The organism is Paenibacillus sp. FSL H8-0168 (assembly GCF_038592955.1).
GTDB lineage: Bacteria > Bacillota > Bacilli > Paenibacillales > Paenibacillaceae > Paenibacillus > Paenibacillus polymyxa_B.
Window position 1 is genome coordinate 461,029 of record NZ_CP151948.1, and the last position, 115,343, is coordinate 576,371.

A 115,343-nucleotide genomic window follows, 5' to 3' on the forward strand; every position below is an offset into this window, starting at 1 on the left:
AGCGCGCGCAGGCGGCTCTTTAAGTCTGGTGTTTAATCCCGAGGCTCAACTTCGGGTCGCACTGGAAACTGGGGAGCTTGAGTGCAGAAGAGGAGAGTGGAATTCCACGTGTAGCGGTGAAATGCGTAGAGATGTGGAGGAACACCAGTGGCGAAGGCGACTCTCTGGGCTGTAACTGACGCTGAGGCGCGAAAGCGTGGGGAGCAAACAGGATTAGATACCCTGGTAGTCCACGCCGTAAACGATGAATGCTAGGTGTTAGGGGTTTCGATACCCTTGGTGCCGAAGTTAACACATTAAGCATTCCGCCTGGGGAGTACGGTCGCAAGACTGAAACTCAAAGGAATTGACGGGGACCCGCACAAGCAGTGGAGTATGTGGTTTAATTCGAAGCAACGCGAAGAACCTTACCAGGTCTTGACATCCCTCTGACCGGTCTAGAGATAGACCTTTCCTTCGGGACAGAGGAGACAGGTGGTGCATGGTTGTCGTCAGCTCGTGTCGTGAGATGTTGGGTTAAGTCCCGCAACGAGCGCAACCCTTATGCTTAGTTGCCAGCAGGTCAAGCTGGGCACTCTAAGCAGACTGCCGGTGACAAACCGGAGGAAGGTGGGGATGACGTCAAATCATCATGCCCCTTATGACCTGGGCTACACACGTACTACAATGGCCGGTACAACGGGAAGCGAAATCGCGAGGTGGAGCCAATCCTAGAAAAGCCGGTCTCAGTTCGGATTGTAGGCTGCAACTCGCCTACATGAAGTCGGAATTGCTAGTAATCGCGGATCAGCATGCCGCGGTGAATACGTTCCCGGGTCTTGTACACACCGCCCGTCACACCACGAGAGTTTACAACACCCGAAGTCGGTGGGGTAACCCGCAAGGGAGCCAGCCGCCGAAGGTGGGGTAGATGATTGGGGTGAAGTCGTAACAAGGTAGCCGTATCGGAAGGTGCGGCTGGATCACCTCCTTTCTATGGAGAATCGTTTCCTGCAACGGAAACATTCAAATATGAAGCGTATGCTTCAAAAACTACTCACTCGTTGCTCAGTTTTGAGAGCTCAAACTCTCAAAAAGGCTGGTTTTTTACAGCTTTGCACCTTGAAAACTGGATACCGAAACGAAATTGCGTTTTAGAATATTCCTTTAAGCTGATCTTGTGTAAACAAGTGAAATAAAGGTAGCTGCCTTGAATTTCATTCACACATTCGTGTTGAACCGAAATTCAAAGCAAATCGTATTTACGATGTAAATACTAGGTTAAGCTACAAAGAGCACACGGAGGATGCCTAGGCGCCAGGAGCCGACGAAGGACGTGGCGAACAACGATAAGGCCTCGGGGAGCTGTAAGCAAGCTTTGATCCGGGGATGTCCGAATGGGGAAACCCGGCTGTCTTCATCGACAGTCACTTTCTGCTGAATACATAGGCAGAATAGAGGCAGACCAGGGGAACTGAAACATCTAAGTACCCTGAGGAAGAGAAAACAATAGTGATTCCGTCAGTAGCGGCGAGCGAACGCGGATTAGCCCAAACCAAGGAGCTTGCTCCTTGGGGTTGTGGGACGTCTCACATGGAGTTACAAAGGAACCGGTTAGATGAAGAGGTCTGGAAAGGCCCGCCAGAGAAGGTAAAAGCCCTGTAGTTCAAAACTTGTTCTCTCCGAGACGGATCCCGAGTAGTGCGGGGCACGTGAAACCCCGTATGAATCCGGCAGGACCATCTGCCAAGGCTAAATACTCCCTGGCGACCGATAGTGAAGCAGTACCGTGAGGGAAAGGTGAAAAGCACCCCGGAAGGGGAGTGAAATAGATCCTGAAACCGTGTGCTTACAAGAAGTCAGAGCCCGATCTATGGGTGATGGCGTGCCTTTTGTAGAATGAACCGGCGAGTTACGTTCCCGTGCAAGGTTAAGGTGAAGAGCTGAAGCCGCAGCGAAAGCGAGTCTGAATAGGGCGAATGAGTACGTGGACGTAGACCCGAAACCGGGTGATCTACCCCTGTCCAGGGTGAAGGTGCGGTAACACGCACTGGAGGCCCGAACCCACGCATGTTGAAAAATGCGGGGATGAGGTGGGGGTAGCGGAGAAATTCCAATCGAACCCGGAGATAGCTGGTTCTCCCCGAAATAGCTTTAGGGCTAGCCTCGGAAAGAAGAATCGTGGAGGTAGAGCACTGATTGGGTGCGGGGCCCGCAAGGGTTACCAAGCTCAGTCAAACTCCGAATGCCATAGATTTAGTTCCGGGAGTCAGACAGTGAGTGCTAAGATCCATTGTCGAAAGGGAAACAGCCCAGACCATCAGCTAAGGTCCCCAAGTGTGTGTTAAGTGGGAAAGGATGTGGAGTTGCACAGACAACCAGGATGTTGGCTTAGAAGCAGCCACCATTGAAAGAGTGCGTAATAGCTCACTGGTCGAGTGACTCTGCGCCGAAAATGTAACGGGGCTAAACACACCACCGAAGCTATGGCTTGATGCAATGCATCAGGGGTAGGGGAGCGTTGAATGCGGGTTGAAGGTGTACCGTAAGGAGCGCTGGACTGCATTCAAGTGAGAATGCCGGTATGAGTAACGAAAAGATCTGTGAGAATCAGATCCGCCGAAAGCCTAAGGGTTCCTGAGGAAGGTTCGTCCGCTCAGGGTAAGTCGGGACCTAAGGCGAGGCCGATAGGCGTAGTCGAAGGACAACAGGTCGAAATTCCTGTACCACCGTAATCCGTTATGAGCGATGGGGTGACGCAGTAGGGTAGTGACGCGGACTGATGGATGTCCGTCTAAGCAGTGAGGCTGATGTGTAGGCAAATCCGCACATCGTTAAGGCTGGGCTGTGATGGGGAGCGAAAATTGTAGTAGCGAAGGTCATGATCTCAGACTGCCAAGAAAAGCCTCTAGCCAGGAGAAGGTGCCCGTACCGCAAACCGACACAGGTAGGCGAGAAGAGAATTCTAAGGCGCGCGGAAGAACTCTCGTTAAGGAACTCGGCAAAATGACCCCGTAACTTCGGGAGAAGGGGTGCCTCGGTAGGGTGAATAGCCCGAGGGGGCCGCAGTGAAAAGGCCCAAGCGACTGTTTAGCAAAAACACAGGTCTGTGCGAAGCCGCAAGGCGAAGTATACGGGCTGACGCCTGCCCGGTGCTGGAAGGTTAAGGGGAGTGGTAAGCCCTTCGGGGCGAAGCTATGAACCGAAGCCCCAGTAAACGGCGGCCGTAACTATAACGGTCCTAAGGTAGCGAAATTCCTTGTCAGGTAAATTCTGACCCGCACGAATGGCGTAACGACTTGGGCGCTGTCTCAACGAGAGATCCGGTGAAATTTTAATACCTGTGAAGATGCAGGTTACCCGCGACAAGACGGAAAGACCCCATGGAGCTTTACTGCAGCTTGATATTGAATTTGGGTACGATCTGTACAGGATAGGTGGGAGCCGTAGAATCTTGAGCGCCAGCTTGAGAGGAGGCATCCTTGGGATACCACCCTGATCGTATCTAGGTTCTAACTTGGTACCGTGATCCGGTGCGAGGACAGTGTCAGGTGGGCAGTTTGACTGGGGCGGTCGCCTCCTAAAGAGTAACGGAGGCGCCCCAAGGTTCCCTCAGAATGGTTGGAAATCATTCGAAGAGTGCAAAGGCAGAAGGGAGCTTGACTGCGAGACCTACAAGTCGAGCAGGGACGAAAGTCGGGCTTAGTGATCCGGTGGTACCGCATGGAAGGGCCATCGCTCAACGGATAAAAGCTACCCTGGGGATAACAGGCTTATCTCCCCCAAGAGTCCACATCGACGGGGAGGTTTGGCACCTCGATGTCGGCTCATCGCATCCTGGGGCTGAAGTAGGTCCCAAGGGTTGGGCTGTTCGCCCATTAAAGCGGTACGCGAGCTGGGTTCAGAACGTCGTGAGACAGTTCGGTCCCTATCTGTCGTGGGCGTAGGAAATTTGAGAGGAGCTGTCCTTAGTACGAGAGGACCGGGATGGACGTACCGCTGGTGTACCAGTTGTTCCGCCAGGAGCACCGCTGGGTAGCTATGTACGGAAGGGATAAGCGCTGAAAGCATCTAAGCGTGAAGCCCCCCTCAAGATGAGATTTCCCAATTAGTAAGACCCCTTGAAGACGACGAGGTAGATAGGTTGGGGGTGGAAGTGCAGTAATGCATGGAGCTGACCAATACTAATCGGTCGAGGGCTTATCCTAAAATAAAACGCAATGAGTTTCGGATCCAGTTTTCAGGGTGTAAGTTTTGTGTTGTATAGGCTCAAGTAGCTTATATGAAACAAGCGAACACACAGCATTTGGCGATGCTGATTCCTGAAAAAGAATTTGCGCAGCAAATTCATGTTTGGTGGCGATAGCGGAGGGGTTCCACACGTACCCATCCCGAACACGACCGTTAAGCCCTCCAGCGCCGATGGTACTTGGACCGCAGGGTCCTGGGAGAGTAGGACGTCGCCAAGCAAGATAAAAGAGCACAGCCTTAACGGGCTGTGCTCTTTTTCCTATAACCGATTCATTTATCATTCACATGAAAGATCTTTCTCATGGATTCGGTCAAAAGTTGTACGGTATCCTGGTTGTCCTTTGTATAGTGGTGCTTAGTCAGCATTTTTAACTGAGGACAGTATTAACTGGGGAAGTTAATCTATTTCAACCTGTTCTGTCTGAAGGACACTCAAGGCTTGAAGTTTACGGGTAATTTCTTTTTGCCACTTGGTATCTCCGACTTGTACGGCAAGATTGAGAAGGTCCAAATAATCATCAATATGCAGGGAGGTTTTACTGAAAGTTTCTTTCACTGCGGTCCTGCCTCCTTTAAAGTCTATGTGTATTTATCATTTAATAATGATAATCATTATCAAAATATGATCTTATTCATATTATGCCTGTGTTCTAGATAAATTGCAAGTTATGATATGAATGAATTTTGAAGCACGCAAATGAGGGCTTGAAAAAACAAACCCTTCTCCTTAAGTTCACGTATTGTTCACGTCTTTTCTATGGAACATAATGAAAAGAACAAGCGGGCATTGAGTGTCCACCAATAAGGAGGGCAAATTGCGCAATGCTTCAACAAGAGGAGGAAAAGGACCATGAGCAGAACAAAAATGAAAGCGTTTGCCGTTGTGATGGTGAGCGCCTTGGCATTGACGCTGGCAGCTTGTAATAACGGACAAAGCGCAAGTCCGGGAAATTCAGGAGAACCGAGCAGAAGCACCGAAACGAAAGATGTTACGATTACCTTTCAGAACATTAATCCTGATCCGAGCACCCCTTCGTACAAAATGATTAAGCAAATTGTAGGTCAATACGAGCAGGATCATCCTCATGTCAAAATTGAATTGGATTCGCTAAATACAGATCAACAAAAGCTTAAGCTGAAGACACAGGCAGCGGCGAAGGAAGTACCTGATATCACGATTGTAAACCCAGCTGCACAGATGAAGCCATTCGTAGATGCCGGGCTGCTGGCTCCATTAAACGATGTGGCTGATAAAGAGGGGTTAAAAGATACATTTCAGAATGGACTTCTTAATTACTATAGTTTCGACGATAAGCTCTACGCTTTTCCGGATGGCAACAATATAGAAGTGGTGTTTTACAATAAGGAACTGTTCAAGCAGGCGGGAATCCAGAAGTTGCCGACCACCTTTGACGAGCTGATTACGACGGTCAAAACGCTGAAGGCGAAGGGTATTACTCCGATTGCCATTGGGGAAAAGGATTCATGGACGGGGTCTCTCCTTTTTATGAACATTTTGTTGCGTACGAATGAAGGACCGAATTTTCTCAATGATGTACTGGACGGCAAAAAGACGTTTAACGACCCGGCTTTTGTGGAAGCGGTGGATGCATTTCAGGAATTGGTGCAGGCAGGAGCTTTCCCGGATGGAGCTACATCTATTGACTACAATGCAGGCGGTAATATTTTTAAAACAGGAAAAGCCGCGATGTATATCATGGGTACATGGGAAACGGGGTCAATTGATGCTTCTTCGGTAGCGGGTAAGGTAGGAGCGTTTCAATTCCCTACGGTGAATGGCAAGGGTGATGTGAATGAGTATGTAATTGCGCCGGGCAGCGCATTTGCAGTATCTGCGAACAGTGAACATTTACAGGAAACGAAGGATTTTCTGCACTATTTTATTAAGGAGATGCCCAAAATTCAGTTTGATCTAAAAAATGCGATTGGCAGCGGTCAGAAAATGAAAGGTGATCTGAAGGAAGCGGGCTACTCCGAGTTAGCGATTAGTCTTAATGAGCTGTTCAAGAATGTAAAAGGGGGCGATCTCGCTTTTGATAATACGATGAATCCGGCTATTGCGCAGGCGCATCTGAGTAGCATTCAAAACCTGTTCGTGCAAAAGGAAGACTCTGCACAAGTTGCCAAGGAACATCAGAACACTTTTGAAGCGAATAAATAAGTGAGGAGTTTGCAAAAATCCAATAAGCGACTCCCAATGAACAATATATAGATCGAAATGGCCTAGTTCGTCTAGATATTGCACTTTGGAGCAACTGGAATCGAATTTTACAAAATCCTGAAGTAGCAGGCACTAGGGAGGGGGCGAAATGCTCCTTCCCTGATTGGAAATCATGTAGGTTGTGCATCCTCAGAAGATGTTCAGAATCAACACAAAGGAGATTAGAGCATGAATGTACTGAAGGTGCCAGCACGTACCATTGCCGTTTTCGTGCTACCCTGCCTGTTGTTGTATACCTGTATGGTATTTGTTCCGATTCTGGTGTCGGTGTATTGTGGATTGCTGGATTGGAACGGTATTGCCGAGGCAAAGTTCGTGGGGCTGGCTAATTTTGAGCGGATTTTTACAGCAGATTCAGTATTCTGGCCATCCGTGAAACGGACTATGATGTTTGCTGTGTTTTCCATGCTGGAGATTCCGTTCTGTCTGCTGCTGGCGATCTTGCTTAATCGTTATGTGCGTAAGGCCAATACGCTGGTTACGATGTATTTTCTGCCGGTTATTCTGTCGGTGGTCATTATCGGGCAGCTGTGGAAGACGATCTATAATCCGGCCTCGATGGGTGGAATGCTGAACGGTATTTTGATGGCGATTGGGCTGGAAAGCTGGACACGCTCATGGCTGACGGAACCGCAGATAGCGATGTACGCCCTCTATTTTGTATCGTTGTGGCAGTATTTTGGCTATCATTTGCTTATCCAGTTTACCGGGATACAAAATATACCGAATGAGTTGTACGAAGCAGCCAAAATTGATGGAGCTGAAGGATTCAAAGCAGACCGCTATATTACGCTGCCGCTCATTGTACCTATTTTCAAGATATCAATTGTATTAGCATTTATCGGCTCCCTGCAATCGTTTGATTTGATCTGGGTGATGACGGGTGGAGGACCAGCTCATGCAACGGATACAGTATCTACGTATATGTACAATATGTCCTTTTTATCGATGAAATACGGATATGGCAGCGCATTGGCTTCAATTCTCGTAGTGATTTGCTTGTCATTTACAATTGTGATAAATTTTGTTTTCAAACGAATCGAAAATAAGGTAAGCTAAAGGAGATGGAACTGTTGAATGCCTTGAAAAAAACGGGAGTCTTTACCTTATTGGCAATCTTAATTGTTACGCAGCTGTATCCACTCTTTTGGCTGCTGACCTATTCGTTGAAGACGAATGAAGAGATATTGAGCTCAAGTTTCTTTGCACTCCCTCAAGTGCCCCAGTGGCACAACTATCAGGAAGCCTATGAATCAGGGAGCTACTTGCGTTATTTAGGAAACAGTGTACTGGTGACCGGGGTTACGATGATCTTCGTCATTTTATTAAGCTCAATGACTGCTTATGCGATTACACGTTTTCGTTGGCGCTTTGGGGTTGTTGTGCTGACTTTGTTTCTGATCGGGATGATGATCCCGATGCAAGCTACACTGCTGCCGCTGATGGTGATGTTTAAAAACGTCCATATTCTGAATACGTATTTCTCACTGATTTTACCCTACATTGCTTTTCAGACACCGATTGCGGTCTTCATCCTATCCGGCTTTATGCGGTCCATTCCCCACGAAATTGAAGAATCCGCTTACATTGACGGAGCAAGCATTTATCGTATTTTCCGCAGTGTAATCTTACCCATCTCGATTCCGCCTATCATGACGGTATGTATTTTAACTTTCATTAACATCTGGAATGAATACATTATGGCTGCCACCTTTATCTCGTCCGAGAAGCTCAAAACTCTCCCTTTCGGCGTATATACGTTCGTCAGCCAGTATTCTGTGAACTACGGTAATATTGGTGCTTTTCTAGTCATGGGTGCCTTACCGGTCATTATTATTTATTTTGTTCTGTCCGAAAATATCACCAAGGGCATGGTTGCGGGAGCGGTTAAAGGATAGGCGGCCGAAGCGAAAGGAGCGCACGGAGGTATGATGCGCCGTTTTCAATCCATTCAATACCGCTTGTTTGTTCTGTTCCTATTGAGCATGTCCGGCATTGTGCTGGCGGTCAGTCTATTATTTTACAACCGTACTACGGTGCAGTTCCATGATAAGGTCAGCGAGCTGGCGCGTAAAAATGTATCCCAGACGGCAGGCCTGTTCGAATTGCTACTCGGCAGCTATAACAGTCTCTCCAAATCGATCAGCAACAATATGGATTTGGTTCGTCTGTTGACGACGGATAGTAGTGATTTACCTGCTGTCAATTACATCAACGAACGTACGATTACGAATATTCTGGGCGCTATCTATTATTCGCGTGAGGATCTGATTGGCATCCATGTCATCACAGACACAGGCAAGGTATATAACTATGGAAATTATATGAATGTCATTGATACTCATTACGAACATACGGAATGGTATAAGGAAATTCGAAAGTCGGCGGGCAAAATTGCATGGCTGGGCGTGTATCCTCACTCTGTCATTGATCAGGTGGAAACCAGACCCGTGTTTGCGTTTGGGCGGCAGCTCTATGATCTGGATGAACACAAGCCGATTGGTATTGTCCTGTTTGAGGCTGAGCCGCGTTCTGTTTTGTCCGCTCTCCACAATTTGCGGTTAGGCACCAATAGTCAGGTATATTTGTTGGGTCATGAAAACCGAATTGTGTCGGCCACTTCCTCTGATCCGCCACCGGATTTGCAAAATCTAGAGCAGCAGGTACCGGAGGAGGATGTTATTGTAAATCGAAGTAATGAAAGAGTTGTAATCGCTTCCAAGTTGCCGTTTGCCGACTGGTCTGTGATTAGTGTGACACCTAGTGAGGATCTGAACGTGGAGCTGGTGCAAAATCAAAGGTACTTATTTATCGTGGCACCTATACTTATTATTGTGTCGGCGTTAATTGCATCTATCGTCTCCAGGGGCATCTCCCTTCCACTCAAGCGAGTCATTCGGGAAATGAAGCGGGTAGAGACAGGAAATTTCCGTCATACGGTAAACACCAAATCCTATGAAGAAATCAATCAACTAGCTACCTCTTTTAACCATATGGTAAGACGGATTGCAGAGCTAATCGAGCTGGTGCGTATATCATCGGTCAGTGAAAAAAATGCGGAGCTGCACGCGCTACAGACGCAGGTCAATCCACATTTTCTGTATAATACGCTGGATATGATCTATTGGATGCTGGATGAAAAGGGACAAGATCAGCTCGGAGAGGTGGTTCTCTCCTTATCCCATATGTTCCGTTACAGCAGCCATTGGGAAGAGGGGACCGATGTAAGCCTTCGTGAAGAAGTGGAGCAGGTTGGCCACTATCTTACCATTATCCAAGCCCGGCTGGAGGGCAGGGTATCCGTAGACATCAATATTGAAGAACGATGGATGGATATCCGCTTGCCGAAAATGACCTTACAGCCATTGATTGAAAATGCGGTGAAGCACGGACTGGAGCCTCTTCATGCGGATACAGGTGGCAAGTTGCTCGTCAGAGCGGAGGAATATGGCGGTGTATTGAGCCTGCACATCATCGACAACGGTGCAGGGATGGAGTACGAACGATGGGAGGTGGTCCAGGTCGCTTTGGCAGAACCCGGCAAACAGGCGGGCAGCGGGCAGGCGGGAGGCATCGGCCTGCAAAACCTAAATTTACGGCTACGGCACATGTTCGGAGAAGAGTACGGCCTACGGATCTCTAGCGCACCTGGGGCCGGAACAACAGTCACTGTAAGTGTGCCTCTGCCACAGAAGGAGGAGAAACATGAATATTCTGATAGCTGACGATGAAAATATGATTCGCCAGGGGATTCGGCGTACCATTGGCCAAGCTCTACCAACCTGCGGCATTCATCTCGCTGCTTCCACCGAGGAGGCAGCAGGCATTCTGGCGGAGCATCCTGTAGATATTGTATTAACTGATATCCTGATGCCCGGTATGGATGGTCTGGAATTCATGCGTATTTCTAAGCGAAAGCATCCTCATCTGCAGTGGGTTGTCATTTCGGCCCATTCCGACTTCCATTATGCACAAAGAGCAGTAAAGCTGGGTGCCAAAGACTACCTGTTAAAGCCGATTGGTAAAAGAAAGCTGCTGGAATGCATTGAAATACTGGCAGCCGAAGCGCTTGTGGCCTCGCAGCAGGCGAACGAGGGTAGGCTTCTCAAATCCAATATGGTTTATTTGCGTGAAGCCGTTTTCCAACGCTATGCCCTTGGACTGGACACGGGCAAGCTGGATATACAGCCTTTTGTCGAAAATTATCCAGAATTCCATCTCTTCATGGTTCGCATGGAACCTGATCACAAGCAGACGCATCTGGAGCATTTTATGATTGAAAATGTACTGTCCGAGCTCATTGAGGCAGGAGGCAGCGGCTTTGTCGTCAGTCTAGACCGCCATAGTCTCCTGGGCATTGCAAGGCTAAGGGATGAAGCAGAGGCCGCACGGCTAGAGACGTTGCTCGAATCCCATCTGAAGCGTTATGTGAAGGTGCCCCTACAAATTACACGTTCGGGTGTTCATCACAATTTTGCCTCCATACCTGAAGAGGTGGCGCGACTAAGACGTACACCAGAGGAGATTGCAGCCGCAGCAGCGGATACAGGAGAATGTTTACGCAAAGGCATGCATACGGTAGATGTGGCATTGCAATACATTCGGGCTCACTTCACAGAGGATCTGTCGCTGGAGAAGGTGGCTTCAATCGTATTTTTGAATCCGGTGTATTTCAGCCAGTTATTCAAGCAAAAGACGGGACAAGGCTACAAGGATTACGTCATTTGCCTGCGTATGGAGGAGGCGAAGCGTCTGCTCAGTGATCCTCATCTGCGGCTGGCTGATATTTCAGAGCGGATCGGCTATCAGGATATGCGGCATTTTACACAGGTATTCCGGCGCAAATGTGGAATGACTCCAACCGAGTATCGGCATCAAGGAGTCAAGTAAGGCGGTATCAATGACCGAATGAAGGAAGTTCATCTAGCACCAGACTGTTTCAGGAGTAGAGCGGTAGAGCATCTACTCGGGAACAGTCTTTTTCGTGTCTCCAGCTTGTAACAGTTCAACAAATTTGCGAGCTGCATTGGATAAATAACGATCTTTGCGCCATACGACGGCAGGCTGTGTGAAGGGGAATGGCTCTTTAATGGAGAGTGTGCGAAATCTGTCCCCGTATTCTTGTCCCAAGCCAGCGTCTGGAATAATGGTAATTCCCATGCCTGTGGAAACGAGCGAGAGAATGGTCGATATTTCTGGACAGTCTAGTACGACGCGCGGAATAAGATGGTGTTCCTGAAATTTGCGGATGACGGTTTCGTATAGTCCGTGTCCTTCTGTTCGGCGTCCCAACAAGAGGTCATAGCTGGCAGCTTCCTGTAATGTAATTTCCCCACTGGGATGGCGATCTGCCCATTCACACGGAAGAACCGCAACAAAAGAAACGCCCTCCAGTTCAATCGTATGGTACGATTTGTCATCTACCGGAAGCAGCAGCAGGGCCAGATCAACTTTATTTTGGTGTAACAGCTCTTCCAGATGATGTGTGTCTCCGTGTCCTATTTTAACGTATACCTCTGGATAAACCTGATGAAAGCGACTGAGTTGTTCAGTAATCAGAGACATACAGGCGGATGACGTGCCTATAGCAAGTGTGCCGGTTACTTTGTTTTCAAACTCCCCAATTTCTCTACAGGTGTCCTCCATTTCAGCCAATAATCGTTTGGCGCGTGTATACAGTGTATACCCGGCCTCGGTAACTTCCCACTTCTTTCCTTCACGGTAAATCAGCTTTACGCCAAGCTCGTCCTCCATATTTTTGAGTTGTTGACTCAGTGGAGGCTGGGCCATGTTGAGCGTTCTGGCGGCCTTGGTGATTTGCCCTTCCTCCACGATGACGCAAAAGTAATGCAGATGCTTCAAGTCCATTGGGGATTCCTCCTCATTTCTAAACAACGCTTCGATTTGAATACTTTTAAAGTATGCATTACATATATTATATATATTTTTCGTGTGCAAGGAACGGGCGTATAATTTTTGACAGTAATGCATGGGTGAACATAAAACGATGGGATGGAAGGAGGGGACATATGAAGAAAATCATTGTAGGAATATCGGGAGCGACAGGGTCGATTTTTGGTATCCGTATATTACAACAATTACGAGAGGCTGGAGTCCAAAGCCATCTGGTGCTATCCCCGTGGGCTATTGCGAACATCCCCTATGAGACAGGCTACACGGTGAAGGAAGTGGAGGCAATGGCGGATGCGGTCTACTCGTATAAGGATCAGGCTGCGCGTATTTCCAGCGGCTCCTTTCGAGTAGACGGCATGGTCGTCGCTCCTTGCAGCATGAAGACCCTTGCCTCCATTCGTATTGGTATGGCTGACAACCTGCTTACCCGATCAGCGGATGTGATACTGAAGGAGCGAAAGAAGCTGCTGCTCATGACCAGAGAAACACCATTAAGCAGTATCCATCTGGAAAATATGCTGGAGCTGTCACGTATGGGCGTGATGATCCTGCCGCCGATGCCTGCCTTTTATAATCATCCTGCAAGTATCGAGGAATTGGTGGATCATATTGTTTTTCGTGCATTGGATCAGTTCGGTATTGTCACAACCGCAGCCAAACGCTGGGATGGAATGAAGCAGAATGACTCCAGACTGCACCAGAATTGAGAAATCGAAAGATGAAGGAGAATGAATGATGGCCTATAAAGACTTTCGCGATTTTCTACACACCTTGGAAAAGGAGGGACAATTACTCACGATCAGCGATGAGGTAAAGCCGGAGCCGGACCTCGCAGCAGCTAACAGAGCATTAAACAATCTTGGAGATAAGACACCTGCTCTCTTTTTCAACAACATCTATGGATATACGGATGCTCGTATTGCAATGAATGTGATGGGCTCCTGGCCCAATCATGCCCTCATGATGGGAATGCCCAAAAACACGCCGCTCAAGGAGCAGTTTTTTGAATTTGCCAGACGCTATGAACAATTTCCGGTGCCCGTGAAGCGGGAAGAAACCGCACCCTTTCATGAAGTCGAGATTACAGAGGATATTAATTTGTTTGATATTTTGCCGTTGTTTCGTTTGAATCAGGGGGACGGAGGGTTTTATCTGGATAAAGCAATTCTAGTTTCACGCGATCTGGATGACCCGGACACCTACGGTAAGCAAAATGTCGGCTTGTACCGGATGCAGGTGAAAGGCAAGAACCGTTTGGGCATTCAGCCTGTACCACAGCATGATATTGCGATCCATATCCGTCAGGCTGAGGAGCGCGGCGAAAATCTGAAGGTGGCTATTGCCCTCGGATGTGAGCCTGTGATTACAACGGCTGCTTCTACGCCGTTGCTGTACGATCAATCCGAATATGAGATGGCGGGCGCCATTCAGGGTGAGCCTTATCGTGTGGTCAAAGCGAAGGAGGCAGATCTGGATCTGCCTTGGGGAGCCGAGGTCATTTTGGAAGGCGAAGTGTTAGCAGGTGAACGTGAGTATGAAGGTCCATTCGGTGAATTCACAGGTCACTATTCCGGCGGCCGCGCGATGCCAGTCATTCAGATTAATCGTGTATATCACCGCAAACAGCCTATCTTTGAGCATCTGTACATCGGGATGCCTTGGACGGAAACGGATTATATGATCGGTGTGAATACAAGTGTACCGTTGTTTCAGCAGCTTAAGGATGCTTTTCCTAATGAAATCGTGGCTGTTAATGCCATGTATACGCATGGGCTGGTCGCTATTATTTCCACGAAAACCCGGTATGGCGGCTTTGCAAAGGCTGTGGGGATGCGTGCGTTAACGACTCCGCATGGATTGGGGTATTGCAAGCTCGTGATTGTGGTGGATGAGGAGGTCGATCCGTTCAATCTGCCGCAGGTCATGTGGGCTTTATCCACCAAGCTTCATCCAAAGCATGATGCTGTCATTGTTCCTGGCTTGTCTATTTTACCGCTTGACCCCGGCTCTGATCCGGCAGGTATGACGCACAAAATGATATTGGATGCGACGACACCTGTAGCACCGGATATTAGAGGACATTACTCGCAGTCGCTCGATTCCCCGCTGGGTGTAGCGGAATGGGAGAAAAAGTTGAGCCAAATGCTTCGCTAAATATGTTTAAAAATAAAGAAAGATTAAAGGAGTGCTGACAGATGCATATTTGTCCCCGTTGTGAATCTAATCGTTCAGAAGTTGTTACCCGCTCGCCAGTTAAAGGCGCCTGGGAGGTTTTGTTGTGCCCTGTATGCCTGTTCACATGGCGGACCTCAGAACCGGATAGCATTACTGATCCAGCAAAGTATAAATCGGCATTCAAGGTAAACCCCCAAGATATTCCGAATGCTGCTCATGTTCCTCTTATTCCAGAGCGGATATAGGGTCGTTCGTAAGTAGCCGTAAATTATGGTACTTTGAAGTTATAGGCCAAAAGTAAAGGGGAATATACTTCATGCAGACACCAAGGATCGGTAAGGAACTGTTTACGCTGTTGGACGGTAAGGAGCTGAAGGACAAGCAGCATGAAGCAATGATGCTGCTGACGGTCACGGAAGATCAGTGGCCGCACATAGCGATGATTAGTGTGGGCGAGGTTGTAGCGCTGGACGAGGGGAATTTGCGTCTGGCACTATGGCCGGGTACGACCACGACAGGCAACATGATCCGTACTGGGAAGGCGACGCTTGCGGTGTTCACCGGAGGGAAGGCGCATTATGTGCGGTTGTCGCTGGAACATCTGCCTGCTTTGCCCGGAGCCAAGCATGTACGTGAGCGATTTGCGGCTCATGTTTTTGCAGCCAGAGAAGATTCGGCCCAATATGCGGATATCTTGACAGGTGTCACGGTCCGTCTCAAGGAACCGGAATCGGTGATCCATCGTTGGAAGGAAACGGTGGCTGAGCTGTTAATGTAATGCCATCTGATTATGACAAATAATCTATGTATTTACCAAGTTTACCGTTAAAATAAATGCGGGGAATAAGCGCTTACAAGGGATCGCGCTGAGCTTGTTGGAACAGGAAATTAGAGCGCGAGGGGAAGCCTGTTTCTTTTGAAGGAAAAATAGGAGGGATGAATATGTCTCGTTTTGACAAGGTAGATCAGCTATTGAAACATTTCGTAGCAAATGGACCGGCAGGTTGCGGTTGTGCCATTGCCCAGAATGGTCAAGTGTTGTATGAAGGGTATCATGGATATGCTGATCTGGAAGCCCGAAAACCAATCACTGAGGATACAGTGTATCGCTTGTTTTCCATGACAAAGGTTGTTGTCTGTGCGGCTGCACTTATGCTGTACGAACGTGGGCAATTTTTGTTGAATGAGCCTTTGTATGAATATTTCCCCGAATATCGTAATGCGCATGTATTCAAAACCGCTCCTAACGGATACACCTACGTCGATAAGGCGGAGAATCCCATTTTAATTAAGCATATATTCAATATGAGTGTGGGTCTTCCCTATGCTTCCGAGTCTTCAGAGACAGGACGGGCTATGCAAAAGGTCCTTAGAACGTTAAAGGAAAAGCAGGGGAAATATGATCTGCGCACAGAAATTAAAGCGCTTTCTGATATTCCACTTTCATTTGAGCCGGGAACACGCTGGTTATATGGATATGGACATGACCTGGTTGCAGGTCTTATTGAAGTGATTTCAGGTAAATCATTAGGGCAATTCCTAAAGGATGAAATCTTTGATCCACTTGGAATGAACAATACAGGTTACCGTTATCGTGGAGATATTGAATCGCGGATGGCCTCCATGTATCAACGGACAGACGCCGGAAAACTTGAGAAAATAGAGGGTTTCTTGGATGAATATCATCAGCCAGATGCTATATATGAAGGCGGAGGCGCAGGTTTATATTCGACAGTCAAAGATTACCTCACATTTTCACAAATGATGTCAAATGGCGGCACGGTAAACGGTGTGAACTTATTGGGTAGAAAAACCATTGATTTAATGCGTACAAATCATCTGAATACAGCTCAACTATCGGATTTCACCAATTCATACCATACAGGTTATGGCTATGGACTTGGTGTGCGCACGTTAATGGATAAAGCGGCTGGGCATGCAAACAGCTCGATTGGAGAATTTGGCTGGACGGGAATGGCAAGCACCTGGGTTTCTATAGATCCGAGCGAACAGTTCTCCGTCGTTTATATGCATCAGCTCGATCCCAATATGGAAGAGTACCATCATTTGAGAGTTCGCGCAGCAGCTTATAGCTGTTTGTAAATGCGAGCTTGTGGATCTGTTGGGGGGAACTCTTCACTATGGCTCTGAAGCTACACAAATTGTAATGTCTAATCTTTCTCAGAAAATGATCTAGTTAATAAGGACCAAATTTCCTTCGAAGCCTAAACTATTCTTTTCCATATGACGACATAAAACGTAGGTGTAAGGATTTTGCGAAATCCTTAATTTAAGTTTTGAAATGGGAGGGAATTAGATTTTGAAGAATAGATGGTCCGGTTTTCTGGCGTTGGTCATCCTGATTTCAAGTTTTACATCATATGCAGGATTTGCATCTGCTGCGGATGCGGTGCTTTCCAAGATTGTCCTTTCCTCTAACGAGGTAACTTTGCAGCAGGGAGATACGGCTGCGTTGACGGCTACTGCTGTTTTTAGTGATGGGACAACCTCGAATGTAACCGTAAGCACGGATTGGAAAAGTGATAATACAGCTATTGCTACTGTGTATAATGGTACAGTTTCGGCCAAGGGTGAAGGGGAAGCCACCGTGGTTGCGACCTATAAAGAGAAGGTGCAATCGGTTCAGGTACATGTAACGAAAAAGGTTAAGGCGCTGACATCCAGTGTACAAAGCCTGAACTTGCGTTCAAGCGGTACAGGACAGGTTGATCTGACAGCGACATACAGTGATAATACAACAGCTCAGGTTTCGGGTGATGCTACCTGGACCTCCGATAATCAAAAGGTAGCCACAGTAGTTAACGGATTGGTTACTGCTCAGGGAGCAGGTACAGCCAATATTAAGGCCGTATATGGTCAACAGACCGTAACCATTGCTGTGCAGGTGGAGCAGGTTAAACGTCTCGATGTCAGTTCATCAGAGGTTTCTCTTTTGTTGAAGGATACTGAGAAGGTTAAGCTTTCAGCGACGTTCCCGGATGGATCGGTACAGGACGTGACAGAGTCCGCTGAGTGGAACTCCAGTAATGCAGCCGTGGCGGATGTACTGAAAGGCACTATTACCGGCTATAGTGCGGGAAAGGCGACAATTACAGGTAAATATGGCACGATGTCCGCTACGATTTCGGTAGATGTTGATCAAACGAATAAGCTGAAAGCCAGCGAATCCAATATTTTTCTGCGTCTGGATGAATCTAAGAAAGTACAAGTTTCTGCCGTTTATCCGGATGGGACGGTAACGGATATCACAGATAAAGCTACTTGGACATCAAGCGATGATAAAATTGCGACTGTGAATAAGGGAACGATTATGGCGATTGGAGCGGGTTCGGCTACGGTGACCGCTAAGTATGGAGATAAGACCGTTTCGATCAAGACAGATGTCGAAACCTCCAGATATCTGGATTTGAGTGAGGACAAGCTGAGCCTGAATGCCAAGGAATCCAAAAAGCTCAAGCTGACCGCAACGTATGTAACAGGTACGGAAGAAGATATCACAAGTAAGGCAGAGTGGAAGTCCAGCAATGAAGACATCGCTTTTGTCAGTGCGGGAGAAGTCACGGGTTATAAAACAGGTGAGGCTACGATCACCGCTTCTTATGGTGGCAAAACAGTTACAGCTACGGTATCCGTAAATGTACCCGGTGATCTGTCTCTGTCCTCCAAAACGGCAACGATTGATATTGATGAGGACTATACTGCAACTTTGACGGCTACTTATGCGGATGGACGTAAAGAAGATGTAACACAGGATGCAGAATGGACTTCAAGCGCAGAAGATATTGCCTCTGTGTCCAAAGGAACGATTACGGGTAAATCCGCTGGTAAAGCGGTTATTACAGCGACCTATAATGGCAAAAAACTGACGATTAACGTGCAAGTAGGCCTTGTAGACCGTCTGGAAACAGACTCGCGTGTAATTGCGCTTGGTGCTCAGGAAACGAAGCAACTGAAAGTAACAGGAGTTAAGAGTGGCGGTACAAAAACAGATGTAACTAAGGACGCCACCTGGACAACTAGCAATGTAAAAGTGGTTGAGGTTAGCGAAGGTTTGATCAAAGCGAATGGTAGCGGTAAGGCAACTGTGACTGCTTCATATGGCAAGCAAAACATTACGTTTACGGTAGAAGTGGACGTAGCGCAAAAGATTGAAGCGGATGCAATCGCGCTATCGCTCAAATCTGGAGATCAAAAAACCATCGCGATTGTGGTTAAATCGAGTGATGGTAAAGAAAAGGACGTTACGGCCCAAGCTGAATGGAAAACGTCTAATTATAAGGTAGCCACTGTTAAAAAGGGTCAGGTTACTGCGGTTAGCTACGGTAAAGCTAATATTCAGGCGAAGTTTGGCGGGAAGGTAATTAGTGTACCCGTGGATGTTGATACGCTTAAATACCTGCAAACAGACGAAGTCGCATTGAATTTGAAGGCAGGACAGCTGGCTAAGGTTACGGCTACAGCCACGTATAAGGATGAGTCGGAGAAGGATGTTTCCAAACCGGCTGTCTGGTCCTCGTCCAGAATTATTGTTGCGACCGTCAAAGACGGTAACATTAAGGCACAGGGCAAGGGTAAAGCTGTAATTACTGTGAAATATGCAGGTAAAATGACGAAGGTACAGGTAACCGTTCAGTAAAAAAGAGAGCAAGCATACGTCCAAGGACGATAGGCTTGCTCTTTTATTTTAAGGAGGCACCGCATATAAATTATGACTTATCTTTCTTGGTCGGTGTGTTGCGTGTAAGTGATTCGGTCAAACGCTTGCCAGTCGGCGTCTGGGCCAACCCGCCTTTGGCGGTCTCGCGGTGCTTCGACGGCATCGCACTGCCGACTTCAAGCATGACGTCAATGACTTCGTCAGACGGAATAGCGCTGCGCACACCCGCCAAAGCCATGTCCGCTGCGGCAAGCGCAGTCACGGCTCCCAGCCCGTTGCGCACGATGCACGGAATCTCCACGAGTCCGGCGACGGGGTCGCAAATCAGGCCGAGCGTGTTCTTAAGAGCGAGGCCCACGGCGTGAACAGCCTGTTCAGGCGTACCACCGCGCAGCTCGACCATAGCGCCAGCGGCCATCCCGATAGCTGAGCCAATCTCAGCCTGACAGCCTCCTTCCGCGCCAGAAATGAAGGAGTTGTTGGCGATCACGTAGCCAATGGCCCCAGCGGCGAACAGGCCGTTCACCATATGCTCATCATCCCATCCGAACCGCTCCTGCGCACTGATGAAAACACCTGGGATAACCCCACATGACCCTGCAGTGGGCGTGGCGACAATGCGACCCATGGATGCATTAACCTCCGACACGGAGAGGGCATAAGCCATGGCGAGCGCGGAGGCATCGCCGGAGCAGGTTTCCCCTGCCCGCAGATACTCGGCTAGGCGCTTGCCGTCACCGCCCGTCAATCCACTGCGGGATACGGTGTCTTGTGTCTGTCCGCGATGAACGGCTTCCTTCATGACTTCATAATAATCAGACATTTGACGAAAGATTTCTTCCTCCGTTGTATTCGTTTCTTGCACCTGCTCTTGAATCATCAAGCGGCCAATCGTGGTGGATTCTTCAGCGCATAAAGCGCTGATCTCATGCAGATGGCTAAACCGCATCGGATTCAGCTCCTTTTTTCAAATTAATCATCTTAATTTCATACATATGAGGTAAAGAACGCAGTTCCGCAATTAGTTCAGCTGGAGCAGAACTGTCCGTTTCAATGGCGGTGAGTGCTTCACCATCCCGGCCCTTGCGATCTACGTGCATATAGGCAATGTTAATGTGAGCCGCGCCCAGCGCTGAAGTTATCGCGCCCAATGTACCGGGCTTATCCGAGTGGAGAAGCACCAGCGTAGGCAGCTCCCCGGTCAGATTGACCCGGAATTCGTTCAGTTGCTGGACATGGATGCTGCCGCCGCCGATGGAGGAGCCCAACAGTGTACGCTGATCCTCGCCCTTCCACAGCTCGAAACGGACAGTGTTCGGATGAGGGGCGGGGAGTCCGCTGACGGCGAATTCCACGGCCATCCCGGCTTGTTCGGCCCATTGCTCGGCATCGGGAATCCGGTGATCGTCCGTATCGTAATTAAGCAGTCCTGCGATGAGCGCCAGATCTGTACCGTGTCCTTTATACGTATCGGCAAAGGAACCGTATAATGTCATGCGGGCACGGTCAGGCTGCTCTCCGAGCCAGTGCCGGGCAACGCGTGCGAGTCGCACTGCGCCTGCGGTGTGTGAACTGGAAGGTCCGGTCATGGCCGGGCCGATAATAGAAAATACATCTTTGAAACGCATGGTGTGACCCCCTGTATGTTCTAATACCATACTATATGGTATTTCCGCGTCTTTGCGCGGTTATGACGGTTCCTAATGCTGACGCACAATGTGAGCACAAAAAAGGACAGGATAAGGAAGTTTCCCTTATCTCTGTCCTCGTTACCTGAGAGTTTCGTGCGGTGTTCTTACCGCCTTACCCCTTGGGTGGCTTGCGCTCTCTCCAGAGTTGCGTCAGATGACGATACATGGACCTGAGAGATTATCCGCCAGCCGGGTGCTGGCGTCTTGCTCCTTCGGTGCCGCCAGAGTATAGGCTCCCTGGACAGACTCTCCCGTCATCTTCATTCGCGTATACCGTTCTACATGTCTTCCTTAGGGTAATGTATGCCGTGCTCGGTGTCAATCACAGGGTTCAATTTTTACATAAACAGGTGCGTTTCCAATAAAAAAGATTAAAATTTACATAATTATGGATGAAATCAGGAAGGAATTAGAAGATTGGCGGCTAATCTGATAAAGGACAAGTACATTTATGGAAAACATAGGAGGGATATTGACGTATGGTAAAAGGCTTGCGGTTCACAGGTTCACGCTTAAAAGGGATGCTGCATCTAGCAGCAATCGTATCACTGCTGATCGGGATCTTCGTTCCATTCGGTCAGGTCAAGGCAGAGGGAGCATTGACAGTAGCCGAAGCACTTCAGGGCCAAAGCAGTGGAGGTACGGTGACGGTGGAAGGCTACATCGTCGGACATGCTACCGGATCGAAAACGGCTAACTTTTCTTCTCCGTTCGCGAATGATTTTAACGTACTGATTGCCGATCAGGCAAATGAACGTAATACGTCTAATCTATTGGATGTACAGCTGACTTCAGCGTACAGAGGGCAATTTGGGCTGTCAGGCCATCCTGAGCTGATCGGCAGCAAAATTCGTGTGACGGGTACACTCGGCGCCTACAATAATTTTGGTGGAGTGAAAAGTCCAAGCGCTGTTGAACTGGTGAGCGGAAGCGAGCCAGGGGAACCAGGTGAACCTGGCAACCCGGGTCAACCCGGTACTACATTGCCGGATGGAAAAGGCAAAAAGGTGCTGTTCGATAATACGCACGCACAGACCGCTGGAGCAGCAGATTGGGTCATTGAAGGCGCCTTCTCCGACTTTGCCAATGGACTGCGTAATGTAGGCTTTACGGTAGACCAATTGAATCGTCCCATTCCTTTTACTTATGGAGAGCAGGCCATAACATATGATAAGCTGCGCCAATATGATGTGTTCATTATTGGTGAAGCGAATGTTGCCTTTAAGGCATACGAGCAGGCTGCTCTGCTGCAATACGTGAATAACGGGGGGAGCGTCTTCTTCATCTCCGATCATTATAATGCGGACCGTAACAAAAACCGTTGGGATTCCTCCGAAGTTATGAATGGCTACCGTCGTGGAGCCTATACTAATCCGGCCAAAGGCATGACTGCAGAAGAAGCAGCATCACCGGCGATGCAAGGATTAACAAGCTCCGATTGGCTGGCGACCAACTTTGGTGTTCGTTTCCGTTATAATGCGCTTGGTGACGTGAATGCTACTGACATTGTAGCCGCAGATCAATCTTTCGGTATTACCAAGGGTGTGCGCTCGATTGCAATGCATGCAGGATCTACGCTGGCTATTATTGATCCTACCAAGGCTAAAGGCATTGCTTATATCCCTTCAGGCACGAAAAAATGGGGGAATGCTGTAGACCAGGGAGTTTATAATGGCGGGGGCCGTGCAGAAGGGCCTTATGCCGCTATCTCCAAGGTAGGTCAAGGCAAGGCAGCGTTCATCGGTGATTCTTCCCCTGTAGAAGATGCTACACCGAAATATGTGCGTGAGGAAAACGGACAGTCGAAGAAGACATATGATGGTTTCGAGGAAGTGGATGATTCCACCTTTCTGGTGCAAACGGTCCAATGGCTTGCATGGAAGCAGGACTACACGAAATTGTCTGATGTGGCAGGTTTGACTCTGGATCAACCAACGAAGCTTCTGCCATTCGAGGAGCCTGCGGCTTCCACGGAACCGCAGGCTGAGCCTTGGTCTGCTCCAGCAGCAGGCTACAAATGGTATGATCCTAGAACGTTCAAGTCTGGCTCCTATGGAGCGGCTTCGTAATTATCGTGAGGAGCTCAATGTGAGCTGGTGCTAGTTAGTCGTTTGATCCCTGTAGAGGGATCAGGCGACTTTTTTTGTGATGAAAATTAACCTGTGGTTGGTTATTTCATTACATTTTGTGCCAGAAAGGCCGCGCTACTGCTGGATCATTGATTTTTTAAATGATGTTGATAGCATAATCTTAATTGATATATCCATATACTGGTGATAGGATGTATTCAAATTATTCCGACAAAAACGGTATGTAATGTTCATGAGAGGTTTTAAACATCAAACATGGTGAGAATAAGCGGGACAAGACCATGGAGAATGGAGGAAGCGCGCATTGAATACCGAACCCGTGTTGGAAATTAAAGGATTATCCGTCTCTTTTCGCATCAAGGATCAATATCACCCCGCAGTCGACCATCTGGATCTGACGGTCAACCCCAATGAAGTGCTGGCTGTAGTCGGAGAATCTGGCTGTGGCAAAAGCGCACTGGCGCTTTCTATCCCGCAACTGCATGACATGGAACGCACACGTGTAGAGGGAGAGGTCCTTTTTAAAGGCACGGACCTGAACCGTCTTTCTTCAGGGCAAATGAATAAAATCCGCGGAGCGGGCATTGGCATGATTTTTCAGGATCCGCTGACAGCACTCAACCCGTTGATGAGCATTGGCAAGCAGATTGAGGAAAATCTTGATTATCATACGTCACTATCTATGAAGCAAAAAAGGGAACGTGTGCTGGAGCTGCTGGAAAGTGTAGATATACCGAATCCTGTGCGTGTGTATGATCAGTATCCGCATGAACTGTCAGGAGGGATGCGGCAGCGTGTGATGATCGCGATTGCCATAGCTTGCCGACCTTCTCTTATTATTGCAGATGAGCCGACGACTGCGCTCGATGTAACGATCCAATCGCAAATTCTCGACTTGCTCAAACAGCTTCAACAGGAGACTGAGAGCGGAATTATCCTGATTACGCACGATCTTGGTGTTGTGGCAGAAGTAGCCGACCGCGTGGTGGTCATGTATGCCGGAGAAATCGTGGAGAGCGCTGATGTTTTTGAATTATTCAGGCATCCACAGCATCCGTATACGCGTTCTTTGCTTGCTTCTATGCCGGGATCGCATACCAAGGGGGAATCACTGCATGTCATCGGCGGTATTGTTCCCTCATTACAAGATATCCCCCGCAATAGCTGCCGCTTTGCTCCGCGTATTCCCTGGATTCAGCAGAGAGTGCATGAAGACCATCCCCAACTAAATGAAATTTCCCCTGGACATTGGGTCCGTTGTACATGTTATCAGCATTTTCATTTTGAAGACGAGGCAAAGGGGGAGGCTGCTCATGGCACTACTGGAGTTAAATGATCTGAGGGTCCACTATCCGGTGCGCGGTGGTTTCTTCCAGCGTGTTATCGATCAGGTGAAAGCAGTGGATGGCGTGTCGATCAGCATTGAGGCAGGCCAGACATACGGGCTGGTGGGAGAATCCGGTTGTGGAAAAACGACGACAGGCAGGACGATCATCGGTCTAAATAAGCTGACGAGCGGACAGATTCTGTTTAAAGGAAAGGACCTTGCAGCTCTGAGCCGTAACAATCGCCATCCACTGCGTAGAGATATTCAGATGATTTTTCAGGACCCATACTCTTCGCTCAACCCGCGTAAGCGCGTATTAGATGTCATTGCTGAACCGCTGCGAAATTTTGAAAGGCTGAGCAGTGAGGAAGAACGAAGGAAAGTACAGACGTTGCTGGAAAAGGTCGGCTTGAATGCCGATGCAGCCTACAAATATCCGCATGAATTTTCCGGGGGGCAGCGGCAACGGATCGGGATCGCGCGTGCGCTTACATTAAACCCCAAGCTGATCATTGCAGATGAGCCGGTGTCGGCGCTGGACGTTTCCGTGCAGGCACAGGTGCTTAATTTTATGAAGGATGTGCAGCGGGAGTTTAATTTAACGTATTTGTTCATTAGTCATGACCTAGGTATTATCCGCCATATGTGTGACCAAATCGGTATTATGTACCGGGGACGTCTAGTGGAGCAGGGGAGCGAGCAAGACATTTATGAGCGTCCACAGCATCTGTATACCCAGCGCCTCATTGCAACCATACCCAATATCGATCCTACAAAACGACTGGAAAATGCCCAAAAAAGGCGAATGCTTTTATCCTCCTACAAAACAGAGCTGCCCAAACATCTAGACGTGAGTGGAAAGCCGTTTGCACTAAAATCAGTAAGTCCATCCCATCAAGTCGCGCTACCATAAGGGGGTACGGAATATGTGGAAATTTACACTGCGTCGGCTGCTGGTTATGATCCCTCAACTTTTTGCACTGAGCGTGCTTATATTTTTCCTAGCTAAGGCTATGCCGGGGGATGCCCTGACAGGACTTATTACCTCGACACCCAATCTGAATCCGGCCGCACTGGAAGAACAGCGACAAAGACTGGGACTGAATGACCCGGTGTGGGTGCAGTATGGGAACTGGCTCGTCCAGCTTGCTCACGGGGATCTGGGCAAATCTTATGTACATAAAATTAGCGTTACCGATCTGATTGGCAGCCGTCTGGGGAACACGTTCTTTCTGGGCGTAGTAATTCTGGTTCTGACGTATCTGATCGCTATTCCGCTCGGCGTACTCAGCGGTCGTTATCAGCATAGTCTGCTGGACAAAACCGTAGTGGGCTATACCTATCTCAGCTTTGCGACACCTCTATTTATACTCGCGTTGTTGCTGCTGTACGTATTCGGATTCAGGCTCGGCTGGTTTCCAACCAGCGGCAGTGTGGATGTAGGCGTGGAGCCGGGGACATGGGCATATTACGTGAACAAGTCGTATCATCTCATTTTACCGGCGGTTACAGGCGCATTGCTCAGTACAACGGCTACGATTCAGTATTTGCGCAATGAGGTCATTGACACAAGACTGAAGGATTTTGTGAAAACAGCGCGTTCCAAAGGGGTACCCGAAGGTAAAATTTATTCCCGCCATATTTTCAAAAACTCTCTATTGCCGATTGCTGCCTTTTTGGGCTATGACCTGACGGGAGTAATTGCAGGCAATATTTTTCTTGAATCTATTTTCGGTTATCCGGGGTTGGGCCAATTATTTCTCCAGTCCATCACTCAACGGGATTTTTCAGTCGTGAACGCGCTGGTCATGATCTCTGGCTTCTTGGCGCTATTAGGAACTCTTTTATCTGATGTCATCCTAAGCAAAGTCGATCCCCGCATTCGAATTGAATAGCGAACAAGTCTAGAGAAAGGGAGGGATTATGGTGTCTATACAGGTGGAGGAGGTCTTCACGCCGGAAATCATTCATAAATCACCATCCAGTTGGTCTGTACTGCGTCGTGAGCTGGTGCGTGACAAAATGTCCTTGGTTTCCATTGGTTTTGTAATTCTGTTCTTGATCTTTATATATGCCTCTGTCCTGTTTGTAAATCAGGATGTAGTCACGACGGTCGATTTGGGCGCGATCCGTGAAGCTCCAGGCTCAGTGCATTGGCTGGGGACAGATCGAGCGGGCAGGGATATTTTCGGTCAGCTGGTCATTGGAGCCCGCAATTCCTTCACCATCGGCTTTACGATTACATTGTTATCCGCGGCTATTGGCTTAACGTTAGGTTTGCTGGCTGGTTTTTATGGGGGACTGGTCGATAACATCATCATGCGAATCATTGATTTTATTCTGGTGCTTCCGTTTTTGATGCTGGTCATCGTATTTGTCAGCATTGTACCCAAAAGCGGCATAGGGTCCTTTATTTTCATTATGACTGCCTTTTTATGGATTGGGAAAGCACGTCTGATTCGAGCCAAGGTGTTGTCGGAGCGCGAACTGGATTATGTGCAGGCTTCCAAAACCCTTGGCACACCCAATTGGAAAATCATCTGGTTTGGCGTGCTGCCCAATCTTAGCTCGGTCGTGATCGTCAACCTGACCCTCAGCCTCGCGGGAAATATCGGGATTGAGACCGGGCTTTCTTATCTCGGCTTTGGCTTACCGGAATCTACTCCAAGCTTGGGTACACTGGTGAGTTATGCCAATGACCCGGATGTTTTGCAGAATAGCTGGTGGATGTGGTTGCCTGCATCACTGCTTATTTTGGTGTTAATGCTGGCGATTAACTTTATTGGTCAGGCGCTCAAACGCGCCACGGATGCCAGACAACGATTGGGTTAACCGAAGTTCAAGGATAAGGACAATAACAAGGAGGGATTTACAATGGTTAAACGCTGGAAAAAAGGGATTCTGCCTGTTCTATCTGCAATTTTGGTGCTTTCACTGGCCGCATGCAGCGGTTCGCCTTCCGCTTCAAATGGAGGGAAATCGTCTGACGGTACAGGCGGCTCAGGGTCCGACAGCAAGCAGGTGAATGCGACAGCGCTGGCGAAGGCGATCAAGAACGATAAGGCGCCGATTAAGGGTGGCATCATCAATTATGCACTCGTGTCTGATACCCCTTTTGAAGGTATTCTGAATCCTGTATTTTATGATGGCAATCCTGATTTTGAAGTCTTCCAGTTTTTCTACCCTTCTATGTTTTCGATTGACTCCAATCTAAATATTGACGATAAAGGGGCGGCGACGATTTCCTTTTCCCCAGACAATAAGGCTGTGACTGTCAAAATTGATCCCAAGCTGAACTGGACGGATGGTAATCCCGTAACGGCAGAGGACTATGCTTTTTCCTATGAAGTGATTGGTCATAAAGACTACGAAGGTCCGCGTTATGATAGCTTTATGACCAACATTGTGGGCATGGAGGATTATCACGCGGGTAAGGCCAAAACCATTTCTGGCATCAAGGTGCTGAATGAGAAAGAGGTTACCATTCATTTCAAGGAACCTAATCCTTCGGTGAAATCGGGACTGTGGTCTACACCACTGGAGAAAAAGGTATTTCAGAATATTCCCGTGAAAGATATGGCCGGATCTGATCCTGTTCGTAAAAATCCGATTGGCTATGGGCCATTCAAAATTAAATCTATGGTCACAGGTGAATCTGTGGAATTCGTCAAAAATGAAGATTATTTCCGCGGTGCGCCCAAGTTAGATGGCCTTCATCTGAAGGTGGTGAACCCGAATGTCATTACCGAGGCGCTGAAAAGTGGAGAAGTCGACTGGGCCAGCTATCCAACCACCCGTTACAATGAGGCCAGCAATCCGAAAAATGTACAGTTTCTCGGTCAGGAGGAATTATCTTATAGCTATGTAGGCTTTAAGATGGGCAAATTCGATCAGGCCAAGAGTCTAAATATCATGGACCCGAACGCCAAGCTGGCGAACAAGTCATTGCGTCAGGCCCTTGGCTATGCGCTGAATAATGAGCAGGTCGGCAAGCAGCTCTATCATGGGCTTCGGACTCCTGCGACATCCCTGATCCCGCCTGCCTTTAAGGGATATCATGATGTGAATGCGAAGGGCATTGCGTATGATCCAGACAAGGCGAAAAAGCTGCTGGACGAGGCAGGATATGTGGATACCAATGGAGATGGATACCGTGAGGACCCTAAGGGCAAGGAACTGGTACTCCATTATGCAGCAATGAGCGGGGATGCGACAGCCGAATCGCTGGCGAAGTTTTATTTGCAAAATTGGAAGGATGTCGGACTTCATGTCGAGCTGGTGGACGGTCGTCTGCTTGAGTTCAATTCTTTCTATGACCGTGTGCAAAAGGATGACCCCGGCATTGATATTTTTGGCGGCGCATGGAGTACAGGTACAGATGTAAACCCTAGTGGGCTGTATGGACGCGGAGCCAGCTTTAACTACTCGCGCTTTACCAGTGAAGAGAATGATAAGCTGTTGCAGGAAGGGGTGTCTGTGAAAGCCTTTGACGACAATTATCGTAAAGATATATACAATCAGTGGCAGGCGTATATGAGCGAGGAGGCACCCATCGTACCTACGTTATTCCGTTACTCGTTAGAGGCAGTGAATAATCGGGTAGCCAATTACGATATTACTCGTGGCAAGGAGTATGATGCAGACACGTTTGCGAATATTACGTTGACTGCGGAAAAAGCCGAAGTAGCCCAATAATCTAAAAAGCGCAATAACCTGAAGAAGAAGCGCGAACCGGATGGATCCGATTTTGCGCTTCTTTTGACCTTTTCATGCAATCATTCTGGGGATTCTCGAAGGGAGAGAAGGAAGACGGAAATACGTCAGCTTCAATACTTCATTGCCGTATGCGAGGAACTACATTTTACGAAAGCTTCGGAAAAGATCGGAATCTCCCAACCCACGCTTAGCTTGCAAATTAAGGCGTTGGAAGAGGAATTGGGCATGACGCTTTTTGACCGTGCAGGCAAGAAAATTAAAATGACAGATGCCGGGAAATTGTTGCTGCAACACAGTGAACATGCGCTCAAGGATTTACAGCAAGCAAAGGCTTCCATTGAGGAGTTGCGTACCGAGCAACGCGGGAGTTTGCGGATTGGTATTGCATTATCGGAGCTGGAGGAACCATTGCAAGAAATGCTTATCCATTTTCATCAGTCATTTCCTAGAGTCAGCCTGCACATCCATCCATCATTTGATGTAACAGAACAGCTGCTGGATAACCGAATGGATGTTGGCATTACGCTGCATTCGGGTACGGATGAAAGGCTTGTCCAGCTTCCTCTTCGTACGGAGAACTACTGTCTTGTTGTTCCGGTAGAGCATGTGTTTTCCAACCGTTCTTCCATTACGCTGGACGAATTGAGGCATGTATCGTGGGCGATGCAGCCAGAGTGTCATCCCGGCAGGAAGCTGATTGAGAAGTGCTTCCGGGATCGCGGGTATCCCTTTGCAACCGTCTTGGAGACAAATTCCATACCTTCAATCCTGCGCTGGGTGCAGGAGGGACTTGCCGTAACCCTACAGACGGAGTCCCTTGCGGCAGAATTGGATCGCTCACAATTTTGCACTGTACCTATTTTGTGCGGCGTGCTCCAGGGTCAGCTAGAGTTGATTTATCGGTCTGGCCGTTATCAGGGAGAAGCATTGAAGCGATTAATTGAAAAGATACAAGCTGTACTAACAGTGCGTTCCAACTAGTGGCAACGCTGATGAGTATCACGAACTTTAATGTGTACGAACTTCCAGCCTGCGTGCAATCAGTGACATACTGTAATTGACAGCAAAGTACAGGAAAGCTGCGAACAGCAGGGCTGGAATGACAAAGGATTGATTTTGCCCACCGACAATCTGAATGTTATGCGTCAGCTCCGGCAAACTGATAATGACAGCCAGTGAGGTATCCTTGAATAGGGAAATGAACTGGCTGACAATCGGGGGCACCATGCGACGAAGCGCTTGGGGCAGAATGATATGCCATAAGGTTTGAGAGTAGCTTAGACCGGAGGAACGTGCGGCTTCCACCTGTCCTTTATGGACCGAATTCAGACCGCTGCGCACAATCTCGGCGATCATGGCTCCCTCGAAGATCGACAGGCCTGTAATGGCTGCCCACTTGAGGGAAATCGACAATCCGATGGATGGTAAAACCATACCGATGAAGAAAATAATGAGCAATAATGGAAGATTGCGAATGAGATCAATGATAAAGGCTGCAACCTGTGAAATGACAGGTAAGCGAGTATAGCGCAGGATGCCGAATAAGATACCGAGAACGAAGCTGAACACGATAGAATAAATAGCAACCTCCAGCGTGAGCAGGAAGCCCTCCAGTATAAAACGCACATTAGGCCATACAAACAATCCACCGAAATCCATACGGGCTTCCCTCCTTAGGATGTTTTGGACAGACGCCGTTCCATATATAGTACAAGAAAGCTAAGCGGAACCGTCAAGATAAGATACAACAGCGCCGTGATGGCGTAGACTGTGATGGGCAGGAAGGTATCCGAGTTAATGAGGTCCGAGTAATACATTAGGTCCAGTCCGGCCACAATAGCCAGCACGGAAGAGTTTTTGACCAGATTAATGAATTGGTTGCCGATCGCAGGCAGTACAATTTTGATGGCTTGCGGTAAAATAATGCTGATCATCGTCTGGTTGTAACTCAACCCGGAGGACCTTGCCGCTTCAAATTGCCCCTTGGGCACAGATTGAATGCCGGCACGTATGGCTTCAGCAATAAAGGAGGCTGTGTATACGGTCAATCCAAGCGTTCCAGATACGAATCCGTCCAAAGGGATGCCCAAAGTGGGAAGCCCGAGATAAAAAAACAGTACGACGATCAGCAATGGGATATTGCGGATGACCTCTACATAGACGGTACCGATCCAGTTCAGCCATTTAAAAGGCGCAATTCGGAGGATGGCAATAATAGCCCCCAGAATAAAGCTTCCAACCAAGGCAATGACACTAGCTTGAACGGTATGAAGCAAGCCTTCTCTGAAACGGTCGCTATGATCAAAAAGTACGTTGATATCAAAAGTAAGCATCTGCGAATTTACCTCCTTATCCAGACCTAAGAAAGGAAGGAGCTCGCAATCGCGGCTCCTTCACAAGAATACTATTCGGGTTTAACCCCAAGCCATTGCTCGTGGAGCTTATCGTATTCACCGTTGCTTTTCAGTTCCTTGAGCGTATCATTAATGGCTTGCAGCAGTTCGGGTTGTCCCTTCTTCACTGCAATGCCGTAAGGTTCCTCTGTGAAGTTCCCGCCTACAAGAGTATAATTCGGGTCTTGCTGCTGCATGCCGAGCAGAATAGAGTTATCCGTAGTCAAGGCTTCTCCTTTACCTGCTTTGAGGGCGTTGAAAGCATCCTGATAGTTTTCGAATTCCAATATCGTTGCTTCAGGTGCTTTTTCACGGATATTTTTGGCGGAGGTAGAGCCTTTCACGGCGAGCACCTTGGTTTTTGGGGTCAGAGACTCCAGCCCGGTGATGGGGCTCCCCTTTTTCACGAGCAGAGATTGCCCGGCGTTAAAATAAACGTCGCTGAAATCAACCTGCTTTTTACGTTCATCCGAAATGGTCATCGTCGCGATAATGGCGTCAATGTCCCCATTTTGCAATAAGGTGATTCGTGTTTTGGACGTGACCTCTTTTAGTTCAAGTTTGGTTTCATCGCCAAAAATATGTTTGGCTACAGCCTTAGCGATGTCGATATCAAAGCCTTCTACTTTTCCGCTAGCCGGGTCTTTCAGTCCGAACAGCTTGGTATCGTATTTCACACCAACGACCAGTTTGCCACGCTGTTTGATCGCTTCCAGCCCGTTGGCTGCTGCCGGCTCATTCCCCGACGTTGCCGCTCCTTCTTTGCCTCCACAGCCTGCCAAGACGAGCAGACAAGATAAAGCTACCAGCACCAAAGTACTCCATTGAAATCTTTTTCTCATCAGAACATTCCCCTTTCGATTTACGCTACATTGGTAGTCTGTTTAATGATGAATCAGACGGCTCAGGAACAGGCGAGCCCGTTCTTCACCCGGATTCTGAAAAAATTCGGCAGGTTGGCTGTCTTCCAAAATCTGTCCTTTGTCCATAAAAATCACGCGGTCTGCTACTTCACGTGCAAAGCCCATTTCATGAGTGACAATGACCATTGTGATGCCCTGATGGGCGAGCGAGCGCATAACATCCAGTACCTCTCCGATCGTTTCGGGATCAAGTGCTGAAGTAGGCTCGTCGAACAACATAATTTTTGGATTCATCGCGAGCCCACGGGCGATCGCGACCCGCTGCTGCTGTCCACCGGACAATTGGGCGGGGTAGCTTTGTGCCTTTTCTTCGATTCCGACGCGCTTTAGATAGGTGATGGCTGTTTGAGTAGCTTCTTCTTTCGAGATGCCCAGTACCTTCATAGGTGCCAGTACAATGTTTTCAATCACCTTTTTGTGTGGATACAGATTGAAATGTTGGAACACCATCCCGATGTTGCGGCGGAAGGCATTAATATCAATCTTTTTGTCATGTACAGGGACCTCGTTAACGATCAGCTCCCCATCCGATATCGTTTCCAGACGATTGATGCAGCGAAGCAGGGTGCTTTTACCCGAGCCGGAGGGACCGATGATTACGACGACCTCGCCCTCCTTAATTTGAAGATTGATGTCTTTGAGTACATGGAAGTGACCGTAATGCTTGTTGACATTGCGAAACTGGATCAGAGAGCTCACCCCTTTTAGGCTTGGATACATAGCTTAGTAGACGGATTGACATGATCAAGCTCTATTAGAATTTCAAAATTTCTCTCATGATACTATAAGCTTACAATAAAAAACAAGATTTTATGTCATAAAACTTTACGTGTATTATATTTTGGTATGTCCTTTTGCTTGTTAACTGCTATTTATATGATAAAATTAAATGAATATTCACAATTTAATGTTATTTAATTTTACATGGAATAATAGCGTTCGACATGCCAAGGGAGAAACGTGACAAAAGCAACGCTATGTTTTACAGTAGGGAAGAAGGAATTTAGGGTAAAGGAAGGTTAGACAATGACGAAAGCTATTTCACCGCTAGTAACGGCATTGGGCATGGAGCCCCATCCAGAAGGCGGCTGGTACAAAGAGATGTGGAAGGCCCATTTCCAAATTCCGAAGCCTGTACTGCCGGATGTGTATTCCGGTCCGCGCTTTGCAGCTTCGTCTACGTATTTCTTGCTACATCCGGGCGAGTTCTCCGAGTGGCATGTGGTCCATTCTGATGAGCTGTGGTTATATCATAGCGGAAGCCCTGTAGAGTTGAAATTGGGTGGAAGCGGAGAAGAGCCTGGTGAAGAAACTGTGATTATCGTCGGTGCGGATGTGGAGGCAGGACAGCATCCACAAGCACTCGTCCCAGGAGCAGTATGGCAAACGGCACGTCCGCTTGGGGATGAGCCCGTGCTGGTAACCTGTGTGGTTGCACCAGGATTCCACTTTGATGATTTCAAGCTGATTGCCAAGAATCCAACTGAATCATGATGTGAGCATTGGCGGGTGTATTTCTGTAATGAACAGGAATGGCCCGCCTGATTTATTTTTACTCATAGAAATAGGTACTTTAAAATGGCTTTAGGTGCTTAGTTTGGCCTGAACAATGAGACGATGGGTGGGGTTGACGAGAGGGTCACATGTAATCAGCGTGAGCAGCTTTTGTTTTTTGAAGCTTTTTAGAACAGACACGTCCGTAGGATCAACCACCTTCAGGCTATAAACGCTATATACATATTGGTTACCCCGAGTGTTGACAACAATCTTATCCCCAATCTTCAATTCATTTAGACGATTAAATAAACGTCCAGAGGTACGGGCTCGATGAGCAGCAATGGCGGCATTCCCCACTTGTCCCAGCGTCCCCGTTTCCGGCATATGTACAGCCGCGTGTCTCATATTTATCCTCGTTGCGCCTTCCAATACAGGGAGCTTTAAAGCAATACGACTTATACTAATAGTGGCTATGGGAGTTTGTTCATTAGCGCTTGCCATGGGAGCAGGAGGTGGGGAAGTATTTTGTCGTGCTTCACTAACCGGAACTTTCGTAAGACGAGTGGACAAGCTAGCATAGCTGTCTGTAAGACTGGCGGTTCTAAGCGCATCGCTTTTTCCTGATGGTAGCTCGGCTGCTTTTAATAGCTTGCTTTGTTCCTGATCCTCATTCCATTCCGTCGCTTTAGGAAACAAAATAAAAAGTAAGCCTAACACAATAAATACGTAGGAAAGTTTACGCAGACGCAGCAATCTCGCCTCCCCTAAGCAAAGTACGGATTATACATACTTTTTTAAAAAATGCCCCATTCCCGGCTCATTCCAATCGGGAATGAGCCGGGAATGGGGCAGGTGATTAATTTTATTTTTTGTTTGTCCGTCTAAATTTCAAAAATACGCCCCATATAACCATCGCTATGCCTGTCAAATAGAACGGAACGGGGCTGCTTTCACCTGTTTGGGGTAATTGATGTACCGCAGGTGTATCCTCCGGCTCTTCAGGTTCTTTCCCCGGAACCTTGAGACGGATCTTAGGTTCGGGATCGTCTTTCGAATCCACCGGAGGAGGATCTTGATGAGGCATGACGGCTGGCAGTTCCGGCTTCAGCGGTATAGGCGCAGGTTCCTCCTGCGGAGAGACTATGTCCTCCGGAGACTTTGGCAATGACGGAGGGACGATTATAGACGGAATATTGGGTATTTCCGGATCTTTGTCATGTTTTTTACCTGAGCCTCCAGACGGGGGGGAGGGGTTTGGATGAGTAGGCGTTCCTGGTCCTGAGGGATTCGTGGGGTCTGTTGGAGTTCCCGGGTCTACAGGTGGTTCAGGGTCGTTTTTCTTTTCTTTACGATTGGTGATCACAACCCTCTTTACGCCAGAGCTTTGTCGCAGTGTTGCGTCTATTTTGATCTCGAGCTTGCCCTCGGTAATTTTATAGCCCTCCGGTGCTGCCAATTCTTCCAAGATGTAGTCGTCATGAAGCAAGGAAGAAAAGATGATTTTGCCTTCCTGATTGGTGGTCTGAATGAGAGGGGCTCTTTTTTGACCTTTATCATAGAGCGCAAACTGTGCGCCAGGCAGTACCTTGTCAGGCATATCCTGATCTACCTTGGTCAGCTCAAGACTTTCGGTCACACCCCCGCCAGAACCGGAGCCGGAAGACGTTCGTACGATGATTTCCTGGCTGGTTTCCCGCAGTTCTGTCGTCAAGCGATCCCCCTCAAAGGCAACCTTATTACTCACCTTGGCTTTGTCTTCAGCATGAATGAACGATTGGTATTCAAGTATAAAAGCAGTGGAAATATCCTTAGCAAAAGTAAGTTCAAAAGTTTGCTGGCCTTGAGCATCTGTCTTGATATACAGCTTGTAATCTTGATTTCTAATCAACTCGGTGCCCTTGGTGGTATTTCCGTTGGCAGCGATGATTGTAGAGTACAAATGAAAGGAATCCTCAATTAAGATTTGATTGCTGCTAGGCTGATCTATAATTTTAGCGTTGGATACATGGGACTGTCCTTCATTGATGCGGATGCTCCAGTCAATCTTATTTCCATTTTGTGTACCGACTTTAGATACATATTCTCCGCCATGAGGTACCGTGACTTGCGCTGTCCATTCGGAGACAGTTTTTTGTCCATCTAGTAGAAGGGCTTGATTATGGATTTCCTTTTCAATCAGTTCTCCTTCCAATGAAGTTTGAAAGGTAATCCAGTAGGGAGTCTGTATCTTATTTTTGAACTGGATACGCAATTCATTACCATTTTGCTCGGAGGGAGGAATAATGGTGTATTGATCTGCTGGGATTTCAGCCCCTTTTTGTACGCCATCCCACCATCCCAGCAAGGTCATATCGTATACTTTTACGGAGGCGGGCAGTAACTTCTGACCTTGCAACAAGGGGTCTCTCACTTCCGCGTGATTCAGGATCTTGCGATTGTAGTTAGCTTTAATGTCCCAGGTAATGAGCTTGGAGGTCGCATTATAGCTTCCTTGCTTGGCACCGTTTCGTTGTGTCATAAAGTCCGGCCAGATCGGGCACTCCACTTCTTGCGATGATCTTTCTCCGTCTTCAAACTGGTATTCTATATGGGATTTATTACGAAACTCGGGCTTCGTTGTATCCGTTTTCCAATCATTATTATAGGTAGTTGAATACTTGATTGTATAAGCCTTCTGAATGGCTTTATGAAAAATGAGCGTAAATCCTTGTTTATAGTCCTGTGATAGCGGAATCAGCTCATAATCCGTGGGTGCACGTAGCTCCGTTGTTCCGTCAACACTTTGAATTTTCAGGGTGTCCGGTAACAAGGCCAAGCCCCCGTTTGGAAACACATCCTGAATGACAATATTTTTCATGATGTACAAGTCTGTATTGATGGTAATCACCCAAGGTATGATTTTGGTGTTGTAATTGGGTGTGTCATACATTTTAGTCATAACTCCGCTTATGATTTCCGTCGATACGATCTTCTGGGTTCCATCTGAGGTTATGATGTTTGTAACTTTTTCATTTTCATAGACACGGCCTCTGGCTTGAGTCTGGTATCGGATGGTATAGGCTGAATCTACGTCGAAGTTGAATTGAAGTTTGAAGCCGTTGCGGTCCGGATAATCAACTGGGATGACAGTATACGCCCACGATGGGAGTTCCTCCAGTGTGTTTCTCTTAAATACTTTCAAAGAACCGGGCAGCAATTCTTGAGTTTTATTGAAATGATCAATTAAAAGAGCTTTGGCTTCGGGAATTTTTGTCTCGCTGAAGTTATATCTTATGGCCCACGAGAGTGTTTGTGTGGCATGATCATATTTTTCAACCTTTTTGGACAAAAATTCACCACGTTCCACCTGAACAGTAGCGGTAGCAACAACGTTCTCTATCGTATCTCCTGAAAGCGTTGCTGTGTTGGAGAAACGAGTTTCATCGCCAATAATACGCGTGGAATATTGAATCTGATAGGCCGTGTTAATGCTATCGTCTTGAAAACGAATCACAAACCCTGTCCCGGCTTGATCTGCTTCAATGGCATATTCACTTGCATTCACTAGGTCTCGAACAACGGTCGAGCCGTCGATATTGACTTGTAGATGATAGAGCCGAATAGAGTCTCTTCTGAGTTCCAGCCCTGAAGGAATTGGATCGGTGATGAGGGCATGCTTTACGGTGTTTAGCTGTTTGTTCACATCAATGATCCAGTCGATCTGATTGGTGCCAGCTATTTTCCCTTGTTTGCTTAGGGTTGGCCCTGACTGGGGTTTTACATTCACGATGACCGTTTGTACCCCGCCTTTGATCGGAATCGCAATGATGATCTCTGTACTGCCTTTCACCGTTTCTTTCGTAAACTCGGTTTTGATTTGCAGTTTGCCGCTGACATTGGAATGATTCTCTACATATTGGTTAAAGGTCATGATCACCTTGCCCTGACGATCTACTGTGAAGTATCCCACGGTTCCGTCGGTAGTGACTAACGGAGATGAGATATCAGTGTAGATGACAAACTGTTCTGGTAAATGAAAGGTGAAGCTTTCCCCTGACTTATAGGTATTGTCAGGAAGCTCCCATTCATAGCCTAGTTGGATGGCTGATCCGATGTCGAATTGGCTGTCTGGACTATATACCGCATCAATGACACGCCCTGCTTCGTCGGTCAGGCTCAACTTCGTTAATATGCTCTGCGGAGCTGCATCATGTTGAGACTTTGAACTGGTTGCTCCTTGAACGAAGGGAACCGTGTTTGAAGGAATCTCCCTAGGAGGTTCAAGGTTTGGGACAACATATACAGCATCCGTAACGGTATGGTTAGGATCGGATACAGCACTCTGCGGCAGTTCTGGGACTGGAGCATCTGCGTAAGCCAGCGTTGCGCTGAAAAAGCTTTGGACAATGAGCAATAAGGCAATGATCATTACATTTATTTTTGTTCTCATGCTCCAAGTGATTCTCCTATTCATCGTAATATGGCAATGCTTCGGCGGTTATGTTTTTTCCTTCCCTCCTCCTAGTTCGAAATTAGTATATTCAGCATGCTAGGCTGACATGACTATCCCAATAGAAAAAAAGCCCTGATCATAGCGATCAGGGCTTTCTTCGAGAGAGGTAAAGCAATTTGTGATGGATCTATGTAAAAAAGACATAATAAAAAGCTCGTTCATCTGGTAGCTGGCTGCCATCTGGAAAGGAAGGCCCTATAGTTTTGCGTCACTGCCTTTCGACAGTTTTGCCATTAACTTGAATAGCTTGTGCGTCTATCATCTATCAAACTGATTTCATGTAACCTCTCATTTACAACTTTGAACGGTTCCCCCATTTTTTGCGGAAGGAATGAGGTGTTTCTCCTACATGCTCCTTGAATAGGTTAATAAAATGGCTCGTATTGGGAATCCCTACGTACCTTGCGATATCCACAATGGACATGTCACTGGTTTTAAGCCAGCTTTGAGCGGCTGTGATACGGACATTAATGAGATAATCAATCGGAGAGAAACCGATCTGCTTTTTGAAATTTTTAGCCAGATTAAACTTGTTTAATTCAAACATATCTGCCAGCGAGTCCAGTGTTATTCGCTCACAGTAGGACTGATCCAAATATTGCTGTACCCGACGTACCTCACTCAGGGTTTCAGCATTCACACACGGATGATCATAGGGATGTTGCAAAATGCACGTTAGTATTTCACCAATGAGCCTGGACGTTAGTAGCTCAGCGGAAAGACTTCTGTCAGACTGCCCACAAATCAGAGCATGGAGCTTATCCAATATAATATGCGGATTATGCATGGAAATGACCGGTTTATTATGCTTGGCAAATTGTTCGTAAAAATTTTCAATCAGATTGCCATACAGGTACAGGCTGATAAACTCCCAGGATTCATGACCGGAGGTGCTGTATTGAACATATTCCTCGCAATTAATAAAGAACAAATCTTGAGGTTTTAAGATATATTTCTTGCCCCGGTACAGTAATTCTCCCTTACCAGACAACGTAAAGACAAGCAAAAAAGAGGCAAGTTCTTTCCTTTCCATCGTAAAAGCAGAAGTTTTTTGGAAGTAGCCTAATTCCTGGATATATAAAAGGGATTGCTTGGCAAAAGCGGAGGGAGTGCGTACAATTACGACCGGATCGCCATTCCAGAGGCCCACGTTGTTTTTTTGGTCTGTTGTCATATTCAATTCCTTTACAAAAAAGCAATTTTATCTAGCATATCTTGGTTTGAATTACCAATATATAATGGCTGATTAAACATGATTCCCTATTTATAAAAGTTTATTTTATCACATCAAATATGTCTATATAGCAAAATATGTGTTTGAATTTTATGGGAGTAACACTTTTTATGGATATTTAACCTGGTAATCCATATGAAAAAGTCGAATGCTGTTGAAAGAATCTGGGGTTATCATGGATTCAAATCCTTTCTGAGGTCCAATACCAAAATGGTACTGAAAAAAGGTATCTTATGCCCATTCAACTTTCTTGTTCACTTCTCCTTTCGGTTTAAAAAAATTGGGACTTGGTTCTGATAAAATGGTTCGTAAGGCTTATTATTGAAAATAAGAGTTTGGGCCCAGTGCTGTGATTTTGTTCACAAACATGAATGTAAAAAAGAGAGATATATGCATAAAAAATTACGCAAAAAGTGCCCTTGCGCGTTTCATCAAAAGTGCTTTCAACTTTGGAAATGACACGGGCAATGATATGATGGGTAATACAGGTATAGTGCTTTACTTACTCGACAGTCAGTTTGGAGGATTACAGGATGGGAAAACCAAAAAACACGAAAACCGCAGCGGCTTGGTCGCTTGTTATTCTAGGGGCAGGCTTTGCAGCCACATTGCCCTTCCAGCAATATGGTTGGGCTCGTTTGTTAGCCGGAGCTTTTGAGGCAGGACTTGTAGGGGGACTGGCAGACTGGTTCGCTGTCACTGCTTTGTTCCGTCATCCGCTAGGCATTCCGATACCACATACCGCCCTGCTTCCTAAAAATAGGGACAAGCTCACAAATGCATTGGTAAGTACGGTGGAAAATAACCTGCTAAACAAAGACAGCATTGCGTCTAAAATTGCAGATATCCGTTTGGCCGATTTGGTGCTGGGCGGTGTGGAAAAAGGATTGCGCACGCCGGAGGCGGCGGCATCCATAGATGTTCTTGCCAAGCGGCTCGTCCAGTCGCTCCCGCTCGCGGAATTGGCTCCGGTCATCGTGGCAGAGCTCAAGCGGCAGGTGGCTGACTTTGACGCCGGACCGCTGCTGGAGTCGCTTGCTCGTCAGACCAGCGCGAAGAGCTATGATCGCCGCGCACTGGATTACACGCTGAAGCAAGCCGAGTCCTGGCTTTTGCGACCCGAAACGGGTTATACGCTGGGCACCTTAGGGATGCAGGCTGTCAGTGGTTTGCAGGTGAGCGGGCTGATGCAGTTTGCTTTGAACGCATTCCTCGGCTATCTGAACGAAGAACGTATGGGTGAAATGATTCGTCATTTCCTGCTGGATCAGGTAGCAGAATTGCAAAGGGAAGAGCACCCGCGCCGTCAGGCTGTGCTGGATGGTCTGAGGACACAGGTGACCCGATTGGCGACGAAAGATACGGTTCAGGAAGGGTTGAACGGCTGGAAGGATAGCCTTGTTGAAGCCTGGGAAGGCGATGCGTCAGTGCTGGGCAAAATGGAAGAACTGCGTATACGCTTATTGGACTACATGGAAGACGGAAGCTATGTGCAGACCTATATTTTACCGCTATTGAATCGGATGCTGACTGATTTAAGAGGGAATACCGAGCTGCTGGACAAGATCAATGTGCGAATTGTGGAAGGTATTACTGGACTGGTGGAAGCCAACCATAGTCGAATTGGTAACTTGGTACGCGAAAATGTAGACAAAATGGATAACAAATCCCTGATTGCACTGATGGAGGACAAACTGGGACAGGATTTGCAGTGGATACGTATTAACGGCGCAGTTACAGGCTTCCTGATCGGCATTGTGCTGACAGGTATCCGTATGCTAATCCAATAGACCAGAAAAAGCTACAGATAGGGTTGTGGAAGCATGAGGCTTTGGCATGAACATTTAATCGACAAGTTACCCCGTCCGCAACTGCTGGGGCAACATCGTGAGTGCTGTGCCCTGCGCGGGAACGGGTGGGGCAAGCCACACGCCACCGTGAATTATGTGTTCGATTATCACCCAATGCTGCTGGTGCGCTATCATAGGCTCATTATGGACGAAATGAAAAGCAGAGGGTACAATGTTGATCCCCTGTGGGAACAGCCGTTGTATCGCGGTAAGCAGTGTGAGCCTTGGGAGGCGGAGCTGGGTGAGGAACTGGCAGGTGCGGGTGCATATGTGGAGCATGACGATGAGTATATGAAGGAGTGCCTGGGCAACCTGGCTTCCAAGGGTATTTTAATAGAGATTGATGTGACCTAAAAAAGACGGGCTGCGGTATGTTCATCATTCAGATGAAGTGCCGCAGCCCGTCTTTTTTGATGCTTCAGTGTTCAGTGTTTGGGGGAGAGACTCGAGATATTAGATTACAGAATCCAGCGGGTGACCTTTTCCAGTGGTTGTCTGGATTTTTCCCGCTTGGGTTCATGAGCGCGATAACCAAAGGCAGCAATGACTGAAATATCGAGCAGCCCGTTCTCCAGAAGTCCTTCTTCCTCCAAAATGGCATGCACCTGATCGTAGTTAAAGCCCTCAATTGGACAGGAATCAATACCGATCTGAGCCGCTGCTGTCATCATATTGCCTAAGGCAATGTAGGTTTGCTTGGAAGCCCAGTCAAATAACGTACGTTCGTTTTCCAGCAGACGTTGACTTTCACCCTGGAAAATCTTATAGCGGCCTGGCAGTGAGGCAAAGTCCTCCTCAGACATACCTTTAACCTCTTTATACATATACTCCACGTAAGGAGAATCATAACGAACATCCTTGCGCGCCAAAATCAGGACGACGTGGCTAGCCGCAGGAATCTGCTTTTGACCGCCGCTGGAAACTGCAGCCAGCTTTTCTCTCAATGCCTGATTTTGTACAACTACAAACTGCCATGGTTCAAAACCGACGGAGCTTGGAGAAAGTCGTCCGGTTTCGAGAATGAACTGAAAATCCTCTTCCGGTATGATGCGATTGGGATCGAATTCTTTCGTGGCGTGCCTGAACAGAAAGGCGTCCAGAATTTCCTGCTTTTTAGCTGATGTATTAGACATAAAATGTACTCCTTTGGGTATGGGTTTAGTTGGTACTCTATGGGTTTTCTGCTACTATAATGAGAGCTGATATCGAATATATAGTTATCATATAGAAAGTTTTTGCAGGGAACAAGTACGCACATATTTGTTCCTTGTCATACGTCTGGGGCTATTGGTTTACACATTCTACAGAAAGAAGGGGTATACATGGCACAGGAGATGGAACATGCAGTTAGCGTTAATTTTGGATGTCCGGTAGCGAAAACCGTCGGGGTTATAGGTGGCAAATGGAAGGGAGTCATCTTGTATCATTTGACCACAGGACCGCGGCGCTATAACGAAATTCGACGGACCTTGCCTAATATTACACAGCGGATGCTAACCTTGCAGTTGCGCGAATTGGAGAGAGATGGCATTGTGCACCGTGAAATTTATAATGAGAACCCACCGCGTGTGGAATACTCGCTTACCCCGTTAGGAGATACGTTAAGGCCATTGCTGGATTTTATGAGAGACTGGGGGATCTTCTATGGAGAACAGGGTTGCGAGCCTGTGACGACAACTTCCAAATCAGGCAAGCACTTTTGTTAAAGGGAATGAAGAAAGCCCGCCAAATGATTTCATAGAAGACGCATAAGAAATCATTAGCGGGCGGAATAAGGTCAGATACACTTATTTAAACTCGATGGCTTCGTTCATCTGTGCCCAGGCTGTTTCTCCAATGATACCCAAGCGCCAGATAGCGATTCCTTTGAGGTCATAACGTTTGGCTAAACCGATCTTGGCGTTAACGGTGCTGTCTTTTTCGCTACCCATCGAAATCCCCAAAATGAGCTTGTCCCGCGAGGTTTCCTTCAAGGCCAGTTGTATGGCTTCATCCACTTTATCCAAAGGCTCAGGCGTAGCCTTTTGTCCGTAATCATAGGCCATGATGATCAGATCGTCCGCCAGATTGCCCAGCGTTTTGTAGTCATAGCCAGAGTAAGAGCTGTTCAGCGGATGCAGAACGACGGTGAGCTTGAGTCCAGCCTGATGCGCTTTGGCCGATAGCTTTTTAATAAAGGCGTTGTAGTCTGAACGCGCTTTAGCTTTATCGCCGCTCCAGCCCAATCCTTCCAGGTCTAGCGTAATGCCTTTAAATTGTTTGTCGGTGGCGGTGCTGACGATTTGGGAAATGGTCTGTTCTTGAAGCTGCGCATTTTCCAAAATCTTGGTCAGCTCGTGATTGCCATCTCCAGAATAGACCATCAGGTAAGGGGAAGTCCCCTGGCTGTCTGCCTCCTGCACAATGGACTCTGGTGTTACGGTTCCAGCGGCTTGAGGCCATTTGTATTCCTTGCCGTTTGTCGTAAATTGTCCGTTCGTATCAATTCGACTCCAGCCGAAGGCAACTGCGTTAAAATCCGGTATTTTGGATTTTTGGTCAAAGGAAGACAGCGCATAGAAGCCTACTGTATACATAGCTTCACGAGGCGATGTAATGGAGACCGTCCGTGTTCCCTGGTTCCAGTTCACCGTGGCTCCAAACTGCTGCCCGAAAAAGCCCAGCGGAATCATGGTGCTACCGTGCACGGTTTGCGGAGCGGCTGTTAGTTGAACCGTTTGTCCGTCCACTGTGGCATTGCGGCTACCCATCTTTAGAACCACCTGCTTGGTAGCAGAGCCTTGCGCTTTGGTAGCGGCGATGCTTTGGCTGGCTTGATCCCATTTCACTGTAATGCCAAGCGCCTCAGAAATAGCGCGAAAGGGAACCATGGTCGTGCCGTTCATCATGGCAGGTTGTACGGGGAACGGTAATGGATATCCGTCCAGCATAATGCTGATCTTGCCAGCCTCGGCTTGTGCCAAGGGGCTATAGATACCGACTGTGGTACTCAGAAAAATAGCACTAGATAACAGAGCCTTATTTACGATTTTCATCCTATGATCTCCTATGCTCAATAGATTGCAATGCTATCATGTTAGAATCGTGAGGGTTCTACCATTTTACCAAAAAAATGATAGAAAGGTGAATGTGAAATAATAGGATGAGATGAATCTAAGTATGTATTTAAGCTGAATATTAATCGTTTTCTTTCATACTAAAAAAAGCTGACCCCTTTAACTAGGTGTCAGCTTTTTCTTTTTAAAACGATCTTAACCTTATTCGTAACCCATATTACTTGCGGCGCTTGAGTGCAATGCCGATAGCTGCGGCACCAAGAACGACTGCAATGATCGATAGGACCAGTGCTGTCGTTTGTGCAGCAGAGCTGGCTGAAGCAGAAGCGGCAGGTGTAGCTTCTACAGCATTGTTCGAAGCAGGTGCGGGGCTGCTGCTATCTTTAGCCGCATCTGTGCTCGTATGGCCTGCTGCCGTGCCCGCTGAATCGTGTCCGCTGTCTGCGGCAGGGGCAGGAGTTGCGGACGTGGCATCCGCCGTGATTTCAGTAATGGAATGTGGATTTTTACTTCCTTCGTCACCTGTCCATTCCACGATACTTCCGTCACTGTAATATTGGAAGGCGTCCCAGGGTGCTGTGGTATTTTGGTCTGCATTTTGCGCTACAAAGCTGAAACGCTGATACTGACCCGCTTGAATGCCGTCTTTTTCAGTCGTCCAGGTCACGGTGGTTACTTTGCCAGTGCTGTCTTTTTCGGTGGCTACTTTCCAATCCGGTACAGGCTCGTATTGTTTGAAAACGACCTCTTTCGGAATTTTCAAGGCGATTTTGGTGGTTGGAATGTTTTTTTCCACGGGTACTTTCAATGTGTACGTTTCCCACGCATTAGGTTGTGAAACAGAAGGCTTGACTGTCACGTGTGCACTGGCCATACCTGCAAAAAGTAAGGCACCAGCTGCAATTAGACTCACAGAGGTCGCAAACCTGGAAAATCTGGATTTTGCTGTTTGAATCGTTGTATTCATATTCAATTCGCTCCTTTTAAACATAAAATAATTATTTTTTACCGCCTACATGCAGGGTGAATTCAGCATCAACCGCATCGAGTGATGCCGTCAGAGCATGTACTTTTACCGCCCATGTTCCTTCGGAGGTCATCAATTCCTGACTGCGGAATGGTTGTTGCTGCTTCACGGGTAGAACAAATTCCTGTTGATCTTGGTCAGGGTCTGCTGGAGTGAGCGTTAATGTGACCTGCTGGATTCCCGAAACGGCAGCACCTTTGCTATCCTGAACGGATACCTTGAATTCATTGCTGCCCACAGCATTGGGGCTGACTGCCAGCGTAACGTTGTATCCGCCCGTAGTGCGAGTCTCCTCAAACGGTACAGCAGGTGCCTGGCCGGGTGACAGGTGAGTGAGCACCGCAGTCAACAGCATCACGAGCAGGCCGACGGACACCTCGGCACGCAATCCCCGGGCGGCTTGCTTGCTGGGCGCCGCTTGCCTTGCGCTGCGGAACTGGCTGGCCGCAAAGGCCAGCATGACTAGCAGCAGCGCTGCCTTGCCGAGCAGAACGAGTCCATAGGACGTGTTCAGCAGCATGGAGGGAGCCGGAATGTACAGCACGGCTCCATATATACCGGTGGCAAGTAGCGCTGCCACCATAGCAATGCCCCAGCCGGCAAAGCGGCGCAGGGCGGCTTGCCGCAGACTTGCCCGCTCGGATACGGGCAACTCCGCTCCGGCAACAGGCAGGCACACGACCATGACGGCAAGTGAGCCGATCCAAAAAGCTGCTGCCGCGAGATGGACAAAGTCCGCCGCAATGGCCGGAGCTGGATGGGTAGCCGCTGCCGGATGACCGACAAAGGCTTTGGACAGCATGAGGCATAGCGTTAGGAGAGCTGAGCTGTAGCCCCAAAGACGGCGCTGACGATCCGAAATGCTGTAATCCAGCGCGTAAATCAGCGTTACGCTTAGGAGCAGCACGAGAATCATCTGGATAAACCAAATTTGCCCGGCTCCAGTAAACTGGAGAGCTTCTCCCAGAATCGGGAGTGAGAAGCCCTCCCTGATGGAAACCCCGGCATCCCATGAAGCCTGAAGTGGCAGGCTGATCAGAATGGCGGCAGACGTTATGCCGTAGCCGCTCCATAGCAGCTTAGTCCAGCGGGGCAATGTGTCAAAGGGCCGCTGATTTTGCTGATGCTGTTCACTTCGATTCTTGTCTTGGCTTATGCTCGGTAAGATGAACAGCCGGAAACAAATCGCTCCAAAAAGCAGCGATAGTCCTATGTAAAGAAACCAACGGACAGCAATTAAGTCGATTCGTGATGTCCCTGAGCTTTCAGATGCCATAGCTTGATGAGTAGGCGCATTGAAACCGCTACCTACTTGAAATGGAATGACTCCATTAACCGGATGTCCGTCTGCGGATAAAGCTCTCCAATTGACGGAGTAAATTCCATTTTTCATCCCTGGAATCAATTGGATTTCCATGGTGGCTTTATGATTCGGGTTGAGCTGTGCTTTTCCTGTGTCGACCCGCTTGCCTGTTTCGTCGGTCACTTTGATCGACATGAAAGCAGATTGCAAATCTTCATTGAAGGTGATGGTCACCTGAGAAGGCGACTTGTCCAAAACCTGATTTTCGGTCGGACTGGATTCAATGACAAATGCATGAGCCCACGAAGAGTGAGGAAACAGGATTAGAAGGGGGAGACACAGCAATAAAAGACAAGCCACACGGGCTGGTCTGGACAGGTACAACATGCCTGTGAAGTCACCTTCTCTCGATTACTTGAAGCGAGGATATCCCCATTTGTAACATTTTATACGGACAAACCCATTCCTATCTTAATCATAGTGCATATAGCGTGAATAGATGGAGCGAATTATGACATTTATATGAAATTTGAAATAATAAGCACTATACAAAATGCCAATCATATGAAAACCCCTAGCGTGGTTGAATTCAGGACGATTTCAACCACGCTAGGGGCAAAGAGGAAGAGCCAATGAAGGAATTAGAGCCCTGTTTCCATGAAATCCGTGAAAGCAGGTTGCTTATGTTGAATATAATGGATAAAAGTAGCCGTTAGTTTGGGATCGAATTGGCTACCCGAGCAAGCACGTAGTTCTTCAATGGCCTCCTCGAACGTTTTGGTGGGTTGATAGGGGCGCTCAGTTGTCATCGCATCAAAAGAGTCGATGATCGTCAGCATCCGACATAGACGTGGAATTTGCTCGCCCTTAAAGCCAAACGGATAGCCTCCTCCGTCATAACGTTCATGATGCAGCTCCACAAAAGGAACCAAATCTATGAATCGTTCGTTGGCTTCGACAATTCGTTTGCCCCACATGACATGCGCTTGCACCATCTGCCATTCCTCACCGGACAGCTTCTCTTTTTTATTGAGGATATTCCAGGGAATCTCCAGTTTACCAATGTCATGAATGAGGGCACCTAGTATGAAACGCCGCTTATCCTCTGGTCCGAGCTGAAGCACATCGCTCATGTCTGCTGCATATCTGAATACCCGTTTGGAATGCTTGAAAGTGTTAATATCCTTGTACAAGAACAAATTAAGCTGCTGTTCAAGATCCCGAATATCCTGCCCCAGATCGACCTCGCGCTCCACTTCATTTAAACTTCCATGCGTATGAACGATGTTTTTTCCCTGTTTCTTGGCGTAGTACAGGGCTTTATCCGCCAGATCGACCAGCTGTGATTTGTCGTAGATGTCAATGCGACTTTGTGCAATGCCTGCGGAGAAGGACAGACAGCCGTGTGGAAAAATTTCAACACCCTCATAACGAGAATCATTTAATCCTTTTCGAATAGCATTGACTGTTTCATATGCTTGTTCAGCGGTATGACCGGGCATCAGCAGAGTGAATTCTTCTCCACCATAGCGGGATACGGTGATGTGGGTGCCGGAGGTTTCTTTTTTAAGAAACTCACCGAGAAATCCCAGTAGCTGATCGCCTTTGAGATGACCGAAATGATCATTGTATTTTTTGAAATCATCTATATCAATCAGAGCCAGACTGAGAGGAGTATTTTCGGATCTGGATATATTTAATTCAGCTTCAAGTGTATTTTCGAAGTAGCTGTGATTGTATAGCCCTGTTCTGCGATCCATGTTCGCTTTTTCTTCGATTTCCCGATACAGCGTGAACATTTGCTTGAATGCGTGAGACAGGAGCATGCTTAGCCCAAGGAACAGCAAAAGTCCTAGAATGCCGTTGTTATAAATCAGTGTAGTCAATACCAAAGACAGAATGAGTGTACATAAGTATACGAGCAGGGATTCAGCCAAAAAAGCCTGTTTAAGCTCATTGAAGGACCCTTTGTATGCGATATAAAAGTAGATGCCCAGTGTGATGGTGTTCACAGCAAAGTAGCAAATCAACGCCAGCAGGTAGGAAGCGAAATGATCTTGGTTTAAAGCCCCCTGCGTTCCGCCGCTTAGTTCAAATACTGTTGAAGACAGGAAAATGGAAAGGGCGTAAATGGAAAAATTGGCGGTATGCTTCCACCAGGACAGCTCTGTGTGCCGGAACATGGCAATGATTACATTTAACAACAAAATCAGAATAGCAATTTCGGTGCCATGCACAAAAATACAAGCCAGATACACGGAGGAATCCATGGACTGTTTGTTACTGGCAGGTGGTAGCTGGAATGTAAAATGCTCCAGAATCAGAACGGCTCCCAATAGGGAATAGATCGTGACCCACTCTGTTGTCGTATAGTGCAAAAAGGACCATTGGTTCGTATACAAGAGGACGATCATGCCTACCATACATATGCAAAACACGTATATTCCCGTCGCGGTAACCCGTTCTTGCAGCTTTTTTATTATACTCATCATTTCTTCTCCTGCCTTGTCGTATCTTGATGTCAAAGCTACCAGGGGTGAATGGGATAATTTACAATTTTGTAATCGAAAATTTCACATGAAAAAACAGGCCGGAATCCAGCCTGTTTTGTTGAGCCTGTGCTTCCTTTTTTTCTTATCGGTGACTAGCCTCCGATTTTGTAACCGGAAGTCAAAGCAATTATGACAGAAGCCACGATAATAGCATTGATAATCACACGGGAGTATTTCAAGTTTTTCATAGGGTTCCCTCCCTTCCTTGGAATAAGGTGCGCACTAGGCGTGGTGGGGATTGGTTTCTTGCTGCTTATCCTTAGTTCTCTTCACGACCATAATGCTTTGGATAAACAGGAACATCCCGAAGTTCATGACAACATCTCCAATACTAATTACCTGCGTGCGGGGATAGGGCTTGGAGAGAGGAATAATGTCACCAAGCAATGATAGACGCGTGCTCGCATCCATCATGTAATGTTTCGAGATGATACTTCCGGATTTAAGCATATCTGTATAATAGGGACCCAGCACCTCCGAAGCGCTCAACGAGACCGGCATCCTGCCGCCATTCATCGCCATAACGATAAAATTCATCAATACGCCGATTATAATAAGCTTGAATCCCTTATGATGTCTGTTCAACCAGAGAAATATCAATCCAACCACGTAGACTCCCATAAATAGATACCCGTTAATGGCTGCCAGCCAAGCCCACTTTTCCTGGGCATAAAAAATAATGAATTGTACCAGCAGCAGCACAGGGAACATCCAGCCGGCTATAAGGCGAATTTGACTGAAACGGATCAGACCTTGCCGCCAGCCTCCTCTGAACAGACCTACAATGAGACCCAGTAGCACTCCATCATAGACCATTATCATTCTCCAGATTCCACAAATTTTTGTTTTGGTTACCGTATAATTCGACCTGAAATTGGTAAATTCCTGCCTGATATATAGCAGTTTTGAAAAAAAATTGCGGATTAGCGTGTAATTATTCGAAGCCACACGAAATGAGTGATATCATGATGTATTGAAGTAATTATTTATATTTTGTGAAAAGGATGATTATTATTATGAACCGGTTATCCAATACTGTTATGGTTGCCGCAGATATGACCAAATCGCGAATATTATGGATCGCCTTTGTCCTGGGTGCATTGAGTGCTTTCGGGCCGTTGTCCATAGATATGTATTTGCCGTCGCTGCCTACATTAGCCGACAATTTGCATACGACCACTTCGCTGGCGCAGCTTAGTTTGACCGCCTGTCTGTTAGGACTGGCCGTTGGCCAGATCGTTGCTGGTCCGCTTAGCGACGTAAGGGGTCGCAGAGGACCGTTGGTGATCTCGCTCATTCTGTACGCTGCTGCTTCGCTGTTATGCGTGTTTGCGCCGAATATCGGTATGCTCATTGCGCTTCGCTTTATTCAAGGGCTTACGGGATCGGCCGGGATCGTGATTTCCAGAGCTGTAGCCCGTGATCTTTACTCGGGCAAAGAGTTGACACGCTTTTTCTCACTGCTCATGCTGGTGAACGGCGTGGCCCCTATTGCTGCACCAGTACTGGGCGGTGTCATATTGAACTTTGTTTCCTGGCGTGGTGTATTCATGGTGCTTTGTGTAGTCGGCGTGGCTATGCTGATTGCCGTCGTGTTGGGTTTGCCAGAAACGTTGCCAACTAACCGCCGCTCGTCCGGTGGCTTGAAGCAGACGCTGGGAACACTCGGTCATCTGTTTGCCGATCGACGCTTTATGGGCTATGCCCTCTCACAGGCGCTGATTACAGGAGCGATGTTCGCGTATATCGCTGGCTCACCATTCGTGCTTCAGGATATTTTCGGGGTTTCCCCTCAGACGTATAGCATCATTTTTGCAGTGAATGGTTTGGGGATTGTGCTGTTTTCGCAGTTGACGGGTAGACTCGTGGGTCGCTTCAGCGAACGACAGTTACTCTTGTCGGGTCTGGTAATTGCGGCTGTAGCCGGAATCAGCTTGCTTACTGTAGCCTTTACCGGAGGTCAATTGTTTGCTGTTTTAGTTCCTCTGTTTTTTGTCGTTTCCTGCGTAGGGATTGTAAGTACAACGACGACTTCATTGGCAATGCAGAGTCAGCAGCGCTCCGCAGGCAGTGCGTCCGCCATGCTTGGTTTGTTGCCTCTATTGCTGGGTTCCATCGCTTCACCGCTAGTAGGCTTGGGGAGTGGAACAACCCCCGTACCAATGGCGGTCGTTATAGCTATAGCCGAGATTGGCGCGCTATTAAGCTTTGTCGTACTTGCTAAGGAAACACGCTCAAAAGTATAAAATAGGGCGAAAAAGTGACATTTTTCTGGAAGGTTGACATACCCCGTGGGGGTATATTATGATAGGGATATAACAAATGCATAAATGCATATATACACCACACAGGAGGCTGATGTATGGCTGAGGAGCAACCTGTTTCCCACACTGAAATCCATGAGAATCACTGTGGAACAGACGGGGAAAAGACAGTTAGAAAAAGTCATCATTCGGCAGAGTTCAAGAACAGCCTCGTATCCCGGTTGAACCGTATTGAAGGTCAGGTTCGCGGAATTAAGGGCTTGATTGAGAAGGATACCTACTGTGACGATGTACTGAACCAGATTGCGGCTGTCCAGTCCGCGCTGAATGGTGTCGGTAAGCTGCTGCTGGAAGGGCATATGAAAAGCTGTGTCATTGAGCGCATGCAGGCAGGAGAGCAGGAAGTGATTGACGAGCTGCTGGTTACGGTCAAAAAGCTAATTCGTTAAGAGTAGTATTCATACACATTATGGGTACGGAAGTATCCCTGAGGAGGAAAAGAAATGGCACAAGTTACATTGAACGTAGAAGGCATGAGCTGCAATCATTGCGTGAAGGCAGTAGAAGGGGCTTTGGAGAAAGTTGGCGCTATCGGCAAGGTCAGCCTCGAAACGAAACAAGTGAATGTAGAATATGACGAGTCCAAGCTGAACGTTGAAGCTCTGAAAACAGCCATTGAAGACCAAGGCTATGATGTTGTTTAAGCTGAAGATATTTTATGTGTGAAAGACTTGTTTCGAAGGAGAAGCTTCCATATTAGAAGCTTTTTCTTTTTGGATATGATATACCCCACTGGGGTATAAGAGGAGGGTTACCATGGAAAACCGTGCGACCGACGGTGACAAGCAGACAACGCTTCACATTACGGGGATGTCCTGCGCTGCCTGTGCAAGCCGTATTGAGAAAGGTTTAAATCGAATAGATGGTGTGGCACAGGCTAATGTGAATTTGGCTTTGGAGCAGGCGTCGATATCCTATGATCCCAAGCAGGTGGAGATCCCTGAGTTTCGCGATAAAATTGCTTCTCTTGGGTTTGGAACTGTAAGTGAAGAAGCCAATCTGAATGTGACGGGCATGACTTGTGCGGCCTGTGCAACCCGGATTGAAAAGGGATTGAATCGGATGCCTGGTGTAACAGGTGCCACGGTAAACTTGGCGATGGAAACAGCTCATGTGGAATATGCCGCGGGGAGTATTGCGGTTGGTGATCTGGTGAGCAAGATTGAACAGCTAGGCTACGGAGCGATCCCGCAGAGCGCTGAGGACAATATCGCGGATGTGCGCAGTAAGGATATCCATCGTAAAAAATGGAAGTGGATTGTGTCCGCAGTGCTGTCGTTTCCGTTGTTGTGGGCGATGGTGGCTCATTTTTCCTTTACGTCATGGATTTATGTGCCGGAACTGTTCTTGAATCCATGGTTCCAACTAGTGCTGACAACGCCGATTCAGTTCGTCATTGGTTGGCAGTTTTATATGGGCGCGTACAAAGCGCTTCGCAACGGGAGTTCGAATATGGATGTGTTAGTTGCACTGGGTACGTCTGCGGCTTATTTTTACAGCTTGTACCTTACGCTGCGTCCGTCTGATGTCATGGAGGGGATGGCGGGAATGCCTGTCATGACCATGCCAGAGCTGTATTACGAGACAAGTGCAGTACTAATTACGCTTATTTTAGTGGGTAAATGGTTCGAGGCGGTAGCCAAAGGGCGTTCGTCCGAGGCGATCAAGAGCCTGATGAGTCTACAGGCGACGACGGCACGTGTAGTACGTGATGGACAAGAGCTTGATATACCGATCGAACAGGTACGTGTGAAGGATATCTTTATTGTACGACCCGGCGAGAAAATTCCTGTCGATGGTGTGGTCGTGGACGGACGTTCCGCAGTGGACGAATCCATGTTAAGTGGTGAGAGTCTTCCGGTTGAAAAAGAAGCAGGTTCCGCAGTTACAGGGGCGACGCTTAATAAAAACGGGGTACTACGTATTCAGGCGGAGCGTGTGGGTGGTGATACGGCGTTGTCCCGTATTATTAAGGTCGTGGAAGATGCACAAAACTCTAAGGCCCCGATTCAGCGGATTGCGGATCAGATTTCCGGTATTTTTGTCCCCATTGTTGTTGCTATTGCTGTGTTAGCCTTTATCGTCTGGTTTTTCCTTGTGACGCCGACTGATTTTGCAGGCTCACTGGAGAAAATGATTGCAGTTCTCGTCATAGCTTGTCCTTGTGCGCTCGGCTTGGCTACTCCAACGTCCATTATGGCAGGATCGGGACGTGCCGCTGAATACGGTATTTTGTTCAAGGGCGGCGAGCATTTGGAAATGACCCGTTCAGTCAACGCAGTGGTATTGGATAAGACAGGAACAGTTACGAACGGCAAGCCAGAGCTGACAGATGTTATGGTTGGTGCAAGCGGCTTGGCTGAAAACGATTTGCTGCGGTTGCTCGGTGCAGCAGAAAAAAGCTCGGAGCATCCGCTGGCGGAAGCCATTGTAAAGGGGATTGCAGATCGAGGAATTGAGCTGGTAGGACCGACAGATTTTGAAAATATTCCGGGTTATGGTGTGAAGGCGCATGTGGAAGGTAAGCAGGTATTGGCGGGTACACGCCGATTGATGAGCAGGGAAGGCATCGCAATAGATGACTCAGCCAAGCAGTATATGAATGAGCTGGAAAACGCAGGGAAAACCGCGATGCTGGTCGCTGTGGACGGTTCCTATGCCGGACTGGTGGCTGTAGCGGACACGATTAAAGAAACGTCACGGGAGGCCGTTGCCCGTCTGCGGGCGATGAACATTGAAGTCATCATGATTACGGGTGACAATGAACGGACTGCGCGGGCTGTTGCCGCCGAGGCCGGAATTGAACGAGTGCTGGCGGAGGTGCTACCTGAAGGAAAGGCTGAGGAAGTGAAACGGCTTCAGGAACAAGGCATGATCGTAGCTATGGTTGGGGATGGTATTAACGATGCGCCTGCGCTGGCTACTGCTAATATTGGGATGGCGATGGGCACGGGAACGGATGTGGCCATGGAGGCGGCGGATATTACCCTCATGCGCGGCAACCTGAACAGCATTCCTGACGCGATCGAAATGAGCCGCCGGACTATGACAAACATACGACAAAATCTGTTTTGGGCGCTCGGTTATAACGTGATCGGTATTCCGATTGCCGCTTTGGGCTTTCTTGCTCCATGGTTGGCGGGAGCGGCCATGGCATTTAGCTCTGTTTCGGTCGTGCTGAATGCACTGCGTCTGCAACGGGTGAAGCTGTAAATGGATGTATTAGCAGGATAGCGTGCTGTCGGACTGCTGTTTCGAGATAAAGTTATTATCAGAGTATAGAGCAAGTACGCACAATTGGTTTTCTGCGTGCTTGCTTTTTGTTGCGTTTGTTTTTTTAAACCATACTGTTAACCTTCGTCACGTCAGGTTGCTTATCATTCACGAAAGTTCCATAATATTTGTAGGAGTGCCATGCAAGCATGCAAGAACTTCTTCGTATACTCACAGCTTGAAGTAGATAAAGAGCTTATATTATGGATTAGGAGAGTGAAGCAGTCATGAATGATACGATTTCCTTGTTGATGAATCACCGGTCTGTGCGAAAGTTCAAGTCAGACGCCGTTACCGACGAGCAGCTCGCAGCTATTGTGGCAGCTGGCCAAATGGCATCCTCGTCCAGCAATGTGCAGGCATATACCGTTATTGCCGTTACCGAGCCTTCTTTAAAAACAAAACTGGCCGAGTTGGCAGGAGGGCAGGCTTACGTTGAGCAATGCCCCGCGTTTCTGGTATGGTGCGCAGATCTGTACCGTTTGAAGCAGGTCACACTCCACCATCAGCCAGGTCAGCCTTCCTATGAAGGGTCCGTCGAAAATTATACGGTTGCGACCATTGATGCCGCGTTAGCTGCACAAAATGCAGCGGTAGCCGCTGAATCACTGGGCCTGGGCATCGTCTACATTGGCGGCATTCGTACTAAAATAGCAGAGGTATCTGAGTTGCTAGGGTTGCCAGAGCTGGTGTATCCAGTGTTCGGTATGTGTATTGGTGTACCAGATCAGGAAACGGGCTTGCGCCCACGTCTTCCGCTGTCCGGTGTTTTGCATATGAACGGCTACGACAAAAATCAGACGATGAAAGCTGTAGAGGTATACGACCACACATCAGCCGAATATTTGAAGGAGCGTACGGGCGGTCAACGCTCTACGCCATGGTCTGAGCAAATGGCCGCGAGACTGACCGAGCCAGCACGTTTGCAGTTAAAGCCATTTTTGGAACAGAAGGGTTTCTTGAAGCAATAAAAGCTGAGTACTGACAAAAAACTCTGTAAAATATAAGAACCTCCTTATTTACGCATGATGAAGTTCCGCGTAAATAAGGAGGTTCTTTGCTTTGGTTGCATGTTGTGGTTGTAAACCTTCCAGTGAGTAAATAGCTGGTATCCTTTATCAATCAGATAGTGAGTAAAAACGTCTCGTATTTTCATAAAATAATTGACGGACGGCAGATTCATCTTGATGGGTCAGCTTGCTATACGCGCGAATGACGTCGGCAGCCATCCGTGGATGTGTCTCTTGTCCGGTAAAAGGCCCCTCGAACGGCCAGGGACCGTCTGTCTCTGCCATGATCTGATCAGACGGATACTGTCTTGCCAAACTGCGGATCTCTTCTTCGTACAGGAGATCCGGTGTGAAGGAGACATAATAGCCGTTCCGGGCCATACGTTCGGTTGTGGCGGCAGAGCCTTTAAACCAGTGAAAATGTGCCTGCGTGACGCTGTGACGTTCCAGAAGGTCACAGGCGATGTCTGCGTCCTCATAAACGGCGTGCAGGACAATGGGCTTGTTATGCTTGCTTGCAAACTGGATAAAACGCTCCAGCAGCGCTATGTAGGGAGCGAGGTCAAAAGGTGAACCGCTCTGTGAGGCTTCCAGCCGATTGTAATAGGGCAAGCCGACTTCACCCACGGCGACCATCTGCTGTATATGTTCGTCCATCCAGTAGAATAAGAGGTCAAGCTCAGCTTGCGGGGGAAGAGCCTGTTCGGGATGAAAGCCAAAGGCTGGTCGTACCAGCTCGGGGTAACGCTTGGCTAACCGTAGATTGGCTCGGCTGGAGCCCAGATGCATCGACACGGCTATCACGGCTTGGACGCTGCTATCGGCAAGTGAAGTGAGCAATAACTCCTGTTGTTCAGGCGGGTAGCTGTCTACATGAATGTGCGCGTCGATTAATGGAGCGGGCTCAATTGCGGTCAAATCCAAGCCTGGCTTTGTTTGGCTGTTCCATTTCAATGCACATCGAACTTTTACGTCACTCATGTCGATTCAATCCATCTTCCGGGATATTCTTGTGGACGCTCTGAGCATTTTCCATGTTGGCGTCCAGTTTGTACTTTTCCTCGCGCATCCAGCTGGTCATGGTCCGCTTCCATTCAATAAAGAGCGGATCGAGGGTGATTTCTTCCCTACGCGGGCGGGGAAAAGGGACATCTACGACATGCACCACCGAAGCAGGTCGCGCCGACAGCACATAGATGCGGTCGGAGAGCAGCAGCGCTTCTTCAATGCTGTGGGTAATAAACAGCACAGAACGGCGGTTCTTCTCCCACATGCGTAATAACCATTGCTGCATGTCTGCACGTGTCAGCGCATCGAGTGCGCTGAACGGCTCATCCAGCAGCATTAATTCCTGCGGGCTGAGTAGTGCTCGTAGAAAGGCTGCGCGCTGTTGCATTCCACCAGACAGCGTATGTGGATACGCCTTGGCGAATTTACCAAGTCCAACCTGTTCGAGCCATTGCAAGGCTTCTTTGCGACGCTCGTGTTCACTGGTGTACTGAGGGGGGACTGCTGTAGTTTTACGTGGAGCATTTTCCTGCCCAAGCAGTACGTTGTCCAGCGTGGTGCGCCACGGGAAAAGGGCGGGCTGCTGCGGCATATAGCTGATATGCCCACGTTCACCAGTCATGTCCCGTCCGTGCATACGGATACGTCCCTGCTGTGGTTTGAGTAGCCCGCCGATGATGTGAAATAGCGTGCTTTTGCCGCTGCCTGACGGACCGATGAGGGAAACGAATTCTCCTGGATTGACTGTGAGGGATACATCCTGCAGAACGGGCAGTAAGCTTCGCTTTTCGCGGAAGGCAAGGCTGATCCCGTCCAATTCCAAAGCAGGAGGAGCAGTTGAAGGACTCTGTTGTTCCCCGGCTCGTTGTTCATTAGCCACGTTGTGTGATGATAAGTCAATTGGATGCAGACTCATACGCGCCACGTCCTTTCTTTGCTGTATTTAATTCAAGGAGGAAGCTACTCTCGATCGGGTTTCCAGCGAACCAACCATTTCTCCAGTAGTAAAATAACCACAAACATGAGTAAGCTGAGTGCGACAATAATGCCGATGGCAGCAAAAATGAGGTCCGTGCGATAGGCCGATTTTTGCAGCAGCATATAATACCCAATTCCTTCACTAGCTCCGATCCATTCGGCAATGATCGCGCCCATCACACTGTAGGTAGCAGCAATTTTAACGCCAGAAAAGACTTGCGGCAGGGAATGTGGCAGCTCCAGCTTCATAAAAATAGACATGCGGCTTGCACCCGACATCCGCATATAGTTCATCATCGTACGGTCTGTTCGAGTCAGCCCGTCCATGGCCGCTACAGCCACGGGAAAAAAGCATACTAAGGTAATGACCATGAGCTTGGGCAGCACGCCAAAACCAAACCACACCATGAGCAGCGGACCCAGAGCGATGATCGGAATGTTTTGGCTAAGGATCAAGAGCGGGTATAGAGCAGATTTGAGAAAAGGAATGGTATGAAGAACGATGGCGATCAACAGTCCCGTTGCTGTCCCTATTGCGAATCCCGCAAGTGTCAGACGAATCGTAGCCCATGTATGGGCTCCAAGCAACGCCGATTGCCCCATGCCCTCTTGTACGATTAGAGATGGAGCTGGCAGTAGCCAGGATTCAATATGTAAATAGGAAACCGCCCCCTGCCAGGCCGTTAAAAAGAAGAGGACCGCCACAAGGGGCGGCCATACGCTTTTCCACCAGGATGCGTTCTTGCCTTTCGGATTCATGGGCGATATTTCTCGGTCAGCTTGTTCATGCTGATGCCTTGTGGGTTATGTGCGATTTTGATCTGTGAAATGACGCTGGGACTGCCCGCTTCCGTCAAAGCCTCGTGCATTTCTTTAACCACTTTCAGCAACTCGTCGAGCTCGCCCTCCATGGTCGTATCCAATGGATTCACCTGATGTTTGACGCCGGAGCGCTGAATGACCTCAATCGCCTTATCTACATACGGGTAAGAGTCCTCGTTATTAGGAGTTTTAGGGATTACTTGAATACTGAGCAGTGTGTTAGCCATGAAAATTCACCTGTCCTTTATTGTTTAAGTTATAGGAAAATAAATTGGTTTAAGGCGGGGGAGACCGCTTCGCGTTTCATTTGATCTTACGATCGCTGTTGCCTTGGGATTCTTTGAATTAAATTTTAAAGGTAAAAATCCAACGGCAAAGGCGAACGCTTCGCTTCTCCAGATTCAAATGAACCGCTACGCTGCCAACTGCCTTAAAAGCACCTTATTTTTAAAGCCAGGTTGTACGGTATTTTGTATTTTTCTCACATAAGCGTACCTGCTTTTGCGCTTAGACACTATGAGACTAAAGAATAAACCAAGTGGAACGAGAACGAAGTGGGCGGAATGGTGCTGTACAAGCGTTAACATTCGCCTTTGTACCCAGATTTCAACTTCTGGATATTCATAAAAGAAATCTGGGTACAACAGCGATGGGAGGCACCATCCGACTGCGTAGTGGCGCTTCGTTCACTTCTTTAGTTCGGTCTTATTTTGCGTTTTAACAAATGATCAGCGCTTGGGCAAGAAGTCGTTTGTGAAGGCTTTATCCACTTCCAAAGGCTTGCTGAGCAGCTTGCGTTCGTACATCCAGTCCGAATAGTTTTGCCATACCTCCGCTTTTTGCACACCCCATTGCGCGGCATCGTCTTGATAACGCGGGCTTAGCCATTTTTGGCTGGCAAGTACCAGTTTTTTATCCAGCTCCGGTACAGCTTTGCCTAAGATGTGCGCGGCTTCTTCTGGATGGGCGATAGTGTATTCATAGCCTTGTGCGGTAGCGTCCATGAACGCTTTGACCAGTTCTGGATCATTTTTTATTGTCTGTTCGTTGCTCACAATTACAGGTGTATAGTAATCGAGGCTTTTGGAATAATCTTTTACATACAGCATATCCAATGGCTCACCTCGAAGCTGGGCCTCAATTCCGGTCCATGCGTAGAAAATCCAGGCAAAGTCGATATCCCGCTTCACGGCTGTAAAATAGTCTGCATTGCCCATGTTGACGATCTTCACTTTGCTCACATCGCCTTTGTCTGAATCCATGATGGATTTCATGACCGCTTCTTCTACGGGAGAGCCCCAACCGCCGTATTTTTTACCTTCAAAATCTTTCGGGCTCTTAATTCCGCGATCTACCGGGGCTGCGAAGCCTGAGGTATTATGCTGAATCACTGCAGCGATGGATACAAGCGGCACGCCTTGCGTACGAGCCTGTGTGATGCCTTCTTGGTAGCTGATACCAAAAGGTGCAGCATTAGAGGCAACCATTTGATCGGCTCCGCCTGAACCAGGTTGAATAATTTGAACATTCAAACCCGCTTTTTCGTAAAATCCTTTGTCCTTGGCAACATAGAGTCCCGTATGATTCGTATTGGGTGTCCAGTCGAGCACGACTTTAACATCTTTGAGCTCCTCTGCCGGAGTAGACGTTTGAGTGTTGGTAGCGGGAGCCGCTTCTTGGGATGTGGAGGGACTTCCACCGCAAGCGGTCAGGGTCAGGGCCATGAGCCACAGACTGATCAGTCCCAGGCTTAACATTTTCATGCGCTTCATCGTTGTGTTCTCTCCTTTAATTACCCGTTATCCGTCCAATCAGACAGCTTAGGTTCCCCATTTTCATAAAAATAACATCTGTCGGACGCGATCTTTCCAACAACTTAATCTTCAACAAAAAAGCGCCCCGAGGTTCCGGGACGCTTGCGCTTGTATATACCAAAGTAAGGGATGGTCCTATGTAAAAAAGGCACATCTTGCTTAAGCATTCCTACGCTGGCATTACCCAGATCAGGTTGTAAGGGTCAGTGTCTTGGGACACACTCTCAGCCGGCCGATTCCAGCACCCCTGGCATTGTATGGTTTAATGGGTTCATTTATTCGGGTTTACTACGACGATTATATGCCTTGAATGCGGGTCTGTCCAGCATGGAGGAAGAGATGACGGTTCATTTGCCGAACGACAGGGTACACTTTTACTGTGAGCTTTGATCTGAAAATGAGCATGCATCAATCCGATCTGATCGGGTCATGTTATTTTCAGAACAGCTGCGCAGGTAGGTTCAGATGGGCTGGTGCCCAATGGCATGGCCGTAGAGAATTCTAATTCGTGAAAAGGAGTTGTTGTACTGTGGGTAAAACGGAAACATTGGATCGCAGCCAACTAGAACAAGCCATTGTGAAGGCTTTGGATAACAACAAATTTTGCTCGTTAGGTACGGTAGAGGGTGGCAAACCGAAAGTACGCTATATGGCCCTTTTTAACGATGGAATGAACATTCATCTGGCGACAGATCGCAAAACGCATAAAGTGGATGAGCTAAAGGATAATCCGAATGCTTATCTGCTGCTGGGTTATGAAGTTGGCGGTACAAAGGAAGTCGTAGAAGTGGAGGCTACTGTCCAGATTACAGCTGATGAGGGGCTCCGCAAACAAGTGTGGAACGATTCCTTGAAGGAATGGTTTTCCGGACCGGATGATCCCGATTATGTCATTCTGGACGTGAATCCGACTCGCATTGAGTATGTGGGTCAGCAAACGGAGCGCCAAGTGTGGAATAAATAATGAGAATATAAATGGATAAACCAGTGAATCTCCGAGTTTTTTAGGAGGTTTGCTGGTTTTTTATTTTTGAGAAAATTAATTATTTTTTCATAAATAATTTAAGTAAATGACTACTCTTTTGCGTGGCGTTGGATTAAAATAGAAATGGTGGGTTCAAGGCTTACATATATGTGCAAAAGTATGTATATGAGGCATACACCTTAATGAGGAGGGGTATATTTTGTTATTTCGTAAAAATTGGTTTAAAGGGTTTACAGCAGCCGTTGTAGCTTGTAGCATGCTGGTGTTTTCGGCCGCTCCATCCTGGGCAGCTAGCGATTCTCGCGATAGCGCTACGGTGAATTTGCGGATCATGGAAACAACGGATATTCATGCGTCGCTGATGAACTATGATTACTATTCGGACAAAGAAACCAACGAATATGGCTTGGTTAGTACAGCCAGTTTGATCCAGAAGGCACGTAGTGAAACAAGAAACAGTATGCTGTTCGATAACGGTGATTTGCTGCAGGGCAACCCATTAGGCGATTATATGGCCAGAAACAAAACCTTTGAGAAAGAAGGCGGTGTCCATCCGGTCTACAAGATGATGAATTTGATGGGCTATGATGCAGCTACAGTGGGCAACCATGAATTCAACTACGGTCTCGACTTTCTGGAGAAGTCGCTCAAGGGAGCTGATTTTCCTTATGTAAATGCGAACGTTTATGTTGATAAAGAGGGCCAAGCTACTAAAAATTATTTTACCCCTTATCAGATTCTTGATAAAACAGTAATGGATGAGAAGGGCGAAGAGCATACACTCAGAGTGGGTGTCATCGGCTTGGTCACACCTCAAATTATGCAGTGGGATGAAGCCAATTTAAAGGATAAGGTCGTTACAAAGGATATTGTGGAAACAGCCAAAAAGTTTATTCCTCAAATGAAAACAGAAGGGGCTGACATTATTGTCGTGCTTGCACATACAGGCTATGAAGATGTGCCGCAAACGCCAATGATGGAGAATGCCGTTAAATATTTGAGCAAGGTGGACGGAATTAACGCGATTCTGTTTGGGCATGCTCACAAATCTTTCCCAGGTCCAGATTTTAAAGATATGAGCGGGGTAGATCTGGATAAAGGAACCATTAATGGCGTACCAGCAGTAGAAGCTTCTTCATGGGGCAAGGATCTGGGCATTATTGATCTGAGCCTGGAAAAGAAAAACCGTGAGTGGAACGTAACCAACTCTCAGTCTCAAGTGCGTCCGGTTGTGAGTACCACCAATCAGGCTACGCAGTTTATTCCTGATTTTAAACTGGTTGATGCGATTAAAGAAGAGCATCAAGGAACGCTGGATTATATTCGTCAACCTGTTGGAACAACGACTGCACCGATTACCAGCTATTTTGCATTAGTGCAGGACGACCCCTCTATTCAAATTGTGACGAATGCACAGAAATGGTATGTTCAAAACCATCTTAAAGGAACTGAATACGAAAAACTTCCCGTATTGTCGGCAGGCGCTCCATTCAAGGCCGGCGGTCGAAACGGAGCCGAGTATTACACCAACATTCCTGAAGGTACGGTAGCGATTAAAAATGTGTCCGACCTGTATGTGTATCCGAACACGGTTCATGCTGTAGAAGTGACCGGTGCTGAAATTCAGGAATGGCTGGAGTGGTCTGCGGGTCAGTTCAACCGCATTGATCCAAAGCAAACTGAGGAGCAATCGCTGATCAACAAAGATTTCCCAACCTACAATTTTGATGTCATTGACGGTGTGAATTACCAGATTGATGTAACTCAGCCTGCACGATATGATGCCAAGGGAACTATTATTGATTCTTCAGCTCATCGTATCAAGGATCTGCAATACAATGGAAAAGCGATAGATCCTGCACAGAAATTTATCGTGGCCACCAATAACTATCGTGCTTCCTCATCCAAACTGGCCAACCCAGATGGCAAACGAATTGTGATGGCAGCACCGGATGAAAGTCGCCAGGTCATTGTTGACTATATCCGTACGAACGGAACGATTAATCCATCGGCGGATGGCAATTGGTCTATTGCTCCTTTTGGTCAGGCAAAGGTTACTTTCGAGTCCTCTCCTGATGCCAAAGACGTGCTGGCAGGAAATCAACAAATTTCATTCTTGAGCAGCGCGGCAGACGGCTTTGCCAAATACAGCTTAAAAGCTGGCGCTAAGCCTAGTGCAGCAACGACTCCTGTAAAGGAAGCTGTGGCTCCCGCGAAAGCAACAGCAAAGCCTGCTGTTAAAACGACCAAACCCGCGACTGTTAAACCAGCTAAAACAACGAAGCCAAAGGCGTCCAAATAACTTCGAACTTTAGTTTTTAATCAATATCAGAGTGAAGCAGCAAGTCTCTTTAACCAAGAGATTTGCTGCTTTTTTTAATGTCAAAAACAACAGCCCCCGAATTTATCATGAGTGCAAAAAGTTTTCTGTTTTTGTCGAATATATACTTAAGTCCTAAGTTGTCGTTAAGAATAAGCTAGTTTTTTGTAAAAACACGTAGTTATATAGTACTTTTGTTCTAGTTATTTGTGATATAATGGTGAAAAAACCGGAAAATTGTTCCGAGGAGGACCATTATGACATGCAGCAATTGCAGCATCATATTACCTATTAAGGATCAAGGATTTCTCAGAATTAGGCATTCCAGGGTGTCGCTTACTCCAGCATTAGATGGTTTGGGTATGCTATCGGAACAAATGAAGCAGGAACATGAGCGTGAGGGTGGCATAGAGTTTCGCTATGACAGCCGTTCAGAGCTGGAACAGCTGGTTAACGGACTGGCTCGTCTGCCGCAGGAATACTTGAACCATATGCAAATTGTGGTGACCGGCTTGCATCATGTCGAAGGATATGAGGACTGGCTTTTATTTAGTCAATTGCAAGCCAGACTGCAACATCCGGATATCGTGAATATCATTAAGGATCAAAGTTTTTCCAGCCATATGCAACCTATTGTTGACCATAAGCTGGATATTATCGGGTTTGAATTTTTACTGCGTCCGTCACATGCGGAGAGACCTTTTCAGCCTTTCCGACTGTTTGAAATCGCCCGTGAAGCTGGTTTGCATGCTCATCTGGATCGCTCGGCTCGTATTTCCGCTATTGAAAAAAGTGCAACATGCCTTCCGGCGGGAATTAAACGTTTTATTAACTTTCTCCCTTCGACCATTTATAATCCGGCTTATTGCTTGAATCACACCTTTGAGACGATTGATCAGTTATCCATGAATACGAAGGATTTTGTATTTGAGGTCGTAGAAACGGAAGAAATAGACGACCTTAATTTTTTGCATCATATCTTTGATCAATATCGCAATCGAGGAGTTTCGGTAGCCCTGGACGATGTGGGGGCAGGTTATTCTACGACAGAGCTTATGAATTGCCTTCAGCCGGATTATGTTAAAATTGACCGCAGTATAATTGACGGCTGTCATAGTAACAGTGATCAGAAGCGGCAAATTACAGGGATTGTAGAATCGGCTTTTCGTTTTGGAGGCCAAGTGTTGGCTGAAGGCGTAGAGCAGATGGAGGATTTTGAATTTTGCCGTGAAGCAGGTGTATCACTGGCTCAGGGTTATTTGTTTGGCAAGCCGGAGCCCGGTCCGCCCTCTAATTTTATACTTAGTAGCGTAATATAGTCAGGAACAATTTTAAGTAGACGTAGTTTATAAAAATTGGAGCTTAAATAAGGCTGTGGCATAAGCAAATTCCAATTCTATTGGACAGTGCTTATATCACCATTAATGTAAAAAAACGCGAGTTGCAGAGGTTATCTCACCTTTGCAACTCGCGTTTTTTGGTCATGCTTGCCCACCTGAGCAAGTTCTGGACAAGCGAAGCCACCCAGTCTCGAATTTACTTGGTAAGGAACGTTAAAAGCCTGGAACAGTTTACGACCATTTTTATTTTTAAAGTAAAGATTGACGTTTTGAAGACAATTGGATACAGTGTATTACATAGGAAACAGTGTTTCTTATGTAATACACTGTATCCATACTAGGTAAAAAGTTTAACATTACAGGGAGGACAACCAAAATGAAAGCAGTGCAACTGAAAAATGGTTTTGGCTTTGAAGAGTTAACCTTGACGGAACTTGACATACCGGTGCCAGGACGGTTGGAAGTTCTGATCCGCATAAGGGCAGCGTCTCTGAATTACCGGGATTTGGTAATCATTAACGGAGTAATGCCAATCGGCATTCAATTTCCCTTCATTCCGTTATCTGATGGAGCGGGTGAAATTGTAGCTGTGGGCGAAGGGGTGACAAAATTTCAGATTGGACAAAGGGTAGCGGCAAATTTACAACAGAAATTCATTGGCGGGAGCACGAGAGCGGAGGTCTTAAAGGACAGTCTGGGAGGCCCGCTCAGTGGAGTGGCGTCTGAATATATCGTTCTGCATGAAGAAGGGGTCGTGGCCATTCCGGATCACCTTTCTTGGGAGGAGGCTTCCACCTTGCCGATTGCGGCATTAACCGCATGGAGCATGCTGATGGAATCCGGTGGGCTGCGAGCGGGGGATACGGTGCTCTTGCAAGGAACAGGCGGTGTTTCCATCTTTGGGCTTCAATTCTCTCTGATGGCGGGAGCAAGGGTAATTATCACATCGAGCAGCAATGACAAGCTGGAACGGGCAAAGGATCTCGGCGCATGGCAGACAATCAACTATTCGGAAGTTCCCGAGTGGGATAAGGTGGCTCTGGAGCTGACAGACGGCGGAGTCGACCAGGTCCTGGATGTAGGGGGAGCGGCAACAATGGCGCAATCCATCAATGCACTTCGTACCGGAGGGACTGTGAACATGGTCGGCTTCTTATCGGGCTTGACTATTCCTGAGTTCGATGTCACCAGCATTTTGCAGAAGGCTGCGACGATTCGCGGCAGCCAAGTCGGTAACCGGGAACATTTCGAAAATATGAATCGTGCCATTTCCCGCCATCGTTTACATCCTGTCATTGACCGGGTATTCCCGCTCAGCCGAATCGGCGAAGCCTTTGCACTTTTGGCTGAAGGAAAACAGTATTTCGGTAAAATCGTCGTTCAAATATAAATATTATTCACATCACATAGGAGGCAATCTAATGCCCAGTAAACCTGATTTATCTGTCAAAGATTCTCAAGGAAGAAAGAATAAGAAACCGCGTAAATGGGTACGCAGAACCGGATTATCGCTGCTGGCGGTAATCCTTCTGGGAGTGGTTATTTTTATGCTCATCCCTTCCCCTGTCCAGCCTGCAAAATGGTTTGCACCTTCGGCCCCCTCATTTGAACAAGCGGGTCCATGGCAACAAAACAACAAACTCAGCTCCGCAGAGCTTGTTACAGATGCCCCTAAGTTTCCGGAATTTATCACCTTTGACAAGGTAGGAAATTTATATACGGGAGACTCCGACGGGAAAATTTATAAGGTTGCCTTTGATACTAAGGGCAATCCGCAAAAGGCCCAGCTATATGCAGATACCCAAGGAACGCCCAATGGACTTATGTTTGATGCAAGTGGAAATTTGATCGTTACGGATGTTAAGAAGGGGTTGCTGTCGGTAGATCCTTCCGGAAACGTGACGGTGTTGGCCAATCAAGTCGACGGCACACCGATCTATTTGGCCAACGAGCTGGATATTGCCAAAGATGGTACCATTTATTTTTCTGACACCTCCAATTATGGCAGTGTAGTCTTCAAAGAAATCGCCGAGAACAAGCCACATGGACGTTTGCTGAAATATGATCCGGTGACCAAGCAGACGACAGTTCTGTTGGAAGGCCTTTATTTTGCGAACGGGGTTGCCTTGTCTGCGGACGAAGATTTTGTGCTTGTGGCAGAGTCGTATCACTACCAATTGACCCGATACTGGCTCAAAGGGCCGAAGAAGGGGACTTCGGATATTTTTGTGGATAATCTTGCCGGTTTTCCGGATAACATTACGCGTGATGATCAAGGCCATTTCTGGGTCGGTCTCTTCACAACACGTATTCCCTTTGTAGATCAGATGCATGGAAGCCCGTGGCTGGCTGGAATGATGGCCAAATTGCCTCAATCGCTGCTCAGCGGTGCAAGCGCACCTGTGAAGCATGGGCTTGCTGTGGAGCTTAATCCGCAGGGTAAACTCATCGGAAGCTGGCATGATCCTGAAGGCTCGCTTTATGGGGTAACCACGGCTGTAAACCATGACGGATATTTATATATAGGTACAGCTCCTGGAGGCAGCCAGGGTGTTCATCGTGTGCTTTTAACCAAATAAGCTTGGGGAGGGTTTTACATGATATTGGATGAGTTGAGATTATCCTGGAAAGCGAAGGAAAGCCTGGCCGGGAAAGTAGCTTTGGTAACAGGCGCAAGCAGCGGCATTGGGGCATCGATTGCAAAAAAACTGGCAAAGCGAGGCGCGTATGTAGCTGTATTGGCACGCCGTCAGGAACGATTGGATGAATTGGTTCGCGACTTGCACCAAGAGGAATTGTACGAGGTCATGGCAATACCTGCCGATATCCAAAAAGCTGAAGACGTACAGCAGGCGGTCCGCGCCATTCTTGAACGCTGGGGACGGCTTGACATTATCGTTGCCAATGCTGGCTTCGGGTATCGAAGCCCACTGGCAGAAGTGGAACTGGAAAGGTGGGAGGAGCTTTACAAGACGAATGTGCACGGTCTTGTTCTGACACTGAAGTACGGACTTCAGCCAATGAGGGAACAGGCCAAGGGGGATGTTGTCATTGTCTCCTCTATTGCAGCGAAGGAAGTGGTTGCCGGAGGAGGACTATACAGCGCTACCAAGTACGGTGTTAGCGCTATAGCCTCTGCATTGCGTTTGGAGACCAGTACGCAAGGAATTCGTGTAACTGCGATTCACCCCGGGGCGGTGGCGACGGAATTTTCGCAGGTGGCCGGATATCCCGAGCAGGAAATTCGGGCGTTTGCTTCGAGCGTTTTGCCGCTGCATCCCGATGATGTTGCAGAAGCTGCCCTTTATGCACTAGAGCAGCCGGAGCATGTCAATATTCCAGAGTTGACCATTATGCCTTCGAGGCAGGTCCAGCGGTTCAAATAGAGCAATATTTATTCTGACACAAACCGGGTATGGTCATCGCCGATGCCGGGTATGGCGGCGATGAGGACTACATGCCTTCGCTTGACCATAACCTGCTCAAATGGATGAGCATGAACCAAAAAGCGCGAGCTACAGGGGGAATAACCCTTGCACTCGCGCTTTTTTATACTAATGACGAAGCGTGACTGTCCAATAAAGTTTAAAACCAGCTTTGGGACAGCTCCATTTACTATAGAGCAGACCATATCCAATGAAAATTTTGGCTCCACGTTCGCTTATCCAGTCATCGTGAGCATAGCTATAGTGTAATGACGTACAGACCTAGCGGCGTAGTTGCACTGCCGGCGACCATGAAGCTGAGATCATAGCTGGATCTGCCGGGAGGGACGCTGATATCAGCCAATCGGCATACCTTGGTATTATCTCGTAGCAGAGGGATACCATATACACGATCATCCACACGTACAGATCCGGCGAACGCGCCCCCACGTGGATTGGCGTAGATTCGTACGATACGTACCTCGTCACTGTCATTAACGATGGGAATGGTCGCGTTGTATATGGTTCCGAATTGTCCGCGATTATCTAGCGCAGGCCCCAGCTCGCTGCGTGCCCCGGTAAATAGCAGATCGGCAGGAGTCTCGCCGTTCAGCTTTTTGGTGGCACACGCCCGATAGTTTGCGCTCTGCCCCACCACGTACTCTGGCATCCGCGCATTCGTTTCGGAAAAGGACCACACCCCTCGTGGATGCGCCTGGGGTGGAGGTACGGGAGGAAGCGCATCCATATGAATCTGGCGCAGATCGGTCTGCGTATCCTTGCTGATCACGGTGCGAATCACATAATCCAGCGTACCGTGGCCTTCAGCAAATTCTACTGTGAGGTCATAGATGAATCCGGCCAGCGATCCTTCGGGCAGCTCAAATTCCTCCAGCAGAGCGGTGCTTTTGCCGAATTTATGACGGTCTGCTGGCTTCAGACGTTCCATCGTACCCGCCAAACAGCTTTTGGCAATAGACTGCCCGACATCTATAATCCAGTTGCCGTCTTCAGGCACAATCTTAAGGGCACGTTCAATATGTCGTACTTCTAGTTTAGCGGCGCTTCTGTTCTCTACGGTGATGCCCAGTTTAACAGCGCTGCCGATTTTGTTATAATGCCAGCCGAAAATGCGATGTTTGACTGTTCGCGTTGTCGTGCGAACCACGTCATGCCACAGGGTGGCTTGCTCGGTAGGTACCGTCACATGGGTAAGCGTCTCCGGATTATCGCTAAGCATCAGGCGGCGTGTTCCCCCCTCAGTGGCTGACTCCACGTCCACATGGATATTGGGCGGGATCACAGCAGTTTCCACAATCAGATCCTTTGGCTCCTTGGGTCGATGGTTCATGTCAATTCCTCCTTTTATTCAAAAATGGCACCGCTTTGGGTACATGTATATGGGCAGTTCATAAATATAGGTAACGCCAGATACACTTTTACAACCTGTTTTGCAAAATATTTTTTTAAAATAAACCTCCGTAGGTTATAGCGGCTCTGCTGATGGAAGCAAGCTTACAAGACTCTTGTTCCCCTACACCAACGATTCGCAGACAGGTATTGCGTGTATGTTAAGAGCATAAGCTATTGGATGTACAGAGAAGCTACAGGAGGGAAACATGCCTAGAAAAATATGGTGGAAGGAAGCCGTTGTATATCAGATTTACCCGATCAGTTTTCAGGATTCTGACGGAGACGGTAAAGGGGACTTGCGAGGCATTTTGTCCAGGCTGGATTATTTGTGTGAGCTGGGTATTGATGTAATCTGGATTTGTCCGGTATATAAATCGCCCAATCACGATAACGGATATGATATTAGTGATTATTATGCCATTATGGATGAGTTTGGAACAATGGAGGATTTTGACGAACTGCTTCACCAGGCGCATGAACGAGGCATTAAAATCATGATGGATTTGGTATTAAACCATACATCGGATGAGCATCCGTGGTTTACGGAGTCACGCTCGTCCAAGGATAATCCGAAGCGGGACTACTACATATGGCGAACAGGCAAAAATGGCGGATATCCGAACAACTGGGAATCGTATTTTTCCGGTTCAGTGTGGAAATATGACAAGCTTACAGACGAATATTACATGCATCTATATTCCGAGCATCAGCCAGATCTGAACTGGGAAAATGAAGAGATGGTGAGCGAACTCTACCGTATGGTGGAATGGTGGCTGAAAAAGGGAGTTGATGGCTTCCGTTTTGACGCCATTGCCCATATTGTCAAAGCCGAAGGGCTGCCGGATGCCGATAATCCTGACAAACGAACCTTGGTACGTGCCTATCAGCTCTTTTCCAATCTAGAACAGGTACATGTACTTCTACGGATGCTGAATGAAAAATTACTGGAGCGTTATCCCTTAATGACAGTTGGCGAAACGTCTGGTTTAGGACCGGAACAGGCACTTGATTATGTGGGGGACCAGCGGCATGAGCTGAATATGGTTTTCCAGTTTGAACACATGTTTATTGATGCCCAAGGGCTGGGGACGGAAAAATGGAAATCCAAGCCGTGGACACTAGTGGAGCTGAAAAAAATAATGAGCAGCTGGCAGACAGTGCTTCATGAGGAAGGATGGAATGCCAATTATCTGAACAATCATGATCAGCCGCGGGCCCTCTCGCGATTTGCGAATGATGGACAATATCGCGTGGAGTCAGCCAAAATGCTGGCAACCTTCACACATATGTTAGAGGGTACGCCTTATATTTATCAGGGTGAGGAAATTGGGATGACGAATATTGCATTCCCGTCCATTGATGATTATCGGGATGTGGAAACGTTGAATTATTATGAGCAACAACGGAAGCTCGGTGAGTCCGAGGAACAGATTATGGCAGAGATCTGGCGAAAAAGTCGGGATAATGCGCGCACTCCCATGCAATGGAATGCTGGACCCTCAGCCGGATTTACCGATGGAGAGCCGTGGATGAAGATTAACGATAACTACACACACATTAATGCAGAGGCAGAAAGAAATAATCCAGACTCAATTTTCCACTATTATCGCAAGTTAATTGCTCTGCGCAAACAACATGAGGTCATAGTCTATGGCGAATACAAGCTGCTGTTGCCGCTGGATACGGAGCTGTATGTATTCACTCGTATGCTGGGAGAAGAGCGTTTGCTCGTCATTTTGAATTTCTTTGACCGTGATCCGGTGTACCACTGGCCCGAGGAGGACTTTCCTGTCGCTAAGGCGGAGCTGCTGCTGTCCAACTACAAGCCGGTTCAAGGAGAACAACTGCATGCCTTGAAGCTGCGCCCTTATGAAGCCAGGGTGTATAAGCTAACCATGCAATAGGTGTTGCTATCTTTAGAATGGTAAAAGGAAGGGAAGGTTCATAGAGAGACCTTCCCTTTCTTGGCGTTTGGCTAAATGGTAACCATTTTAGACAACTCACGTATTTTGGCGATAATCCGGTCTTCTTGATTTTCCCCCTCATTAGGGATCGATTCAGTCGCGAAGGCAGCCAGTTCAGCATGGTGATGAATCATGACGGCATGGTGTGCCTCCCTGAACATCGGAATATCATTCGCATCATTGCCGAAGGCGATAAATTGACGGGGCTGCACACCAAGCTTCTGAAGCGCGTTCCATTTATGGATATTTTGCGGGCTGATGTCCAGCACTTGTTCATTACGGTGTTGATGGATGACCACGCCGAGCGGCGAAAGCTTGGCGGCCAGCTCATCCATATCGTTATATCCATTACCTTCCTTGGTCGTAAACTAAAAAGCCCGATTCACACTGGCTACCATGGGCAGGTGTGGATCGGGCTCATTATGATATCGACTCATTAAATTCAATTACTATTTAGTGATAATGTTTCACCTTAAGGTCGTCTAGACTTTTAAACTCATACCCTTGCTTGCGAGCCTCGTCTATGATAGAACCAAGTGCCTCGGCATTGTCCTTGGATACGGAATGGAGCAGAATGACCGCACCAGGGTGAAGCTGACGAATGACTTGACGATAGGCATAGTCCGTTCCTTGCTGAATATTTGTGTCCCAGTCCTTGTAAGCCACAGACCAGAACACGCTCGTATATCCAGCTTCTCGACAGGAAGCCAATGCTTTTTCACTAAAAATGCCGCGAGGCGGCCGGACGTATTTCATTTCTTTTTGCCCGGTTAGCTCTGCCGATGCATTTCGTACCCGATCTAGCTCAGACCGGATCTCTGTCGAAGAAATGGTGCTCATATCAGGATGGCTCCATGAATGGTTTCCGATAATATGACCCTCACTGGCCATGCGTCGCATCAAATCAGGCTGGTCTTTTACAAAATGCCCTGTCACAAAAAAGGCGGCTGGAACCTTTTTGGCCTTCAATACATCCAGCACTTTGGGAGTATACCCATTCTCATAGCCGTTGTCGAAAGTGAGAAATAATTCTTTTTTAGTCGTATCCCCCAGAAAGATGCCACCTTGCCTTTCGATTAGTTGCATAAAACCTTCTTGTGCGATGGAAGGCAGCTCCCCTCCCTTACTTTTTTTAAACCCAAAATGATAAGGCTGTCCGTCAACAGTCTGAGTAGCCCATGCGGGTTCTGCCGTAACTGTCAACATCCCTATAACTCCAACGCATAGCCACAAGGTGAATATTCGCTTCATCTATCTTCCTCCGCTTCCGTCCCGTTCGGGCAAGGTGTGTATGCTTCGGCATATTTCATACCATTTGCAATATCATGCTGATTTATGCAAGGACTGAACTAACCAAGACTCAAAACACATATTGACATGAATATTAAATCGAAGTAGTATACTTTATAAAACTTACTAGAATACTCGGATTTAATTCGATCGTTCATGCCAAAGAAAAGCAATCAGCTTAGAACATCTTACATACTTGTGAGAACGGAAGGAGTTAGGACTCATGATTGAACTTAGGAATGTATCCAAAACCTATGTGAGAAAAGGTCTAAGTATTGAAGCGTTAAAAAATATAAATATCAAAGTGGATAAAGGAGATATTTTCGGATTTATCGGATTCAGTGGCGCTGGGAAAAGTACGCTGATCCGTTTGGTCAATCGTCTGGAGAAAGTAACCAGCGGAGAGGTTCTTGTTGAGGGGGAACAGTTAAATACCTACTCGACCTCTGGGCTGCGGAAGGTAAGAAAGAAGATCGGAATGATTTTTCAGCATTTTAATCTGCTGGAATCGAAAACAGTGTTCGACAACATTGCAATTCCGTTGGTGCTGCTTAAGCGCAACAAACGGGAAATAGAGGGGCGTGTAAAGGAGCTTTTGGCGTTCATAGGATTGTCGGACAAGGCGAATAGCTACCCCAGCGAGCTTTCCGGCGGACAAAAGCAGCGTGTGGGGATTGCACGGGCGCTTGCGAGCAACCCGTCCATTTTGCTCTGTGATGAGGCAACCTCGGCACTTGATCCGCAGACCACACAGTCAATTCTCGACTTGCTTCGTAAAATCAATAAGGAATACAAGATCACCATTTTGATCATCACCCATGAAATGTCGGTGATTCAGCGGATTTGCAACAAGGTAGCCGTAATGGAAAAGGGGGAAATCATCGAGCAGGGCAATGTCCTGGAGGTATTCGGGCAGCCGCAGCACCCGACGACACAGAGCTTTGTACGCACGGTCATTCACGATACGGTACCCGAGAGTGTGCTGCAAACGTTCGAACAGCAAGAATCGCAGCGAATATACAAGCTGGAATTTATAGGGCAGGTTGCTTCTGATCCGGTGGTTCATGAATTGATTCGGCAGCATGATATCCACGTGAACATTTTGTTTGCCAACATGACGGAGATTCAAGAAACGACGATTGGCTATATGACGATTCAACTGCGCGGTGGACAGCATGCCGTTCAGCAGGCTGTTGATTTTCTCAAGAGCAAAGGAGTTCATATTCAGGAGGTAGAGAGTCTATGATGATTACAGGAACTACGATCACCTGGGATCAACTGTGGGAAGCTTTGTATGAATCCGTGCTCATGGTCAGCATATCATTATTCATTGGCGCCCTGATCGGTATCCCTATCGGTATTTTACTCGTCATCACCCGTCCAGGCGGAATTCTGGAGAACAAATGGCTGCACAATATTTTGAATCCAATCATTAACATTGTTCGTTCCTTACCGTTTATTATCTTGCTGATTGCGATCATTCCGTTAACCCGTCTGATTGTGAATACATCCATTGGGACCAGTGCGGCAATTGTCCCCTTGATTATATACATTGCGCCATATATCGGAAGGCTGGTCGAAAACTCGCTGTTGGAGGTAAATCCGGGGATACTGGAGGCAGCAGATGCGATGGGGGCGACCCCGTTTCAGGTCATTCGATACTTTTTGCTTCCTGAGGCATTCAGTTCTCTGATTTTGTCGTTAACGACAGCAGCCATTGGTCTGATTGGTGCTACTGCTATGGCTGGTGCGGTCGGCGGAGGCGGAATTGGCGATCTGGCGATCGCATATGGCTATCAACGTTTTGATACGCTGGTTATGCTGATTACCGTCATCATTCTAGTCTTGTTTGTACAAGGTGTTCAGTCCTTGGGGAACCTATTGTCCCGTAAAGCACGCAGGGGTTAAATTAGATGTTTTTCTTTTTTACCTATTGTCTGTTCATAGCTTGTAATTTTATAATCCATGCGTTCCAATACGTTGTTCATATCTGCCATTTTGGCAATGAGCTGCTTACGCTGCTCCATTAGGAGTTCTTTTCTAGCATTTATCGTTTCATCACCCTGCTGGAACAACCTAACGTACTCAATCAAAATTTCAATGGGAAGCCCTACGCCTCGCATGCATTTGATATATTCAACCCATCTGCAGTCTTCTTCCGTGTAATCCCTGATTCCACTTTTATTACGGTTCACACGCGGAATAAGTCCGATGCGTTCATAATAGCGGAGTGTATCCTGAGATAGTTCGAATTTTTTGCTTACTTCTGCGATCAACATGCAGACTTCACCTCCTGATTTCTGATCAAGAAACGCCCTATGTAAATGGATAGGGCGTTCTTGTTGTTTCTTATTTCGAAACTTTCATTTCATCCATATTTACTGAGCGCCAACTACCGGATGAGGAACATATGGCTCTTCCAGCAATGCAATTTCTTCAGGTGTTAACGTAATCGAAAGAGCAGCTACTGCATCTTCGAGATGAGACGTTTTCGTAGCACCGATAATGGGAGCTGTTACCGGTTCTTTCTGTAGCAACCAGGCAAGTGCGATTTGAACGCGGGGAACTCCACGTTTTTCTGCGATTGCCGCAACCTGCTCCACGATCAATCGATCGGTATCTGCAGTCGCATCGTATTTAGATTTCGCAACTTGATCGGTTTCGGAACGATGTGTTGTTTCCTGCGCATCACGCGTCAATCTTCCACCTGCAAGCGGGCTGTATGGAATCACACCGATTTTTTCTTCCTTACAAAGCGGCAGCATCTCTCTCTCCTCTTCACGATATAAGAGATTTAAATGATTCTGCATGGATACAAATCGGGTCCATCCATTCTTTTCAGCGACATGTAACGCCTTCAGAAACTGCCATGCGTACATGGCAGAAGCACCAATATATCTTGCCTTCCCGGCCTTCACAACATCATGTAATGCTTCCATCGTCTCTTCAATAGGGGTATTGTAATCCCAGCGATGGATTTGGTACAGATCCACATAATCTGTCCCCAGTCGCTTAAGGCTCTTATCTATTTCACTCATGATAGCCTTTCGGGAAAGTCCCGCACCATTCGGGCCTTGATGCATACGGAAATGAACCTTGGTCGCGAGGACAATTTCATCTCGATTCGCATAATCCTTTAAAGCTCGTCCAACAATTTCTTCGCTAGTTCCATCTGAATATACATTTGCGGTATCAAAAAAATTAATACCTAGCTCCAGGGCATTTTTTATAATGGGACGACTGCGCTCTTCATCTAGTATCCATGGGTGAATCCACCGTTCTGCAACCCCAAAGCCCATACACCCAAGACAAAGCCGGGATACATCCAAGCCGGTATTTCCAAGTTTCACATAGTCCATTTGATTATACCTCGCTTTCCTAGATATTGTTTTCTTCAAATGTAGTCTACTCCAGCTACTTACACCGGATATTATTACATTTGGAGTTCACTCCAAGTCAAGCAATTTTGCTCCGGAATGATTCGTATAGGTCTAATTGTTCAGAATCGGTTCAGTGGGGTTTCGTATACTTCTCTTAGCATAGTTCCTTGGTTGCATAAATCGTAGAACTAAACATGACTAAAGCCTTGATATAACAGGATATATGCCAATAAATAGTGTCTAGGAGTTGAAATGTTGAAACTTGTAAATCGAAATAAATGGATTGCATCTGCGATGGTATTGGGTATTGCTTCAGGTTCAATCGTATCTCTGCCTTGGGTGGGCGGCGTCCAGACTGCTTATGCAGCGACAGCAGATACGCAAAGCGAAACTGGATTTGTATCACAAGCTCGCACCTTGGGTTTGATGACAGGCGGTAATCAGGGCGATTTTATGGCACAAAAAAATTTGACCCGTGCAGAAGCGGCTAAAATTTTGTGCAGTCTGTTCCAGTTGGAAGTTAACAACCAGTCGCAAACTTCTTTTATGGATGTATCGTCCGATGCATGGGGCGCTCCCTATATTGAGGCTGTACGTGCAGCCGGGTATATGACAGGCAACGGGGAACTGTTCCATCCGGGGGATGCCATTACCAAGGAAGAACTGATCGTATCGCTAGTACGTGCAATGGACTTACAGGATGCCGGCACAGCGAATGCACAGCAAAATGCAGTTCAAGTTGCCCGCTCTTATGGTCTGTTATCAGAGGATGCTTCTACAACGGATTTGAAAAATCCATTGAACCGGGAGAGTGGTGCGGAAGTATTCGTCAGCCTGCTGGATCATCCGGTAGGAGAAGTGAAATCAGAGGGCAATACTGTTCGCATCGGAAATATCCCGTACCAGTTGGAAGGATCTTTGCAAGGTTTGTTTGGTGAAAATAACAAAGCTGTATTAAAAGGGGCAAAATTCGACCTTAACCGTAATTTGCGTACACTCACAGGTGTGAATAAGCTGGAAATTAACGCAGACGGCGGCGTTTTTGACGGTAAAGGTGTATCTTTTGAAGGACGCCTGATCGTCAATGGCTCGGTAACCTTGAAGAACATGTCCTCCACAGGCGTATTGGAAATCAAAGGCTCAGGGACTCAGCCTGTATCGGCCCTTTTGGAAAATACGGCATGGTCTAGTGTGGAGCTGGGCTCCAAGGATGCCAAGCTGACAGCAACCGGGACGACGAAGATCGACAACCTGACGCTGAAAAATGATGCATCGATCGTGACCGAGGGAAATGCCGCGATTAGTCGCGTTTCGTTGCAACAGGGACTGGGCAAGCTGTTGGTTAGCGGCAGTATTGGTTTGCTGGATGCATCACAATATGTGGGCGTTCCTTTTATTACGCTGGCTAAGGGAGCTACAATCAACCGGCTTAACCTACCGGAACAAAAACAGCCGCAGGATGTTATCATTAACTATGATGCGATGAAAGTAGCTGTTAGTCTCGTGAATGGCACGACGAACTCGTCCTCTACTGGATCGGTTGTCACGGAAACAGAGAGCAAAGATAAGAAAAAACACAACAGTGACATTGTCAACGTAGACCGCAGTCAGCTGGAGGCAGAAGTCCATGCAGCCAAAGATCTGCTGGATCGTGCAGGTGAGGGTGGACCGGATCAGGCACTCTACCCGGCTACGGCCAAGGAAAGCCTGTCGGCAGCAATCCACCAGGCTACGCTGGTACTGAACAATACTACAGCTACACAGGCAGAGGTAGATCAAGCGCTCAGCACATTGAAACAGGAAGCTTCTGTGTACACAGATTCAGCCACAGAACCGATGATTGGAACACAGGAATTAGTTAGGCTGATTCAGGTAGCTTCGACTACCCTTGAGCAAAATCGAATGGTTAGCGACGAATTCCCACCTCTTTGGGATGATTCATTAAGTCAAGCAATTCAATTTGGCAATAATGTGTTAGAAGGGAATGCGCCCCAAAATATAGTGGATCGGGAAGTAGTAAGCCTGCGTCGAGTAATTAAAGTATACGAAGCATCGGTAAGACTCAGAGATGCCTATCTGCATTTTCTCGATGTAACGGATCATGTGGAGAATTTGAAAACAGACAAAGCGCGTTACAAGTCCTTAGTGAGAGAAGGATTAAATGTATATGTGAACCCATTAACTACAACGGAGCAGTTGGACGAATGGACACGAAAAATAAAAGATACGACAGAAGCATTCATGGCACTGCAAGCAGCGGACTTCTCAGTGCTTAAAAATACTTTACAAGAAGCGGAGGTTATCTACGATCAGAGTGGCTCTCAAAATGCCGAACTGGCCAACCTCATTCAGGAATATACAGAGAAGATGCATACGGCTATGACGCAGCAGGACGTATTGACCTTGAACATGGAGCTGAGTCAAAGACTTGCGGAATTCACTGCGCCAGTACCTGCTACAACTCGGGAAAAACTGCAACAGCTGGTTCAAGACATTCATCTAAAACTGCTGTCCAACCCTATTGCTCGTAATTACTTAAATACGGAAATGCTTCCTTTAGAGCAACTAACAGAACAAGCCAACTTTGCACTCATGATGCCGTTTACTCCTGAGGAGCAATTGGTGATCTCTTATAATCAATTAAGTCAGGCTAAAGGGACCTATATTGAAAAATATAACGAGAAAAGGCTACAATTGAGAGCCGAAATCATTGAAATGCAGGCATCGATCAATGGAATTTTGGTGCAAAATTCAGGCTCATTAAGCGCTGAAGCCCAGCAAGCCTTGTCTTCTGCTTCAGAGCATGCCTCCATCTTCTTAGGTTTGCCTAGCTTTGAATTGCAAGACGTGGTTCCTGTATACGAGGAGTTGCAACGGGTACAGAGCCAGTATGCTGCACCAATAGCAGTGGATACCATGTTGTTAAATTTCAACATAAGTATAGCTAATAATGAAGTTCAGACGTTCGGCCGTCATTATACCCAACAAGATAACGAAGAACTTCAAGGGCAAATTAATCAGGCAAACCTTGTGCTTAATACTCCGGATATTACACAGCTTCAGGTAGACCAGGCTAACACAGATTTGATTACAGCACTTTCGAACTACCAATCCAAATGGATCGTAACTGATCTTGATATCAATGAACTCAAGAACATTGCGAACAATCTGCTTACAGTAAATGGTACAGATCCTACGACGGTCTACTTTCACAGAGTAGTGGATGCATTCAATCGTCTGGACCAGTATTATCCTATGCCGGAAATCAAGAAAAATTATATGAATCTGGAAGATGCGATTCAGGAGTATAAAGATTTTGTAGCCAGCCAGCAACAAAGCAGCGGAACAGGAAGTGGCGACAGCAGTGGAGGAACAACACCACCAAGCGACAACAGCGGAACAGGAAGCGGCGACAGCAGTGGAGGAGCAACGCCACCAAGCGATAGCAGCGGAACAGGAAGTGGCGACAGCAGCGGTGGAGCAACGCCGCCAAGCGATAGCAGCGGAACAGGAAGCAGCGACAGCAGTGGAGGAGCAACACCACCGAGCGATAGCAGCGGAACAGGAAGCAGTGACAGCAGCGGTGGAGCAACGCCGCCAAGCGATAGCAGCGGAACAGGAAGCGGCGACAGCAGCGATGGAGCAACGCTACCAAGCGATAGCAGCGGAGGCGATTCAGGCTCGATTCCTGGCGGTGGTAATGATGAAGGCATGATTCCTTAATAAGGGAAATGCAGGAAGTACAAGGGTGTATAAAAGGGGACGATTCCGCACAGATTTTTGTCTGCGGCGGGCGTCCCCTTTTGCATGGGCAGCGCTTCTAATACAGCTGGTTAGAATAACCGATACTAAAAGATAGACGATATTGAAAAGAGCGGGGGATTTATGAAAAAACAGGGGGTTTTATTTTTTATTATACTTCTGCTTGCGGTTGCGTTGCCGGTGTATCCGTTAGTGTCAGGTGTTTTATCCGGAAACAGTCATTGGAAAGCACACAACGGTGTTATTGATTTGCGTAATTGGGACCCTGAAAAGGAAGGCCCTGTACAGCTGGGAGGGGAGTGGGAATTTTACCCCAATCAGCTTGTGCAACCTTCATCCTTTCATGAGATGCAACAAGATAAGGATTGGGAAAATCATCAGAGTTCTTCAGAGTTGAGGCTGGAAACGAGTTCTTCTGCCAAGATTGTGGATGTGCCTGGTAGATGGAATCAGTGGATGCCTAAGGGACAGGCGACCGGATATGGAACCTATCATATCCGTGTGCTGTTGCCTGAAAAAGCGGAAAATCTGTACGGCATCTATATGCAAAACATTCGCAGCGCCAGTCAAGTATGGATTGACGGAGAAAACGTGGGAGCAAGTGGTATTCCCTCTGTTTCTGCCGACAAGGGCAAGCAGGGCAATGTTCCCTATGTTGGATTTGCAGCGATAGATGGACATTCGGCTGATATTACCGTGCATGTGGCTAATTATAGCTATTCCTCCGGTGGAATCATTTATCCACTGTTATTTGGGGATTACGAGAGTATTACGCATAGCCGGGAAATTGCAATGGCAGAGGACACCGTACTGATAGCAGGATTTTTTATTCCTACCGTATTTTTTATCATGCTATACCTTTTACGTAAAAAGGAGAAGGCATTGCTTTACTTAGGATGTTTTTGTATCGCGGCTTTATTTTATATTCTGACACATGGAGAAAAGCTGCTGGTTTGGGGAATACCGGACTTACCTTATGAATGGATACTGAAAATACAGTCGTTCTCGTCAACGCTGTTCTACTATTTTCTGATCCGCTATGTTCATCTTTCGACGCAGATTGTTATGAATCGGATCGTGCTGCGTCTCTATAATATTACAACCGCACTGATGCTGGGTATGGGACTATTTTTTCCTACATTGGTACTCTCATCCTTTGAAGCGTTTATTCTTCTTTTTGGTGTAGTCAGTGTGGGATATGTATTACTGATCTTGATTCGTGGGCTTCTTCAACGGACGGATGACGCTGCACTGCTAGTCATTAGTATTATGAGCATTCTTATGATTGTAGTGACTAGTTTTGTGTATATTCTGGGCTGGGGAGATGTGCGTGGGGTGACAGCCTATGAAATGCTCATATTCGTATTGGCTCAAACGCTCCTGCTGGCCAAACGTTTTGTGCATTCGTTTATGGAGGTTGAGAACCTGTCACGACGGTTGCTAACACTGGATGGGTTAAAAGATGAATTTCTGGCAAATACGTCACATGAACTGCGCACTCCTCTGCATGGAGTAATTAATATCGCTCAATCCATGCTAGACCGCTACGGGACACAATTCAATGAGCCGCAAAAGCACAACTTGGTCTTGATTGCGAATATAGGACGCAGACTTTCGTATTTAATTAACGATATTCTGGATTTTTCTAATTTGAAAAATGGCAGATTAGCCTTAAATCGTCGGCCTGTCAATGTACAGGCAGCTGTGAATTCCGTGCTGGAGGTATTGGGTCATACGGTGGGTAAGAAAGAGATTCAATTCGTCAAAGAATGGCCCAATTCGTTGCCCAAGGTGGATGCGGATGAGGATCGGCTGATTCAGATTCTGTACAATTTGTTGGGCAATGCGGTGAAATTTACGGAGGAAGGCGAAATCGTAATCTCTGCCAAAGCGGGGAACCGTGAAATGGAAATCAGTGTGAAGGATACCGGGTCCGGTATTGCCCAGGAGCATCTTTCGCATATATTTGAACCTTTTAACCGAGGGGCGAATGCTGAGGATGAAGGATACAGTGGAACAGGGCTTGGATTAGGTATAGTCCGTCGTCTGGTGGAGCTGCATGGGGGTCATATCCGGGTAGAATCTAGATTGGGCAAGGGTTCGACCTTTTATTTTACACTGCCCTTAGCGCAGACCGGAACGTTGGCACATGAAGCTCAAAAAGATGTTTCGTCTGCGGTTATATTGCAGCCTGGTGTGACGTCGGGTCGGAATGTGATTCCGCATGAAGAGGATGCACTGGAGCAAGTTCAGACTGTTCCTTACAAAGTGCTGGCTGTAGATGATGATGAGGTTAATCTTCGGGTGCTGGAGGAGCTATTATATACGACAGGTTGTAGCGTGGTGGCGGTGGATCATGCCGAGGAGGCACTTCACATACTGAATGGCCGTTCCCGATTTGACCTAGTCATTACGGATTGGATGATGCCGGAAATGTCCGGTATTGAGTTGTGCCGACGGATACGTGAACGGTATTCCCTGTCCGAGCTACCGGTGTTGCTGCTGACGGCACGCGACCTGCCCGGGGATATCCGCGCAGGTTTTATGGCGGGAGCTAATGATTTTCTACGTAAGCCTGTTGATGCTGAGGAATTAAAAGCACGTGTGCGCACGCTGTTGAACATGCGTCATTCGGCGGAGGAAGCGGTGCGTTCGGAAATGGCCTTTTTACAGGCACAAATCAAGCCGCATTTTCTGTACAATGCCTTGAATGTCATTGTTTCGACTGTAGCCGTAGACTCGGACAAAGCAGCGGAGCTACTCATGGAGCTGAGTCAGTATTTGCGGGGCAGTTTTGATTTTCAGAACAGGGAGAATACGGTGCCATTATCCAAGGAGTTGGAATTGGTAGAATCGTATGTGGCACTGGAAAAAGCACGATTTGAAGAACGTTTGCAGGTGACCGTAGAGGTAGGAAGGAACATCCGGTCGCTCATCCCGCCATTAAGCATTCAGCCCATCGTGGAAAATGCGATACGGCATGGTGTGATGCAACGGGCAACAGGTGGAACCGTGCGAGTGGTTGTGCAGGAGGATGGAACCGATTTTGTGGTCAGCGTGACCGATGACGGCGTAGGGATTCCGTCCGAGCGACTGGAACAGCTGCTGTCGGAGGATCATGTATCTTCCAGCGTGGGACTGCGTAATATCCATCGCCGTCTTATCCATATGTATGGAGAAGGATTGCGAATTGAAAGTAGTCCTATGCAAGGGACGACGGTAAGCTTCCGTGTGCCGGAAACGTTCTCGCCCCGGCATACCGATGAATAAAAAAAGTACAGTACATTTGTCGGAAAAGCTAAAGTCACGTCCGCAATGATACGATATATAAAATATAAGAAATTAAAAATCGTATGGATAAAGCAGATAGCATGTAAATAGAACATCATGATAAATGGTTGCAGCAGGAAGGGAGTACGGACACAAATGAAGGCGATTTTGATTGATGATGAGAGGTCGGCATTAACCTACTTGGAACGGTTGCTGGAGGCGGACGGACGGTTAACGGTAATGGGCAAATATACGTCTGCACAAGCGGGGCTGGATCATCTGGCGGCAGAACGTGCGGATATTGTTTTTATAGATATCGGAATGCCAGAGATGAATGGTCTGGAGGCCGCCGAGTGGATTCAACAGCTGGATTCCCATATTCATATCGTCTTTGTGACCGCGTACTCGGAATATGCTATTGAAGCGTTCGAGCTGCAAGCACTGGATTACTTGTTAAAGCCCGTTCATGCCCGGCGGCTATCCAAAACGTTAGATCGGATTGCAGCCACGCTGGCTGATCCCCGTTCTTCTAGTTTGGGAGCTTCAGCAGAGCAATCCCCCAAGGTACGTTGTTTTCAAAAACTTGAAATTTTGGAGGATGGACAGGAAGCCGTAGGTGCGAAACCATTCAAATGGCGCACATTAAAGTCACAGGAGCTATTTTCCTTCTTATTACACCATGAAGGGGAATGGGTGAGCAAAGAACAACTGCTGGATGCGCTGTGGCCTGAATATCATTTGGACAAGGCTATTGTTCACCTGCACACGTCCATTTACCAAATCCGCAAGGCGTTGAAAGAACGGATGCAAGATACGAAGCTGGAATATAATCTGGATCGCTACCGCTTGAACCGCAATGGCTGGATTACAGATGTGGAGCTATTCGAGCGGGGAATATCCGAATGGGCTGCATCCGGTAGCGGCGGTAAGCCGCGTATTGAGAGCCTGTTGGCACTATACCGTGGCAACTATCTGGAGGAGCACGATTACCCGTGGGCATATGCAAAAAGGGAGAAGCTGCGCAATATGTATCTGGCATGTGCTTCTGAGCTGGCGAGAGAAGAGCTTCGCTCAGATCGTACCCGGCAGTCTGTTCAGCGCTTACTCAGCCTACAGCAACGGGAGCCGTACTCAGACGATATCTGCAGTCTGCTGCTGACAGCCTATGCCCAACTGGGCGATTATACCGCTGCGCAAAAGCATTATGAAAGCTTCGTCAGAATATTGGAAGATGAGTTGGGTATTGAGCCGCAGCAGGTGACGCACCAGTTGTACGTGCAATTGAAAACACAGACGCTACCTGCGTAAACTGCTGTACTACCTGTCTTCTTTAGTGGCATATTCATATAGCATATCTCTTCACGGTTGAGTTGTAATTGAGAGGTTTTAGGGTGGACGTCAGACAATCTTCTTCAGCTCAGACAGGACAAGGCGGTAACCCCATTTCGATCAATGCTTCGGATGTTGGGGTAGTAAGAACAGCTGTAAAAACAAATAATCGACAATAGAAGCTCATATTCAACGTAAAAAGACCACCGGGAACAAGTTAACTATCTTGTTCCTGGTGGTTTCGCTTTTTTGCCGTTATTCGGCAGGTACTTTCATCAGCATCCGCCTATATAGACGGATGCCTTGCTTCCCGTCTTGACATCGTCCTCTTAAGCAGGTTTTACTAACCGAGCAGGCGCTGCCTTCAGTACAGCGTATCCGTAGGGTGGAAGCTTGGCAAGCAGCCCCTTCTCTCTAACGGACCACTGGCTTTCGCCAAAGGCTAATTTCCATTCTTGCTCAGGAATATCCAGTTCAAAAACGTGATCCTCATCGGAACGGTTGAGCAGCACGAGCAGCACCTCTTCCTCGCTGCGGCGCTCGTAGGCAAGTGAAGTGCCCTCTGGCTGTGCCTCCAAAAAGGTGATGCTTCCCTGATCACGGAGGACCGGGTGCCCCTTACGAAGCGCAATCAGCTCGCGGTAAAAGTCGAACAGCTCGCGGTCCTGTTTGTCGGTGTCCCACTCCATACACTTGCGGCAGCCTGGATCGGCATCTCCATCCAGGCCGATCTCATCGCCGTAATAGATGCAGGGTGCGCCCATGTACGTAAACTGGAACAGGGCGGCCAGTCGCATCAGCCGCTTGTCATCCCCACACAGTGTCAGCAGGCGCGGTGTGTCGTGGCTATCCAGCAGATTGAAGGCAACCTCGGATGCTTGCTGTGGATAGCGGGCCAGCTGTCGTCCGATGGCGAAGGCAAAGCTTTGAGCATCGGTCACTTTTTTGACGAAAAAATCATTTACCGCGTAGGTGAACGGATAATTCATCGTTGCATCGAATTGATCCCCCTGAAGCCATTCAGACGATTCATTCCACATTTCACCCAAAATGTACGCATCTGGATTGGCCTGCTTGACCGTAGTGCGGAATTCCCGCCAAAAGGCGTGATCCACTTCGTCTGCCACATCCAACCGCCAACCATCGATACCGATTTCTTCGATCCAATGCCTTGCCACATCCAGCAGGTACTTTTTCACCTCAGGATGTTCGGTGTTCAGCTTGGGCATCATCGGTTCCAGCCCGAATGTATCGTACGTCGGTGTGCCATCCACCACTTCCAAGGGAAAGCTATGTACATGGAACCAGTCCTTGTAAGGTGAGGCTTCGCCTTTTTCCTGCACATCAACGAACGGTTTAAAAGTACGCCCTGAATGGTTGAACACCGCATCAAGTAGTACCCGGATTCCTCGGTCGTGGCAGGCATCGACCAGTTTTTTTAATGTCTTTTTGTCCCCGAAATGCGGGTCCACCTCCATATAATCTTCTGTATCATATTTATGATTGGTCGTTGCCTTGAACACAGGAGTCATATATATGGCGTTAATCCCTAGCTCGTTCAGGTGATCCAGGTGATCCAGAATCCCCTGTAGATCACCACCGAAAAAATTGTCTCTTTGTGGCGTTCCGCCCCATGTCTCTGCTCCTTCTGGGCTGATGGAGGGGTCACCGTTCGCAAAACGTTCTGGGAAAATCTGATAAAATACAGCATCCTTCACCCATGCAGGTGGCTTCAGAATATCAATCGGATTCAAAAACGGATATTGGAACAGACTGTCTGCGTTTTGAGGTTCCTGGGTGGTGAAGTCGTCCTCGTTCATCCAAATACGTTCCTCACCGTCTTCTAGCAAAAATCCATATTTCAGCCGACGGTGAGTAGGTTTTACGCTGCATTCATAGTAATCAAACCTGCCATCGGTAGCGAATTTGGACATCGGGACAAGCTGTCGGGTGCGCTCCCAATCGTATTTATCTCCGGTGAGAGCATGAACGGTATTCAGGTCATTTTTCTTCGCACGTAGCCGTAGAAATATCGTTTCATCATTATAACCAAAAGCCCAATTTCGTTTCGGGTGATGGTATATCGCTTCCAGCAGCATCGGGTAGTCCTCCTTTTTTCACGAGCATTCAATTTGAAAATGTGAAGCGTATGTCGTATAAGGTAGTTATTAACCTTTTTAAGTGGGTCATGTACCATAAATGCTATAATGCCCATTACATAAAAGAAAAACGATAAGTAGGTGTCTATTATGAAAACAAATGTGCTATACATCGAAGATGACCAGGATATTGGTGCTTGGACGCATCAGTATTTGGAAGAGCGGAATTACGCTGTAACCTGGCTTCGCAGCGGGGATGGGGCTGTGGAAGCAGCTCGTACGTGCCAACTCGTGATTTTGGATGTGATGTTACCCGGTCTGGATGGATTCACAATGGGGAAGCGGCTCAAGAAAGAGTACCCGGAGCTTCCCATTCTCATGTTGTCTGCCCGTACATCCATTGACGATAAGCTGCAAGGACTGGATTTCGCCGACGATTATGTAACCAAGCCCTTTCACCCGGACGAGCTCATAGCACGTATAGAGATTTTGCTGCGCCGATCGGGGACCGTGCCCGAAGAATCCTTACAACTGGGGCATCTCTCTGTCTTCTCTCCTGATAACCGTATTGTGAACCGTGATACTGGGGAGGAAATTACACTGACAGGCAAGCAATATCACATTTTTGCTTATTTACTGCGGCATTTGGGCCAGATTATGACGAAAGAGCAAATGTATGAAGCGGTGTGGGGGGACCCATATATTGACGGAGACAAAACTTTAATGGTCCACATCCGACACCTGCGTGAAAAGCTGGAGATCGATCCTGCGGCACCCCGCATCATTGAGACGATCCGTGGTGTAGGATATCGGGTGAAAGCATAATGAGCAGGACGCGCAAGGATTGGAGGAGGCTACACCCCAGCTCTAGGCCGGGTCAGGGAGGTCGGTTTCGCAGTTCACTGTTGTTCCGTTATCTAGTCATTATTGTGGTTGCTATGATGCTGTTACCCATTGTGTTGCCTGCTACAGCCTTGATATATAGCGTGTTATTGAATTGGGGGGCGGAGTTCAAGCCTAAAAACGCTTACTATCCCTCTGCTTCTCATACCGAAAATAGCTGGCATCGCGAAGCTGTAGCTTTGAAGGGAGCCACACCAGAGCAAATCTCAGCCCATCTGCGCAAAATACAACAAGATATGTTCCCTAACTCACAAATATTTTGGGTGGATACCGCAGGTAAAACAAGGTTGGAGTTACCGACACAACCTAACATGCCAAAACAATGGAACGCTGCGCAGGCTATAGCTTTTATGAAGCAAGCAAGCTATGAGGGGCCGTTTACGGTAGTAGCCTTTATTGGCGGGGGCAAGAATGATGTGAATCAGGGCTATATGGTGTTAAAAGTGCCCCGTTCGTTCTTTGAACAGCCACCTACAGATAGTAGCATGTTGATGTACTATCTCTTTTTTATCGTATTGATTCTGGGCGCTTTTATATTCGTATCTCTTCTGTTTTTTGGAGGCATTCGGCGTAGACTGTTGCAGCTTCAGGCCGCCATGTCGCAGCGAGGAGAGGATGGCTTGCCTATTCTTGTTACCACTGGACGCTCGGATGAAATCGGCAAGCTGGAAGAAGCATTTAATCAGATGGTTGAGCAGTTGGCAGAAAGTCGGGGACGTGAGCGTCAGGAGGAAGAGCTGCGGAAGAGACTGGTCGCGGATCTGTCACACGATATTCGGACGCCGCTTACGGTCGTGCGTAGCCATCTGTATACACTAGATGGTGAAAATCTGAGTAGCAGAGGGAAACAGTCGATTACACTGATGGAAAACAAGCTAAAAGACCTTGGGAGTCTGATCGATAATCTGCTCACCTATAATCTGCTAGCTAGTGGAAAATACACTATGAATAACACACCGCGTGATATCCTGCGGCTAGTGCGAGAGTGTGTAGCCAGCTGGTATCCGGTGTGGGAAAAGGAGGGCTTTGAAGTGGATATCGACCTGCCCGAGTATAGTATGGTGTGGAATGTCGATGAGCAAGGCTTCCGCCGTCTGCTGGACAATCTTTTTCAAAATGTAGTTCGCCATGCTGCCTCAGGCCGATATATCGGTGTTCAAGTACAGAAAGATAATGGGACAGAGGCATTGGTTATCGTAGATAAAGGGCCCGGTATGGAGCAACAGTCCAGTGAAAAAGGCGCAGGGATTGGTTTGGCGATTACAGAACTGCTGGCTCGCGAAATGAATTTGGAGAGGGAGATTATCAGTTCATCAGCCGGGACCCGAATCCGTTTTTTAAACAAAACTTAAACTCAGAGTTCCCTTGGCTTTAAACTTGGCACGTTACGATAGGTGTCGAGGTGAGGAACTTGAACGAATACATTATTGAAACGAACAGTCTCAGCAAAATATACAAAGGCCGCGCGGCGGTTAATCAGCTGGACCTAAAAATAGCTCGAGGAGATATTTACGGATTTCTGGGTCCAAATGGAGCGGGGAAAACGACAACGATCCGTATGCTGCTTGGACTTATTCGCCCAACTCGAGGAACGATCCGTATATTCGGCAAAGATATTCGCAGACATAAGCTCGATATTTTGCGTAAAGTCGGCTCGTTGGTGGAGTATCCTTCGTATTATGGTCATTTGAACGCAATTGAAAATCTGGAGGCCATTCGCCGTATTTTGAATGTACCCAAGCAAAACATTGCGGAAGTGTTAGAGGTCGTCCGACTGACCAAGCATGCCAAACGTCCAGTCAAAGGCTACTCGCTGGGCATGAAGCAGAGACTGGGTATTGCAGCAGCCCTGCTTGGGAATCCCGAAGTGCTCATTTTGGATGAGCCTACGAATGGTTTGGACCCAGAGGGTATTCAGGAAATGCGCACATTGATTCAGGCGATGCCCAAGGAACGGGGGATCACCGTGCTGGTATCCAGCCATCTGTTGAGCGAGGTAGAGCATATGGCGAATACCGTGGGTATTATCCGTGAAGGAGAGCTGGTCTTTCAAAACACGATTCATAATCTCCGTCAGGAATCCGCAGGCTGGATTCGGATCGTAGTGTCGGAACCGGAAGCAGCCCAATTGATTGCGCGTGAGCAGGGCTACCATTCAGTGAAGGACGGATCGGCGCTGGATTTCGAGAACATGAATGATGCGGCTGTTGCGCTGCTGGTCAGAAGATTGGTCGAAAATACGCATGCCGTATACCGTGTGGAGGAACGCCGCAAATCGCTGGAGGATATGTTCATGCAGGTAGTGGGCAAAGGAGGGGCTTCCTTATGATGCTGCGAGCGCTCACGGCGGATCTGCTCAAAGCACGCAGAAAGGGAATCTGGTTCTTGGTGTTCCTCGGTCCCCTAGGGCTGGTAGCGATGCAGGGACTGAACTTTGGGCTCCGCTATGACTATCTGATTCCGCGATACAAGGGGCATTTATGGGAAGGCTTGATGGATAACATCGCTATTTTTGTCCCCCTTGCGCTGGTATTAGGAGCTACGATGGTCGCTTCCATGCTGGCGAATGTGGAACATTCGTCTAACTCTTGGAAGCAGCTGCTGGCTTTGCCTATTTCCAAATTTAGTGTTTATATGGCCAAGCTGACGCTAGCGATCGGGATGCTGTGCGTGTCCTGTCTACTCCTGACGGTAGGGACGTGGGTGTTGGGAATGATTCTTGGCTTCGGGGGAGAGCCTGCACCCGTAGGGGAACTGCTACGACTCGGGTTTTGGCCCTTGGGCGGCACGCTGCCTATGCTCGTATTATTGTTGTGGTTAACGGTCACGTTCCATAATCAGGCGCTGCCTGTAACACTGGGCATTACGTTAGGCATCGGCAGCTTGTTTGCTTCACAGCTGTCCGAATGGTTTCCGTTGGCATGGCCGCAATTCGCATGGGTTGCACCTCAAGCGTGGATGTTTGCGTCCGTCGGGTGCGGAACGGGCATGCTTCTCAGTCTGCTGACAGCGGCCCATTTTAGCCGAAAGGATGTGGCGTAATGTTCGGAGGATATGTGCGGCTACTTTCTGTTGAACGTATGAAAATGGCCAAATCGCCCGTCTGGCTGCTTGCGCTCGTCAGCCCGGCGATTGCCGTCTTGATTGGCTTGCTTGCGAATCCGGGAGGGAACTGGCTGTTGCTGTTGACTGCCATGCTTACATTACATGCCATGCTGTTCATGCCGATGCTGACCGCCGTATTTGGATCTCTAGTCTGCCGATTCGAGCATGGGGGCGGCGGTTGGAAGCAACTCATGTCATTGCCATTGTCCCGCACCAGTCTGTATGCAGCCAAGTTGACAATTATTATGGCCTTGGTCGGATTGACTCAGCTACTGTTCGGAGGAGCGCTGCTGGGTGTTGGAGCTGTGCAGGACATGAACGGACCAATCCCTTGGGCCGTGATCGCTCAAAGTTTGCTCGCAGGCTGGGTAGCCTGCCTGCCGCTGGCTGCGTTGCAGTTGATGGTGTCCTTCTTGTGGTCCAGCTTTGCCGCACCGCTTGCTTTGAATTTCGTCTTCACCGTGCCCAATATGCTGATCGCCAACTCTCAGACCTATGCTCCGTATTATCCGTGGGTACAACCTTTATTGGCGATGATGCCGAGTGGGGGAGACGACTTCGGGGCGTTCATGGTGCCGACGGATACACTCTTGACGGTGGTACTGGGTAGCTTTGTCCTGTTTGCATTGGCTGGCCTCTCGATATTTCGTTATAAAGAGATATAAGACGAAATATAGGAACTAAAAAAGCTCCTTACCCTAAATGAGGGTAAGGAGCTTTTTTACTGTACTCAGGTTCGTGTTCTGAATAAGGTACTGGCTCTATGGGGTTACACTAAGCCTGAAATGGCACGGATATTATTGCTGATAAGGTGGCAAGAGGCGTCGAACTTCGCTTGTTCTTCCGGACTTAGCTCCAGCTCGATGACCTCTTGGATTCCTCTGCTGCCGATAATCGCCGGAACGCCCGTGCAGACATCGGTGTGCCCGTACTCGCCGTCCAATACAGCAGAGACCGCTATAATTTTACCATCATCATTTAAAATGGAACGAGTAATGTACGCCAGCGCATTGGCAATACCAAAATAAGTGGCCCCTTTGCGGGTGAAGATCTCCCAGCCTGCATCCCGAGTTTTACGGGCAATGTCGTCCAGATCGACGTGGCTGAATCGTTCCTTATGCTGACGCAAAATGTGCAAGAGCGGCTTGCCGCCAATCGTGACGTGTGACCAGGCAACGAATTGGGATTCGCCATGCTCGCCAAGCGCATATCCTTGTACGCTACGCGGATCTATGGAAAATACTTCAGAAAGCAACGTCTTGAGTCGGGATGAGTCAATGGAGGTGCCCGTGCCGATCACCTTGTTGCGCGGCAGACCGGATATACTTTGTACCATATACGTTACAATGTCGACAGGATTAGCGGCAATGACGAATATACCGTCGAAGCCACCCTCCATAATCGCGGTTACAATCTCTCTGGTAATAAGCACTGCGTCGTCCAGCACAGATAGGCGGTCTTGACCCGGTTTAGGGTTGGCTCCAGCCGTTATAATCACAACGTCCATATCCGTGCAGTCTGCATACGTGCCGGCACGCACCTTGGTACGTGTGGACGTAAAATCCATACAATGGGACAGATCCAGTGCATGGGCCAAAGCCCGATCATACGTGCGGTCAATCATCATGATCTCATCACAAATGGACTGATTAACCATTGAGTAGGCACAGCTCGAACCGACCATTCCCGCGCCGACAATAGCTACTTTCCTTGCCTTCCCCTTCATCTATGTTGCCTCCTCGTTCCAGCGAACGTTAATATGCTACAAATTATGCCTGAAATACATTTTACGTTACATAACATAACATATTGCTGATCTTTTGAAAATATCCATTTTTTTGTCTCCATTCCGGGAAATTAAAAATGAACTGTGAATAGAGGTGTTTTTTAGGATTAATTATAGAATGAACGTGAATTATCAATACTTTTACTGGAAGATAGGAGAGCATGTTTCAATTTATATTTAAGGTGACTTCTGTGTAAATTATAACATGAACTATGTTGATGGAAGGAATAGTGCCATGAAAATAATGAAAGTATGACATTTATATGACGTTCTTTAAAGAGTTTCAAGGACATACAGAACGGAAGTATTCTCTGCAATGTCGTTTCTTGTATATCTACAAATATTCCGTTATGACAAAGGTTCTTAGCAGTCTGCAATATTAGAACATTTTTGCCAAAGGGTTTCCAATGGATTTCGCGAATTCTACATATACAAGCTTATTTCTTTCCATACCATCCGGGGAGGTAATGATTAAATGGAAGAAAGCAAATCGACGACGGAAGCAGCAAAACAGTTGGGAATCGGGGCGAGTACCCTTCGTAAATATGCAGCGGCGCTGGAGGAGCAGGGGTATGTGTTTCAGCGTTCCGCGAATCAATCGAGGATGTTCAGTGCTGAGGATGTTGAGTGCTTGAAGGTGATGCGGAGGGCGTTGCGTGAGCAGCATATGACGATGGAGCAGGCGGTTCAGGTGGTGCTTGAGAGAGTGACCGCTCCCTTTCAAATGGAGGATGAAGAATTCCGCTTGCCACCCATCTCGGATGCTGAGTCACTAACCGCAACCTGGGAAGAAATAATGGCGGCGGCTGAGGGTAGGGAAGAGACTGTCATGCAGGCGCAAGCAGCTGCTACGGTAGAACTGACAGAGTTACAGGATGAAATGAATGCTCAGGAACTGTCAGAGGAACCCATGCAGCTACAGGCGCAGGAAGAGTTACAGACTTTGGAACCAACCATTGAGTATAGATTGGAGCAAGCACCTGTATCCGTACAAACGCGGGAGTCCGTAGAGCCGCAAGAACTGGCGCAGATGCAGGACATGGTGCAAACCGCTTTGTTGGAAATGAGGAGCCGTTTGGAGGAGCTGGAAGCAGAGCACAGTCGTTTGGTGGAAAAGAATATCAGTCTGTCTAACCAACTGGAGGATCAAAAACGCTGGATGAAAGAAAAGGTTGACGAGGAACGAGACCGGCAGTTAATTACTAATTTGCGTACCTACCAGGGCAGGCAACGCAAATCGCGCGGTTCGTTGTTGTCCTGGCTTGGTCTGACACCGCGCAGACGCAGAGAGGCATAACCAGCATCTTTTTTGATAAAGACCATCAGACCTTCCCGGTTCTGATGGTCTTTTATCGTGGATGGTATAATAACGGAATATAAGAATACGAGAACAAGCCGCATAAGAAACGTTGCTGCGGCATGTAGAGGAAAGGATATAAATATGTTTGCTTGGTTGCGGAACGCATATGAATCATGGCTGGACTATCCGAAACAGCCTGGCGATTTACTGAGCGGACGTTATGATGTTCGTTCGCTTTTAGGCATGGGGAGCTATGGTCTAACCTACCTCTGTCTGGATCGGCACAGCGGACAAGAGGTAGCAGTGAAAATGCCCAGACCGAGCAAACGGGCGAAGGCAGTTCAGCTATTGCAGCGCGAGGCTCATATTATGCGGCAGATGGAACACCCTTATATTCCGAAGCTGCTCGAAATTGTCGAACATTCGAACGGAATAGTTGTGGTTATGGAATACATCTCCGGCATGACGTTGGAGGAGCTTATATTTGAACAGGAGCGTTCCTTTACAGAACAGGAATGCATTGTCTACATTTTGGAGTTAATGGAGCGAGTTCTGCATGTGCATGAACGGGGCTATATCCATCGGGATATCCGCATTCCCAATGTGATTCACCGCGAGGGGAAGCCTTACCTGATCGACTTTGGTCTTGCTCTGGCGGTAGGAGAGCGACAGGAGGATATATTTACCGAATCCATGCTGGAAAAGCGCGCACCCGAGCGACAAGATGTCGCCGTCTACAGCGATTTGTACGATGTCGGACATTTAATGCTTTTTATGCTGTATAGCAGTTACGAGCCTCAGCCGGATCAACCGCCGGCAAGCTGGCAGGAAGAATTGAAGCTGAGTTCACCTGTGCGTCATATGCTGGAGCGTCTTTTTCAGATTCGGCCACGTTATGAGAATAGCCGACAGTTTATGCAAGAGCTGGGGGAAGCTTTGTTGCTGCTTGAGGTTAACCCATAACGTCCCTAAAAATAAACAGGCATTCGCCGCAAAAATGGGGGAATGCCCCCCTTACGCATTTGACCAGGTCTACATACAATGATCCTGTAAATGAGCGAAGGGAGTGTTGTAAATGAGTCATATGTGTGGAGTAGGCGGTATGGGTTGCGGCGTAGGAGCATGGACCTCTGTAGGAGCGATTCTGGTTCTGTTTATTTTGCTGGTGATCATCTCTAAAACCCTGTTTCTGTAATTTCGGTCTTGGCCGATTTCCTGTAAAATGCACAGATGTTGCCCTGCATAACGAAGGGCGCACAACAATAAAGCGAAGGCCCTTGAGATAAGAAGGGTCTTCGCTTTATAGGGTTTGAAGGAGCCTGTGGCATGCTTCTTGTGTTACGCTCTATTCCGTCGCTACTTCTTGTTGTTTGGCTAAGAACTGGAGTAATGACGGCGTTTATCTTTGTAATATCGGTGTCCATTGTGACTATTCTTGTAACCGTCTGAAGAAGAATGGCGTTTACGTTCACGTTCATAATAACGGTCTGAGCTGCTGTATCGCCGCTTATGAGAATGAGAGGTGGAATGAAGCAGGCGGTGCAGTAATTGTTTGAGCATCGTCTAATCCTCCTTCTTACCCTGCCCAACTGACATAGACAGGTTTTTATAAAACGGTAATACGCAGCAGCGTTAGAACAGGTTCCACTAATTTAAAGATTGTAGGGACTTGGCCTGAAATTCAGCAATATCCTTGAATTCTTCTTCGAATTTACGTGAAATGCGGATATAAATCGGCAGTAAATCGCGATAAATATCCACGTGTTCTGCTACAGGTTTGTGCTGGTGAGTGGTACCGATCATACTGGACACAGCATCCAGCGAATCAATCCGTCCCAGTGCGTACAAGCCCAGAATAGCTGCGCCCAGACATGAGCTTTCCAGACTTTCGGGGATAATGACCTCCTGATCGAAAATATCCGCCATAAGCTGTCTCCATAGCTCCGAGCGTGCAAATCCACCAGTGGCGTGAATGACTGACGGTCTGTCGATGACTTCTTCCATGGCGAGCATGACGGTATACAAATTGAACAGCACACCCTCCAGAGCGGCGCGAATCATATGCTCTTTTTTGTGACGCAGGGACAGACCGAAGAAGGAGCCGCGAGCATTCGGGTCCCACAGGGGCGCACGTTCACCGGATAAGTATGGAAGAAAGAGCAGACCATCGGAGCCAGGACGTACCTGTTCCGCAATTTGGGTCAGCACATGATATGGATCAAGTCCCAGTCGCTTGGCCGTTTCCACCTCGGAGGCTGCAAATTCATCCCGGATCCAGCGGAAGACTATACCTCCGTTGTTTACCGGGCCGCCGATGACCCACAGCTTTTCCGTCAAGGCGTAACAGAAAAAGCGCCCTTTGGCATCCGTGAGCGGCTTATCAACTACGGTACGGATGGCTCCGCTGGTGCCGATGGTAACAGCGACAACTCCAGGTTTGATCGCATTCACACCGAGGTTGGACAAGACACCATCGCTGGCCCCGATCACAAAAGGAGTCGTCTTCAGTAGGCCCATGTCATGCGCATAGGTCTCATCCAGCCCTTTGAGCACATGAGTTGTCGGCACCAGCTCGGATAGCTGCTCCTTCGTCACACCTGCAAGGTGCAGCGCTTCCTCGTCCCAGTCTAGCTGCTGCAAATTCATAAGTCCGGTTGCAGAGGCGATCGAGTGATCCACGACATATTGGTGGAATAACCGGGCAAAGATGTACTCCTTAATGGAAATGAATTTATACGTCTGGGTCGCAACATCCGGTAAATCACGTGTAATCCACATTAGTTTCGTTAGCGGTGACATGGGGTGGATGGGCGTTCCGGTGCGTAAATAAATATCATGTCCGTTGTATTCATGTTTGAGCACTTCGGCCCATTTGGCGCTACGGTTATCTGCCCAAGTGATGGAGGCGGTCAGCGGTTTGCCGTTCTTATCCACCGCCAGTACACTGTGCATGGCCGAACTGAAGGAGACGAACAGCACATGCTCGGCTGACACTCCGCTTTGTTTCATGACCTCTTGCACCGTCGTCACGACAGCTTTGAAAATATCTTCCGGGTCCTGTTCTGCCGCATCCGGCTCAGGTGTATGCAGCGGATAGCCCACATGGTGCTGGGCGGCAATATTGCCGTTTTCTTCGAAAAGCACCGCTTTGGTACTGGTCGTACCGATATCGACGCCGATCATATATCGGGTGTCTGTCATATTCAATCTCCCCTTCACTTACCGTTATTAGCTCATTATCGTTAAATTAACACACTCAGCAGCATAATCAAACCGAAAGCGACCAGGGAGAGGATGGTTTCCATAACGGTCCATGATTTTAGAGTCTGCGGAACCGTCATATTGAAAAACTCTTTAATCATCCAAAAACCGGCGTCATTCACATGAGACAAGATCAGCGACCCTGCTCCTGTAGCAAGGACGACCAGTTCGACATTCGCGCCGGGTGTAAGTGCCAGTACAGGTGCGACAATACCGGAGCCTGTCGTCATCGCGACTGTCGCTGATCCAGTGGCTACACGAATGAGCGCAGCGACCAGAAAAGCAAATACAATCACATTCATATGGGCTCCTGTAGCGACCCCTGCAATGGCCTGACCTACACCGCTGTCGATCAATACCGTTTTAAATGCACCGCCGCTCCCGATAATTAAGATAATAGAGGCTGTTGGTGCCAGACATTCACTGGTAAAACGGGACAAATCCTCTTTCTTTAGACCACGTGCATAGCCTAGCGAGAAAAAAGAAAACACGGCCGCAATCAGCAATGCCATAACCTCATCACCAATGAATTTGAAAAATACAGTGAGCGGATGTGTATTGGCCGGGTCTACGATTTCAGCGACTGATCCGCTAAGCATTAGAATAACAGGTAATAAAATGGTGAACAGAGTAATCCAAAAAGGAGGCAGCGACCGTCCCGTCGTATTTCTGAACTGCTCGTCCAGCCTCTCGGAAGGTCTGACCATGATTCTTTTGCCAATCCAAGCACCGAAGACCGGGCCTGCAATAATGGCGGATGGGATGCCCACGATGAGTGCATATCCTATCGTGCGTCCAATATTGGCGTTAAAGGCTTCAATCGCGATCATCGGAGCCGGGTGGGGTGGCAAAAGGCCGTGTACCGTCGATAGTCCTGCCAGCATCGGAATACCGATTTTCAGCAGAGACATATTCATTTTACGGGCAACCGTGAACAGAATGGGAATTAATAAAATAATACCAACCTCAAAAAATACTGGAATACCCACGATAAAGCCTACAATCATCATTGCCCAATGAACGCGTTTTTCACCAAAACGATCCATCAGTGTGGTCGCGATGCGTTCGGCACCGCCGGATTCTGCCATCATTTTACCGAGCATGGTGCCTAAACCGATCACGATGGCGATGGAGCCGAGCGTACTGCCGAGCCCCTTGGTGATGGAGGCAGTAACTTCATGTCCCGGCATCCCGTTAACCAGTCCGAGAAATACCGACGAAAGCAGCAGTGAAACGAAGGGATTCCATTTGAATTTGGCAATCAGCAAAATCAAAAGAATGACGGTAACTAGCGCCCATACGAGCAGGGACGCGTTATGACTCAAGCCGAGTAATGTGTTCATGAAGTAATGCCTCCTTATTCATATAATGTAGCTAAATGTATACTTGTCGACAACTTTAATGTAAAAGAGAACCGCGCCAGCAAGAAACGCATGAAGCGCGGTACATCGACTCTTTGTCACGCATGTTGCGGCTAGGACGATGTCTTTCTGTAGGGAGACAGAACGCTATCGTTAACCGCGTTGCGGGTATCTCGGTAATGATCCTCAATAAATCCCGATAACTCCTGAGCATTCCCTTGACTTAAAGCGTTTGCAAAGGTTCGATGTTTGTGAATCGTGACTTGTGATTCTTCGATGTTAGACGCAAATCGTTGTTCTGTCGCAGCTAACATGACCGTCAGGATTAGCTGTCTCATACCGTTCCAGGTATGAAGAATACGGGTATGGCCTGCTTCCAGAACCAGAGCCTCATGAAAATTAAAATCCTGAAGAGAAAATTCAACGACATCCCTGTACTTGAGAGCGACTTCCATTTTGTCAATCATCTGATTCAAAACAGTCACCAATGTGGCATTATCACTATGTACATACCTTTGTACAACAAAATGCTCAATCAGCATTCGCACATCGAATAGCTCCTCCATATCACCGGGTGTCATGCCGACGACAACCGCCCCCATGCGCTCTAAACGGATCAGTCCTTCGCTCGAGAGTGCCTTCAAGGCTTCACGCACCGGAGAACGACTGGTACCAAAATCGGCAGCAATCTGATTCTCAGATAGAACAGTGCCTGGCGTCTGAATACCCCGTATAATCTGAAGCCGAAGTTCACAAGCAATCCTTTCCCCAAGCGATGCGCCCTGTAACCAGGTTGTTGGATATTTCATAGGATACTCCTAACTTGGAAATAATTTTGCATACTGGTATACAAGTTATGGAATATTATATACCCCGTTTAAGATCCTTGTAAACGGTGTCAGTTGACATCGGTTCCATTTCGCTGCTTTTAGCGTTACAATAGAAGCAGAAAAAAGAAGCAGTGAAAAGTGGAACGAACACGGAAAAGAAGGAGACCGTTTAATGATTATCATTAAAACCAAAGAACAAATTGAAAATATGAAAAAAGCTGGAGACATTTTGGCTGCTTGCCACCGGGAAATTGCCAAAATGATCAAGCCAGGCATAACGACACTGGAAATTGACGCCTTTGCGGAATCCTTTATGAAGAAGCATGGCGCAACACCGGAGCAGAAGGGTTATAACGGCTACCAGTTTGCAACTTGTGGCTCACCTAACGATGTGATTTGCCACGGCTTTCCGAATAAGACACCGTTGAAGGACGGGGACATCGTGACGATCGACATGGTTGTGAACCTGAATGGCTGGCTGGCAGATTCCGCTTGGTCGTATGCGGTGGGTAATGTGTCTGAGCAGGCGCAAAAGCTGCTGGATGTTACCAAGGAATCACTGTATAAAGGGATTGAGCAAGCCGTTATCGGTAACCGGATCGGAGATATTTCCCATGCGATACAAACCTACGCGGAAGCGGAAGGCTTCTCGGTCGTACGCGAATTCATTGGGCATGGCATCGGGGAAGAAATGCATGAGCAACCGCAAGTTCCTCATTATGGACCTCCGCATCGTGGACCACGCTTAAAAGAGGGTATGGTCATTACAATTGAGCCAATGCTCAACACAGGCACATACCGCAGTAAAATTGATGCGGATGGTTGGACCGCACGCACGTTGGACGGCGGCTTGTCTGCTCAATACGAGCATACGCTGGCCATTACAGCAGATGGTCCGATCATTTTGACCCAGCAATAAAAGCAGGCACCCATCGGGAGCATACAGACTAACGGGTTGAATGAGCTAGACATGTTACAGAAAAAGGGGCTGTCCAGAGGACGGTCTCTTTTGCTATAAGCATCCGCTGCACGTCCGTTCCAGTCCCAGGCATGTTCAGGCAGATCGAATGCTGTACACTGCGAAGACAGAGGGACGCAATCGAATAGCTCCTTTTTCTGGAATGCATAATGTAGACCTGATAGACCTAAAAGACCAAAAAGACACGGCTCCTGTTGGGAGAACGTGTCTTTTTGGTCTATACAGCAACAACATGCGAGCATGCATGTTAAAAACCCGTTTGTCAGATGCGAACTTCCGTCTCGTTCGGAACGAACTGACGATATTGGAAATACATACGAAGCCGCCAGTGTAACAAGGTCCCGAAGGCTAGAATGAAAAATAGCCCTGCTGTCTGCGGAATGGTAATGTAATGCTGAATAAATTCATGCAGCAGCAATCGGACGATCAGCAGGCTGATCAGGATAAAAAAGAAGGTACGTGAGCGTTGCACGAAAACCAGCCCTTCTTGCAATTCAAATTTGGTGCTGCGGATCAACGGGTAAGAAAAAATAAACCAGCCGACCAGAAAAGCGCCCAGTGCCCAAAGCCAGGGAACCCGTACTTCTGGCACTACAAACATCATAAAACCGGTGCTCATGCCGAGCGGAGGAATGATGATTTTTTTGGCATTAATCGGGCGATGACCTGTCTTCATACGGATGAAAATAGCCGATATAGCGATTAAGATCATACCGAAGGTTGCGCCATATTGTAGCAATGGGGTGCTAATATGAAACATGGACTGGCCCCCTCTATAAGGAATATAAGCGTTATTGGACAGACTGCAAACCTTTTACATTATACCACATATGCAATGGATATATTTAGTTACAGTCTTTCCTCTGGCAAGCGGATTATACGCCTCTTGGTAGTAACGGGTCCTATAATTAGGTCTCTTTCATACTTATGCGAGTTCCTTTGCTTGTACCTCTCCTTGAGCTGATTTTTTCTCCTGACGCATGATATAACCCATGGCTGCAATAATAAGGATAAAGGCAATCAGTGCGAGAAAAGGAATGGTAATAAAATCGAACCAGTTCAGGTAATCCTGTTCACAGGATACTCTGCCGCAGGAAGTTGAAGTTTGCGCAGCTGCTTTGGCGGCTGCATGGATGCGCTGAATGATAAAATGATAGGCTGAAATCGCGCCTCCAATGATAGCCAACGGCATGACATAACGGCGTATCCCCGAATCCCCTCGAAAATAGGCGATCCCGAGCAGAAGGGTCAGGGGATACATCAGAATGCGCTGAAACCAGCACAGCTTACAAGGCTCATACCCCAAAATCTCGCTGAGATACAGACTGCCCAAAGTTGCCACACAAGCTACAACCCAGGCGGCAAACAAAGCAATATCCGTTTTTTTAAAAGATCCAATCATAGTAACGCTCCTTTTTTAATTCAAATGAGAACAAAATGAACTCACCCGTGTCTTGTCCCATCGGCAGGCATCTGCCGATATGTATGTCTTAATCCGTATTGTACTGTATTTTGAGTGCAGGGTCATACTTAAACATATTGACATCATTCACTATCATTTTTATAATTGCAGTAGTTTGGGAAGTTAATGAGGATTCAAGTTAGATATATATTAAGAAATTAGGAGTGTGCCTAGAATGTCGAGCAGTCCAAAAAATGAAACTCTATCTACTATTAGTGAAAGACACGCGGTAAAGAGCTATGTTAAGGATTTTAAATTGCCAGAGGAAGATTTGGAGGCTATTTTGACTGCAGCGATAGAAGCTCCTTCCGCTTGGAACCTTCAACACTGGAAATTCCTTGTCATCGAAAGCGAAGCGGACAAACAAAAATTGCTACCTATCGCCTACAATCAGGGTCAAGTAGCGGAAAGTTCCGTTACGATTGCCGTATTGGGTGATTTGGAAGCGAACCGCAACACCGTCATTTATGATCAAGCGGTAGAAGCAGGTGCACTGCCAGCGGAAATCCGTGACGCATTGGTAGGTCAAATCAACGGCGCATACCAAAACCCGCAAGTAGCTCGCGATGCAGCCATCCTGAACTCTGCTCTTGCAGCACAAAATATTATGCTGGCTGCTAAATCTTTGGGCTACGACACTTGCGCAATGGGCGGTTTCATTCCAGCACAATTGATCGAACAATTCAATATTCCAGCACGTTACCTGCCAACCCTGCTTATTAGCGTAGGTAAGGCACAAGTGCCAGCGCGTCCATCAGGACGTTTTCCATTGTCTGAAGTTGTTGTAAAAGGCAGCTTCTAAGAAGATTTGTGAATATAAAAGGGTGTTCCTGCAACCGTTCGTGGTTGGGAACACCCTTTTTTACGTTGTGTTAGGCTATTAAAGTTCCTGTTGTCAGCCCTTTGTTTAGTCCGATCGTTTGGACACGAGATAAACCAGCTCCAGCGTCAGGATCGGTAGAAAGACAGAAGCTGGATAGGCCAGATAGCGCGGCTCCCATTGGGGCTTGAACTTATCCTTAAAGCGCCGAAGCCCCTGAAAACCGTAAAAATGTCCCCCATATTGGAAAACAAGTCGAGCCAGCTTTTCCTCGCGTAATGCCTTTTCGCTTTGTCCTACCTGGGACAGCGGTGCCATTCCCAGATTAAATGTCGTATATCCACTCTCCTTGGCCCACTCAATGACCCGTGTGAATAAATAATCCATCGTGCCATTTGGCGTGTCAGGCAAGTGGCGCATCAGGTCAATGGAGACCGTCTGTCCATGATCATAGGCAGGGGCCATCGTAGCGAAAGCGATGACCTTCCCTTCAGAGTCCTTTAGCAACGCAATCGGAGCCAACTGAAGATAAGATTCTTTGAACCAGCCGAGTGAATATCCCTTCTCCTTGCGCCCGTCTAGCCAAATATTCGAAACATGCCGCATCTCTTCAATCAGTGACGCCTCGAGAGGCGGTTGGATGATTTCGAACGAGTAGCCCTCGCGGTCAAAGCGGTTTTTGGCGCTGCGTAGCGCCTGATTGCTTTTGCCCGTCAGTGTGAAGGACTCCAGCGGCACCAGTGCTTCCTCGCCCAGTTTGAAAAAGCGATAGCCGTTCTCGTGATAGATGGACAAATACTCCGGCGAGGCCTGATAAAATACTGCCGTTAACGCATACCGATCTGCGAACCGTTGAAATTCCTGAATGGCTTCACTCACACGTTCTTTTGGACCGAGTGGGTCACCTAATACAATCAGTTTGTCCCGACTGCGAGCATAGGGAATGACGACCTGTTCATTTTTGGTCCAATACAGGTATTTATCACCCAAAAAAAGCATATGAGATACGAGATTACCACCCTGCCGTTCCAAAAATTCTTTTAGCTTATCCAGCTCTTGCTCGTCGGGTAGATTGGCGATGCTACGCTGAGGTCGAAGAAAGAAATATACCGTTAGGAATACCCATGCCAAAATCAGACTAAACACGGCGGTAACTCCGTAATCGCTGCGGTTCATAAAAAAGTCCAGATGGACCTTGGCATGCAAATGGCGCATAAAAGGAGTGTTGGAGCCAGCCCCAATGATAAAGTAAGCCCCGGTTACGAGTAGAGATAATCCACCCCATATTAAAATGTTGTGCCGATTCAGTGGTGCACTGACCCGATAAAACCGCGAACGCGAGATCCATAGCATTAACGCCACAAACAGCAGGAATAAGGCTTCTTCAAAATCTAGACCTTTAGTGAAGGTGAAAATAGCTCCTGTCAGCAGCAGTACTAATGTCAGCCGCAATGCTCTGCGAATACGCAGAGAGATTCCGTGGGACAGGACGACAAGCATAATCCCGATGATGACCGAGATTTCATGCGACAAGCGCATGACGGGCAGGCTGAGCAAATGCTCAGCAAAACGAAGTCGATATAACAGACCGGGCGTAGCTGCCGACAAAAGAAGCACCACGCCGGAGATGAGTACCAGCTTACCGAGCGCCCATACCCCTAGATCGGCCAAAAACCGGAATTGACCAGGCCAGCCCCATACCTTCTGCCAGGCATTAAGGGAGTAATCCCAACCCGTCTCAGCTAGCTGATTCAGGCGCTCGTTACGCGGAATCATTTCCAGCGCGGCTAATACCAAGCCGATGAGCCACGGGATGATGTAATAAAAGACGCGAAAGACCAGCAGCACAGCCAGTGCCCGATCTGAGTCGGCTCCCGCCATTTGCAGCCCGAGCAGAGCAATGATGTCGAATGCCCCGACCCCTCCGGGTGCAAGACTGATCAACCCGGCAATCGCGGCTATCACATAAATGCCGAACACAGCATGGATCGGAAGTTCATGGAGCAAGTGCGAGCCGATCCATGCAAAGGTAAGGCCAGCCAGCAGCCATTCCAGCAGAGAAGCACTAATGGAAGCGGAGATAGTGGACCAGGAAAGCTGTCCTTCTCCCTTGTTGAACCATGTGGAGTACCGTTTGGAGCGCTGCATGATCAGAAATAGCGGCAGGTACAATGCCATTCCCCACAGCGCCCAATGAAGCCAAGGATGAGCATCCAGCACAGGCTGTACCGGATACAGATGGACAATGGCCCCCCAAGCCAGCAAAGATAGTCCGGTAATGACGACCGGCGAAAGAAACACGACGGCAGAGGTGATGACACCTAACGGCACACCGCTTTTTTTATACAGTACGGTGCGAAGTCCCGCTCCTGTAAAGCCTGCAAAACCAAAGACATTATTGAAGGTATTGGAGATCCAGGCGTAGCGAAATGTCGTCCCAGGCTTGACCTGAAGCTTGAAATGATGCCTGATTACGTAATCGTAGGCGCTCATAGCCGCCACGGCAGCCAGTGAGAACAAGCCAATTTCGATGAGAAACGTGGCATCCATTCGCCGCAGCTCATGAAACATACGCGCCAGATTAAAGTCATTTAGTTCTCGTCCGGCCTCCCATATAATAAAAGCCAGTACAGCCAACGGTAGCAGAATACGTGTCAATCGCTGCCTGTAGATGGTCATCAAGAACTGTACGATTTTAAAGGATTGGGTCGGTTTGTGATTTGACTTCATAGATTCACCTGCTTGAAAAGAATGAGATATACACGAAATAAAGTAATTAGAAATCATGCCCAATGAACATTACTATACATTATACCTACAATAATCGTTTGAATAACAACAGAAGGGTTACGAAATGGGATTTCCGATTGATTGCTGTAAATAATTCCAATATAATGATGGAAAACCTAGTGAATTGCTTGGCAATGGAGCTGAACTGGACATGAGTATATGGGACCGAAATCTTTTCATACGTCGCCTGGAGTTGATATGGCCTCCAGATGCTGACGAGAGCCAATATCCGTTTAACTTAAAAGCCCTGCACCAGTGGAACGAACTGAAATTCCATCCTTCCGTCACCTATATTATTGGAGAAAATGGCGTAGGTAAATCGACGCTTATGGAGGCAATCGCGGTCGCGTGGGGATTTAATCCAGAGGGCGGTACTAAAAATTTTAATTTTTCTACACAAGCCACGCATTCCTCACTGTATGAGCATATCCGGCTGGTGAGAGGGATAGAAAAGCCGAGAGATGGCTTCTTTTTCCGAGCGGAGAGCTACTATAATGTGGCGACGCATATCGACGAGCTGGATCGCGAAGGAGGAGGGCGACCGATTCGAGATTCCTATGGGGGTAAATCGCTGCATGAGCAGTCACATGGTGAGTCCTTTTTTGCTGCCTTTGTGCATCGGTTTGGAGGACAAGGGTTGTATATTTTGGATGAACCGGAGGCAGCGTTATCACCTTTGCGCCAGATGGCCATGCTTGCACGGATTCACGAGCTGGTGCAGCAGGGCTCGCAGTTTATCATTTCTACTCATTCCCCTATTTTGATGGCTTATCCAGATTCCATCTTGTATCATCTGACACATGAAGGGATCGACACCCCGACGCTGGAGGAAACCGACCATTTTATCATTACGAAACAATTTCTGAATAACAAGGAAAAGATGATACAGGAGCTATTCGAAGATCCACAATAAAGTTCGTAGGGACCGCCAGACCGTTCCAGAAATTCATCCTGGTCGTTCGTTATGAGAGGGACAACACTGTCTATTCAGGTTGTTCCTTTTTGCTGTTCTGCCAAAGGAAAGATTCAGGGTTATCGGAAGTATTTTATGATTGTTATTTGTCTCACACTCTATTAATATAATGGAGAGTTTTGCTGGAATGGTTGCAAAATAAGATTTTCGTATACGAAATAAAGAACCTGAGGAGGACAAAACGCTACATGTCAGATTCACAACAGTTGAAAATGGGGCCGCTGGTCATTTTGATGATTAATATGTTTATTGCCATGCTGGGGATTGGCCTCATTATTCCGATCCTTCCCAAGTTTATGAGCTCCTTGGGAGGTAGTGGTGAAACGGGTGGTTATTTGGTTGCCGTGTTTGGCTTAACCCAATTCCTGTTTTCGCCGCTAGCGGGAGAATGGTCCGATAAATACGGACGTAAAAAAATGATTATTATCGGTTTGGTAATCATGACGGCGTCTTCTGTATTGTTTGCGATGGGGGAATCGTTGACCATGCTGTATATCTCCCGTTTGTTGGGAGGTGCAGGGGCAGCTTTTATGATTCCTCCGATGATGGCCTATATTGCTGACATTACAACGGTCCACAATCGCGGTAGAGGAATGGGGTTGTTGGGTGCCGCCATGTCTCTTGGCTTTGTGATCGGTCCTGGTGTGGGCGGCTTGCTGGCAGATATCTCGATTCGTACGCCCTTATATGTTTCGGCGGCTGTATCGGGCGTAGCTGCACTGATTTCCTTGATTATGCTGCCCGAAACCTTGTCGCTGGAGAAACAGTTGAAGTTTCGGAATGTCAAGGTCAAACGGGACAATGTGATTAAACAGTTTGCCCTTTCTTTTCGCAAGCCTTACTTTATGCTGCTGATTATGATATTCACGTTAACCTTTGGACTGACGCATTTTGAAACGATGTTTCCTTTCTTCGTGACGGGCAAGTTTCATTACAATGAGCGTGATATTGCTATCATTATTACGGTAGGAGCACTGGTCGGAACCGTGATTCAAGCTGTGGTCATTAGCCCGATGTTGAATCGTTTTGGCGAAAAAGGTGTCATTATCGGTTCCTTTCTGTTTTCAGCGATTTCCCTTGTGCTTATGCTGCTCTCCGGCAACTTTTATTATGTACTCGGGGTATCGCTCATCTTCTTTACCGCTACGTCGTTGCTACGGCCAGCCATTAATACTGCTTTATCCAAAATGGCGGGGGATGAGCAGGGAGTTGCAGCCGGCATGAACAATGCTTATATGAGTATTGGTAATATTCTAGGACCTGCGCTTGCGGGTACATTGTTTGAGGTGCATATCAATTTGCCATACATTTTTGGGGCAGCCATTCTCATTCTTAGTTTGGGTCTGGCTGTAAAATGGAAAAGCAGAGATACGCAAACCACAGCGGTTTAATATTGTATTTTTCGTAAACTTAGTCTCTTTTGGAGTGAACTGTGACGTTCTTGTGAACCACAGATTGCGCCGAAGGAGGCTTTTTTTTGCATACATTGCGAAATGTTAATGAAACAACAGAATCTTGGGTAATAATGCATGATGAGTTTACAACAAGACCAATAGTAGAGCTAAAAGCCAGATCATATGTGAAAAACAGCTAGAAGGAGATGAGAGCCGATGGAAGAGCGGAATGAGCAGTTATTTTATACAGGAACTTATGCGTCTCGTCAGGAAAGAGGAATATATGTATGTGCTTTGCATGTGAACAATGGTGATCTGCGCATGGTTGGAGGTGTGGAAGGAATTGAGAGGCCTTCTTTTCTCGCGCTACACCCGGATGGGACGAAGCTGTATGTTGCCAGTGAAACAGAAGGAGGCGAGCTGTATGCGTATCAGGTGAATGCCCAGACGGGGGGATTACATCCTTTGGATCGAAAAGGGACGGAGGGAGCGCATACTTGTTATGTTTCCGTAACAACCGATGGACGATATGTGCTGGCTTCCAACTATTCAGGCGGCAATGCCGTTGTGTTCCCTGCGAAGGAAGCTGGAGGATTAGGAGACATGTCGGGGCAAGTTCAGCATACCGGCTCAGGTATTCGCCAGGACCGCCAGGATGCGGCACATCCGCATTCGATTATTCCAGATCCTTCAGGACAGTATGCCCTGATATGTGATCTGGGACTGGATCAGATTGTGGTATACCGTTTGACAGAGGATGGAAAACTGGTGACCCATCGTGAGACAGATTTGCCACCTGGTTCTGGACCGCGTCATCTGGTTTTTCATCCTTCGCGTCCATATGCTTTTGTCGCCAATGAGTTGAACAATACAGTTGCTGTGTTTAGTTATAACGAACGTAATGGTGAGCTTACATTGATGCAAAGCCTGTCCACACTGCCAGAAGGCATTATAGATGTAGAAAATACAGCAGCCGATATTCGGATTACGCCCTGTGGACGCTTTTTGTATGTGTCAAACCGCGGCCATGACAGCATCGTGCTATACCATGTCGACCTGGACAGCGGCAAGCTGAAGACGGTGGAATGGGTGGAAACCTTCGGCAGCACACCTCGTAACTTCAACATCTTGTCCGGTTATCTGGTAGTGGCAAATCAGGATGGAAACAACATCGTATCCTTTGCCATCCATAGTGAGGATGGACGGCTGTCCCGAACGGGATATGTGCTCGAGGTTCCTTCACCTGTGTGTATTGAACCTGTACACTAATCGGATAGCACGTGGCAAAAGAGTACGATATAAGTGGATGAAAAAATAAAACACGGCGCTTTTTTTCCCATGAAAGGCATGGGCAAAACGCCGTGTTCAGGTTTTGAAGGACTAAAAGCTATTTGCTGCTATCCCCAGCTTCTACCGTTACTGTTTTGGTATGATTTTCTGCATGTTTGTAGTACAAACGGAACAGGATGTCCTGATTGTAGTTACCAAATCCGGTACCGAACAGAGTAACTCCTCCAACATGCTGGGCATCATCCAATATGGCAATGCGGAATTTCCATTGCTTCTGATCAATCAGCACTTGGCTTAAAGTCACGTCGGATATCTGCTTACCATCCATAAAGGTACCCTCGGAGGTAACGCGAAGTCTTTTAAGGAGACCATATTGATTGATAAAATCAGGCCACCATGCAGGTGTGTATTTACCACGGTTATCCCCGAAATCCCCTGGGCTGGTCCATGTACCCAAATTCACATCATTTAGGAAAAAAGTGATATCTGAAGGCCAATTATCATTGGTAAAAGGGGCCTCGGATGATAGTTCCATCGAAATTTCCAGTTCCTCAGCTTTTTGGCTGGACAGTAGGAAATTCGGCACCTTATAATCCATATATCCTTGGCTAAACCACAGAATTTTGGAATTGAAGCGCTCAGGGTCCAAGAACGAACGAGGTTCATCGAATTCACCAATGATCTTTTCGACGGTAGCCAGTCCGCAGGTCGCCTGTATTTCAAAATCTGTAAAGTGTCCGACAGAAATCTCCGTCTGATGGAATTGTCGTACATCCTGCTGGTAGCGTGGCATGGCGATTTCAATTTTGTCTGTAGCCAGTGAGCACACTTTCTGTACCCCGCCTCGTCCAGGCAGCATTTTGGTCGAAATAATGGACGCTCTCTCCAGTTTCTTGACATGCATCGTCATAATCGCACTGCTGAGCCCCAACGCTTCTGCCAGCTCACGTATATTCATAGGCTTCTCCGCAAGCAGAACAATCATGTTTAGCCGAACCTCACTGGCCAGCGCTTCATAAACGGGAAGTGATTTTTCAGAAATGTCCAGTTGCATAGTTCCTCCAATTCTAACGTACATCATAAATTGATGGTAGTTTAACATATATGGATTTTTTTCAATATTCATACATAAAAAACGATATGATTTACATTTATATAAACAATATACCCTTTCCTTGATCACTGGCACAAGCCTAACCCCTCAAAAAGCCAAAAATTGTTCAAAAAACAGGACACCCCATAATCTCTTTCTTTGTTGTTGGGATGTCCTGTGATGGTATGTGATTTGCAGGGTGGATACGGGAATAGAATCCTGTGCCATTGGTGTTTAGGACCGGATATGTTCTTCTGCCAAAGAAGAGTCAGCCGTTTTATCTTTATCTGCTGCGTGTAAATCCTGATGTTGAGAAGCATCTGCCTTGATCAAGCCGGGATGACCAACATAAGGACGATCACTGCGCGAGCGGCCTCGGGTAAGTCGGAAGCCAATCAAGAACAGCACAAGCTGAACAGCCAGTATGTAGGGAGACGCTTCCGGTCCGATCCATTGAAACAGGGCGACAGCGGCGATTACCAAGCACAACAGGCTTGTTGGAAAATGGGATGCCGTCACGTCCAGATCATTTTGCCTGCGAAGGGTCATCAGTCGATATACATACAGTAGGGCGATCAGGCCTGAAACGAATCTCATCCATGCATACCCTTTGAGCCATGAGGCAGATTGTGCAATATCGGGCAGACTAACATCGACATGGCTGGAGGCTATCAGTTCCATAACCAGCCTTGTAACCAACCAGACGATTCCTGCCAGCGCCAACGGACCAGCTGCTGGGCGTAATAGCTTCCACAATGCTGTTCCCCAGCCCGGAGCATGAGATTCCAGCAGAACAAGACGCCGTTCCTCAATGAGTTTGTTCATTTCACGCTCCAGTGATTTGAGAAGCAATTCTCTGCGGAACGTATCACATTCCCGAAGGGATGCTTGAACCTGCTCTTGAAGGTGAGGGGTCAAATAGGGAGTAGCTTTGGCTTCCTGAAGAGCGTGGATGAGTCCGTTCTGGTACTGCCTTTCGCTGTTATTGAACCCGTTCTGGGTAGCGGTTTGGAGACAACCAGCTAATCGTCCATAGATACGCAGCGATTCCTGTAATTCTTCCAGCCGCTGCTGACGCGAATTTCGAAGCTGGGCTGCACTGTGAACATACAGCCATACCAGCAAAGACAACGCCAGCAGGAAGGCAATCAGACCGGGTGAGATATATGCGGCTAACGCCGCGAAGTCCGTCGGGGACACCCGCAATCCCTCCTTCCATTGTTCTTTCTACACTATTGCACAGACCACACAGGCATTTCAAGGGCTTGTATATCTCTGACCAGGATATATGAAGTATTTTCTGGTAAAATAGACAAGATTACAAGCAGGAAGAGGAGATTCGGCATGAATAAAAATATAGAAAATGCAACAGAACATCATGAGACATCGAATCACCTGTATGAGCTTCTTCGTGTAGATTACGCCATTCCATCCGTCGAGGAATATCGGGCTTTGCGCAAGGAAGCTGGTTTGTCGCAAATTACAGAAGAAGCGGCAGCCAAGGGCCTGCCGAATAGTTTATTTGCTGTGACATTGCGGCTAGGACAGGAATTGATCGGGATGGGCCGGGTGAGCGGTGATGGCGGTGTCTTTTTTCTGGTTACGGATATTGCAGTCAAGCCTTCCCATCAGGGGAAGGGTTATGGGCGTAAGCTTATGGAAGAGATTATGGAGTATTTAAGACGGGAGGTTCCGGCGGGCAGCTTTGCAACGCTGATTGCGGATAAACCAGCCGATCAATTGTATGCACAGTTCGGCTTCCAGTTGGTTAGCCCGAGGTCAGAAGGGATGTACTGGCGACAGCCGGGAGGACTGTAAACTGAGATCCTGTACGAGTTTGAGTTGAACATAAAACGGATAAATAACAGTAAGAAAATTATAGACAGGAAGAAGGCAGTGAATATGAAGGTTATTATTTTCGGGGCAACAGGGACAATCGGCAAAGCGTTAGTAAAGGAAGCTATTAAGCGTAAGTATCAGGTGACGGCGGCGGTGCGCGATCCGCAACGTATGACGGAGCAAAGTGAATATTTGACGGTAGTTCAAGCAGATATTCTAAATCCGAATTCCGTTACGGATGTTGCTAAAGGGCACGATGCTATCATTAGCGCGTACGGTCCCAAGTTTGGAGAAGAGGAAGAACTGCTCGAAGCGACTCGTTCTTTGCTGGAAGGAACCCGGCGTTCCGGCGTGCAGCGCATACTTGTTGTGGGCGGAGCGGGAAGCTTGAAAACAGAAAACGGTGAACGACTCATGGATACCGCCGAGTTTCCAGAGGAAGTGAAGCCACTGGCGGCTGCCCATGCAGATGCACTAGAGCTGTACCGCGTTGCGGATGTAGACTGGACCTATTGTAGTCCTGCCGGAATAATTGAATCGGGAAAACGTACAGGACAGTTCCGTATTGGTTTGGATCATTTGGTGGTTGACGAATTAGGCCATAGCCGTATCTCAGTCGAAGATTATGCGGTAGCCCTGATTGATGAGTTAGTAGAAGGGGAATTTGTCAATTCCCGTTTTACGGTTGGATATTAATAAGCAGGGATAGCCATACGGGAGGCGAAAAGCATGTATATGGTGACCGCCGAAGAAATGCGAGAATTGGATCGCTATACAATTGACAAGCTGGGTATTCCGGCCCTTACCTTGATGGAAAATGCCGGGCGCGCGGTAGCTGACGAGGTGTTGAAGCTATGTGCCGAAAGAAGTGGGAAAAGCCATGGCGACGGCTTCTCAGTAGGCACTGCTGATCTAACACGTGAAAATGATCGTGCTGAAGTGTTGGGGTCGCAGTGGATAGAAGAGATTACACAGACAGGTCCGGGGGATATACCGGGACATGGCGGTGTTATACGGACAGAGACGTGGAATCAAGGACGACATGACTTACGGGAACGAGAACACTGGTATATCCTCATAGGCAAAGGCAACAACGGTGGTGACGGACTGGTGGCAGCCCGTCATCTGACCGATGCAGGGCTGCGCGTCACCGTTGTGTACGTCGAGCCGCCAGACACGCTACGCGGTGAAGCGGCTGCGCAACGCGATATCATCGCGGCTCTGGGTATCCCGGTGATCCTCTATGGCCGGGATACCCTCGACCTGCGCGGTGCCTCCGGCATCGTCGATGCCCTGCTAGGTACGGGCACGCAAGGCCCGCCGCGCGAACCCTACGCCTCGCTGATCCGCGAGGCCAATGCCAGCGGCGTGCCGCTCGTGTCGGTAGACGTGCCTAGCGGCCTCGACGCCGACACAGGTGCGCTGCACGAGCCATGCATTCGTGCGCGCGTCACCGTATGCCTCGCCTACTTGAAGCGTGGGCTCGTCCAATATCCGGGCGCCGGGACCACAGGCGATGTGGTGGTACGCTACATCGGTATTCCACCCGGCCTTGCCCGTGAGTGCGGCGTGCAGCTGCGGCTCTTGACCCGTGACACGCTGCGCGCTGCACTGGACGTGGATGTAAGCCGCAGCCGCGTGCCGGACGGGCACAAGGGCACCTACGGCCATGTTCTCGTCGCGGCCGGAAGCCTGCGCATGAGCGGGGCGGGCTTGCTGGCCGCACGTGCCGCCCTGCGCATCGGCAGCGGCCTTGTCACGTGGGCAGTGCCCGAGGCGTTGTTGCCGCGCGTCATTGGAGCCGCGCCGGAACTGATGCTCGCTGCCGCAGCAGCAGGCGGAGACGGCGAATGGAATGCCGACTCCGCAGACGAGTTGCTACAGCTCGCGCAGGCACGTGATGTGCTGGCCGTCGGCCCCGGCCTCGGTCGCTTTGCAGGGGACACTGGCTGGCTGCGCCGCCTGTGGGAGGAATACGGCGGTCCGCTTGTGCTTGATGCGGACGCCTTGAACATCCTCGCCTCGGCGGGGCCTGAGCTGGAGGCTTGGAAGCCGAGAAGTGCGGCGGTCGTACTAACGCCGCACCCCGGTGAAATGGCTCGTCTGCTGGGCATACCGACAGCAGAGGTGAAGCGTGACCGCATCACCCATGCCCGGGAGTACTCCCGAACACGTGGGGTCACGCTGGTGCTCAAAGGAGCGCGCACTGTCATCGCTTGTCCTGACGGAACAGCCTACGTCAATACCACAGGCCATGCTGGGATGGCGACAGGCGGTGCGGGCGATGTGCTGACAGGCATCATCGCAGGTTTGCTGGCCCAGGGCTTGAATGCTTCGCAGGCAGCAGCCTTTGGCGTGTATTTGCATGGTGCGGCTGGAGAAACAGCCGCACGTCATCGCCAGCATCCTGCCTCTGTGATAGCTGGTGACATTATTGAAGCCCTATAGGCCATAGCAGCAGTGGCAGGAGGAAGGCCAGCATGATCTGTAATCCATATTCACGGTTCAGCCAGTACCTTCCTCCATAATACAGCAGTGTAATCCCTGCACCTGCTATGCCGTTGCTCCATGCAATGCCCGTTCCGGCAGGCGACATCAAAGAACCTAGCAGGAGAAAGACGCTGAATCCTGCAGCGAGGTATAGGGTGAGCTGCTCGGGCTTGCGAAGCCAGGGTAAAAGATCGCGTAGCGCATCAGCGGCAAGAGCGGCAGGAAGGGCAAAACCATAGGCCCACAGCTGCGCGGTCAGTTCACCACTATTGCCTGCTATAGTCAGAGGAATCCCTGTTATTTCCTCTGTCAGATAGCAGTAGATCCATAAGAGACCAAAAACTAATCCTCCACAGGCCAGTTTATTCAGCGCATAACAACCAAGCTCCATCCGCCAAGGCATTTTGGAATTAAATTCATTCCAAGGCTGTCTCATGTTGCGACTCCTCCTCTTATCACACTCGGTATTCAC

At 47.9% G+C, this 115,343-nt stretch carries 95 protein-coding genes, 3 rRNA genes, 1 pseudogene and 3 riboswitches (1 of these 102 running past the window's edge); of the genes and pseudogenes, 60 read left to right on the forward strand and 39 right to left on the reverse strand.

Going from position 1 to position 115,343, the window contains the following annotated elements:
- From MHI21_RS02135 to rrf, 3 genes are all read left to right on the forward strand, one after another.
- Nucleotides 1–973 (forward strand): 16S ribosomal RNA (locus MHI21_RS02135) (it extends 583 nt beyond the left edge of the window).
- A gap of 285 nt (nt 974–1,258) precedes the next feature.
- A 23S ribosomal RNA gene (locus tag MHI21_RS02140) occupies nt 1,259–4,187 on the forward strand.
- A gap of 144 nt (nt 4,188–4,331) precedes the next feature.
- Nucleotides 4,332–4,448: ribosomal RNA gene (gene rrf, locus MHI21_RS02145) — 5S ribosomal RNA — on the forward strand.
- The 16S, 23S and 5S rRNA genes sit together here, the layout of an rRNA operon.
- Nucleotides 4,449–4,627: 179 nt before the next feature.
- On the opposite strand, the gene MHI21_RS02150 is transcribed toward rrf, so the two are convergent.
- A complete protein-coding gene (locus MHI21_RS02150; protein WP_165147892.1) occupies nt 4,628–4,786 on the reverse strand; it encodes a hypothetical protein in 159 nt (52 codons plus the stop codon).
- 294 nt (nt 4,787–5,080) lie between these two features.
- Here MHI21_RS02150 and MHI21_RS02155 point away from each other — a divergent pair, with 294 nt between their 5' ends.
- From MHI21_RS02155 to MHI21_RS02175, 5 genes are all read left to right on the forward strand, one after another.
- Nucleotides 5,081–6,412 carry an extracellular solute-binding protein gene (locus MHI21_RS02155; RefSeq protein ID WP_341162476.1) on the forward strand — a complete coding sequence of 444 codons (1,332 nt, stop codon included), beginning with the start codon at nt 5,081–5,083 and terminating at the stop codon, nt 6,410–6,412.
- A gap of 228 nt (nt 6,413–6,640) precedes the next feature.
- On the forward strand, nt 6,641–7,531 hold the full coding sequence (locus MHI21_RS02160; protein WP_342419333.1) for a sugar ABC transporter permease: 891 nt from the start codon (nt 6,641–6,643) through the stop codon (nt 7,529–7,531).
- Nucleotides 7,532–7,545: 14 nt separating this feature from the next.
- Entirely contained in the window at nt 7,546–8,370 is an 825-nt protein-coding gene (locus MHI21_RS02165) for a carbohydrate ABC transporter permease (RefSeq protein WP_071639241.1), read from the forward strand.
- 30 nt (nt 8,371–8,400) lie between these two features.
- A complete protein-coding gene (locus MHI21_RS02170) occupies nt 8,401–10,197 on the forward strand; it encodes a sensor histidine kinase (protein ID WP_165178766.1) in 1,797 nt (598 codons plus the stop codon).
- A complete protein-coding gene (locus MHI21_RS02175) occupies nt 10,178–11,362 on the forward strand; it encodes a response regulator (protein ID WP_342419334.1) in 1,185 nt (394 codons plus the stop codon). Before MHI21_RS02170 ends, MHI21_RS02175 begins: the two co-directional genes overlap by 20 nt.
- 72 nt (nt 11,363–11,434) lie before the next feature.
- Here the strand turns inward: MHI21_RS02175 and MHI21_RS02180 are convergent, their stop codons facing one another.
- A complete protein-coding gene (locus tag MHI21_RS02180; protein WP_235307012.1) occupies nt 11,435–12,340 on the reverse strand; it encodes a LysR family transcriptional regulator in 906 nt (301 codons plus the stop codon).
- 161 nt (nt 12,341–12,501) lie between these two features.
- On the opposite strand from MHI21_RS02180, the gene MHI21_RS02185 reads away from it, so the two are divergent.
- The 6 genes from MHI21_RS02185 to MHI21_RS02210 all read left to right on the forward strand — a co-directional run bounded on the left by MHI21_RS02185 (nt 12,502) and on the right by MHI21_RS02210 (nt 19,217).
- On the forward strand, nt 12,502–13,092 hold the full coding sequence (locus MHI21_RS02185; RefSeq protein WP_013369033.1) for a flavin prenyltransferase UbiX: 591 nt from the start codon (nt 12,502–12,504) through the stop codon (nt 13,090–13,092).
- A gap of 28 nt (nt 13,093–13,120) precedes the next feature.
- Nucleotides 13,121–14,539, forward strand: a complete 1,419-nt coding sequence (locus MHI21_RS02190) for a non-oxidative hydroxyarylic acid decarboxylases subunit C (protein WP_341163737.1) — start codon at nt 13,121–13,123, stop codon at nt 14,537–14,539.
- 41 nt (nt 14,540–14,580) lie between these two features.
- Nucleotides 14,581–14,805 carry a non-oxidative hydroxyarylic acid decarboxylases subunit D gene (locus MHI21_RS02195; protein ID WP_342419335.1) on the forward strand — a complete coding sequence of 75 codons (225 nt, stop codon included), beginning with the start codon at nt 14,581–14,583 and terminating at the stop codon, nt 14,803–14,805.
- 71 nt (nt 14,806–14,876) lie between these two features.
- Complete coding sequence (locus MHI21_RS02200; RefSeq protein WP_061832095.1) at nt 14,877–15,338, forward strand: hypothetical protein; 462 nt, start codon at nt 14,877–14,879, stop codon at nt 15,336–15,338.
- A gap of 164 nt (nt 15,339–15,502) precedes the next feature.
- Nucleotides 15,503–16,663 carry a serine hydrolase domain-containing protein gene (locus MHI21_RS02205; RefSeq protein ID WP_342419336.1) on the forward strand — a complete coding sequence of 387 codons (1,161 nt, stop codon included), beginning with the start codon at nt 15,503–15,505 and terminating at the stop codon, nt 16,661–16,663.
- A 217-nt stretch (nt 16,664–16,880) separates the two neighbouring features.
- Nucleotides 16,881–19,217 (forward strand): Ig-like domain-containing protein, encoded by a 2,337-nt coding sequence (locus tag MHI21_RS02210; RefSeq protein ID WP_342419337.1) that lies wholly within the window; start codon nt 16,881–16,883, stop codon nt 19,215–19,217.
- 70 nt (nt 19,218–19,287) lie between these two features.
- On the opposite strand, the gene sdaAA is transcribed toward MHI21_RS02210, so the two are convergent.
- Nucleotides 19,288–20,187, reverse strand: coding sequence for an L-serine ammonia-lyase, iron-sulfur-dependent, subunit alpha (gene sdaAA / locus MHI21_RS02215; RefSeq protein ID WP_071639258.1), 900 nt, complete (start codon nt 20,185–20,187; stop codon nt 19,288–19,290).
- On the reverse strand, nt 20,177–20,866 hold the full coding sequence (gene sdaAB / locus MHI21_RS02220) for an L-serine ammonia-lyase, iron-sulfur-dependent subunit beta (RefSeq protein WP_061831949.1): 690 nt from the start codon (nt 20,864–20,866) through the stop codon (nt 20,177–20,179). The genes sdaAA and sdaAB overlap by 11 nt, the downstream gene beginning before the upstream one ends.
- A gap of 211 nt (nt 20,867–21,077) precedes the next feature.
- Nucleotides 21,078–21,193, reverse strand: a riboswitch (glycine riboswitch).
- Between the two features lie 215 nt (nt 21,194–21,408).
- Between sdaAB and MHI21_RS02225 the strand changes: the two genes are divergently transcribed.
- The 8 genes and pseudogenes from MHI21_RS02225 (at nt 21,409) to MHI21_RS02260 (ending at nt 30,043) form a co-directional block, all read left to right on the forward strand.
- Nucleotides 21,409–22,998 carry a DUF6359 domain-containing protein gene (locus tag MHI21_RS02225; protein ID WP_342419338.1) on the forward strand — a complete coding sequence of 530 codons (1,590 nt, stop codon included), beginning with the start codon at nt 21,409–21,411 and terminating at the stop codon, nt 22,996–22,998.
- Nucleotides 22,999–23,323: 325 nt separating this feature from the next.
- Complete coding sequence (locus MHI21_RS02230) at nt 23,324–24,355, forward strand: ABC transporter ATP-binding protein (RefSeq protein ID WP_342419339.1); 1,032 nt, start codon at nt 23,324–23,326, stop codon at nt 24,353–24,355.
- Nucleotides 24,333–25,259, forward strand: coding sequence for an ATP-binding cassette domain-containing protein (locus tag MHI21_RS02235; protein WP_341162468.1), 927 nt, complete (start codon nt 24,333–24,335; stop codon nt 25,257–25,259). The genes MHI21_RS02230 and MHI21_RS02235 overlap by 23 nt, the downstream gene beginning before the upstream one ends.
- 13 nt (nt 25,260–25,272) lie before the next feature.
- On the forward strand, nt 25,273–26,241 hold the full coding sequence (gene opp4B / locus MHI21_RS02240) for an oligopeptide ABC transporter permease (RefSeq protein ID WP_103046713.1): 969 nt from the start codon (nt 25,273–25,275) through the stop codon (nt 26,239–26,241).
- Between the two features lie 28 nt (nt 26,242–26,269).
- A complete protein-coding gene (locus MHI21_RS02245) occupies nt 26,270–27,178 on the forward strand; it encodes an ABC transporter permease (protein ID WP_342419340.1) in 909 nt (302 codons plus the stop codon).
- A 42-nt stretch (nt 27,179–27,220) separates the two neighbouring features.
- Nucleotides 27,221–29,041 carry an oligopeptide ABC transporter substrate-binding protein gene (gene opp4A / locus MHI21_RS02250; RefSeq protein ID WP_341162466.1) on the forward strand — a complete coding sequence of 607 codons (1,821 nt, stop codon included), beginning with the start codon at nt 27,221–27,223 and terminating at the stop codon, nt 29,039–29,041.
- Nucleotides 29,042–29,104: 63 nt separating this feature from the next.
- Nucleotides 29,105–29,281: pseudogene (locus MHI21_RS02255) on the forward strand (LysR family transcriptional regulator); the annotation flags it as partial.
- Nucleotides 29,282–29,287: 6 nt separating this feature from the next.
- Nucleotides 29,288–30,043 carry a LysR substrate-binding domain-containing protein gene (locus tag MHI21_RS02260; RefSeq protein ID WP_342420165.1) on the forward strand — a complete coding sequence of 252 codons (756 nt, stop codon included), beginning with the start codon at nt 29,288–29,290 and terminating at the stop codon, nt 30,041–30,043.
- A gap of 27 nt (nt 30,044–30,070) precedes the next feature.
- Here MHI21_RS02260 and MHI21_RS02265 read toward each other — a convergent pair whose 3' ends face one another.
- From MHI21_RS02265 to MHI21_RS02280, 4 genes are all read right to left on the reverse strand, one after another.
- Nucleotides 30,071–30,721 carry an amino acid ABC transporter permease gene (locus MHI21_RS02265; protein ID WP_039270255.1) on the reverse strand — a complete coding sequence of 217 codons (651 nt, stop codon included), beginning with the start codon at nt 30,719–30,721 and terminating at the stop codon, nt 30,071–30,073.
- Between the two features lie 14 nt (nt 30,722–30,735).
- The gene (locus tag MHI21_RS02270) at nt 30,736–31,395 is read right to left on the reverse strand and encodes an amino acid ABC transporter permease (protein ID WP_165178775.1); all 660 of its coding nucleotides are present in this window, start codon (nt 31,393–31,395) and stop codon (nt 30,736–30,738) included.
- Nucleotides 31,396–31,466: 71 nt separating this feature from the next.
- On the reverse strand, nt 31,467–32,297 hold the full coding sequence (locus MHI21_RS02275; RefSeq protein WP_165178776.1) for a transporter substrate-binding domain-containing protein: 831 nt from the start codon (nt 32,295–32,297) through the stop codon (nt 31,467–31,469).
- Nucleotides 32,298–32,339: 42 nt separating this feature from the next.
- The gene (locus tag MHI21_RS02280) at nt 32,340–33,077 is read right to left on the reverse strand and encodes an amino acid ABC transporter ATP-binding protein (protein WP_061831951.1); all 738 of its coding nucleotides are present in this window, start codon (nt 33,075–33,077) and stop codon (nt 32,340–32,342) included.
- A gap of 327 nt (nt 33,078–33,404) precedes the next feature.
- Between MHI21_RS02280 and MHI21_RS02285 the strand changes: the two genes are divergently transcribed.
- Entirely contained in the window at nt 33,405–33,872 is a 468-nt protein-coding gene (locus tag MHI21_RS02285; RefSeq protein ID WP_013308442.1) for a cupin domain-containing protein, read from the forward strand.
- Between the two features lie 90 nt (nt 33,873–33,962).
- Here MHI21_RS02285 and MHI21_RS02290 read toward each other — a convergent pair whose 3' ends face one another.
- The 3 genes from MHI21_RS02290 to MHI21_RS02300 all read right to left on the reverse strand — a co-directional run bounded on the left by MHI21_RS02290 (nt 33,963) and on the right by MHI21_RS02300 (nt 39,541).
- Nucleotides 33,963–34,628, reverse strand: a complete 666-nt coding sequence (locus tag MHI21_RS02290; protein ID WP_342419341.1) for a class D sortase — start codon at nt 34,626–34,628, stop codon at nt 33,963–33,965.
- A gap of 109 nt (nt 34,629–34,737) precedes the next feature.
- Nucleotides 34,738–38,304, reverse strand: a complete 3,567-nt coding sequence (locus tag MHI21_RS02295; RefSeq protein ID WP_342419342.1) for a collagen binding domain-containing protein — start codon at nt 38,302–38,304, stop codon at nt 34,738–34,740.
- Nucleotides 38,305–38,528: 224 nt separating this feature from the next.
- Nucleotides 38,529–38,609, reverse strand: a riboswitch (cyclic di-GMP riboswitch).
- A 50-nt stretch (nt 38,610–38,659) separates the two neighbouring features.
- Nucleotides 38,660–39,541: an AraC family transcriptional regulator gene (locus MHI21_RS02300; protein WP_342419343.1), complete on the reverse strand. Its 882-nt coding sequence runs from the start codon at nt 39,539–39,541 to the stop codon at nt 38,660–38,662.
- A gap of 593 nt (nt 39,542–40,134) precedes the next feature.
- Between MHI21_RS02300 and MHI21_RS02305 the strand changes: the two genes are divergently transcribed.
- Together MHI21_RS02305 and MHI21_RS02310 are read left to right on the forward strand one after the other, a co-directional pair.
- Nucleotides 40,135–41,391, forward strand: coding sequence for a DUF445 domain-containing protein (locus tag MHI21_RS02305; protein WP_342419344.1), 1,257 nt, complete (start codon nt 40,135–40,137; stop codon nt 41,389–41,391).
- A 33-nt stretch (nt 41,392–41,424) separates the two neighbouring features.
- On the forward strand, nt 41,425–41,805 hold the full coding sequence (locus MHI21_RS02310; protein ID WP_342419345.1) for a TIGR02328 family protein: 381 nt from the start codon (nt 41,425–41,427) through the stop codon (nt 41,803–41,805).
- A gap of 104 nt (nt 41,806–41,909) precedes the next feature.
- Here MHI21_RS02310 and MHI21_RS02315 read toward each other — a convergent pair whose 3' ends face one another.
- Nucleotides 41,910–42,584, reverse strand: coding sequence for an NAD(P)H-dependent oxidoreductase (locus MHI21_RS02315; RefSeq protein ID WP_235307027.1), 675 nt, complete (start codon nt 42,582–42,584; stop codon nt 41,910–41,912).
- 189 nt (nt 42,585–42,773) lie between these two features.
- Between MHI21_RS02315 and MHI21_RS02320 the strand changes: the two genes are divergently transcribed.
- The gene (locus tag MHI21_RS02320; RefSeq protein WP_023986690.1) at nt 42,774–43,157 is read left to right on the forward strand and encodes a winged helix-turn-helix transcriptional regulator; all 384 of its coding nucleotides are present in this window, start codon (nt 42,774–42,776) and stop codon (nt 43,155–43,157) included.
- Between the two features lie 81 nt (nt 43,158–43,238).
- On the opposite strand, the gene MHI21_RS02325 is transcribed toward MHI21_RS02320, so the two are convergent.
- The 5 genes from MHI21_RS02325 to MHI21_RS02345 form a co-directional block, all read right to left on the reverse strand.
- The gene (locus tag MHI21_RS02325) at nt 43,239–44,486 is read right to left on the reverse strand and encodes a stalk domain-containing protein (protein WP_342419346.1); all 1,248 of its coding nucleotides are present in this window, start codon (nt 44,484–44,486) and stop codon (nt 43,239–43,241) included.
- Nucleotides 44,487–44,724: 238 nt separating this feature from the next.
- Complete coding sequence (locus MHI21_RS02330; RefSeq protein ID WP_342419347.1) at nt 44,725–45,474, reverse strand: YcnI family protein; 750 nt, start codon at nt 45,472–45,474, stop codon at nt 44,725–44,727.
- A 31-nt stretch (nt 45,475–45,505) separates the two neighbouring features.
- Entirely contained in the window at nt 45,506–47,224 is a 1,719-nt protein-coding gene (locus MHI21_RS02335) for a copper resistance CopC/CopD family protein (RefSeq protein ID WP_342419348.1), read from the reverse strand.
- A 254-nt stretch (nt 47,225–47,478) separates the two neighbouring features.
- A complete protein-coding gene (locus MHI21_RS02340; RefSeq protein WP_342419349.1) occupies nt 47,479–49,329 on the reverse strand; it encodes a diguanylate cyclase in 1,851 nt (616 codons plus the stop codon).
- Between the two features lie 282 nt (nt 49,330–49,611).
- On the reverse strand, nt 49,612–50,205 hold the full coding sequence (locus tag MHI21_RS02345) for a DUF5317 domain-containing protein (protein WP_342419350.1): 594 nt from the start codon (nt 50,203–50,205) through the stop codon (nt 49,612–49,614).
- 200 nt (nt 50,206–50,405) lie between these two features.
- Here MHI21_RS02345 and MHI21_RS02350 point away from each other — a divergent pair, with 200 nt between their 5' ends.
- From MHI21_RS02350 to nfsA, 5 genes are all read left to right on the forward strand, one after another.
- The gene (locus tag MHI21_RS02350) at nt 50,406–51,635 is read left to right on the forward strand and encodes a multidrug effflux MFS transporter (RefSeq protein WP_342419351.1); all 1,230 of its coding nucleotides are present in this window, start codon (nt 50,406–50,408) and stop codon (nt 51,633–51,635) included.
- Nucleotides 51,636–51,751: 116 nt separating this feature from the next.
- On the forward strand, nt 51,752–52,102 hold the full coding sequence (locus tag MHI21_RS02355) for a metal-sensitive transcriptional regulator (protein WP_103046733.1): 351 nt from the start codon (nt 51,752–51,754) through the stop codon (nt 52,100–52,102).
- 54 nt (nt 52,103–52,156) lie between these two features.
- Nucleotides 52,157–52,357: a copper ion binding protein gene (locus MHI21_RS02360; RefSeq protein ID WP_254326865.1), complete on the forward strand. Its 201-nt coding sequence runs from the start codon at nt 52,157–52,159 to the stop codon at nt 52,355–52,357.
- A 112-nt stretch (nt 52,358–52,469) separates the two neighbouring features.
- Nucleotides 52,470–54,926, forward strand: coding sequence for a heavy metal translocating P-type ATPase (locus MHI21_RS02365; RefSeq protein WP_342419352.1), 2,457 nt, complete (start codon nt 52,470–52,472; stop codon nt 54,924–54,926).
- A gap of 287 nt (nt 54,927–55,213) precedes the next feature.
- The gene (gene nfsA / locus MHI21_RS02370) at nt 55,214–55,957 is read left to right on the forward strand and encodes an oxygen-insensitive NADPH nitroreductase (RefSeq protein WP_068941046.1); all 744 of its coding nucleotides are present in this window, start codon (nt 55,214–55,216) and stop codon (nt 55,955–55,957) included.
- 147 nt (nt 55,958–56,104) lie between these two features.
- Here nfsA and MHI21_RS02375 read toward each other — a convergent pair whose 3' ends face one another.
- The 4 genes from MHI21_RS02375 to MHI21_RS02390 are packed head-to-tail and all read right to left on the reverse strand — an operon-like array spanning nt 56,105 to nt 59,031.
- On the reverse strand, nt 56,105–56,977 hold the full coding sequence (locus tag MHI21_RS02375; RefSeq protein WP_342419353.1) for a TatD family hydrolase: 873 nt from the start codon (nt 56,975–56,977) through the stop codon (nt 56,105–56,107).
- Nucleotides 56,970–57,920 carry an ABC transporter ATP-binding protein gene (locus MHI21_RS02380; RefSeq protein ID WP_342419354.1) on the reverse strand — a complete coding sequence of 317 codons (951 nt, stop codon included), beginning with the start codon at nt 57,918–57,920 and terminating at the stop codon, nt 56,970–56,972. The genes MHI21_RS02375 and MHI21_RS02380 overlap by 8 nt, the downstream gene beginning before the upstream one ends.
- A 44-nt stretch (nt 57,921–57,964) precedes the next feature.
- Entirely contained in the window at nt 57,965–58,741 is a 777-nt protein-coding gene (locus MHI21_RS02385; protein ID WP_341162448.1) for an ABC transporter permease, read from the reverse strand.
- Complete coding sequence (locus tag MHI21_RS02390; RefSeq protein WP_016818835.1) at nt 58,738–59,031, reverse strand: MTH1187 family thiamine-binding protein; 294 nt, start codon at nt 59,029–59,031, stop codon at nt 58,738–58,740. Before MHI21_RS02390 ends, MHI21_RS02385 begins: the two co-directional genes overlap by 4 nt.
- Before the next feature lie 311 nt (nt 59,032–59,342).
- On the opposite strand from MHI21_RS02390, the gene MHI21_RS02395 reads away from it, so the two are divergent.
- Complete coding sequence (locus tag MHI21_RS02395; protein ID WP_342419355.1) at nt 59,343–59,525, forward strand: hypothetical protein; 183 nt, start codon at nt 59,343–59,345, stop codon at nt 59,523–59,525.
- A 7-nt stretch (nt 59,526–59,532) separates the two neighbouring features.
- Here MHI21_RS02395 and MHI21_RS02400 read toward each other — a convergent pair whose 3' ends face one another.
- On the reverse strand, nt 59,533–60,576 hold the full coding sequence (locus MHI21_RS02400) for an ABC transporter substrate-binding protein (RefSeq protein WP_342419356.1): 1,044 nt from the start codon (nt 60,574–60,576) through the stop codon (nt 59,533–59,535).
- 191 nt (nt 60,577–60,767) lie between these two features.
- Nucleotides 60,768–60,877, reverse strand: a riboswitch (TPP riboswitch).
- 270 nt (nt 60,878–61,147) lie between these two features.
- Between MHI21_RS02400 and MHI21_RS02405 the strand changes: the two genes are divergently transcribed.
- From MHI21_RS02405 to MHI21_RS02430, 6 genes are all read left to right on the forward strand, one after another.
- Nucleotides 61,148–61,582, forward strand: a complete 435-nt coding sequence (locus MHI21_RS02405) for a pyridoxamine 5'-phosphate oxidase family protein (RefSeq protein WP_061831133.1) — start codon at nt 61,148–61,150, stop codon at nt 61,580–61,582.
- A 220-nt stretch (nt 61,583–61,802) separates the two neighbouring features.
- Entirely contained in the window at nt 61,803–63,905 is a 2,103-nt protein-coding gene (locus tag MHI21_RS02410; protein ID WP_342419357.1) for a bifunctional 2',3'-cyclic-nucleotide 2'-phosphodiesterase/3'-nucleotidase, read from the forward strand.
- Nucleotides 63,906–64,180: 275 nt separating this feature from the next.
- On the forward strand, nt 64,181–65,242 hold the full coding sequence (locus MHI21_RS02415) for an EAL domain-containing protein (protein ID WP_165178798.1): 1,062 nt from the start codon (nt 64,181–64,183) through the stop codon (nt 65,240–65,242).
- A gap of 397 nt (nt 65,243–65,639) precedes the next feature.
- On the forward strand, nt 65,640–66,653 hold the full coding sequence (locus MHI21_RS02420) for an NAD(P)-dependent alcohol dehydrogenase (RefSeq protein ID WP_342419358.1): 1,014 nt from the start codon (nt 65,640–65,642) through the stop codon (nt 66,651–66,653).
- Nucleotides 66,654–66,684: 31 nt separating this feature from the next.
- The gene (locus MHI21_RS02425) at nt 66,685–67,842 is read left to right on the forward strand and encodes an SMP-30/gluconolactonase/LRE family protein (protein ID WP_342419359.1); all 1,158 of its coding nucleotides are present in this window, start codon (nt 66,685–66,687) and stop codon (nt 67,840–67,842) included.
- 18 nt (nt 67,843–67,860) lie between these two features.
- Nucleotides 67,861–68,649: an SDR family oxidoreductase gene (locus MHI21_RS02430; RefSeq protein WP_250259675.1), complete on the forward strand. Its 789-nt coding sequence runs from the start codon at nt 67,861–67,863 to the stop codon at nt 68,647–68,649.
- A 298-nt stretch (nt 68,650–68,947) separates the two neighbouring features.
- Here MHI21_RS02430 and MHI21_RS02435 read toward each other — a convergent pair whose 3' ends face one another.
- Nucleotides 68,948–70,039: a hypothetical protein gene (locus MHI21_RS02435; RefSeq protein WP_341162443.1), complete on the reverse strand. Its 1,092-nt coding sequence runs from the start codon at nt 70,037–70,039 to the stop codon at nt 68,948–68,950.
- Between the two features lie 268 nt (nt 70,040–70,307).
- On the opposite strand from MHI21_RS02435, the gene MHI21_RS02440 reads away from it, so the two are divergent.
- A complete protein-coding gene (locus MHI21_RS02440; protein ID WP_342419360.1) occupies nt 70,308–72,005 on the forward strand; it encodes an alpha-glucosidase in 1,698 nt (565 codons plus the stop codon).
- Nucleotides 72,006–72,076: 71 nt separating this feature from the next.
- On the opposite strand, the gene MHI21_RS02445 is transcribed toward MHI21_RS02440, so the two are convergent.
- On the reverse strand, nt 72,077–72,400 hold the full coding sequence (locus MHI21_RS02445) for an HAD hydrolase family protein (RefSeq protein WP_342419361.1): 324 nt from the start codon (nt 72,398–72,400) through the stop codon (nt 72,077–72,079).
- A 118-nt stretch (nt 72,401–72,518) separates the two neighbouring features.
- Nucleotides 72,519–73,316: a delta-lactam-biosynthetic de-N-acetylase gene (pdaA, locus tag MHI21_RS02450; RefSeq protein WP_342419362.1), complete on the reverse strand. Its 798-nt coding sequence runs from the start codon at nt 73,314–73,316 to the stop codon at nt 72,519–72,521.
- A 262-nt stretch (nt 73,317–73,578) separates the two neighbouring features.
- On the opposite strand from pdaA, the gene MHI21_RS02455 reads away from it, so the two are divergent.
- Both MHI21_RS02455 and MHI21_RS02460 read left to right on the forward strand, forming a co-directional pair.
- Complete coding sequence (locus MHI21_RS02455; protein WP_165178804.1) at nt 73,579–74,601, forward strand: methionine ABC transporter ATP-binding protein; 1,023 nt, start codon at nt 73,579–73,581, stop codon at nt 74,599–74,601.
- Nucleotides 74,598–75,263, forward strand: a complete 666-nt coding sequence (locus MHI21_RS02460) for a methionine ABC transporter permease (protein ID WP_061831143.1) — start codon at nt 74,598–74,600, stop codon at nt 75,261–75,263. The genes MHI21_RS02455 and MHI21_RS02460 overlap by 4 nt, the downstream gene beginning before the upstream one ends.
- Here MHI21_RS02460 and MHI21_RS02465 read toward each other — a convergent pair.
- Both MHI21_RS02465 and MHI21_RS02470 read right to left on the reverse strand, forming a co-directional pair.
- The gene (locus tag MHI21_RS02465; RefSeq protein WP_023986717.1) at nt 75,260–75,634 is read right to left on the reverse strand and encodes a MerR family transcriptional regulator; all 375 of its coding nucleotides are present in this window, start codon (nt 75,632–75,634) and stop codon (nt 75,260–75,262) included. The genes MHI21_RS02460 and MHI21_RS02465 overlap by 4 nt on opposite strands.
- A gap of 99 nt (nt 75,635–75,733) precedes the next feature.
- On the reverse strand, nt 75,734–76,714 hold the full coding sequence (locus tag MHI21_RS02470; protein WP_025722907.1) for an aldo/keto reductase: 981 nt from the start codon (nt 76,712–76,714) through the stop codon (nt 75,734–75,736).
- Between the two features lie 273 nt (nt 76,715–76,987).
- On the opposite strand from MHI21_RS02470, the gene MHI21_RS02475 reads away from it, so the two are divergent.
- The 3 genes from MHI21_RS02475 (at nt 76,988) to MHI21_RS02485 (ending at nt 85,075) form a co-directional block, all read left to right on the forward strand.
- Nucleotides 76,988–80,458 (forward strand): S-layer homology domain-containing protein, encoded by a 3,471-nt coding sequence (locus tag MHI21_RS02475; RefSeq protein ID WP_342419363.1) that lies wholly within the window; start codon nt 76,988–76,990, stop codon nt 80,456–80,458.
- 162 nt (nt 80,459–80,620) lie between these two features.
- Nucleotides 80,621–83,767 (forward strand): ATP-binding protein, encoded by a 3,147-nt coding sequence (locus tag MHI21_RS02480; RefSeq protein ID WP_342419364.1) that lies wholly within the window; start codon nt 80,621–80,623, stop codon nt 83,765–83,767.
- Between the two features lie 156 nt (nt 83,768–83,923).
- A complete protein-coding gene (locus tag MHI21_RS02485) occupies nt 83,924–85,075 on the forward strand; it encodes a response regulator (RefSeq protein ID WP_342419365.1) in 1,152 nt (383 codons plus the stop codon).
- Nucleotides 85,076–85,425: 350 nt separating this feature from the next.
- Here the strand turns inward: MHI21_RS02485 and MHI21_RS02490 are convergent, their stop codons facing one another.
- A complete protein-coding gene (locus tag MHI21_RS02490) occupies nt 85,426–87,195 on the reverse strand; it encodes an alpha-glycosidase (protein ID WP_342419366.1) in 1,770 nt (589 codons plus the stop codon).
- A 150-nt stretch (nt 87,196–87,345) separates the two neighbouring features.
- Here MHI21_RS02490 and MHI21_RS02495 point away from each other — a divergent pair, with 150 nt between their 5' ends.
- Genes MHI21_RS02495 through MHI21_RS02515 form a run of 5 tightly spaced genes read left to right on the forward strand, consistent with a single transcriptional unit; the run spans nt 87,346 to nt 91,868 of the window.
- The gene (locus MHI21_RS02495; protein ID WP_061831149.1) at nt 87,346–88,020 is read left to right on the forward strand and encodes a response regulator transcription factor; all 675 of its coding nucleotides are present in this window, start codon (nt 87,346–87,348) and stop codon (nt 88,018–88,020) included.
- Nucleotides 88,020–89,450 (forward strand): HAMP domain-containing sensor histidine kinase, encoded by a 1,431-nt coding sequence (locus tag MHI21_RS02500; protein ID WP_342419367.1) that lies wholly within the window; start codon nt 88,020–88,022, stop codon nt 89,448–89,450. The genes MHI21_RS02495 and MHI21_RS02500 overlap by 1 nt, the downstream gene beginning before the upstream one ends.
- A gap of 59 nt (nt 89,451–89,509) precedes the next feature.
- Entirely contained in the window at nt 89,510–90,427 is a 918-nt protein-coding gene (locus MHI21_RS02505) for an ABC transporter ATP-binding protein (protein WP_342419368.1), read from the forward strand.
- Nucleotides 90,424–91,140, forward strand: coding sequence for an ABC transporter permease (locus MHI21_RS02510; protein WP_341162432.1), 717 nt, complete (start codon nt 90,424–90,426; stop codon nt 91,138–91,140). Before MHI21_RS02505 ends, MHI21_RS02510 begins: the two co-directional genes overlap by 4 nt.
- Nucleotides 91,140–91,868 (forward strand): ABC transporter permease, encoded by a 729-nt coding sequence (locus tag MHI21_RS02515; RefSeq protein ID WP_342419369.1) that lies wholly within the window; start codon nt 91,140–91,142, stop codon nt 91,866–91,868. The genes MHI21_RS02510 and MHI21_RS02515 overlap by 1 nt, the downstream gene beginning before the upstream one ends.
- Nucleotides 91,869–91,972: 104 nt before the next feature.
- On the opposite strand, the gene MHI21_RS02520 is transcribed toward MHI21_RS02515, so the two are convergent.
- Nucleotides 91,973–92,929, reverse strand: coding sequence for an L-lactate dehydrogenase (locus tag MHI21_RS02520; RefSeq protein ID WP_023986728.1), 957 nt, complete (start codon nt 92,927–92,929; stop codon nt 91,973–91,975).
- 535 nt (nt 92,930–93,464) lie between these two features.
- Between MHI21_RS02520 and MHI21_RS02525 the strand changes: the two genes are divergently transcribed.
- The 3 genes from MHI21_RS02525 to MHI21_RS02535 all read left to right on the forward strand — a co-directional run bounded on the left by MHI21_RS02525 (nt 93,465) and on the right by MHI21_RS02535 (nt 95,484).
- Nucleotides 93,465–94,286: a MerR family transcriptional regulator gene (locus MHI21_RS02525; protein WP_342419370.1), complete on the forward strand. Its 822-nt coding sequence runs from the start codon at nt 93,465–93,467 to the stop codon at nt 94,284–94,286.
- A gap of 144 nt (nt 94,287–94,430) precedes the next feature.
- On the forward strand, nt 94,431–95,252 hold the full coding sequence (locus tag MHI21_RS02530) for a protein kinase (protein ID WP_342419371.1): 822 nt from the start codon (nt 94,431–94,433) through the stop codon (nt 95,250–95,252).
- 112 nt (nt 95,253–95,364) lie between these two features.
- The gene (locus tag MHI21_RS02535) at nt 95,365–95,484 is read left to right on the forward strand and encodes a hypothetical protein (protein WP_013369112.1); all 120 of its coding nucleotides are present in this window, start codon (nt 95,365–95,367) and stop codon (nt 95,482–95,484) included.
- Nucleotides 95,485–95,663: 179 nt separating this feature from the next.
- On the opposite strand, the gene MHI21_RS02540 is transcribed toward MHI21_RS02535, so the two are convergent.
- The 4 genes from MHI21_RS02540 to MHI21_RS02555 all read right to left on the reverse strand — a co-directional run bounded on the left by MHI21_RS02540 (nt 95,664) and on the right by MHI21_RS02555 (nt 99,720).
- Nucleotides 95,664–95,849: a hypothetical protein gene (locus MHI21_RS02540; protein ID WP_061831157.1), complete on the reverse strand. Its 186-nt coding sequence runs from the start codon at nt 95,847–95,849 to the stop codon at nt 95,664–95,666.
- A gap of 87 nt (nt 95,850–95,936) precedes the next feature.
- Nucleotides 95,937–97,490, reverse strand: a complete 1,554-nt coding sequence (gntK, locus tag MHI21_RS02545) for a gluconokinase (RefSeq protein ID WP_342419372.1) — start codon at nt 97,488–97,490, stop codon at nt 95,937–95,939.
- Between the two features lie 41 nt (nt 97,491–97,531).
- The gene (locus tag MHI21_RS02550) at nt 97,532–98,893 is read right to left on the reverse strand and encodes a GntP family permease (RefSeq protein ID WP_342419373.1); all 1,362 of its coding nucleotides are present in this window, start codon (nt 98,891–98,893) and stop codon (nt 97,532–97,534) included.
- Nucleotides 98,894–99,024: 131 nt separating this feature from the next.
- Nucleotides 99,025–99,720: a GntR family transcriptional regulator gene (locus MHI21_RS02555; protein ID WP_254328930.1), complete on the reverse strand. Its 696-nt coding sequence runs from the start codon at nt 99,718–99,720 to the stop codon at nt 99,025–99,027.
- 193 nt (nt 99,721–99,913) lie between these two features.
- On the opposite strand from MHI21_RS02555, the gene map reads away from it, so the two are divergent.
- Complete coding sequence (map, locus tag MHI21_RS02560; RefSeq protein WP_023986734.1) at nt 99,914–100,660, forward strand: type I methionyl aminopeptidase; 747 nt, start codon at nt 99,914–99,916, stop codon at nt 100,658–100,660.
- 322 nt (nt 100,661–100,982) lie between these two features.
- On the opposite strand, the gene MHI21_RS02565 is transcribed toward map, so the two are convergent.
- Nucleotides 100,983–101,480 (reverse strand): cytochrome c biogenesis protein CcdC, encoded by a 498-nt coding sequence (locus tag MHI21_RS02565; protein WP_342419374.1) that lies wholly within the window; start codon nt 101,478–101,480, stop codon nt 100,983–100,985.
- 165 nt (nt 101,481–101,645) lie between these two features.
- On the reverse strand, nt 101,646–102,122 hold the full coding sequence (locus MHI21_RS02570; protein WP_053324504.1) for a disulfide oxidoreductase: 477 nt from the start codon (nt 102,120–102,122) through the stop codon (nt 101,646–101,648).
- 235 nt (nt 102,123–102,357) lie between these two features.
- Between MHI21_RS02570 and MHI21_RS02575 the strand changes: the two genes are divergently transcribed.
- Nucleotides 102,358–102,984, forward strand: a complete 627-nt coding sequence (locus MHI21_RS02575; protein ID WP_069010781.1) for a nitroreductase family protein — start codon at nt 102,358–102,360, stop codon at nt 102,982–102,984.
- 105 nt (nt 102,985–103,089) lie between these two features.
- On the opposite strand, the gene mprF is transcribed toward MHI21_RS02575, so the two are convergent.
- Nucleotides 103,090–105,732 carry a bifunctional lysylphosphatidylglycerol flippase/synthetase MprF gene (gene mprF, locus MHI21_RS02580; RefSeq protein ID WP_209949280.1) on the reverse strand — a complete coding sequence of 881 codons (2,643 nt, stop codon included), beginning with the start codon at nt 105,730–105,732 and terminating at the stop codon, nt 103,090–103,092.
- Nucleotides 105,733–105,943: 211 nt separating this feature from the next.
- Here mprF and MHI21_RS02585 point away from each other — a divergent pair, with 211 nt between their 5' ends.
- From MHI21_RS02585 to MHI21_RS02595, 3 genes are all read left to right on the forward strand, one after another.
- Nucleotides 105,944–106,705: an AAA family ATPase gene (locus MHI21_RS02585; RefSeq protein ID WP_209949282.1), complete on the forward strand. Its 762-nt coding sequence runs from the start codon at nt 105,944–105,946 to the stop codon at nt 106,703–106,705.
- Between the two features lie 248 nt (nt 106,706–106,953).
- Nucleotides 106,954–108,156: an MFS transporter gene (locus MHI21_RS02590; RefSeq protein WP_209949284.1), complete on the forward strand. Its 1,203-nt coding sequence runs from the start codon at nt 106,954–106,956 to the stop codon at nt 108,154–108,156.
- A 219-nt stretch (nt 108,157–108,375) separates the two neighbouring features.
- A complete protein-coding gene (locus MHI21_RS02595) occupies nt 108,376–109,428 on the forward strand; it encodes a lactonase family protein (protein ID WP_209949286.1) in 1,053 nt (350 codons plus the stop codon).
- Between the two features lie 118 nt (nt 109,429–109,546).
- On the opposite strand, the gene MHI21_RS02600 is transcribed toward MHI21_RS02595, so the two are convergent.
- Together MHI21_RS02600 and MHI21_RS02605 are read right to left on the reverse strand one after the other, a co-directional pair.
- Nucleotides 109,547–110,503 (reverse strand): ArsR family transcriptional regulator, encoded by a 957-nt coding sequence (locus tag MHI21_RS02600; protein WP_039270301.1) that lies wholly within the window; start codon nt 110,501–110,503, stop codon nt 109,547–109,549.
- A 273-nt stretch (nt 110,504–110,776) separates the two neighbouring features.
- Complete coding sequence (locus MHI21_RS02605) at nt 110,777–111,742, reverse strand: hypothetical protein (RefSeq protein ID WP_342419375.1); 966 nt, start codon at nt 111,740–111,742, stop codon at nt 110,777–110,779.
- Between the two features lie 144 nt (nt 111,743–111,886).
- Between MHI21_RS02605 and MHI21_RS02610 the strand changes: the two genes are divergently transcribed.
- The 3 genes from MHI21_RS02610 (at nt 111,887) to MHI21_RS02620 (ending at nt 114,829) form a co-directional block, all read left to right on the forward strand.
- Nucleotides 111,887–112,360, forward strand: a complete 474-nt coding sequence (locus MHI21_RS02610) for a GNAT family N-acetyltransferase (RefSeq protein ID WP_209949289.1) — start codon at nt 111,887–111,889, stop codon at nt 112,358–112,360.
- Nucleotides 112,361–112,444: 84 nt separating this feature from the next.
- Nucleotides 112,445–113,077, forward strand: coding sequence for an NAD(P)-dependent oxidoreductase (locus MHI21_RS02615; protein ID WP_209949291.1), 633 nt, complete (start codon nt 112,445–112,447; stop codon nt 113,075–113,077).
- A gap of 33 nt (nt 113,078–113,110) precedes the next feature.
- Nucleotides 113,111–114,829, forward strand: coding sequence for an NAD(P)H-hydrate dehydratase (locus MHI21_RS02620; RefSeq protein ID WP_342419376.1), 1,719 nt, complete (start codon nt 113,111–113,113; stop codon nt 114,827–114,829).
- On the opposite strand, the gene MHI21_RS02625 is transcribed toward MHI21_RS02620, so the two are convergent.
- Nucleotides 114,813–115,307 (reverse strand): hypothetical protein, encoded by a 495-nt coding sequence (locus MHI21_RS02625; RefSeq protein WP_209949295.1) that lies wholly within the window; start codon nt 115,305–115,307, stop codon nt 114,813–114,815. The genes MHI21_RS02620 and MHI21_RS02625 overlap by 17 nt on opposite strands.
- Nucleotides 115,308–115,343: the final 36 nt, after the last annotated feature.

Coding starts and splice junctions, on each gene's coding strand:
- MHI21_RS02155 (WP_341162476.1), top strand. CDS start 5,081: ATGAGCAGAACAAAAATGAAAGCGTTTGCCGTTGTGATGGTGAGCGCC.
- MHI21_RS02160 (WP_342419333.1), top strand. CDS start 6,641: ATGAATGTACTGAAGGTGCCAGCACGTACCATTGCCGTTTTCGTGCTA.
- MHI21_RS02170 (WP_165178766.1), top strand. CDS start 8,401: ATGATGCGCCGTTTTCAATCCATTCAATACCGCTTGTTTGTTCTGTTC.
- MHI21_RS02175 (WP_342419334.1), top strand. CDS start 10,178: ATGAATATTCTGATAGCTGACGATGAAAATATGATTCGCCAGGGGATT.
- MHI21_RS02180 (WP_235307012.1), bottom strand. CDS start 12,340: ATGGACTTGAAGCATCTGCATTACTTTTGCGTCATCGTGGAGGAAGGG.
- MHI21_RS02185 (WP_013369033.1), top strand. CDS start 12,502: ATGAAGAAAATCATTGTAGGAATATCGGGAGCGACAGGGTCGATTTTT.
- MHI21_RS02190 (WP_341163737.1), top strand. CDS start 13,121: ATGGCCTATAAAGACTTTCGCGATTTTCTACACACCTTGGAAAAGGAG.
- MHI21_RS02195 (WP_342419335.1), top strand. CDS start 14,581: ATGCATATTTGTCCCCGTTGTGAATCTAATCGTTCAGAAGTTGTTACC.
- MHI21_RS02200 (WP_061832095.1), top strand. CDS start 14,877: ATGCAGACACCAAGGATCGGTAAGGAACTGTTTACGCTGTTGGACGGT.
- MHI21_RS02205 (WP_342419336.1), top strand. CDS start 15,503: ATGTCTCGTTTTGACAAGGTAGATCAGCTATTGAAACATTTCGTAGCA.
- sdaAA (WP_071639258.1), bottom strand. CDS start 20,187: ATGCGGTTTAGCCATCTGCATGAGATCAGCGCTTTATGCGCTGAAGAA.
- sdaAB (WP_061831949.1), bottom strand. CDS start 20,866: ATGCGTTTCAAAGATGTATTTTCTATTATCGGCCCGGCCATGACCGGA.
- MHI21_RS02225 (WP_342419338.1), top strand. CDS start 21,409: ATGGTAAAAGGCTTGCGGTTCACAGGTTCACGCTTAAAAGGGATGCTG.
- MHI21_RS02235 (WP_341162468.1), top strand. CDS start 24,333: ATGGCACTACTGGAGTTAAATGATCTGAGGGTCCACTATCCGGTGCGC.
- opp4B (WP_103046713.1), top strand. CDS start 25,273: ATGTGGAAATTTACACTGCGTCGGCTGCTGGTTATGATCCCTCAACTT.
- MHI21_RS02245 (WP_342419340.1), top strand. CDS start 26,270: ATGGTGTCTATACAGGTGGAGGAGGTCTTCACGCCGGAAATCATTCAT.
- opp4A (WP_341162466.1), top strand. CDS start 27,221: ATGGTTAAACGCTGGAAAAAAGGGATTCTGCCTGTTCTATCTGCAATT.
- MHI21_RS02260 (WP_342420165.1), top strand. CDS start 29,288: ATGACGCTTTTTGACCGTGCAGGCAAGAAAATTAAAATGACAGATGCC.
- MHI21_RS02265 (WP_039270255.1), bottom strand. CDS start 30,721: ATGGATTTCGGTGGATTGTTTGTATGGCCTAATGTGCGTTTTATACTG.
- MHI21_RS02270 (WP_165178775.1), bottom strand. CDS start 31,395: ATGCTTACTTTTGATATCAACGTACTTTTTGATCATAGCGACCGTTTC.
- MHI21_RS02275 (WP_165178776.1), bottom strand. CDS start 32,297: ATGAGAAAAAGATTTCAATGGAGTACTTTGGTGCTGGTAGCTTTATCT.
- MHI21_RS02285 (WP_013308442.1), top strand. CDS start 33,405: ATGACGAAAGCTATTTCACCGCTAGTAACGGCATTGGGCATGGAGCCC.
- MHI21_RS02295 (WP_342419342.1), bottom strand. CDS start 38,304: ATGAGAACAAAAATAAATGTAATGATCATTGCCTTATTGCTCATTGTC.
- MHI21_RS02300 (WP_342419343.1), bottom strand. CDS start 39,541: ATGACAACAGACCAAAAAAACAACGTGGGCCTCTGGAATGGCGATCCG.
- MHI21_RS02305 (WP_342419344.1), top strand. CDS start 40,135: ATGGGAAAACCAAAAAACACGAAAACCGCAGCGGCTTGGTCGCTTGTT.
- MHI21_RS02310 (WP_342419345.1), top strand. CDS start 41,425: ATGAGGCTTTGGCATGAACATTTAATCGACAAGTTACCCCGTCCGCAA.
- MHI21_RS02315 (WP_235307027.1), bottom strand. CDS start 42,584: ATGTCTAATACATCAGCTAAAAAGCAGGAAATTCTGGACGCCTTTCTG.
- MHI21_RS02320 (WP_023986690.1), top strand. CDS start 42,774: ATGGCACAGGAGATGGAACATGCAGTTAGCGTTAATTTTGGATGTCCG.
- MHI21_RS02325 (WP_342419346.1), bottom strand. CDS start 44,486: ATGAAAATCGTAAATAAGGCTCTGTTATCTAGTGCTATTTTTCTGAGT.
- MHI21_RS02330 (WP_342419347.1), bottom strand. CDS start 45,474: ATGAATACAACGATTCAAACAGCAAAATCCAGATTTTCCAGGTTTGCG.
- MHI21_RS02335 (WP_342419348.1), bottom strand. CDS start 47,224: ATGTTGTACCTGTCCAGACCAGCCCGTGTGGCTTGTCTTTTATTGCTG.
- MHI21_RS02340 (WP_342419349.1), bottom strand. CDS start 49,329: ATGATGAGTATAATAAAAAAGCTGCAAGAACGGGTTACCGCGACGGGA.
- MHI21_RS02345 (WP_342419350.1), bottom strand. CDS start 50,205: ATGGTCTATGATGGAGTGCTACTGGGTCTCATTGTAGGTCTGTTCAGA.
- MHI21_RS02350 (WP_342419351.1), top strand. CDS start 50,406: ATGAACCGGTTATCCAATACTGTTATGGTTGCCGCAGATATGACCAAA.
- MHI21_RS02355 (WP_103046733.1), top strand. CDS start 51,752: ATGGCTGAGGAGCAACCTGTTTCCCACACTGAAATCCATGAGAATCAC.
- MHI21_RS02360 (WP_254326865.1), top strand. CDS start 52,157: ATGGCACAAGTTACATTGAACGTAGAAGGCATGAGCTGCAATCATTGC.
- MHI21_RS02365 (WP_342419352.1), top strand. CDS start 52,470: ATGGAAAACCGTGCGACCGACGGTGACAAGCAGACAACGCTTCACATT.
- nfsA (WP_068941046.1), top strand. CDS start 55,214: ATGAATGATACGATTTCCTTGTTGATGAATCACCGGTCTGTGCGAAAG.
- MHI21_RS02375 (WP_342419353.1), bottom strand. CDS start 56,977: ATGAGTGACGTAAAAGTTCGATGTGCATTGAAATGGAACAGCCAAACA.
- MHI21_RS02380 (WP_342419354.1), bottom strand. CDS start 57,920: ATGAGTCTGCATCCAATTGACTTATCATCACACAACGTGGCTAATGAA.
- MHI21_RS02385 (WP_341162448.1), bottom strand. CDS start 58,741: ATGAATCCGAAAGGCAAGAACGCATCCTGGTGGAAAAGCGTATGGCCG.
- MHI21_RS02390 (WP_016818835.1), bottom strand. CDS start 59,031: ATGGCTAACACACTGCTCAGTATTCAAGTAATCCCTAAAACTCCTAAT.
- MHI21_RS02400 (WP_342419356.1), bottom strand. CDS start 60,576: ATGAAGCGCATGAAAATGTTAAGCCTGGGACTGATCAGTCTGTGGCTC.
- MHI21_RS02415 (WP_165178798.1), top strand. CDS start 64,181: ATGACATGCAGCAATTGCAGCATCATATTACCTATTAAGGATCAAGGA.
- MHI21_RS02420 (WP_342419358.1), top strand. CDS start 65,640: ATGAAAGCAGTGCAACTGAAAAATGGTTTTGGCTTTGAAGAGTTAACC.
- MHI21_RS02425 (WP_342419359.1), top strand. CDS start 66,685: ATGCCCAGTAAACCTGATTTATCTGTCAAAGATTCTCAAGGAAGAAAG.
- MHI21_RS02430 (WP_250259675.1), top strand. CDS start 67,861: ATGATATTGGATGAGTTGAGATTATCCTGGAAAGCGAAGGAAAGCCTG.
- MHI21_RS02435 (WP_341162443.1), bottom strand. CDS start 70,039: ATGAACCATCGACCCAAGGAGCCAAAGGATCTGATTGTGGAAACTGCT.
- MHI21_RS02440 (WP_342419360.1), top strand. CDS start 70,308: ATGCCTAGAAAAATATGGTGGAAGGAAGCCGTTGTATATCAGATTTAC.
- MHI21_RS02445 (WP_342419361.1), bottom strand. CDS start 72,400: ATGGATGAGCTGGCCGCCAAGCTTTCGCCGCTCGGCGTGGTCATCCAT.
- pdaA (WP_342419362.1), bottom strand. CDS start 73,316: ATGAAGCGAATATTCACCTTGTGGCTATGCGTTGGAGTTATAGGGATG.
- MHI21_RS02455 (WP_165178804.1), top strand. CDS start 73,579: ATGATTGAACTTAGGAATGTATCCAAAACCTATGTGAGAAAAGGTCTA.
- MHI21_RS02460 (WP_061831143.1), top strand. CDS start 74,598: ATGATGATTACAGGAACTACGATCACCTGGGATCAACTGTGGGAAGCT.
- MHI21_RS02465 (WP_023986717.1), bottom strand. CDS start 75,634: ATGTTGATCGCAGAAGTAAGCAAAAAATTCGAACTATCTCAGGATACA.
- MHI21_RS02470 (WP_025722907.1), bottom strand. CDS start 76,714: ATGGACTATGTGAAACTTGGAAATACCGGCTTGGATGTATCCCGGCTT.
- MHI21_RS02475 (WP_342419363.1), top strand. CDS start 76,988: ATGTTGAAACTTGTAAATCGAAATAAATGGATTGCATCTGCGATGGTA.
- MHI21_RS02480 (WP_342419364.1), top strand. CDS start 80,621: ATGAAAAAACAGGGGGTTTTATTTTTTATTATACTTCTGCTTGCGGTT.
- MHI21_RS02485 (WP_342419365.1), top strand. CDS start 83,924: ATGAAGGCGATTTTGATTGATGATGAGAGGTCGGCATTAACCTACTTG.
- MHI21_RS02490 (WP_342419366.1), bottom strand. CDS start 87,195: ATGCTGCTGGAAGCGATATACCATCACCCGAAACGAAATTGGGCTTTT.
- MHI21_RS02495 (WP_061831149.1), top strand. CDS start 87,346: ATGAAAACAAATGTGCTATACATCGAAGATGACCAGGATATTGGTGCT.
- MHI21_RS02500 (WP_342419367.1), top strand. CDS start 88,020: ATGAGCAGGACGCGCAAGGATTGGAGGAGGCTACACCCCAGCTCTAGG.
- MHI21_RS02510 (WP_341162432.1), top strand. CDS start 90,424: ATGATGCTGCGAGCGCTCACGGCGGATCTGCTCAAAGCACGCAGAAAG.
- MHI21_RS02515 (WP_342419369.1), top strand. CDS start 91,140: ATGTTCGGAGGATATGTGCGGCTACTTTCTGTTGAACGTATGAAAATG.
- MHI21_RS02520 (WP_023986728.1), bottom strand. CDS start 92,929: ATGAAGGGGAAGGCAAGGAAAGTAGCTATTGTCGGCGCGGGAATGGTC.
- MHI21_RS02525 (WP_342419370.1), top strand. CDS start 93,465: ATGGAAGAAAGCAAATCGACGACGGAAGCAGCAAAACAGTTGGGAATC.
- MHI21_RS02530 (WP_342419371.1), top strand. CDS start 94,431: ATGTTTGCTTGGTTGCGGAACGCATATGAATCATGGCTGGACTATCCG.
- MHI21_RS02535 (WP_013369112.1), top strand. CDS start 95,365: ATGAGTCATATGTGTGGAGTAGGCGGTATGGGTTGCGGCGTAGGAGCA.
- MHI21_RS02540 (WP_061831157.1), bottom strand. CDS start 95,849: ATGCTCAAACAATTACTGCACCGCCTGCTTCATTCCACCTCTCATTCT.
- gntK (WP_342419372.1), bottom strand. CDS start 97,490: ATGACAGACACCCGATATATGATCGGCGTCGATATCGGTACGACCAGT.
- MHI21_RS02550 (WP_342419373.1), bottom strand. CDS start 98,893: ATGAACACATTACTCGGCTTGAGTCATAACGCGTCCCTGCTCGTATGG.
- MHI21_RS02555 (WP_254328930.1), bottom strand. CDS start 99,720: ATGAAATATCCAACAACCTGGTTACAGGGCGCATCGCTTGGGGAAAGG.
- map (WP_023986734.1), top strand. CDS start 99,914: ATGATTATCATTAAAACCAAAGAACAAATTGAAAATATGAAAAAAGCT.
- MHI21_RS02565 (WP_342419374.1), bottom strand. CDS start 101,480: ATGTTTCATATTAGCACCCCATTGCTACAATATGGCGCAACCTTCGGT.
- MHI21_RS02570 (WP_053324504.1), bottom strand. CDS start 102,122: ATGATTGGATCTTTTAAAAAAACGGATATTGCTTTGTTTGCCGCCTGG.
- MHI21_RS02575 (WP_069010781.1), top strand. CDS start 102,358: ATGTCGAGCAGTCCAAAAAATGAAACTCTATCTACTATTAGTGAAAGA.
- mprF (WP_209949280.1), bottom strand. CDS start 105,732: ATGAAGTCAAATCACAAACCGACCCAATCCTTTAAAATCGTACAGTTC.
- MHI21_RS02585 (WP_209949282.1), top strand. CDS start 105,944: ATGAGTATATGGGACCGAAATCTTTTCATACGTCGCCTGGAGTTGATA.
- MHI21_RS02590 (WP_209949284.1), top strand. CDS start 106,954: ATGTCAGATTCACAACAGTTGAAAATGGGGCCGCTGGTCATTTTGATG.
- MHI21_RS02595 (WP_209949286.1), top strand. CDS start 108,376: ATGGAAGAGCGGAATGAGCAGTTATTTTATACAGGAACTTATGCGTCT.
- MHI21_RS02600 (WP_039270301.1), bottom strand. CDS start 110,503: ATGCAACTGGACATTTCTGAAAAATCACTTCCCGTTTATGAAGCGCTG.
- MHI21_RS02610 (WP_209949289.1), top strand. CDS start 111,887: ATGAATAAAAATATAGAAAATGCAACAGAACATCATGAGACATCGAAT.
- MHI21_RS02615 (WP_209949291.1), top strand. CDS start 112,445: ATGAAGGTTATTATTTTCGGGGCAACAGGGACAATCGGCAAAGCGTTA.
- MHI21_RS02620 (WP_342419376.1), top strand. CDS start 113,111: ATGTATATGGTGACCGCCGAAGAAATGCGAGAATTGGATCGCTATACA.
- MHI21_RS02625 (WP_209949295.1), bottom strand. CDS start 115,307: ATGAGACAGCCTTGGAATGAATTTAATTCCAAAATGCCTTGGCGGATG.